The following is a 115,343-nucleotide window of genomic DNA, read 5'->3' as shown; positions in this document are numbered from 1 at the left end:
ATCGTGTGCGTCTGCGGAGAATTCGCAGCGTGTGACCAATAGACTGCCCTGGCAAAGATGCGACGGGGGAGGGCTCCACCGACAACAGCTGTACATCGGGGATTGCGCTACATAGAGTGACCCCTCGAGCACCGGCTGTCGCCGTGGGCCCGCGTCATGATCAGAATGGGGAATATCACCGTGCTTCGTACCCGCGGAACGCGTCGCGTAGTTACAGCCTTGGCCGTAGCCGCAGCCGCCGCACTCGTCGTGCCGACCAGCGCATCCGCACAGCCGTTGGTGCCGATGGCACCGGCAGATCTGCCCGCAGCGCCGGCCGATCCCGCTGCTCTGATCGCTCAGTTCCTCCCCGCCCCCGGTGAGCCGATGCCGAACCTGGCCGACGTCGAAGCACTCGCCTCGTTCGCACCGGCCATTCTCGGTGCCGCAGCCGGACCTGCCGACGTGGGAGCTGCTCCGGCGGCGGACCTGCTCGGTCAGGCCCGCACCCTGCTGGAAACCGCACAGCTCCCGGACCAGGTCAAGGCACTGCTCGAACGGGTCATCACCTTCCTGGACGGCTCCGGCGGCGGCGGACCCGAACTGCCGTCGGACGGACCCGTCATCGCCCAGTTCCTCTACCCGACGCTCGGCAAGGGATGCATTTCCGACACCGCCGATTCCGTCGGAACCGCCCTCGCCGTACCGGGACCGGCCACCCTGCCGCCTCCCGGACCCGGTGCAGGACAGGCCGGCTTCGTCTTCACCGCCCTCGGCACTGCGCCCGTCGCTGCGCAGCAGGCAGCTCCGCTGACGGTGACGTGGCTCAACATCGACAACCGTCGCTCGGGAACGCAGGACCTGACCGGCGCGGCCATGATCAACACCGACGGTCCGGCAACGCTGTCCGCGATCGCCGACACCGGCCCCGGACGCGTCCTCTCGGTGATCTCCGGTTCGATCACCACGCAGTCGAAGGAAGATCCGGCCGCAGCTCCGCGCAGCTGCACCTTCCTGCCCACCATCGGTACGGTCTACGTTCCGTAGCTCGTATCTGCTCCACCGACAATTTCGCCCCCGGCTTCATCGGAAGCCGGGGGCGAAATTGTCGATTCGGGCGAATTCCGAAAACAACGATGCGTTGCATTCGAGAATTGCCCGAATGAATTACATCGATGTTATTTCAGAGAATGTTCGCCTCGGATTTCGACCACTGCCCGTAGTCGGCTTTCAGAATGTTGTTGATGTCGACCTTGACGCCGCCCACGAAATCCTTGTCGATTCGAATCTGATGAATGTGAGCGTCGGGGTGAACGAAGCCCTTGGGTGTTCCCCAATTGTGCTGCCAATACCACTGGCCGAGTCCGGCGACCGAGGCCAATTCGATGGTCGGTGAGTTGGCGTAGATCCCCGTGTTCTCGGCTCCGATCACCGATTGCCAGCCCAGGATGTACGGCGCGATCAGAGTTGCGAACTCCACGGCGGTGGGGTTGTCGTCGATCGATGCGTAGATCGGGCGGTCCGTCGGACCACCGGCGGCGAGGTGGAGTTCGAGTCCCCGTTCTGCATGCTTGACACCCGCCGCATACCCGCCACGCCAATCGGACGTGGCCCCCTTGCCGAACTGATAGTTCGAGACCACTTCCAGCCCTGCGGACGTCAGCGAGTCGGCCTCGGACTTGCGCATCGGCTTGCCGATCATCCAGTTCGCATCCGGTCGCCGATCGGAGACGTACCGAACGGCCCCGAGGTGACCGGCCGCCTTGATGGCCGCTGCCGACGGCACCCCACCCGAGTAGTCGACGAGGGTGCCGAGCCCGGCGTCGGCGTGCGCGGTCGCCGTTCCCAACGCAACCAATCCGACGGCGGCCGCGGACCCCGCGGCGGCGTACTTGAACAACTCACGTCGCGAAACCTGCACAGAAATTCCCATCGTCGTTCGATCGCTGCGGCGCGCCTACCCGAGAAATCGCACAACCACTGCTATTTTTTACCGTTTGTCGTATCCCACCACAATCCCATCGGTACCGCCAGCCCCACTGCTCACACCCACCACGTTCCCCTCCGGCTTCACACGTGCACCTCGAGCACCGAGATCTCGAACATGAATATGGTGGAGTGGACGATGCACGGACGAACGCGCTGAGGAGTGGATGGACATGGGCGTAACGCTTGCCAAGGGTGGAAATGTCTCGCTGACCAAAGAAGCACCGAACCTGACCGCCGTCAGCGTGGGTCTCGGCTGGGATGTCCGTGCCACCACCGGCGGCGACTTCGACCTCGACGCCAGTGCTATCGGACTCGGCACGACGAAGAAGGCGCTGAGCGACAGCTACTTCGTCTTCTACAACAACCTCCGCTCCCCCGACGGTGCCATCGAGCACACCGGAGACAACCGGACCGGCGAAGGTGAGGGCGACGACGAGAGCATCGATGTCGACCTGGCGGCCCTGACCCCGGACGTCGACTCCATCGTCTTCCCGGTGTCCATTCACAATGCCGATGCCCTTGGCCAGAACTTCGGCCAGGTCGTCAACGCGTTCATCCGCGTGGTGGACAAGTCCGACGGGCGCGAACTCGCCCGCTTCGACCTCACCGAAGACGCCTCGACCGAGACGGCAATGGTGTTCGGCGAGCTGTACCGCCGCGGCGCCGAATGGAAGTTCCGTGCCATCGGCCAGGGCTACGCCTCGGGCCTCGAGGGGATCGTGCGCGACTTCGGCATCGACGTGGGCTAGCTGTCCGCGCACAGTGTCGCTCGGACCGTCTCGATTGAACAACGGATTCCGGCTGAGCTTGTGACGTCCAGATGATGTGTGGTGGTATCAGCGCACACGCAACATAAGCCTCATCAGTCACAGGAGTCACACATGTCTCGTCGCCTCAGCCGTCTGGCCGGCGCGCTCGCGCTCTCCTGCGCGGCATTGCTCGCTGTCCCCGCCACTGCTGCAGCGGATCCGGCACCGGCCGATCCGCTGGCGCAGGCGATCGCCGCACTGCAGGGACAGGGTGGTGCCTCACTCGACGCCGCGACCGCGATCGCAGACTCACGTACCCCGGTCGCCGAGGACGCGAGCGTCGATCCGTTCGCCGCACTGAACGCGGCCAACAAGGCCCTCACCGACTTCGGCATCACGCCGTTCTTCTACCCCACGGCAGCGATCAACTGCGCCGCTACGGCGGGCTCGCCCCTCGGCATCGTTCCGGGTGTCGCAGGCGGAGCGGCCGGACCGTGGCCTCAGCTGACCGCGCCGGCCATCCCCACCTTGCCGTTCCTGCCGTCCATCGAGATTCCCGAGCTCAATGCCGTCGACAAGGGCGAGACGATGTTCGCGTTCGTTCCGGCCGGAATCGTGAACGATTCCGCAGACAAGACCGGGATGCAGGTCGCCTGGTTCAACGTCAACACCCTGAAGGGCGGATTCGCCGACTTCGGCGGCTTGGCAACCACTCTCGCCGACTCGATCCTCGCCAACTCCGGCGTGCCCGACGCCGCGAAGGACATCGTTCGGCCGTTCGTCATCGGCGCGATCGACTCGCTGCCTGCCGCCGGTGCCCGCGCCGTACCCGTCGAAACCGGATCGGGAACCGTTCTCGCCGCGGTGTTCGGCACCGTGAACCACAAGGCCCTCGACGGTTCGGACAAGAGCTGCTTCTTCTTCCCCACCGTCGGCATGATCAACGTCGCCTAGAGTTTCCGCTCGATCACGAAAGGCCCTGCAGCGCACTGCTGCAGGGCCTTTCGGCTGCTACGCGCTGACGATTCGGCCCAACCGGCCCAGGACGGCCTGCATCTCGGTGTGTTCCGATCGCGCCGCCCACGGCCGTTGCCTGTTCCTTCCCCGCATCTGCATCGCCGCCCCGGTCACGAGGTCACCGTTGGGGGCGAAATGCACACGAACGATCTCGTTGAGTGAGCGCCTCGAGCCGAAACCCGGTACGACACTGCAGAACCCGTAGGGAAAGAGCGGCGCGTCGGGTTCGTTGTACTTTCCACCGACGAAAACCGGGCCGCTGGTACGAAAGTCGCGGCACTGCGCGATGAAGCCGTGGAACGCACGACCCCTCTCACGTCCGTAGTAGGCGATGCCCACTCGCCCGGACCCGGTGGCGGTGATCGCGCCGAAGCGAGCGTCGCGCACCCCTGGTGCCGACACCACCACCGGCCTCGACCACGTCACCGCACCGTCCGAGGACCAGGCCGCATGCAGCAACCCGTCGCGGTCCGGCCACACCGCGTACACATTTCCGTCGTCGTCGACGGCCATCGACTCCGGCAGCAGATAACGCGATCCGAGCAGCAGAAAATGCACTGCATTGTGGTATTTCGCCAGCGCCGAACCGGGGACCATCCGAACGTCCCACGTCAGGCCCTCGTCGCGACTGACCGCCACCGCGAACCGTCGGCCGTAACGGCCACCGATGTAGACCGTGCCGTCCGGGGCGACGACGCCCTTGCCGAACGCGACGTACTCCCGACTCGGCAACCCGGGGATCTTCTTCGAATCGATGTCGAAACCACCGGCCACCTCCCACTTCACCCCGCCGTCGAAGGACCGCCAGATGACCTGCCGGGTGACGTTGATCAGTGGCCGCACCCGTACTGCGAACGGCGTGGGCGCGGAGAGATACGTAACTCTCCCTGACCGTGAATTACTCGGTCCGGCAAATACTTTGGCGTCCATCCTCGCTTTCGATGCCACTTTCCGGGTGCGCCAGGTTTCGCCCCGGTCGTCACTGACTCCGAGGGTGAAGCCCGTTCGCAGCGGGTGGGGCGGCACCGCGTCGAAACGGCCGGCGTGCAGAAACAGCCGCTCGTCGACGTCGTCGAAGTACAGATAGGGTCGGTTCCGACTCTGCTGCACCCCCTCGGGAACCGATGCGCGCCACGACTTTCCGAAGTCGGACGAGCGCAGTACACCGACACCGTCGACGGTGAACGCGGGCGCGACGAAGACCGTGTTGTCCGCCGCCACCCCGAGGGTGCAGGCCGCAGAGCCGTACTCGGTGTAGGAGATGTCGGTGACGAAGTCGGCCGATGCGGCGGCATTGGTCGAGGAACGCAGTCCTGCCCGATAACCCGAAGCAACTCTGGGCGTCACGACACCCGCCATGGGGTGCCACGGCGTCGCGGCCACAGTGCTGGTCGATGCATTGGACCAGGCTAGCGCCGATGGCACCGGTAGACCTCCAGGCAACCGAAGAAGTCCTCGGCCCGTCCTGGTGACAGATCACAGAACGGGACCGATCAGTACGTAAAATCTCGGTTCGCAGTGTGCCGCATAGGCTCATCGTGTGCCCCGCGCTCGAGCCGACAACCGCCGCCCCCGATCGACGCGCCTGCATCCGGCCGATGCGCGCGCGTACTGGATGGCGTCGAAAATTCCGAGCGACCAGTTTCTGCTGTACTGCTTCGACAACGGATCCGAGGGCCTCGACGCCGAAATGCAACGCCTGCACGAGCGCAGCGGGCGCATCGAGGTTCTGCGTCGACGCATCACCGACGTCGCATTCGGTCTCGACTATCCCCGCTGGACCGAGGCGGGCCCGCGCCCCGACACGATCTCCGTCCACCGAACGCCGCGCACCTGGCCGGAGTGCCTCGACGCGATTGCGGCATCGTTCGCCCGTCAGGTCGATCCTCGAGTGTCCGTGTGGCGCCTGCACCTGTATCCGAACATCGCCGACGCTCCCGGCGGCGCGGCCGTCGTTGCCGTGCTACAGCTTTCGCACGCGGCAGCCGACGGAACACTGGCCGCTCGCACTGCCCGCGACCTGTTCGGTACGCACCCACTTCCACCGGCCTCCGCGCGGGCGGAGCCTCCCGCGGTGTTCGAGCAGGCATCCACCATCGTTGCCGCTGCGACCGTCCCGCTTCGACTGGCACAGATGGTTCGCGGCGGCGTCCGTGCCCGACGCGACGCGCTGAGCCTCGGACGAGGCACCGACTCGGGTGAGATCCCTCCGCCCGCACACTCGCGCGCGCCGACCGCCCTGGACGTGCCGCCCGCCGGCCGGACGTCGGTGCGCACCATCGTGCTTCCGAAATCCGACCTGCAGTCCGCCGGCACCACCGTCACCACTTTCGTACTGACCGCAGTGTCGGTTGCACTGCAACGGCTTCTCGGCGATGGTCCGGACCTTGCCGCCGAGGTCACGCTGGCGAGGGACACACGAGCCGACGCACGAAACAATTTCGGCAACGTCGGTGTCGGACTGTTCACCGACGAGCCCGACATCCGCACTCGCAGTCGACTCGTATCGGCCGATCTGGCCGCGCGTCGTGCTCGCGCGAACCATCCATTGTCGGAGGCCGCCCGCGCGTCACAGGACGCCGTCGAAGCACACGTGCCTGCATTTCTGGCCGAATGGGGCGTCGTGCAGTTCGACCCGACCGCAGTCCCTCCGTCCGTCACCGGGAACACCGTCGTCTCCAGCGTCTCGCGCGGTGCCGCAGACCTCACGTTCGGCGGCGGCTCCGTCCGATTCACCGCCGGTTTCCCGGCCCTGTCCCCGGCCATGAGCCTGACCCACGGAGTGCACGGCATCGGCGATACCGTCACCGTCGGAATCACCTCCAACAGCGCGGCCGTACCCGACCCGGATCTCTACGAGGCACTCCTTCGCGACGCTCTCGCGGACGTACGCGCGGCTCTGGCCTGACCGGGACCGAACTGCCAGGCAGTTCTCAGCATTTTTCGGGCGTCGGGCTCAGGTTCTCCCACCAGACTGACAGTCATGAGCCAGCAGAAGGTCACCGTACTCGCCGTCGGAGGTACCGGAGAATCACATCCGTCCGACCACCGAACGCGGGTGACGGGCCTGCTGGCCTGCGTCGTCGGTGAGCTCGACGACCGGTTCGTCGGCCGGTGGGTCGGCTATCCGGCGTCGTACGGTCCGGTTGCATTCGGCGGACTGTGCTTTCGACACAGCGCAGACATCGGCGTCAGACGCCTGCGCCGCGCCATCGAGGGCACCAGCGGACCGATCGCCCTGATCGGGTACTCCCAGGGCGCGACCGTCGTACGCGAGGTGCTCGGTCTGGTGCACGCCGGAACGATCGACGGCAGCCGCATCGTTGCCGCTGGTCTTATATCGGATCCTCAGCAGCCGGTAGGTGCCGTCGACGGATGCACCGGACGTGGCGTCGCCGGTGCGGGTCCGGCTCTGCCCGAGTCGATTCCGGTCGAGTGGATCGGTCTGAAGTCCGACATGATCTGCAACGCCAGCGACGACAGCCTGATCCGTGACATCGCGGACCTCACCCGATGGATGTCGTTCCGGACCCCGAAAATCTGGCTACGCGAGCTGTGGAGTCTGTTGCGCAGCAACAGCTTCCAGAACGCGACCCGAACCCGCCTTCGACCCTCGCAGTGGGCGAAGGATGTTCGACGCCTCCGCACCGCGGCGGTCGAGGTGTCCGGTTATCTACCGCAGTCGTTGCGCTGGCACCGATTCGAATGGGCCAATCCCGGTGGCGGGCGACACATCGCGTACGCACGCGAGCCGTACGAGGGCGACTCGACAGGATGTCAGGTTCTCGCGCGCTGGTTGGGCGGGCAAGCGGATCGGCGCGAGGAGCTGCTCAGGACTTCTCTGCCACAGCGGCGAGCTGCCTGAGACCCTTCTCGAAGTCCGGCCCGACCAGCTTGTCCATCGAGAACACCTTTCCGATCAGAGCGAACAGCTTGCTCTGCTTCCCTGACATTCGCCAGGTCACTCGGGTTCCGTCGGCGACGGGCTCGAGCAGGAATGCCGTGACGTTCCGATTCTTGAACGGCTTGGTGAACGCGAGGTCGAGCACGATTCGTTCTTCGGGAATCGACTCGGTGATGGTCATCGTCCCCGCGCCTGCCTTGCGGTTACCCGACCACGAGTACGAGGCACCGACTCCGGCGTCGGGACCGCCGTAGGTGCGCTTCAGGTCCGGATCGACTCCCTCGTAGGGCGACCATTTCACCCACTGACGAAAGTCGTCGATCAGTGCGTGCACGGTTGCGGCGTCGGCCCGAACCACGGCGGAGCGCTCGACCAGGACGGGTACGGCTTCACCGGTCATTGCGGATCAGTCCCTCTTGCACAGGCAGAAGATGTGCCCGGCCGGATCGCGGAACACCCAGAACGAGGGTTGCGCGTGGTCGATGAGTTCGGCCCCGGCGTCGACGACGAAATCCCTGGCCTGCTCCATGTCGTCCACCACCAGATCGAGGTGAATCTTGATGCCCTCGCGCGGCCAGTCGATGGGGACGAAGTCCGGTGCCTTCTGAAATGCCAACCGCAGATCACCCGGACCGTCGATCACCACCCAATCGCCGTCGTCACGAGACTGTTCCCAGCCGAGGATGGTGCTGTAGAAGCGGCCGAGCGCAGCCGGGTCCGGGCAGTCGAGCACCGTGTAGTCGACGGTGATCCTCGGTGGTGTCATGGCGAACAGACTAACGCTCAGCCGCCGACGGCAGGGGCGATCGTCTCGAACCACGCCTCGTGCAGATGCTGCTCCCAGTGGTTCCACCAGTGCACACCGGTACCGGTGATCTTGACGTTGGGTCGCCCGCCCGCGGCCTGCAACAACGGAACGAATGCCCGGCTGCTCATCCCTGCCGCCGTCTCGAGCGGCACCATCTGCGCGAACCTGACGGGGTCGAAGCTGCTGCTGGCCGGGTTGAAGACCGGGTCCGTGGCCGGCGAACCGCTACCTGAGGAGACGAAAACTGCCGTGTTGCGCAGAGCACCGACATTGAGGGACGGGTCGTTGCGGATCCACTCCGCGGACGGCCAGGTACCCCACATGTTGCGCGCGTTGCCGCCCATCTCGCCGACGGCGACGGCGATGCCCTGGGCGAATCCGGGACTGCTGGCGGTCGGGTAGCCGCTGAACGACGCGACCGCCTTGTAGAAGTCGGGGTGGTGCGCGGCCAGGTTCAGCGCCGAGGTTCCGCTCATCGACAGTCCGGCCACGGCGTTGTTCACGTTGTCGCTACCGAACCGATCCGCCATGAACGGCGGCAGCTCCTGGGTGAGGAAGGTTTCCCACTTCACCCGCCCGAGCTTGGGATCGTCGCGCTGCCAGTCGGAGTAGAAGGTGCCGCCCCCGCCGAACGGGATGACCACATTGACGTGCTTGTCGGCGAAGAAGCTCTCGACGTCGGTCTCGATGAGCCAGCCGCTGTTGTCCTCGGGTGCGCGCAGCCCGTCGAGCAGATAGAGCGTCGGCGCGGGTCCCCCACCGGCGGCTTTGAGCACCTTGATCGGAATGTTCTTGTCCATCGACGGCGAATAGACGTAGACGAGCTCGGAATCGGCCTTCGCCACACCGGTCCCCATCAGCACCGTTGCCATCGTGGCCACCAACACGGCCACCACGGCGAGCACCAGACTTCGTATCCGAGCATGCAGCATCGACATTGTCCCCTTGTTCGTATCTACCGACCGTCCCGGGGCAGGGTAACAGGCCGGTCACGGCACCGCCTCCTCTAACGCAGCGGGTTGTCGACGATCCACCACGCCGCATAGGGCGGCAACCACACCGAGCCGGTGTCGTCGACCTGCAGATCGTGCTGCGAGAGAACCTCGACCGGGGCCGGAATTCCGAGTTCGATCAGCTGCGCGTGCGGAAACGAGCGGTGTTCGGCGGTGACGTTGTAGAGGGCGACGAGGGTGCCGCTCGGATGCCGCCTGCGCACCACGAGCAGACCGTCGTCCGACTCGCTCTGCACGTCCACCGGCGCTTCGGCGTGCAACATCGGCAGGCCGGCGCGCACCTTCGCGATGCGAGCGATTCCGTCGAACACCCGTTGTGCGTCACTCCCCCGCTGGAATCGGCCGGCTCGATCGGCATCGGTCACGCGCGGCCGATGCACCCATCGGTTGTCCTCGGCATGGGCCGGTTCGTCGGCCCAGTTCGGATCTCCCGGGGAGCCGAGCTCGTCGCCGCTCCATACGACGGGAATGCCACCCCATCCGGCAATGATGGCGTGTGCGAGAAAGATTCGACCGAACGCGCCGTCGGGATCCAGGCGGGACTCCCCCAGTCCGGTCAGCGCGGCTGCGGTGCCGCTGATCCGACGGTCACCGGTGTCCGGGTTGTACTGGAACACCAGGCCTTCGGCCCAGGAGCCGTCGAATTCGCCCGAGTACCAGTCGGCCAGAAAGTGGCGATGCCCTGCGCCCGAGAGTCCCAGGGACGCCGCGTCGCCGTCGTCGACGGCCCAACCGATGTCGTCGTGGCAGCGAACGTAGGTCACCCAGGTGCCGCTGGGTGGTGTGGGCGGCAACGACGCCAGGGCGTGGCGCGCCAATGCTGTACTGCCCGTTGCCAACATCGACCACACCTGGACCATCAGCGAGTTGTGGTAGGCGATGTCCGAGACCCGTCCGGTGTGCCGGCCCTGACCCAGGTACGGCAGCAGATCGCGGGGCCCGACGATCGCCTCGGCCTTGAACAGCGTGGCCGGAGCCGCCAGTCGGGCGGTGGCTCGCAGGGCCTGAGTGACCGCATGCACCTCGGGCTGGTTCTGGCAGTTGGTGCCGAGTCGCTTCCACAGAAATGCGATCGCGTCGAGGCGCAGCACTTCGACCCCGAGATTGGCCAGGTGCAGCACGATGCTTGCGAACTCCTGCAGCACAGCGGGATTGGCCCAGTTCAGATCCCACTGCCATTCGTTGAACGTCGTCCACACCCACTCGCCGAGTGTGTCGTCGAAGGTGAAGCTGCCGGGCGCGAAGTCCGGGAACACCTCGGGGAGTGTGCGCTCGTACGAGTCCGGGGTGGTGCGATCGGGATAGATCAGAAAGTAGTCTCGATACTTCGGATCGCCCGAGCGCGCCCTCTCGGCCCATTCGTGCTCGCGGGCAACGTGATTGAGCACCAGATCGACCACGAGACTGATGCCGCGTCCGCGTAGCGTTTCCGCGAGCGCCCGCAGGTCCTCGTTGGTGCCGAGGTCCTCGCGAACCGCGCGGTAGTCCATCACCGCGTATCCGCCGTCGTTGTCACCGGGCCGCGGCTGCAGCAGCGGCATCAGATGTAGGTAGGTGACACCAAGATTGGTCAGATGGTCGAGTCGCTCGCCCACCCCACGCAGCGTCTGTCCGTACCGATCGACATAACAGGCGTAGCCGAACATGTCCGGCTGCTGGAACCAATCCGGTTCGAGCAGCCGACGCTGATCGAGCCGGTGCAGATCCTCGGGGCGGGACGCGTAGGCGCTCGCAGCGATCTCCACCAGGGTGGCCGCCACCGCGTCGGGATCGGGATAGACGGCCGTGACCGCGTCGTGCAGATCGGGAAACCACTGCTCGAGACGCAACTCGAAGGTCTCACGTCGGTAGGCGGGAAGCTCGTCGAGGATCTCTCGGGTGACGTCGGAGACGGCGGGGTGAACCATGGGCTCATTCTGGCATCGACCCCGGCGTGGGGACGCGCATACATCCGGTTACCGCGGGGTATCACAGCGCCATGTCATTGCTGACCCGCACATTGGACATGATCCTCGACAGAGCAGTCGTTCCCGGATACTCCCGCATCGGTGCCACGGTGCGTCGACGATTCTGGGCCGCGGATCCGACGCCGTTCCCCGCCCCCATCGACATGGTGGTGACCGGCGCGTCGTCCGGATTGGGCGCAGCCACCGCGAAGGAACTGGCCAGGTTGGGGGCACGGGTGCACCTGGTCGGCAGGTCGGCCGATCGGCTGGAGTCCGCGGCCGCGGCCATTCGAGCCGAGGTGCCCGACGCCTCCCTGGTGGTCCGCGAGTGTGACATCAGCGATCTCGATTCCGTGGCGGCCTTGAGCGCTGCTCTCGCATCCGAGCTCACGTCGGTGCACGCATTGGTGCACTGCGCCGGGGTCATGCCGGACGAGCGGCAACTCTCGGCGCAGGGGCACGAATCCGCTTTCGCCACCCACGTTCTCGGGCCGGTCGCATTGACCGTGGGACTGCGAGAGCTGTTCGACGCCGGATCGCGGGTCGTGTTCGTCTCGAGCGGCGGCATGTATGCGGTGCCGCTGCAGAACTCGGACTTCGAGTACGAGAACGGCAAGTACTCCGGCATGACCGCCTACGCTCGCACGAAGCGAATGCAGGTGGTGGTGGCCGAGCAACTGGCCGAACGCTTTTCGCTCGAAGACGACCCGGTGGTGCACAGCATGCACCCGGGCTGGGCGGCCACTCCCGGCGTCACCGGATCGATGCCGATGTTCGGTTCGGTGATGAAGCCGATTCTGCGCAACGCACATGACGGGGCCGACACGATCGTGTGGCTCGTCGGGTCCGATCAGGCCTTGACCAGCACCGGCACGTTCTGGCACGACCGGGCCCCGCGTCCGACTCATTACCCTTCCTGGCGCGGAGATTCACCTCGCGTGCGAGATGCACTGTGGGCGAGCGTGGTCGAGGCGACGGGGATCGAGACCGAACCCGCGGCCGGTGGCTCACAGACCGAGTAGGTCGGCCGATCTGCGCAGGCGCATCAACACCTGAAGGTCGAGAGCATCGTCGGGGTCACGCCACTGCGTACCGATCAGCCGGTCGATGGCGTCGAGCCGTTGGTAGAGCGTGTTGACGTGCACTCCCAAGCTCGACGCGGTGGCCGAATGGTGGCGACCGTGAGCCAGATACGTCGACAGGGTCTCCATCAGCGGGACCCCGCGCTTGTCCTGCTCGGCGAGCAGCGGCCCGAGCTTGTCCTCGGTGAGTTCGTCCAGGTGCTCACGGGCCATGTGGCTCAGCAGGATTCGATAGATTCCCAGGCCGCGCGCCGAGGACACTTCTCCGTCTCTGCCGAGGGTCGTCAGCACGTCAGCAGTCTGTTGTGCTTCTCGGAACGCCGTCGCCAGCGCGTCGGCTCCTCGCGCGGGTTCGGAGATTCCCACGGTGGCCCGGGTGACGATCATGCGACGAACGGCAGCGGACTCGCGAGCGGGAACGACCAACAGGATTCTCGAACCCTGCTCCGCTACAACCGATCCCGGGGGCAGTGCGAGAGATTCCAACTCGGTTCTCGACGCGTTACTCTGCGCGACCGCCACACAATACGTCACGTCCGGAGTCAGTCCGGCACGGTGGAACTGCCTGCGTTCGTCCTCGGGCGTCGACGTCGGATGGAGGAGTAGATCGAGCAGGAATGCGTCCTGCGCCCGGCGTGCGGATTCCGCGGCCGCGCGCTCCTCGGCCAGCGACAGCGCGATGGCCGGCACAGCTCGATCGAGAAGTAGGCGGGTCTGGTCGTCGTCCGATCCGACGGAGATCAACACCCCCAAGAAGCGACCGGCAGCCACCACCCGGCGCGCAGTGATCTCGTCGCCGACGGCAGTATCGGCACCCGCCCTGCAACGTTCGACCAAGGCTTCGACCTGGACCGCTCTGTCCTCCAGGGCAACCGGTACGGACGCGCCATCGCCCACGAAATACGCCGGACGTTCGGTGGCCGACGCCACCTCCCGAACCAAACTCCGCACACCGCCTCCTCGGAGCACGACCTGTGTCAACGTGCGGTCCCATTGCAGAGTCTGCTCCAATTCCTTTGTGCGGAGCGACAATTCGGCGTTGAGGGTTTCGAGCGTGTCGATCGCTCGCACGTTCTCGATGGCGATGGCCGCGTGCGCGGCCAGTGCGGACAGCAGAGCGATCTCACTGTCTGCGAAATCCCGCTCCTGCCGCTTGCACGCGAACAGTGCGCCGATCACGCGGTCGCCGACCCGAAGCGGTACGCCCAGCAGACCGCGCATGTTCTCCGACCGCGCAGCACTGTCGGCTCCCGTGATGTGCCGAAATGCAGGTTCGCTCTGATAGTCGGGTGTCCACGACGGCGAGGCACCGCGCACGATCAGCCCGACGAGCCCCTCGTCCAGCGTGAGCCTGATGCCCACCAGTTGCGGGGTAAGGGCACCACTGGTGACCTCGATGACGAACTCGTCGCCGTACACCGAACCCATGTAGGCCAGGTCCACGCCGAGCAGCCTGCGCGCCTGGTCCACCACTTCCTGCAGCAGAATGCGATTGTCACGCACAGTCGTCAGGCGCACCGCGATGTCGTTGAGCGCCGAGAGTTCGGTGCTGCGCTGTTTGCGTTGATCGAGCAGAGTGCGCAGCCGGAGTGCCGCATGTGCCTCGGCTCCGGGACGATCCCGTCGATGGGCTTCCAATTCATCGACGGACGCGTCGTCGAGCAGCATTTCCATCCATGACTTCGCGGGCGACATGGAGAAAACCTACATTGGCCGAGACCCGCGTCACAGCTAAAGTCGAACACATGTCGCTCGTGGAACAGTTGTCCGAGGTCCTGCCCGCGGATCGGATCGTGGTTGACCCGGACGTCGTCGCCTCCTACCAGCACGACGAGGCCGAATGGGCACCGTATTCGACGCCGGTCGCCGTCGTGCGACCCCGCAGCGCCGAAGAAGTCCAAGCTGTCGTTCGTGCATGCCTGGCCCATGGCGCACCCATCGTCACCCGTGGGGCGGGCACCGGACTGTCCGGCGGCGCGAACGCCACCGAGGGATGCGTCGTTCTCGCGCTCGACGGCATGGACACGATCAAGGAGATCGACCCACTCGAGCGCTACGCCGTCGTCGAGCCTGGAGTCGTCAACGATCACCTGCGCGCAACCGTTGCCGAGCAGGGTCTGTGGTATCCCCCGGATCCGGCCAGTGCGCCGTGGTCGACCATCGGCGGCAACGTCGCCACCAATGCCGGCGGATTGTGCTGCGTCAAGTACGGCGTCACGCGCGACTACGTGATGGGCATGCAGGTCGTCACCGGAACCGGAGAACTGGTTCGACTCGGCCGCAAGACCGCCAAAGGCGTTGCCGGCTACGACCTTGCAGGCTTGATGGTCGGATCGGAGGGCACCCTCGGCATCATCACCGAGGTGACCCTGAAACTACGCCCGCTGCAGGATCCGCAGCGGACCGTCGCCGGCTACTTCGATTCGATCGTCGACGCCGGGCGTGCCGTCGCCGCGGTGGCCGCCGCCGGCTTGACGCCGTCCGCACTGGAATTGATCGACAGGCAGTGCCTCATCGCCGTCGACGCGTGGAAGAACATGGGCCTGTCGGTCGAGGCGAATGTGGTGTTGCTCGGACGTATCGACGATCCGGGTCTCATCGGAGACCAGGAAGCCGAGAAGATGCTCTCGTGCTTCGACGAGGCCGGAGCGACCTGGTCTGCGGTCTCGACCGATCAGGAAGAGGCCGACGCGCTGTTTGCGGCCCGACGGTTGGCGTATCCCGCGATGGAACGTCTGGGTCCGGTGTTGACCGAGGACGTGTGTGTGCCGAAGAAGCATGTACCCGAGATGCTTTCGCGCATCGAGCAGATCGGCCTTCGCTACGAGACGACCATCGCCAACATCGCACACGCCGGTGACGGAAACCTCCACCCGCTGCTCATCACTCCGCACGACGACCTTCCGGCTCGCGAACGCGCTCAGGCCGCCTTCGCCGAGATCATCGACGCTGCACTGGAACTCGGCGGCACCGTGACCGGCGAACACGGAGTCGGACTGCTCAAGATGGACGGCCTGGTACAGGAACTCGACCCGGTGGTGTTGGAAATGCACCGAGCTGTGAAAAAGGCACTGGATCCCCATGGAATCCTGAACCCGGGCAAAGTGTTCACACCCTGACAGCGCTTGGTTCGCACGGTCCTATGGTTGTGTTCGCAGACTGCCGTTGTGCAGCAAGGTAACCAGCAGACTCGGGAGGCCGTTGATCAGGACGAGAACCGCAATCACTAGACCCACGGCCAGCCACGGCTCAGTCAGCCAGAAATGATTGCCGAGCTGTAGCGCACCGACGATACTCAGTATCCATCCAGCCGCCTGGGCACGTCGGGCACGCTGGGCAGGCCTGACCGGATACGAGCCGTTCACTGTGGGCAACGTACGGCCATAGTTCTCACGGGCTGCGATTCGAGCTGCCACGACGTGAAGCAGTACAGCAAACGTTATGGCACACAACGCAAGCACCATGTGACTGTCACCCGCTTCCCGATCAGTCCCTGTCAGCCTAGTTTCTCACCCTCTGAGACGATAGGCCGATGACGACCAAGCTGACGATGAACTTCGGATCTGCGCTTCCCATCGGGTGGACCGAACTCGACCGCAATGCGGAAGCGGAGCACTGGTCGGTGTTCACAAGTAAGTTCGGGTTTCGACCCGGGACAAAGCCTGACTCGTGGCCGGCCATTTCCGAGCCTGCCCCCTCGATGACATTCGACCTCGCCGCCCATTCCGTCCGCACGACAGCGTCGTGGTCTGCCCGAGCCGACGCGATCAACGCGGAAGCGTTGCGCTGCTTCGTCACCGAGTTTTCGGACAACCCCACCTTCGTCGTCCTGGACTGGCAACACCCCGGCTACAGCTTCGACGCGGAAGCGCACGCCGACGCGGCCGAGAACGGTGAGTGGCGCGTCCCCGTCCACCCGAACGGCGACTACTACATCTTCGCCCGAGACGGATTCACCGAAGGGACCTTCGGCCATCCGTGGGAACGCACCTTGTGTGTCTTCGGACCGCGTATGGTCGCCACGCTCGGTCACACCTTGGCAACATGGCTTCCCACGATCCGCGTCGACGGCCTGCGAGCGGCGGCTCGATAACCGTCGGAGGCCGCCGGGAGGTCAGAGCACCGTGGATTTCGATTCGAATGCGTCAGCCATCGAATCGCTGGATCCGCCAGGGCGGAGTCTCGCGACGCGGTCGGACCCTGATCGCGCGAAACCGATAACCGTCCTGATCGACAGCAGGCTCCCACTCGAAGTCGACCTGCTCGCCTACTGCGAGCTCGGAGACACCTCCACCGATGTCGAACCCTGTTCCCGATCGAGAGTCGATGACCTCATCGGGATGCAGCGCGCTGAAGAATGACCAGCATCCACCCGGAGTGTCCTCGGAATCGATGACGCCCCAACTCTCTTCGCCGTTCCACATGGACACCACTCCGACTGACCACGTTCCGAGCCGAATCGGTTCGTCCCGATCCAGATCTGTCACTTCGGTGACGGTGCCGTCAGGGGCGATGTCCCAAGCACCGAATGTCGGACGACTCGACTGTGGAACCGGTTCGGTGCCCAGGGGCCATGCGCGAACTGTGAAGAAGCTGTGCCCGTACCGAGGTTCTTCCTGTGGCTGCCACTCGAACTCCACCTCTTCGCCTGGAGTCAGCACCGGCAATCCGTGAACAGCAACGGCGCCAGACGGCGTCCAGCTTCCGCCCGGAGTGTCCTCGGAATCGATGATGCCCTCCATGCCGAGAATCTCCCAGCTCCGGACCCGCCCGCGACTCGTCATCCGTCGAGTATGTCCGGTGTTCGCCGCAAGAGCCGAATCCGGTTCCGTGCACATACTCAGCTTCGTGCGCAGCCGTTCGTCAGTGCGCCACCGGCACATTTGTATTGCTCTCGGAGCGGACTCCCATTCGGCTGCGCAGAGCGATCACCAACACCACCGCCATGAGCATGACACCGCCGACCACCCACAGGCCCGCCTTGGCGTTGCCAGTGGCGTCGAGCAGCCACCCCGTCACGTATGGGGCACCGAAGCCCGAGGTGTTGCCGACCGAGTTGATGATCGCGATTCCAGCCGCTGCGCCGGCTCCGGTGAGGAAGGTGCTCGGCAGGTACCAGAAAACAGGTAGAGCGCAGAACACGCCGACGGCGTTGACGGTCACCGCAATCATGGTGGTGAACGGTGAATCCATGTACAGCGCAAACGGAATGGAGATCGCACCGATCAGAGTCGGTATCGCTACATGCCACGTTCGCTCGCCGGTCCGGTCCGAATGCCGACTCCAGAGCACCATCGCCACCGCGCCCACTGCGAACGGCACCGCCACGATGAGTCCCGTGGTCACGAGCGAGAAGTCGGTATCGAACGTCTGCTTGAATCCCGCGACGATGCTGGGCAGAAAAAAACTCAGGGAGTAGAGGCCGTAGGTGATGCCGAAGTAGATCAGGCCGAGCATCCATACTCGTACATCACCGAGCGCACGCTTGACCGAGCCGCTGACGTGCCCGCCTTTCACTGCGTCCTCGGACTCCAATTCCGCAGTGAGCCATTCCTTCTCGTCAACGGTGAGCCACTTCGCCTGAGACGGTCGATCCGTGAGATAGAACCAGGTGATCACGCCGAGCAGAATCGCCGGAATGCCCTCGAGGAGGAACATAACCCGCCAACCCGACAGTCCGAACAGACCGTCCAGGTACTGAATGATCGCACTCGACAGGGGCGCACCGAGCGCCGATGACACAGGCAGAGCCAGCAAGAACAGGCCCATCAACCGCACTCGGTAGGCGCGCGGAAACCACATCGTCATGTACAGCAGTACGCCGGGAAAGAAGCCGGCCTCGGCGATTCCGAGAAGGATGCGTAGACCGTACAGCCACCCTGCCGTCGGCACGAAAGCCATGGCGGCGGCCACGATCCCCCACGACACCATGATGCGGGCGATCCACCGTCGGGCACCGAATTTGTGCAGCGCCAGATTGCTGGGCACTTCGAACAACAGGTACCCGATGAAGAACAGTCCCGACGCCAGGCCGAACATCGTCTCGGTGAGGCCCAATTCGTCGCTCATGGTCAGCTTGGCGAGGCCGATGTTGGTGCGATCGAGATAGTTGACGAAGTAAGCCAATCCGAGGAACGGGATGATGCGTCGAGCGACCTTCTTGACCACCCTCGATTCGATCTCGGGCTTCGACGTGACTGCAGGCATGGGCTCGGCCTTCCCTAGATCGAAAGTGACCTGGACCACGTTATGGGCGACTCGAGCGAAGGTCTATGGAGAAACCACCCATCGACGGCGGGTGTGTGAGGGTGAAGTCTCCAGCACTCGCGACGGGCTGCCGTGTTGCAGTCCTATACCCACGCTGCGATCCTGTGGTTGTGCGGGTAGCTCTCATTGCCGATATTCACGGCAACATCGCGGCGCTCGACGCCGTCGTCGACGACATCGAACGCCATCGCGTCGACTCGGTGATCAATCTCGGCGATCTGTTGTCCGGCGGCCTGCATCCGCGTCGAACTGCGGACCGGCTGATGGCACTCGGTTTTCCCACTGTCGCGGGAAATCACGACCGCTATCTGCTCGAGCAGGACCGGGAGTCCATGGGCAGTTGGGATCGGCACGCCCATGATCGACTCGACGACGAGCATCGACAGTGGCTGGCCTCGCTGCCGTTCTCATTGGAGTTCGATGGCGGAATCCTCGCAGTGCACGGAACACCCACCGATGATGAGCAATATTTCCTGCACTCGGTGGACGACAACGGCTCTCGCGAGGCAACCGAGGCCGAGATACTGGACAGGGCAGCAGGTTTCATGGACCACTCCGTCATCGCCTGCGGCCACACCCACCTGCAGCGACAATGGACTCTCCCCAGCGGCACACTCGTGGTCAATCCAGGGAGCGTCGGCGCGCCCGCTTACGACGACGATCAGCCCTACCCGCACGTCATGGAATCCGGCTCTCCGCATGCGCGCTACGCGGTACTCGACGACCACGACCGTGGCAGCTGGACAGTCTCGTTCGAGCTGGTCGAGTACGACCACGTCGGTGCCGCCGCCGATGCCCGCGCACACGGGATGAGCGACATCGCCGACGCACTTCTCACCGGATTCGTCGGCCCTGCGCCGCAAATGCCGTCACACTGATCGCGTGAAGATCACCGACGCTCAGCGCCGACACCGGCTCGTCGCGCAGCACTTCGCCCGTGCATCGACCACCGAAGCTGTGGTGTCGTCACTCCTCGCGTTGCATGCCACCGATCCGGCGACGGTGTATCTGTCGGTGCTCGCCCGCGCTCGAACACTGGAACTCTCGGATGTTCGTGATGCGATGTACGAGCGCCGGAGCCTGGTGCGGTTGATGGCGATGCGGCGCACGATGTTCGTCGTCGCTCACGACGACGTTCCGATGATTCACGCTGCGGCGAGCCTGGGAGTTGCGCGCACCATGCGGGCACGCCTGATCAAGCAGGTCTCCACGTTGCCCACCGAACCGGTAATCGCCGATGTCGAATCATGGCTCGCCGCAACCGAAGCCGAGACCGAGTCGGCGTTGCGATCGATGGGGACCGCGACCGGGGCCGAGCTGTCTGCCGTCGTGCCCGGCCTCAAGACCGCGCTGCTGCCGACCACCGACAAGGTGTACGACGTCAAGCGGTACGTCACCTCGGAGGTACTGGTGATGATGGCCGCCGAGGGAAGGCTCGTGCGCGTCGAACCGCGGGGCGCGTGGACATCGCGACGCCACGCGTGGGCACCGATCGATCACTGGTGGCCGGACGGGATTCCCGATCTCGACGAGACCGAGGCACGTGCCGATCTTGCCCGACGTTGGCTCGAGGTGTTCGGCCCTGCGACCCTCGACGATCTGCAGTGGTGGACGGGCTGGAACAAGACACAGACTCGTCAGGCGGTGTCCGGACTGAACACCGTTACGGTCGAACTGACCGAGGGCGACGGAATCATGTTGTCCAGCACTGTTTTCGATAAGCCTTCCGGCACGAGCGTCATGCTGCTACCTGCGCTCGATCCCACGCCGATGGGGTGGAAGCACCGAGCCTGGTATCTGGGTGAGCACAAGGCCCCGCTGTTCGACACCTTCGGCAACATCGGCCCGACCATCTGGTCCGGTGGTCGTATCGTCGGCGGTTGGGCGGTCACCGGTTCCGGAGCAGTGGTGACGGAATTCCTGGAGGACGTCGGGGCTCCGGTGTCGAAAGCCGTTGCAGCCGAGGCAGAAAGAATAACCACCCTGCTCGACGGCACCCCGGTGGTCCCGTCCTTCCCGACGCCGCTGGAGAAAAAGTTGCGGGGAAAGAAGTAGCCGATATCTGCCTGGGCAGCGGGGCACGCGGCCGAACGGTGCCCGAATTCGCGATAGGGTCGGACCGTGCCGATCAGTCTCGTTTCCATCGTCCTCCCCGTGTACAACGGGTTGCCCGATCTGGATGAGCAGCTCGAGGCCGTCGCCGCACAGGACTACACGGGCGACGTCGAGCTGATAGTCAGCGACAACGGCTCGACCGACGGCCTGCGCGCACACCTCGAGAATCTCTCTCTGCCTATGACGATCCGCATGGTCGACGCCTCCGCCAAGCGTGGAGTCTCGTACGCCAGAAACGTCGGCGTGAAAGCTGCGCACGGCGACATAGTTGCCTTCGTCGACCACGACGACGTCGCTCATAAGACTTGGCTGACTGCTCTGGTACATGCACTCGACAGTTTCGACGCGGTGGGCGGCGCACTCGAAGTCGAATCCCTCAATTCCCCGGAGGTGGCGGCGTGGCGAACCGTCCCGCCGCCCGGCGCTCTGTTCCGCTCCGCCTATCTGCCGTACGCACCGGGGAGCAATTTCGCCATGTGGCGGAGGGTGTTCGAGAAGGTCGGAGACTTCGACGAAGACTTCGTCGGCGGTGCCGAGGACGTCGACTACTCGTGGAGAATTCAGCAGGCGGGATCGACACTCGGACATGCCGCGGATGCAGTGGTCGCCTACCGCGTCAGAACGACTGTCCGTCGATCGTTCGAGCAAGGTCGGGCGTACGGCCGGACGTCTTATCAACTGTCGACGAAGCACCGCGCATCGGGCTGCCCACACCCCTCGTCCTTGGTCAGGATTCCCGTACACGCGGTGTCGATACTTTATCTTGCGACAGTTCGTAATCCGTGGCTGCCGAAGATATTGAGACCGCTACCGAGTGGTTTGTGGGCTCACTACATCGGGATTCACTACGGCGCTCTGCGAACACGAGTGACCTCGCTCGGCCGACGACAGAGACCGAGCGTCCGATGACGCACGAGACCGTCGATGCGCTACGCGAAGAGACTCTCGGCGTCCTGCGGCCTCACGCGGAACCGGGAGATCGTGTGGCGCACCTGGACTTTCCGAATCACTACAATGCCGGTGACTCGCTCATCCACGCCGGTGAGGTCGAGTACCTGAAGCGGTTGAACGTGCACGTCGACTACGTGTCCGATCCGTTCACCCACAACGATGCTCTACTCGAAGAACGAATCGGCGACGGGACCCTGTTCTTGCAAGGCGGGGGAAATTTCGGCGACCGGTGGCCGATCGACCAGAGGTTTCGTGAAGCAATCGTTGCGCGGTTTCCTCGCAACAAAATAGTGTGCCTCCCCCAGAGCATCGACTTTGCCGATGCCGGAGCCCTTACGAGGACCGCAGCCCTGTACGCGCAGCACCCGGATCTCACCCTCATGCTCCGTGAACAACGTTCGTACGAATTGGCGCTCGAGCATTTCCCGAGCAATCGCGTCGAGTACTGTCCGGACATGGCTTTCGGTGCCGAGATCGCGCGCAGCGCCGAAGGCTCTGCAGTGGAGGTCGTGAAGCTCCTGCGCGCCGATTCGGAAAGCCTCGGTCATGCATCGGTGAATATCGACGCTTCATCCGTCCAATACGATTGGGGCCTGCACGGAACGGATCTGGCGATCTCGACGGCGGTGATGCTGCCGACTCTGATTGCGCAACGTTTCCCCAGAACAAATCGTCTGCTCTACCCCGCCCTTCTCCGCTCGTACGAGCAAACGGCGAAGCTCAACCTTCGTGTGGCCCAACGCATTCTGAACCTCGCACCCGTCGTCCTCACCGATCGACTGCACGCCGCGGTACTGGCGGCGATGATGGGCAAGCGTGTCGTGGCGATGGACAACGCGAACAGGAAGGTGTCCGGTATCTACGACGCCTACCTGCACCGCTTCGACAACGTCCACTTCGCGTCGACCACCGACGAGGCCGCCGAGTTGGTACGGCAGGCCGTGTCCGACTGTCGGTGAGAAACGCTGCTCGACCCCGCGCGGAGGTTCAGAAGGGGTAGCGCCCCTCGGCCCAGGCGCGGGCAGCCGGAGGTGTCACCCCATCGACCGGTTCGCCGTCGCGGAAGTACTGCGTGTGCAGAATCCGGCCCGCATCGACGGCTTCCTGCCATGCCTGGGTGGGACCTTCGCCGAACCAGAGCCACGGGGTGATGTCGTCCATGATCACGATCGAGTCCGCGGTGGCGAGTGGACGGAGGTCGTCGAGGTCTGCGCGAGCACCTTCCACCGAATGGTCGCCGTCGATGAAGATGACGTCGAACCGTACGTCCGGATGTTCCTTCGCATAGGCCGCGATGGTGATGTGCGAGTCGCCCCGGATCAGGGTGTGCCGGCCCGGAAAGTGTTCGTCGATATGTGCTTTCGCGGCGTCGCTGTAGGCATAGGCGGCCAGGTCGAAGGAGACGACGGTCGTATCGGGCGATGCGTCGAGGAACGCCCAACTCGAGAAGCCGGCATTGAACCCGACCTCACAGATCAGCTTCGTACTCTCCCGTGCCGCAAGCGAAGACAAGTATGTCTGCTCCGCCTCATCGGCTCCACGCTCGAAAGGTTCCCCAGCAGTGGCCGTTCGGTGCACCAGTGCTTCGAGTTCCTGCAGACCCATTCACGTTCTCCTATCGTCCGATTCGAAGCGTAGTCAACATCATTGGGCGGCGCAGACGACGACGCCCACTCGCAGAACGTGCCGCAATGATCACCGATAGGCGTCCCTGCGATGAGCAATTGCGATCACTCGCACCACAACTCGGGTGTCGTAGATTTGGTGGATGAGGGGTCACGGATGAACTCACGTCGGGCAACGACCGGACCCGCGGTCGACCGAACGTGCTCAGTCGACGACCGAACGGACGATCTCGGCGATGCGCTGCGCCGTGCCCTCGTCCACGGTCTCGAAGAACCACGCCGCAGGCATCAACTCTCCGTCTGCGCCACCGGCAGCGCGGAACACCGCCTTCTCGGTGATGGCCAGATTCAGTCGATCGTCGTTGCGCAGCGTCACCAGCGCCGGTGTGCTCGCCGACTTCGCATAGGCGGGCATTCCGTACCAGATTCGCGGCTTCAAAGTGGGTGCCGCGGACACGATGATGTCGTGCACACGCTGCATGACCGAACGCCGTGGTTCGTCCATCTTCGAGATCTTCTCGATCACCTGAGCGAGGTTCTTTTCGTCCTTCGACGACATGTCATGTCCTTTCGCCAACCGATGTCGGGCATCGGCACAATGAAGGAGGCGCATTTCTGCGCCGCACCCCATCCGGACATGTCCTGAACTGGTCAGGCCTCTCCTCGATGATTCACGTGGTTGCCACGTGGAAGCGCAGTCGGTGGCGCGTACCACCGCGGTAACAATATCTGACACTTGGCGGTAAAGCGCCGCCGATTCTGCAATTCGGCGACTAGACGTTGAAGCGGAACTCCACCACATCGCCGTCGGCCATGACGTAGTCCTTGCCTTCGATGCGTACCTTGCCTGCGGCCTTGGCCGAGGCCATGGAACCCGCGGCGATGAGGTCTTCGTAGGAGACGATTTCGGCCTTGATGAAGCCGCGCTCGAAGTCGGTGTGAATGACGCCCGCAGCCTGGGGTGCGGTGTCACCCCGATGAATCGTCCACGCGCGGGCCTCTTTCGGGCCTGCGGTGAGGTAGGTCTGCAGGCCGAGAGTGTGGAAGCCTGCACGTGCCAATGCATCGAGACCCGGCTCGGTCTGTCCGACCGATTCGAGCAGTTCGGCTGCCGATTCCTTGTCGAGTTCGAGCAACTCGGATTCGATCTTCGCATCGAGGAACACCGCATCGGCGGGCGCGACGAGGCGAGCCAGTTCGCCGATCTTCGCGTCGTCGGTCAGCACCGACTCGTCGGCGTTGAAGACGTACAGGAAGGGCTTGGTGGTGAGCAACTGAAACTCACCGAGCAGCTCGAAGTCCAACTTCGCCTTGGCCGAGAACAGCGTCTTGCCGTCGTTCAGCACAGCCTGCGCGGCCAGCGCCGCATCGAGTGCGGGCTTGCGATCCTTCTTGATCCGCACCTCTTTCTCGAGGCGCGGAATGGCCTTCTCGAGGGTCTGCAGATCGGCGATCGCGAGTTCGGTTTCGATGACCTCGATATCGGCGGTCGGGTCGACGCGACCGTCGACGTGCACCACGTCGTCGTCGGCGAAGACACGAACGACCTGGCAGATGGCGTCGGCCTCACGAATGTTGGCGAGGAACTTGTTGCCCAGGCCTGCGCCCTCGGACGCACCCTTGACGATGCCGGCGATGTCGACGAACGACACCAGCGCAGGCACGAGCTTCTCCGAACCGAACACCTCGGCCAGCTTCTCGAGCCGGGGATCCGGCAGCGCGACCACTCCGACGTTGGGCTCGATGGTGGCGAACGGATAGTTCGCGGCCAGCACATCGTTGTTGGTCAGTGCATTGAAGAGGGTGGACTTGCCGACGTTGGGCAGTCCGACGATTCCGAGGGTGAGGCTCACGGTCTATGGAGTCTACTTTGACGACACCACCAGCTCGGACAGTGCCCGGCCAGCGTCGATACTGGAAGCGCCGAGGGGTGCAAGAACGACGTGATCCGCTCCCGCCTCGTGGTGCTCCGCAACCCGCGAAGCGATCGTCCCGATGCTCCCCCACATCACCAGGCTGTCGATGAATCGGTCGCTGAGCTGGTCGACGTCGGCCTGGGAGAAGCCCATCCGCAGAAAGTTCTGCCGATAGCCGGGAACAGTGGCGAGAAAGCTCAGCGGCTGCCGAGCTGCAGCACGCGCCCGATCCGGGTCGGACTCGACCACGACGAACTGGTCGACCACCAACGTCGACCCACCGAGTGCACCGCGCGCCTGCGCCGTCCACTCCGGCGTCACCAGCAACGCGATTGCGCCGGCAGCGCGGTCCCGCGCCATCTCCAACTTCTTCGGACCGAGCGCCGCGAGCAGAAGGTGATCGGCGGGCACCTCGAGCTCGTCCAGGTACTTCCTCAACCCGGCCAAAGGCCGAGCACTCTGCGGCCCACCGAGGCCGACAACGAATCGACCGGTGCCCGAGAGCCCGTCGAACAGCTCACCGGTCTGTGCAGGTGAGTACACATCGACCGGCACGATCCCCGGAACGATGGTCGCCTTCTCGGTCGCGTGGACCAGATCGGCCAACCTGCCGAGCCGATCCAGCTGTCCACCCGGCAACCAGACCGAGGTGAATCCGAGTGATTCCAACTCGTGTGCGTCGTCGAGGTACGACGGCGATACGTCGATGGAAATGCCGAGTCTGCCGAGACCGAGTGTGTCCATGCAGGCGACGCTAAAACCTCGAGTTATATCGAGGTCAAGTGCGGATCGCCGAACTCGGGTCCCAACTCGCCAAGATCGGCAGAATCTCGGCAGTGCTCGACCCGTCCTCGACCGTGTAGACGATGAGACTCTGATCCGGCTCGCTGGGCGAGGTCAGAAACTCGATACCGAATTCGAGGGTTCCCGCCGCCGGATGCTGGATGATCTTGGTTGCGCGCTCGAATTCGCGAACCTCGTGGTCGCTCCACCACTGCTCGAAACATGGCTCTGCGGAACGTAATTCGGCGATCAAGGCGATGAGCGCGCGATCCCCCGGTCGACGAGCGAGGTCACGGCGCAACCCCGCGACCGATGCTGCCGCGAACTGCGACCAATTGACGATTCGCTCGCGGGCGATGGGGTTGCGAAAAAGATAGTGGAACAACGACTGGTCGGCGGACGGTTGCAGACTCAGTACCGATCGGACCAGCGAGTTGCTGGCCAGGACGGCCCCGCTGCGCCCGAGCAGGATCACCGGCACATGGTCGAGCGCCTTCATGACCTGGAGCAGCCCTGGATTCGGTACCTGCGCAGCATCCTCGGTGGGCGTCGCCGGGGACGCGAGATCGAGTAGATGCGCGGACTCGACATCGTCGAGCTTCAACGCACCGGCGATTGCCAGCAGCACCTCGTTCGACACGTTGGCCTGCCGACCCTGTTCGAGTTTGCTGTAGTAATCCGGACTCACTCCGGCCAGAGCCGCCAGCTCTTCGCGCCGCAGCCCCGGCACCCGTCGGGCACCGGGATACGTACGAATCCCCGCCTCGATCGGGGTCATGCGGTCGCGCCGATCACGCAGAAATGCGCTGAGGGCGGACCTGTCTTTGTTCACGAATCCCACAGTAGCGACATGGGCGATCGGCAACCTGGTCATGACAGACCTAGGCAGAACGACGCCTGGTTGCCTGCCTCGACCGACCGTAGACATGGCGTCATGACTTCTTCCACTTCTCCGCAGCTCCTCGGACGCACAGCCGTCGTCACCGGATCGACCAGTGGGATCGGTGCTGCCATCGCGCTGACCCTCGCCGCCCAGGGGGCATCGGTGGTCGTCAGCGGCCGCGACGCCGAGCGCGGCAAGGCCCTGGCGCACAGCATTTCCGAGACAGGCGGCACTGCGGCCTTCGTCGACGTCGATCTCTCGGGCAGCTACCAGGAGCTCCGCGAATTCGCGGCCCGCGCCACCGACGCTCTCGGCGGCCGCGTCGACATTCTCGTCAACAACGCCGGCATCTATCCGGCCACCGCCACCGCAGACCTGCCCGATGACCAACTCGACGCCATGCTTGCCGTCAACGTTCGAGCTCCGCATGTGCTCGTCGGCGAACTGGCTCCCGCCATGGCCGAGCGCGGCAGTGGCGTCATCGTGAACATCGGGTCGTGGATGGCCACGATGGGCAGCCCCTTCGCCGCGATGTACTCCGCTACCAAGGCCGCCGACGAGCAACTCACTCGCAGTTGGGCTGCCGAGTTCGGCCCACGCGGCGTGCGGGTCAACGCCCTCGCACCCGGCGCGACGCTCACGCCGGGCAACGAGGATGCGCGAGAGGTGTTGGACGCCATGACGGCCGGAACGCCTGCAGGCACAGTGCTCGAGCCACAGGACATTGCGAACGGAGTGCTGTTTCTGGTCTCCGACGACGCCGCGATGGTGCACGGGACAACGCTGTACGTGGACGGCGGTATCTCGGTCACCCGCGGATGAACACTCGTGGTGCTGACCGCTACTGGGCTGTTGCCTTCAGCGTCGAGGTGGCCTCGGCCAACCGAGTGACGGCGTCCCAATCCTCCTGCGCGACGGCCGAAGCCGGAGTGAGCCACGATCCGCCCACACAGCCGACGTTCGGCAGCGCCAGGTAGCTCGATGCATTGGAGGTCGAGATGCCACCCGTCGGGCAGAAGCGTGCGGCCGGGATCGGCGAGTGGATCGACTTCAAGAAATTCGCGCCACCGGATGCTTCGGCCGGGAAGAACTTGAGCTCGGTGTAACCGGCCTCGAGCAGAGTGAGCACCTCGGACACCGTTGCGGCACCGGGCAAGTGGGGTAGTCCGGTGTCTCGCATGGCCTTCGTCAGGGAAGGCGTACAGCCGGGCGAGACCAGGAACTGTGCGCCCGCGTCGGCGGCCTGCTTGGCCTGGCCGGGAGTGATGATCGTGCCGGCACCGATGAGGATGTCGGGAACCTCGGCGGCGATGCGCTCGATGGCATCGAGCGCCACCGGTGTCCGCAGAGTCAACTCGATGACGGGCACTCCGCCCGCCACCAGAGCGCGGGCGATCGGAACGGCATGGTCGAGATCGTCGATGACGACGACGGGAATGACGGGTACACGGTCGAGCAAGGATGCAGTCACGGTCTTACTTTCTCTCGAATCGGGTTCTCGGGTCAACGCATCACGAACATCGCACCCTCGTCTGCCGGACCGACGAGAGCACGCATCCCGGAGAACAGGTCACGGCCGGTGCTCGACCACTCGTCTGCGTCCAACACTCGACCGGTGACCGGTCGGGCTTCGAACTCGTCGAGCGGAACGTCGATCGACAATGTGCCACCGAGAGAGTCCACGGTGATCACGTCACCGTCGAGGATCTTCGCTATCGGTCCACCGCTCGCCGCCTCGGGTGTGAGATGAATTGCCGCAGGCACTTTTCCGGAAGCTCCGGACATCCGGCCGTCGGTGATCAGCGCGACGGACCGGCCGCGGTCCTGCAGGATACCCAACGCGGGGGTGAGCTTGTGGAGTTCTGGCATGCCGTTGGCCTGCGGTCCCTGGTACCGCAGCACCGCAATGAAATCGGTGTCGAGCAGTCCTGCATCGAATGCTGCCAGGAAGTCGGCTTGGTCGTCGAACACCCGCGCCGGACCGGTGACCACACGATGTTCCGGTGCCACCGCAGAGGTCTTGATGACGCTTTTGCCGATCGGACCGGTCAACATCTTCAGCCCTCCGTCGGCACTGAACGGCTCGGTTGCACCGCGTAAGACGGTGGCGTCATGACTGATTCGAGTTCCGTCCTGCCACATCACTCCGTCGCCGTCGAGCTTCGGTTCCTGTGTGTAGCGTCGCAGGCCCTGCCCAGCAACGGTTTTCACGTCCTCGTGCATCAACCCGGCGTCGAGCAGAGATCCGATGACGAATCCGAGGCCGCCTGCTGCGTGGAAGTGATTGACGTCGGCCTTGCCGTTCGGGTAAATCCTGGCCATCAGCGGCACGACGGCCGACAGATCGGACAGGTCCTGCCAGGTCAGCGTGATGCCGGCGGCCTTGGCGATGGCGACGAGGTGCATCGTGTGATTGGTCGAACCACCGGTGGCGAGCAACGCGACGCAGCCGTTGACGATCGACTTGACGTCGACGACCTCACCCACCGGCGTGTAGTTGTCACCGAGCGACGTCAGGCCGGTGACGACGTGCGCGGCCTCGCGGGTCAATGCGTCGCGCATCGCAGTTCCGGGGTTGACGAAGGACGATCCCGGCAGATGCAGGCCCATGACCTCCATCAGCAGCTGATTGGAATTGGCCGTTCCGAAGAAGGTGCAGGTACCACTGCCGTGATACGACGCGGCCTCGGCGTCGAGCAGAGCCTCACGGCCCACCTTGCCCTCGGCGTAGAGCTGACGCGCTTTTGCCTTCTCCCCGTTGGGAAGTCCGGACGTCATCGGACCTGCGGGCACGAACACCGCGGGAAGATGGCCGAAACTCAGTGCACCGATGAGCATTCCGGGGACGATCTTGTCGCACACCCCGAGCATCAGGGTGGCGTCGAACATGTCGTGGGACAACGCAATTGCCGTCGACATTGCGATGATGTCTCGGCTGAAGAGTGAGAGTTGCATGCCGTCGCGGCCCTGAGTGATGCCGTCGCACATGGCGGGGACTCCCCCGGCGAACTGCGCGATGCCGCCGGCATCGATGACGGACTTCTTCAGCACGGCGGGGTAGTTCTCGAACGGCTTGTGCGCCGAGAGCATGTCGTTGTAGGCCGAGACGATGGCGATGTTGGGCTTGACCATGCCGCGCAGTGCTTGTTTGTCGGACTTGCCGGAGGCGGCGAAACCGTGGGCGATGTTGGCGCAGGCGAGGCGGCCACGGGCGGGGCCTCGATCTCCTGCGGCGTCGATTCGAGCGAGGTAGGCGGCGCGAGCGGACTGGCTACGGTCTGCGATGCGGTCGGTGACCTGCCGCAGGACCGGATGAAGTATGTCCATGAGTATCTCCGATGTTCGGTCTCTCATCACTCACCTTAAGGCCGCTTAGGTCGATCGACAACCCAACTTATGCTTTTTGAAGTTATAAGTGGCACTTCTTGGGTTGTTGCCGTAGAAGTTGCCAGTTGGTTGAATGGCGTCTATGTCGATGCCGCGCCTGAGCGCTCCACCTGCGACGGCAGGCGAGGTTTTCGCTCTGGTCCGCGATGGAGAAGCTGATACCCGGGCCGAGCTCGGCCGGATCACCGGACTGTCACGGTCTGCCGTCGCGTCCCGCGTCGCCGCGCTCACCGGCCTCGGCCTGGTCATCGAAACCGAGGACACCCACTCGACCGGCGGCAGGCCTCCGGCGAGACTGTCGTTCGACATCGACGCCGGAGTCGTGCTCGCCGCCGCGATCGGACGCAGCCGCTCCCAGCTGGGCGTCTTCACCCTCGGCGGCGAGTTGCTCGCGAGCGACACCGTCGACCAGGAGATCGGCGTCGGCCCGGACGAACTGATGCCGCAGATCACCAAGCGACTGCAGGCACTGCTCGACGAATCGCACCGAACCGGCCACCGCATCCTCGGGGTCGGGCTGTCCATCCCCGGCACCGCCGACACCGACCGAGGGTGCAGCCTGGACTCGCCGATCATGCACGGCTGGGACGGGGTGCCGCTGGCCCCGTTCTTCGCCGATACGACGTCGGCTCCGGTGTTTCTCGACAACGACGCCAACGCGATGGTCCTCGCCGAACGGCGCGACAACAGAGACCGCTTCCAGAACGCCCTGTTGGTCAAGGCCTCGACGGGTCTCGGAGCCGGGATCGTGGCAGGCGGCGCACTGCAACGCGGATCACTCGGGGCTGCAGGAGAATTCGGCCACACCAAGACCGCAGCTGCAGCAGGTGTCGCCTGCCGATGCGGCGACAGCGGCTGCCTCGAAGCCATCGCAGGCGGCTGGGCACTGGTGCGCGCACTCAACGAACAGGGCCGCGAAGTCGGCCACGTCCGCGGCGTCGTCGACCTCGCAGTGAGCGGCGACCCCGAGGCACGCAGACTCATCCGCGACAGCGGTCGCCACATAGGCGAAACTCTGGCCGGGGCCGTGAACCTGCTCAACCCCGAGGTACTCATCATCGGCGGCGACATGGCGAACGCCTACGACATCTTCGTCGCCGGGCTGCGTGAAACCGTCTACGGCAACGCCACCGCACTGGCCACCAAGGCCCTCACCATCCAGGCCACCACCCATGGCGACCTCTCCGGAGTCATCGGTAGCGCCGCGCTGGTGTTGGATCAGGTGCTCAGCGCCAGAGCCGTCGACGACGCCCTCGGCGGCTGATCGGCACGCGCCATCGGCACGGTTGCCGCTCGTCGCACTCCAGCGACCGCCGGGCGCACGGCGATGCGTCGATTCGAGGACGTGCGCCCGCGCCGGACATAGGGTGATCGCAGTCACACCTGCGAGCCTGGAGACCCCACACATGTCATTGAAAGCGGCCGACGAACCACACGTCGAATTGCTGAAGACAGATCCCGATCTGCCGCCCGTCGGCGTCGTCGAGTCACATCCGATGACCCCGATCAAGCGCCTCATGCTCGTCGCCATCGGCCTTCTCGGCGGTGTTGCGTGGACGATCATCGCGATCGTCCGCGGAGAGAATCCCAACGCCGTCTGGTTCGTCATCGCCGCGGTGTGTACCTACATCTTCGCCTTTCGCTTCTACGCCAGGCTGATCGAACGCAAGATCGTCTTCCCACGCGACGACCGCGCCACCCCCGCCGAGATTCTGGAGAACGGCAAGGACTACATGCCGACGGACCGTCGGGTGCTGTTCGGCCACCACTTCGCCGCGATCGCCGGAGCAGGCCCGCTCGTCGGACCCGTCCTCGCCGCTCAGATGGGTTACCTCCCGGGCACCATGTGGATCATCATCGGCGTCGTGTTCGCCGGTGCCGTACAGGATTTCCTGGTGCTGTGGATCTCGACGCGACGCCACGGCCGCAGCCTCGGCCAGATGGCCCGCGACGAACTCGGAGTCGTCGGCGGCACCGCCGCCCTGGTCGCGGTGTTCGTCATCATGATCATCCTCATCGCGGTGCTCGCCCTGGTCGTCGTCAACGCACTCGCCGAAAGCCCCTGGGGCGTCTTCTCCATTGCGCTGACCATCCCGATCGCACTGTTCATGGGTGTCTACCTACGCTTCCTGCGGCCGGGCAACGTCACCGAGGTCTCGCTCATCGGCGTCGTCCTGTTGCTGCTCGCCATCGTGGCCGGCGGTTGGGTTGCCGAAACCGATTGGGGCACCGACTGGTTCACCCTCTCCAAGGTGACCGTCGCCTGGCTGCTGATCGGCTACGGTCTGCTCGCCTGCATCCTGCCGGTATGGCTGCTGCTCGCCCCGCGCGACTACCTGTCGACGTTCATGAAGGTCGGCACCATCGCCCTACTGGCCGTCGGCATCCTCATCGCGCGTCCCGAGATCCAGATGCCCGCGATGACCAGCTTCGCCACCGAGGGCAACGGGCCGGCATTCGCAGGGTCCCTGTTCCCGTTCCTGTTCATCACCATCGCCTGCGGCGCACTGTCCGGCTTCCACGCTCTGATCTCCTCCGGCACCACGCCGAAGCTGCTGGAGAAGGAAAAGCAGATGCGCATGATCGGCTACGGCGGCATGCTCACCGAGTCGTTCGTCGCCATCATGGCTCTGATCACGGCGTGCGTCCTCGATCAGCACATCTACTTCGCATTGAACGCACCGGCGACGTTGACCGGCGGCACTCCGGAGACTGCGGCAACCTACGTCAACGGACTGGGGCTGAGCGGCGGAGACATCACCCCTGCCGAATTGAGCCAGGCGGCAGCCGATGTGGGCGAGGAATCGATCATCTCCCGCACCGGCGGCGCACCGACACTCGCGTTCGGCATGTCCGAGGTACTGCACCAGGTGTTCGGCGGCGAATCGCTCAAGTCGTTCTGGTATCACTTCGCGATCATGTTCGAGGCACTGTTCATCCTCACCACGGTCGATGCCGGCACCCGCGTCGCACGCTTCATGCTCTCCGACAGCATCGGCAACCTGCCCGGCGCATCGGCCAAGAAGTTCAAGGATCCGTCGTGGCGTCCCGGTGCCTGGATCTGCTCGCTGATCGTTGTCGCAGCCTGGGGCGCAATCCTTCTCATGGGTGTCACCGATCCACTGGGCGGAATCAACACCCTGTTCCCGCTGTTCGGTATCGCGAACCAACTGCTGGCCGCCATCGCACTGACGGTGGTACTCGTCATCGTGGTCAAGCGTGGTCTCTACAAGTGGGCCTGGATCCCCGGAGTTCCACTCGCCTGGGACCTCATCGTCACCATGACGGCGTCGTACCAGAAGATCTTCTCCTCCATCCCGGCCATCGGCTACTGGACGCAGCACTCGCAGTTCCGCGACGCCAAGGCGCAGGGCCTGAGCGAGTTCGGTAGCGCCAAGACACCCGAGGCCATCGACGCCGTCATCCGCAACACCTTCATTCAGGGCACGCTGTCGATCATCTTCGCGGCACTCGTCCTGGTGGTCGTGTTCGCCGGAGTGTGGGTGTGCATCAAGGCCGTTCGGGGAGACAACCTGCCCGACAACGAGGAGCCCGAGGTGCCGTCGAAGATCTTCGGTCCCACCGGTTTCGTCCTCACCCCGGCCGAGAAGAAGATCCAGGCCGAATGGGACGAGCTGATCGACGCGGGCACCGTCCGTCGCCCCGGATCGGCGCACTAGATGCGCGGGCTGTGGTGGTGGATCACCTCGGTGATGGGCGACCACGATTACGACCGATACGTCGCCCATCTGGCCCGTCACCACCCCGGTCAGGAACCGCCGACCGTGCGGCAGTACTGGAAGGATCGGCACGCGGAGGCGGACCGAAACCCGGGGGCACGCTGCTGCTGACACGGTGATGTCCGATTTCCGCTAGCACCGACGCGTCCACGCTGACACAGTAGGTGCATGAGCAGCGAACGGCAGGTGCAAGAACTGGACTTCGATCGGTGTTATCGCGCGGTCTCCTCGCGCGACGCACGGTTCGACGGCCAGTTCTTCACCGCCGTCTCCACCACCGGCATCTACTGCCGACCCTCCTGCCCGGCCCGCACACCCAAGCCCGGCAACGTCTCGTTCATGGCCACCGCAGCGGCGGCGCAACAATCCGGCTACCGAGCCTGCCGCCGCTGCCAGCCCGACGCCACCCCCGGTTCCCCACGCTGGAACATTCACTCGGACCTCAGTTCTCGTGCCATGCGACTGATCTCCGACGGAGCCGTCGAACGTGGTGGCGTCGACGGCCTCGCCAGCACCCTCGGTTACTCGACCCGTCAGTTGACCCGCGTGCTGACGGCCGAAGTCGGTGCAGGACCGCTGGCATTGGCCCGCGCGCACCGCGCCCACACCGCCCGCACCCTGATTCAGACCACCGACATGTCGATGGCCGACGTCGCCTTCGCGGCCGGCTTCTCCAGCGTTCGGCAATTCAACGACACCATCAAAGAAGTGTTCGCCGTCGATCCGTCGACACTGCGCAGAGAAGCACACCGCACGGCCGTTGCGACCGCGGGTGGAACGGTCACCCTGCGCTTGCCGTACCGCCCGCCGCTGGATCGCGGCTGGATCGAGTGGTTCCTGCGGGGCCACGTGGTCGAGGGCATCGAATCCTTCTCCGAGGACGGCGAATACGTGCGATCGCTGCGCCTGCCGCATGCCGCCGGGCTCGTGGCGTTGCGGGTGATGGACGGATTCGTCAGCGCCGCAGTGACATTGCAGGACATGCGCGATCTTGCCCCGGCCGTCGCTCGGATTCGCCACCTGCTCGATCTCGACGCCGATCCACTCGCCGTCGACGACGCCCTGCGCACGGATCCGCAGCTGGCACCGAGCGTCGACGCCCACCCGGGCATCCGTGCCCTCGGAGTGGTCGACGGCGCAGAGATGTTGCTGCGCACCGTGATCGGACAACAGATCTCGCTCAAGGCTGCGGCCACCCACACCGCCCGACTCGTCGATGCTCTCGGTGCGCCACTCGATCTCGGCAACGGAACCGTCACCAGGTTGTTTCCCGAGCCTGCCGTCATCGCCGAACGGGGCCACGAAGTTCTCACCGGACCTGCCGCCCGGGTGCAGACCGTCATCCGCGTCGCCGACGCCATCGCGTCGGGAACCGTCGTGCTGCATCCCGCGCGAGAAGGGCCCGAACTGGAGCGAGAGCTGCTCGCGCTCAAAGGGATCGGACCCTGGACCGCCCGGTACGTCGTGATGCGACTACTCGGCGATCCCGATGTTCTGCTCGATACCGATCTCGTCGTCCGCCAAGGTGCTCAGGCACTCGGCATCTCGTTGAACAACTCTGCCCGCTGGGCTCCGTGGCGTTCATACGTCTCGATGCACCTGTGGATCACCGCACTGGAAAGAAGACAGCCATGACTGCCACCGCCGCCACCCAGGACACTCCGATCGGGCCGTTCAGCACCATCGTCGACGACGATCAGCGCGTCCTCGCCTCCGGGTGGACCGCCGATGTCGAAGAACTCCGCGTCCTGATCCACCCGACGATGCGACCCGACACCGTGCGCAGGGTGGCCGATCTCGGTGACGTGACGCGCGCCGTGGAGAACTATCACCGCGGTGAGCTGACCGTCATCGACTCCGTTGCCGTCGCGCAACGATCCGGCGAATTTCTCATGCACGCCTGGGGAGTACTGCGCACCGTCGAGCCAGGCGCACCGGTGACCTACTCCGAGTTCGCCGAACTGTCCGGAAGACCGGCAGCGATTCGCGGTGCTGCGTCGGCGTGCGCGCGCAATGCCGCCGCGCTGTTCGTGCCGTGCCACCGGGTGGTTCGAATCGGCGGGGCGCTCGGCGGTTTCCGTTGGGGGCTGCCGGTGAAGAAGTGGTTGTTGGCACACGAGGCTGCCTGAGCACGTCTCGTCGACGGGTCGTCCGATGGCGGTGACATACAGGCTGAGTACGCCGGACGTTATGGTTCTTCACGAACCGCCACCCGCCGAATGTGAGGACCCCACAGTGACCGAATCGGCAGTTCCCGGTAAGACGTCGAAGTCCGAGACGTCCGGCAATGATCGCGGTGACCTCATCGGGGTCGGCGGTGTGTGGTTGGCCAAATGGTCGCTGATCCTCATTTCCATCGCAGCCGGGGCGTGGGTGTTGGGCTGGCTGATCGGGCACCTCTGGGTGATTCTGCTGCCGGTCCTGCTCGCCGTGATCGTCGCGACGGTGCTGTGGCCGCCGGCCAAGCTGATGATGCGTCTGGGATTTCCTCCCGCTCTGGCCGCATCGGTGTCGCTCGTGGTGTTCTTCGTCGTCATCGGCGGCATCATCACTCTGATCGTTCCGTCGGTCGCCGAGCAGGCACCGGAGTTGGTCGACCAGGCATCGGGCGGTATCGCACAGGTTCAGGACTGGTTGAAGGGTCCGCCGCTGAACATCGGCGACGACCAGATCGACTCGGCCGTATCGGCCATCGTTGCGCGGCTGCAGGACAGCGGTGAGGTCATCGCCACCGGCGTGTTCACCGGCGTATCCGCTGCGGGCTCACTGTTGGTGACCCTGGCGCTGGTGTTGGTACTGACGTTCTTCTTCGTCAAGGACGGGCCGAAGTTCCTGCCGTGGTTGCACGGATTCTCCGGTGGCCGCGCCGGCCGCCATCTGGGCGAGGTGCTCTCACGGATGTGGGCGACCCTCGGCGGGTTCATCCGAACTCAGGCCATCGTCAGTTTCATCGACGCCTTCTTCATCGGTCTGGGACTGGTCATTCTCGGTGTTCCGCTGGCGCTGGTGCTGGCGACCCTGACGTTCATCGGTGGCTTCATCCCGATCGTCGGTGCGTTCGTGGCGGGCGCTCTCGCCGTTCTGGTGGCCCTGGTTGCGAACGGGCTGACCACTGCACTGATCGTGCTCGCCATCATCGTCGCGGTACAGCAGCTGGAAGGCAATGTGCTGCAACCGATCCTGCAGAGTCGCAGCATGAACCTGCACCCGGCGATAGTGCTGCTGGCCGTGACCGGCGGTAGCTCACTGTTCGGCATCATCGGCGCGTTCCTCGCCGTCCCGGCTGCCGCGGTGGCTGCCGTGCTGATCAGGTACCTGTCCGAGCAGATCGACGCCCGCTCGAACGAACCGGACCAGGACGAACTCGAGGACGAGATCCCGCCGCCCGAGGGGTTGACCGACGAGCAGGCCGGTCTGGACGACGAGGACGAGTCGAAGTCCGACAAACCTTCGTCAGGTCAGGACGCGACGACCTGAAGTGTCGATCCGGTGCGCTCCCGCTTGACGTAGAGGCGGCTGGGAATGCGTTGACGCATCTCGTCGACGTGGCTGACCACGCCGACGACGCGTCCGCCCGCACGTAGTTCGTCGAGAACCGACATCACCGATTCGAGGGTGTCGGCGTCGAGCGTGCCGAATCCTTCGTCGATGAACATCGTGTCGAGGACGACACCTCCGGATTCGGCGGCCACCACATCGGCCAGGCCCAAGGCGAGCGAGAGCGACGCGAGGAATGCCTCACCGCCCGAGAGGGTCTTGGCCGAGCGCACGACGCCGGTGTAGTCGTCCCTGATGTCCAGTCCGAGACCGCCCCGTTTGCCACGGACGCCTGCTTCGTCGGAGTGCACGAATTCGTAACGCCCCGAGGACATTCGACGCAGCCTCGCGGATGCGGACTCGGCGACGTCCTCGAGTCGGGACGCGAGGACGTACGAGCGCAACGACATCTTGCGAGCATTCTGCCCCCGGCCTGCCACGACGTCCGCCAGGTTCGCCAGTTCGTCGAACTCGGCGCGTTGTGGCGCGATGGCCTGGGCGGCGGTGAACAGTTCGGTGATCAGCCGTTCCAGATCGTCTGCGCGCCTTCGGCATTCGGCCACTTCGGCAGCAGCGGCCCTGACCTTCTCGTCCAGCTCGGAACACGCATGTGCCAGCGGTTCCAGATCCACCGGCGGCCGGCCGGCCACGTCCACGATGGCGGGCTCGCGCAACACGTGCTCGGCATGTGCACGCGCCTCCTCGGCAGTGCGCAGTTCGGTCTCGATCTGCTCGACGCGGTCCGCGGCCAGCACTGCCCCGGCGGCCGCGTCGACGGACTCGAAGCTCGACGCCTGCACTCGCCGGTCCAGTTCGGCTGCCAGCTCATCGGCCCGCGCAGTGGCGTCGAGCCAGGCGATACGCGCCTCCTGAATTCGCCGGGCACCGTCGATCAAGGCTTCCCGCTCCGCGATTCGGTCCACCAGCGACGCACCCTCGTTCACTTCCTCGGCGACCGACGCTCGCATCTGCGTCAGCGATTCCTCGGTGGCCGAGATGCGTTCGTCGACGGCACTGCGCGAGGCGACGAGGTCGTGGAGCCTGACCGTCAGCGCGTCCGACTCGCTCCGCAGCCGATGCAGTTCCGCGGTTGCGGGTTCGACATCGGCCGCACGCGCACGAGCGTCCTGCACTGCGGTGGTCGCGGCATCGAGAATCCGGGTCAGTTCCGCAGCGGACTCCCCTCCGGTGCGATCGTGCAGCAGGTCCACGCCGCGTTGCGCTTCTGCGACGACCGCGACCGCCTGATCGAGCGCAGCAGCAGCCTTGCGTTCCGCGGCAGCGGCCTTGTCTTCCTGCGCCTTGGTCACCGTCGACGTCGACGCGGCAGCGGGATGCGGGTGCACCTCCGATCCGCACACGACGCACGGCTCCCCCGCCTCCAGACGAGCCGCCAGCTCGGCCGCCATCCCGTCGATGCGTCGCTCACGGAGATCGAGCAGGTGCGCCCAGGCCGTGTTGTGCGCTGCTCTGGCGCTGTCGCGGGCCCGCTCCGCCTCGGCCAGAGTCGCGCGTGTGCGCACCAGGGCGAGGGCGGACTCGGCCGCCGCGCGGGCACGATCGCATCGCTCCTCGAGACCCGGCAACTCTGCCTCCGCCGAGGATGCTCGTGCCACCCGAGATTCGACCGCTCCGATCTTCTCTGGCATCGACGCCTGCGACTGCACGGTGCGTTCGATCGCCGCTGCGGTGGTGCGTTGCTGCGCACGACAGTCGGCGAGGGTGCCGTCGAGTCGGTCGGCTTCTCGGGCCAGACCGAGCAGCGACTGCAACCGGGCGACATCGGTGGTCCAGTCACGCACGAACTGTGCGACGACCGTGCGCTCGGCCGACGGATCCGCCGGTGCCGGTGGCCAGTGCAGTGCAGCGTGGAAGCGTCGGCCCTCCGCCGTCGACGGGAGGGCATGCTCCGCCGCCACGAGTGCGGACGTTGCGGCGTCGGTCGCCAGTCGTGCGAGACGGAGGTCTGCAGCAGTGTCCGCGATCGGCCCGGCGGCCGCGGAATCGGCGAGCTCGATTCTGCGCGCTGCTCGCACCGTCTCGCCCTCCCGATACTGCACGAGTTGCCCCTCGGCGAGAGCGCGTCGACGCTGCAGATCTACAACGGCGGTGGCCTTCGTCAGCGCTGCCGACGCACGCCGAGCAGCCGCATCGATCAGCACCGCTCGACCTTGCGCGAGGGTCCGATTCTGCCGGGCTTCGTCGAGGACGTCGGCCGCCCATTCGAGGGGGTCCGGCTGTTCGCCGTCCTCGCCTGCGGGCTCGGGCACACCCGATGCCTGCGACACCCGGCCGAGCATGATGTCGATGGCGTGGTGAGCGTCGGCGAGTTCGGCGGCAAGCTCCCGGCGACGCTGCGCGAACCACTCCTCGACATCACCGAATCTGCCTGTGTCGAAGAGTCTTTCGAGCAGGTTCCCGCGTTCGTCGCTGTCGGCTCGGAGGAACCGCGCGAACTCACCCTGCGGCAGCAGCACCACCTGAAAGAACTGGTCGGCACTCATCCCGAGCAGCGCGTTGACGGCATCACCGATCTCGCTGAGCCGGGTGAGGTTCTGCCCGCGGCCGTCGAGCCAGGTGAGACTGGCCTTGGCGTGTTGCTTGGTGGTACCCGTACTTCGCAGCTTGGGCCGCAGGAATTCCGGACTGCGCACAATTCTGATCCGCCGCCCACCGAGGGTCGCTTCCAACGTGACCTGTGGCACCGCACCCTTGGCCGCGTGATCGGACAGCAGCCGCTTGCCCTCGCGACGAGCTCCGGGCACCGTTCCGTACAGCGCGAACGCCACGGCGTCGAGAACCGTCGTCTTGCCGGCTCCGGTGTGACCGTGCAACAGAAACAGCCCGTCGGCCCCCAGCGCATCGAAGTCCACCGTCTCCGTGCCCGCGAAGGGGCCGAAGGCGGTGATCTCGAGTGAATGCAGCCTCATGCAGCACCGCGGTCGGCCGTGGTGGCCGACCCGCGGGTGGCCTCGGTCTCCCGTTGCACGGAGGCCAGAGCGCGGGACATGAGCGCGGACTCCGCGGCCGTCGGCACGCTGCGCATGTCCGTCACGAAGGAGGTGGCGATGTCGAGATCGCTGCGGCCGCGCACACGGTCGCGGTAGCGAAGCTCGCCGGATCCCTCCGGCCGACGCCATTCCAGGTGGATCGCGTGCGGGAAACGCTGCTGCAGCAAGCGCATTGCGTCGACCGGTCGCACCTCGTCGGTGAGCACGGCGGAGACGTAGTGATCCTCGAACTCGCAATACGCTGTGTCCGTGGTCAATTCCTCGAGCGTTCCTTCGATGCGGGCGAGGCCGCGGACCACCGGCAGATCCATTCGCTCGACAGTACCGAGCCCGTCGGCATCGAGATCGATGATCCATACCGCCTTGTGGTGCGACCGCTCGCCGAACGAATAGGGCAGCGGCGAACCGGAGTACCGCACCCGGTCGGTGAGGGTCTGGGGCGAATGCAGATGTCCGAGCGCCACGTAATCGACCCCGTCGAACGCCGACGCAGGCGCGGTCTCGATACCGCCGGAGGAGATCGACCGCTCCGATCCGGTCGCTTCACCGCCGACGATGAAAGCGTGGGCGAGCACGACCGAGCGAACGCGTTGCCCTGCCTCGCTTCTCGTCGCGAGGTCGCCGCGCACCCGATCCATCGCGGCACCGAGAACGTCGGCATGAGTACGCGCAGTGGGAACGTCGAGTTCGACGCGAGTGGTTTCGGGCTCGAGATACGGAATGCCGTAGAACGCAACGCACCCGTGCTCGTCGTCGATGACGACCGGGGTGGCGACATCGCCCACCCGCGTCATCAGATGCAGCCCTCCTGCCGACGCGAAGGCCGCGCCTGCGCCCAGTCGAGCGGGTGAATCGTGATTTCCCGACGTCGCGACGATCACGGCACCGGCCGCGCGGATGGCCTCCAGTCCGCGGTTGCAGACCAGGACGGCATCGGCACTGGGAACAGCGCGGTCGTAGATGTCGCCCGGCACCACCACCACATCGATCGACTGTGCCGCAACCAGTTCCGCGATGGACATCAGCACAGCGCCCTGATCGGCCAACAGGTCGACACCGTGAAAGGTGCGACCGATGTGCCAGTCCGAGGTGTGCAGAATTCTCATGCGTTCGACGCTATCGGCAAGCACCGACAAACTATTCGAGGCTCGTCGGCCTGTCGGACGTGAGCTGCGGTCCACAGCCATCGAGAACCGAAGTTGTCGGTACCGTCCTGCATCATCTGCCCCATGAACATTCTCACCGCGTTCGGACTGCTCGTCGCACTCGGCGTCGGCGCGGTCGTCGGCTGGTTGTTGCACGCTTCGCGGATGGGCGATCGCGCCGTACGAGCCGAGGCCCAACTGGCCGCGCTGCGCGAGCACGAGGGCATGCTTCGGCAGTCGCTGAGTGCGGTCAACGAGGACTCGGCTCGACGCAATTCGACCGTGATCGGCCAACAGGTCTCGCACCTGGTCGAGCCGTTGCACGACGCCGTCGATGCGCTCTCCGAGCACGTCCGGCAGGTCGAGCACAATCGCATCCGGGCGTACGCGGGACTGTCGGAGCAGGTCACCGGTATGCACCGTGCATCGATGCATCTGTCCACCCAGACCGGTCAGCTGGTCACCGCCCTGCGCGCACCGCAGATCCGGGGCCGGTGGGGCGAGATCCAGCTCGAGCGCGTCGTCGAGCTGGCAGGCATGCTCAAGCACTGCGATTTCGACACTCAGGTCAGCAAGGACGGCATCAGACCCGACATGATCGTTCGTCTCGCCGGCGGACGCCAGATCGTCGTCGACGCCAAGGTGCCGTTCGCGGCGTATCTCGACGCCGCCCAGGACGAGGATCCCGGCGCCCGGGAGAAGAATCTGCGACGCCACGCCAAGCAACTGCGAACCCACATCGACCAGTTGGCCGACAAGGCGTACTGGCAGGCGTTCGAGCCGACGCCGGAGTTCGTCGTACTGTTCGTTCCCGGCGACCCGTTTCTCGACGCGGCCCTGACATCGGACACCGGTCTGCTCGAGTACGCCTTCGGCCGGAACGTGATCCTGGCCACCCCGACCACCCTGGTCGCGCTGCTGCGCACCGTCGCCTACACGTGGAAGCAGGAGTCACTGGCCGAGGACGCCGCACGCATCCAGCAGTTGGGGCGTGAGCTGTACACGCGGATCGGTGTCGTCTCGACGCACCTGGACAAGCTCGGTGCCCACCTCGGCAAGGCCGTCGAGTCCTTCAACTCCACCGTCGGGTCGGTCGACACCCGGGTGAGCGTGACGGCGAGAAAGCTGCACGAGCTCGAACTGTTCGACGCCGAGCCGGTGGACATCGCCCGAGTGGACGAGCGTCCCAAACTGTCCGATTCGTCCCGCTACCGGCACGACTTCGGTCATGTCAGCGATGCAGTCGGCTGAACAACGGCTAACCTCGGGGGGTGTCTACCTCCCAACGTGCCCGCTCCGGGGTACCGCTGGATCACCGATCCATCCTCGCGACCCTGCCCGGCGTTCCCGCATGGGGTGCCGTCGCGATCGCCGCGGGACTGACTTTTCTCGGATTTCTGATCGATGCCGCACGCGGTACCGAGCTGACCGGTGCGTTCGCGTTCATGTACATCCTCGGCTGCATCGCCGGCGTCCTTCTGGTCCGCTTCCGCGGACTGTTCACGGCGATGGTGCAAGCCCCACTGATCCTGTTCGTGGCCGTGCCGCTGTCGTACCAGTACTTCACCGACAACGCAGGCACCAGCCTCAAGGACATCATCCTCAACGTTGCCATTCCGCTGGTCAACCGGTTTCCGCTGATGCTGCTCGGCACCGTGGTCGCCGTCGGACTCGGAGTCCTGCGCATCGTGCTCAAACGCCAGAACACGCATGCCCCCACCCTTCGACGAAGCCAGAAGACCGAGGGCACTGTTCGACGCAGCCGCAAGCCCGGTGACGACAAGGCGACCAGAGCCCAGCGCCGGGCACAGGACGAGCGCCCGGAACGGTCCCGCAGGCGCGCAGCTGCAGCCGATCGCAGCACCGACTCCGCGGCCGAGGCCACCGACATCGTGCCCGGGCCGTACGTCGGTCGCAGAAACACCGATTCCCGCCCGCGACCCGACACCGAACCTCGCTCGAGTTCGAGCCCACGACGATCGGCCGCGTCGGCACCACAGACTCGATACGCCGCCACCGACTCACCCCGGCAGGACTACAAGCCCGAATACCAGAAGCCCGAGTACCCGCGAACGCAGTATCCGCAGGGACAGTCCCGCGAGGCACAGCGACCGCAACCGTCCGAGCCTCGTTTCTCGGCAGAGCCCCGGTATTCGACCGAACCTCGTCGCGAGCGCTCGGCCCGGGTTCACGCTCCTCGCGAGGTCGCCGATCCGTACAGCACCGGAGCCGGGCCCGTCGTGACTCCTCGGACGAACGCTTCCTCGGCACCCGGTTCGCCCGCAGAGGACGGCCAGGGCAATCACGCTCTACCCACCCCGCACCGGGACGACATTCCCCCGCATCCGGTGCCGCGGGTTCGCTACCGCGACCGCCACAGCGACTAGCCCGAACACGAACGAACGCCCCGTATCGGTTCCTGCTCCTGCGCAGGTTTCCGATACGAGGCGTCGACTTTTCGCTGACGTCGCTTCTAGCGAGCGGGACGCAACTCTCGGGGCAGAGAGAACACCAGGGTCTCGTTCGCGGTGGTGACCGGCTGCACGTCTGCATAGCCGTGCTCGGCGAACAGTTCGATGACGCCCTGCACCAGGATCTCCGGTACGGACGCACCCGAGGTGATACCGATCGTCTCGACCCCGTCGAGCCAGGCCAGGTCGATTTCCTTGGCGTAGTCGACGAGGTAGCTCGCTCGCGCACCCGCACCGAGCGCGACCTCGACCAAACGCACCGAGTTGGAGGAGTTCTTGGAGCCGACGACGATCACCAGATCGCATTCCGGTGCCATCGCTTTCACGGCGACCTGACGGTTCTGTGTGGCGTAGCAGATGTCGTCGCTGGGCGGGTCCTGCAGCGTCGGGAAGCGCTCACGCAGTTTCGCGACCGTCAGCATCGTCTCGTCGACACTCAGCGTGGTCTGGGACAGCCAGATGACCTTGTTCTCGTCTCGAACGGTGACGTTGTCGACCGATTCGGGCCCGTCGACCAGCTGAATGTGCTCGGGAGCCTCACCTGCGGTGCCCTCGACCTCCTCGTGACCTTCGTGGCCGATGAGCAGGATGTCGTAGTCGTCTCGGGCGAAGCGCTTGGCTTCCTGGTGCACCTTGGTCACCAACGGGCAGGTGGCGTCGATCGTGCGCAGGTTTCGCTCGGCCGCAGAGGTGTGTACGGCAGGTGAGACACCGTGCGCGGAGAACACCAGCAGCGATCCCTCGGGAACCTCGTCGGTTTCCTCCACGAACACCGCGCCGCGATCGGACAGCGTCTCGACCACATGCCGGTTGTGCACGATCTCCTTGCGCACGTACACCGGCGCACCGTGCTGTTCGAGCGCTTTCTCGACGGTCTCGACCGCACGATCGACACCCGCGCAGTAGCCCCGCGGCTCCGCGAGCAGCACTCGCTTACCCCCGGCGTACGAGGACGCACCCGTACCGGCGGACTGTGCAATACCAAGATTCAGTGGAACAGCCGAAGACATACTTATCAGGATACGTGCACCGAGCGCGGCTACCTCGTTTCCGTGACCTCGAGCCCCGGCTGGAGTGGGTCGTACCGCCTGTCGGCTACCCAAAGTTCACGGTTTCGGGCAGTCTGGTGCACATGACTCGAGTCCCCTTTGCAGCGCGCGTGGCTGCAGGCGTCGCCGTGACCGTCGTGGAAGAGGCTCGCAAGCTTCCCGGTTCCGCCCTGATGCTGCCGATGACGGTCGTCAGCGAGGCACTGGCGCGTGGCATGCGATTCCAGCAGCAGGTGACGGCGCTGGCCATCAAGGGCGATCTGATCATCGCGACCCTGCCGGTCATCGGGACCCCGACCGAGGAGCAGCCCGCCTGGGCCAGCTTCGACGACGACGGAGACGAGACCTTCGACACCGAGTCGAGATTCGACGCCGCTGTCATCACCGACGACGTCGATGTGCCCGACGCCCCCGTGGCCGAGCCCGTCGCTGCGAACGGCCGCTTCGCTCTGTACTCGACGCCTCCGCTGGACGAGCCGGTCCAGGACACCTCGGCCAAGCGCGCTCCCTCCGCCGACAAGCCCGAGATCGTCGAGATGATCGACTTCGACACCCTCGCCCTGGCGCAGCTGCGCGCGCGCCTGCGCACACTCTCGATCGAGGACCTCGAAACCCTGCTCGAGTACGAGAACGACACGCTCTCCCGCGCACCGTTCCAGACGATGCTCGCCAACCGCATCACCACCGCCAAGGCCAAGTGAGCACTCCCCCTACTCAGTCCGGTCCCACCCAACCAGGCGCGAGCACCGCCGAACAGCCATGGCCGGTGCGTACCGTCGCCATGAAGGTCGCCGGCTGGATCGACAAGCTCGGCTCCATCTGGGTGGAGGGGCAGCTCACCCAGATCAACGCTCGCCCCGGCACCAGAACGGCTTTTCTGACACTGCGCGATCCGTCGGCCGACATGTCGCTGTCGGTGACGTGTTCGCCGCAGTTGCTCGATCGTTCACCCGTTCCGCTGACCGAGGGTGCCCGCGTCATCCTCTACGGCAAGCTGTCGTTCTTCACCGGCAGGGGAACGATCTCGCTGCGCGCCACGGACATTCGCGCGGTGGGCGTCGGCGAACTGCTGGCTCGCATCGAACGACTCAGAGCCCTGCTCGCCGCGGAAGGATTGTTCGACCCGCGCCTGAAACGTCCGCTGCCGTTCCTACCGGGCACCATCGGCCTGATCACCGCACGCGCCAGCGCAGCCGAGAAGGACGTGCTCACCGTCGCGCAGAGGCGTTGGCCCGCGGTCCGCTTCGAGGTTCGCAACACACCTGTTCAGGGTCCGCAATCGGTGCCGGCGATTCTGGACGCCCTGAAGGAGCTGAACGACGACCCCGCCGTCGATGTCATCATCCTCGCCCGAGGCGGCGGTAGCGTCGAGGATCTGCTGCCGTTCTCCGACGAGGCCCTGTGCCGCGCCATCTCTCGCGCCACCACGCCGATCGTCAGTGCCATCGGCCACGAGCCCGACAGCCCGCTCAGCGATCACGTGGCCGACCTGCGGGCCGCAACCCCTACCGATGCCGCCAAACTCGTGGTGCCCGACGCCGTCGCCGAACAAGCTCTCGTCTCGGAATTGAAGTCGAGAAGTGCTGCAGCGCTGCGCAATTGGGTCGAGCGCGAGGCACGCGGCCTGGACATGCTTCGACACCGACCGGTGCTGGCGGACCCACTGGCCGCACTCGAGCAGCGTCGCGAGGAGATTCGGCGGCTGCTCGATGCGGCCCGACGCGACGTACAGCGCGAACTCACCACACAGGACACGCTCGTCGAACATCTGCGGGCCAGGCTGTCGACGCTGGGGCCTGCTGCCACACTTGCTCGAGGCTATGCCGTCGTACAGCGGGTGGTCGCGGGTTCGGATCCCGAGGTTCTGCGTTCGGTCGAGGACGCGCCACCGGGTACACAGATCAGAGTGCGCGTGGCCGACGGTGCCGTCACCGCCGCAGTCATGGGGCGAGTCAAATGACAGAAGGAGTACGCATGAGCGAGAACGACAAGCCGGTATCGGAACTGGGCTACGAGGAGGCCCGCGACGAATTGGTGGGCGTGGTGAAGATCCTCGAGCAGGGCGGGCTCGATCTCGATGCCTCCCTGGCTCTGTGGGAGCGGGGAGAGCAGCTGGCCACTCGCTGCGAGGAGCAGCTCGCCGGTGCCCGCAAGCGAATCGAGACCGCGCTCGCGAGTACCGAGAAGCACAGCTAGGGCGTGAGCGGTTCGGTCACCTCGAGGGACTCGGCCAGCGTGGTGAAGTCCTCGGTGCCTGCAGTACCGCCCAGCAGGATTCGCACGTCACCGAAGTCCGAGACCCAGTACTTTCGCGAGCCCTCCTCGCCGTAGACGACCCAGTCCCGACCCGACACGTTCTGTGTGCCCGACGCGTACACCGTCTCCTCGCCGGCGACGAAGGGAACCAACACTTCCTCGACGGCGCTGGTCTGGGTCAGCTGCAGATACGCACCCGATCCGGTGATGTATCCGACAGTCGACACCGGTCCGCCGTTGTCGCCTGCGATCGTCGGACGACTGCCCGAGTTGGGGGTCCAATCCTCGGGAACAGCCGGATTGCGCACCGGAAAGCCGATTTCGGACGCGTCGTACTGCAGCGCGGTGTCGATGTCGAAGTTGGGGATGGGGCCCTGCTTGGGCCCACCGGGGCTCAGCGAGCACTGACTGGCAATACCGGCGATCAGCAAACATGCGATGACCAGCGGTATGAGCGACCACACCATGTCGCGGCTGTTGTTGAGAATCCGGGGTTTGCTGTTCGCCACCTCACCAGTATCCCCTCTGCGCAGCAGTGCTCGGTCGGCGCGTGCCTCACAGACGACCCGACCCCACCGCGGGCATCACAGAAGTGAGATAATCGCGCCTGGGTAACACCCCACCAACCAGGAGGCTACAAACCGATGACGGCCAGCACCGAGTCCACTCGCGCCATGGCGCCAGATCGCAACCTCGCACTCGAACTCGTACGCGTCACCGAGGCCGGTGCGCTCGCCTCGGGTCGCTGGGTCGGTCGCGGCGACAAGGAAGGTGGCGACGGAGCAGCAGTCGACGCCATGCGTCAGTTGGTCAGCTCGGTCTCGATGCGCGGCGTCGTCGTCATCGGCGAGGGCGAGAAGGACGAAGCGCCGATGCTCTACAACGGCGAACAGGTCGGCAACGGCAACGGCCCCGAGGTCGACTTCGCCGTCGATCCCGTCGACGGCACAACGCTGATGGCCAAGGGCATGCCCAACGCCATCTCCGTTCTCGCGGTCGCCGAGCGCGGTGCCATGTTCGATCCGTCCGCCGTCTTCTACATGAAGAAGATCGCCGTCGGACCCGACTTCGCCGACGTCATCGACATCACCGCACCGGTCGCGGAGAACATCGCCCGGGTCGCCAAGATCAAGAAGGGATCCTCCTCCGACGTCACGGTGTGCATCCTCGACCGACCCCGGCACGCCGAACTGATCCAGCAGGTGCGCGACACCGGCGCTCGCATTCGTCTGATCTCCGACGGCGACGTCGCCGGAGCCATCGCCGCCGCCCGACCCACCTCCCCCATCGACATCCTCATGGGCACCGGCGGAACTCCCGAAGGCATCATCGCGGCGGCCGCGATGCGCTGCATGGGCGGCGTGCACCAGGGCATGCTGGCTCCGACCGACGACGACGAACGCCAGAAGGCGATCGACGCCGGACACGATCTCGATCGCGTCCTGTCCACCGAAGATCTGGTCTCGGGCGAGAACGTCTTCTTCACCGCGACCGGCGTCACCGACGGCGACCTGCTCCAGGGCGTCCGATACTCGGGCGGCGGTGCACACACGCAGTCCATCGTGATGCGCTCGAAGTCCGGCACCGTCCGCATGATCGACGCGTACCACCAGCTCAACAAGCTCAAGGAGTACTCGACCATCGACTTCGACGGCGACACCTCCGGCGCCATCCCGTCCTTCTGACCGTCCGCTCGACGAAGTTTCCGCTCCCCTACCGAGGCAAGAGGTCAATGACAGAGAACGAACAGCAGTTCCGGATCGAGCACGACACGATGGGAGAGGTTCGCGTTCCCATCGATGCGCTCTGGCGTGCCCAGACGCAGCGTGCCGTGGAGAACTTCCCCATCTCGGGCCGTCCGCTCGAGCGCACTCAGATTCGCGCGATGGGCCTGCTCAAAGCAGCCTGCGCGCAGGTCAACAAAGACCTCGGTCTGCTCGACGGCACGCTGGCCGACGCGATCATCGCCGCCGCCACCGAAATCGCCGACGGCAAGCACGACGACCAGTTCCCGATCGACGTCTTCCAGACCGGCTCGGGCACCAGCTCGAACATGAACGCCAACGAGGTCATCGCGTCGATCGCCAAGGCGGCAGGCGTCGAGGTGCACCCCAACGACCACGTGAACATGTCGCAGTCCTCCAACGACACGTTCCCGACGGCCACTCACGTCGCCGCCACCGAGGCAGCCGTGACGTCGCTCGTGCCCGCACTGCGTCACCTCCACGAGGCTCTCGTGACCAAGGCAACGGAGTGGAAGCACGTCGTCAAGTCCGGCCGCACCCACCTCATGGACGCCGTTCCGGTCACCCTCGGTCAGGAATTCGGCGGTTACGCCCGTCAGATCGAAGCCGGCATCGAACGCGTCGAGGCCACCCTGCCTCGGCTCGGTGAACTCCCCATCGGCGGCACCGCCGTCGGCACCGGACTCAACGCACCCGACGGCTTCGGCCCGAAAGTCGTTGCAGCACTGGTCGAGTCGACCGGCATCGACGCACTGACCGCCGCCAAGGATTCGTTCGAGGCGCAGGCCGCACGTGACGGACTCGTCGAGGCATCGGGCGCACTGCGCACCATCGCGGTCTCACTGACCAAGATTGCCAACGACATTCGCTGGATGGGATCGGGACCGCTCACCGGACTCGGCGAGATCGCCCTCCCCGACCTGCAGCCCGGTAGCTCCATCATGCCCGGCAAGGTCAATCCCGTTCTGCCCGAGGCTGTTACGCAGGTCGCAGCTCAGGTCATTGGCAACGACGCCGCAGTCGCATTCGGCGGCGCGTCGGGCGCATTCGAGCTCAACGTGTACATCCCGATGATGGCGCGCAACGTCCTCGAGTCGTTCAAGCTGCTCGCCAACGTCTCGGTGCTGTTCGCCGACAAGTGTGTCGTCGGACTCGAAGCCAACGTCGAGCACCTCAAGACCCTCGCCGAGTCCTCGCCGTCCATCGTGACGCCGCTGAACTCCGCGATCGGCTACGAGGAAGCCGCCGCCGTCGCCAAGCAGGCACTGAAGGAGAAGAAGACGATCCGTCAGACGGTCATCGACCGCGGACTGATCGGCGACAAGCTCAGCGAAGCCGAACTCGACAAGCGCCTCGACGTCCTCGCCATGGCGAAGGTCAAGGACTAGCTTTCCCGTTCGCCCACGTCGGACCCCTGAACGCGTGAATGGTCCATTGCACCGCCGAGACGTGTGCAATGGACCATTCACGCTTTCGAAAGGGGCCGAACAATCAGGCGAGGTGAGCGAGTTCCTCGCGTGCCTTCAGGCCGTCCTCGCCCAGATCGGTGCGATCGAAGATCTGCCAGCCCGCGAGCAGCGGCTTGAACACCTTCTCGCGTTCCTGATCGGCGTCGTAGATTCCGGCTTCGGCGAGAGCGGCGGTGCTGCTGCCGCGGTCCGGCAGGTCGACCTCGGGAATCTTGAATCCGTTGATCCGGTCTGCGATGGCGCGGGCGGCCTGATCGGGAACCACGGCGAAGGCCTCGTTCAGAATATTGGCGTAGAACGTCGACTGCAGGGCGTCGTCGTCGGCGATCTTGCCGAGGATGGTGGCCAACACCGGATCCTTGCCGAGAGCGATGGTGTTGCGGTTACGCAGGGCGGCAGCGGCCTCCTCGATGGCGAAATGCGCGAGGATGTCGAGCAGATGCTGGCTGGGCGCATCGTATCCGAGCGTCATGTGCTCCATCCGTACCCGCTCCAGGGCGACCGGATCGACTGCACGGGTGAGCACCAGGAAGTTGCGCAACACTATCGACTGCCGGTTCTCCTCCGACGTCCATCGGCCGGTCCACTTCCACCAGGCACCGAGGCCGGTGAGCGCGTGGGCCAGTTCGCGGTGGTACGCAGGCAGGTTGTCGGCCACCAACACGCCGACCGTGGCGGACAGGATTTCGACATCGCTGAGATGCGACTGCTCGGGCGACCAGTCCTCGCCACCGAGGAACGCGAAGTTCTTGCCGTCGTCGAACGGCGCGAGGTCATGGGGGTGCCAATCGCTCGCTGCCTCGATGTGGCGTCGTAGATTCTCTTCGACCGCGGGCTCCAAACGGACCAGCAGATCACCGTCGGACAGGTTCGTAGACATGCGGTAACCGTAGCGCCTGCGCCCGAGTGCCCGACGTCGCGCCCCTGACCATTGTGAATTCTCCTAACGCCAGGTCGTTGCGGGTCTATTCTCATGTGCATCCAATCATCGAAGTGAGGACTCCTCGTGATGCGGTCGGGTCGAAATTCTCTGTGTCTTGTGGCTGTGTGCTCTCTGATCGTGCTGGTCGGATGCTCGAACGACGCACCGACCGCAGACAGTCCCCCGACATCCGAGCCCGCGCCGACCAGTGACCTGTCCCCAGGTCAGGTCGCGGGCGTCGATGTTCCGGCCGGCCGCGTCGACGATGCCGTCGGCAAGCTCGACGGCATCGCCGAGGAGCTGATGGCATCGTCGAACATCCCCGGGATGGCCATAGCCGTCGTGCACGGATCCGACGTCGTCTACTCGAAGGGGTTCGGCGTCCGCGAAGTGGGCTCGGACGACCCCGTCGACGGTGACTCGGTGTTCCAGTTGGCGTCGCTGTCCAAATCGGTGGGTGCGACGGTCATCGCGTCCCAGGTGGGAGCGGGCGTGGTCGACTGGTCGACTCCGGTGGTCTCGGAATTGCCGTGGTTCGCGCTCGACGACCCGTGGGTGACCCAGAACGTCACGGTCGGCGACTTCTATGCGCATCGAAGCGGGCTGCCCGAGCACGAAGGCGATCTGCTCGAGGACCTCGGTTACGACCGCAGACAGATTCTCGAACGCCTGCGCGAGGTCCCCCTCGACCCGTTCCGCTCCACGTACCACTACACCAACTTCGGCATCACGGCTGCGGCCGAGGCCGTCGCTGCGGCGTCGGGCAAGGACTGGGACACCCTCAGCCAGGACACGATCTACGGCCCGCTCGGCATGACCTCGACCAGCTCGTCGTTCGCGGACTACATCGCTCGGGCCGACCGGGCCGTACCCCACGTACTCGTCGACGGCGAGTACCAGGCGAAGTACCAGCGGGAACCCGATCCACAGACCCCGGCCGGTGGCGTCAGTTCCTCGGTGGACGACCTCGCGAAGTGGCTGACGATGCTGATCGCCGACGGAAACCACGACGGACGACAGCTCGTGGACCCCGAAGCCCTCCTGCCCGCGATCAGCGCGCAGATCGTCTCGAGCCCGTCGGAGACACCGGATTCACGCGCCGGCTACTACGGCTACGGATTCAACGTCTCCACCAGTGCCGCCGGTCGCACGACGGTGAGCCATTCGGGAGCATTCGCGCTCGGAGCGGGCACCAACTTCGTCTGGATTCCATCCCTCGACGTGGCCATCGTCGTACTGACCAATGCCGCACCCATCGGCATCGCCGAAACGGTGACCGCCGAGTTCGCTGACCTCGTCCAGTTCGGCGAGGTGCGGGAGGACTGGCGAACGCTGTACAAGAACGCCTTTGCCGGCATGAGCGAACCGGAGGGCGAGCTCGCAGGCAAGACCCCGCCCACGAATGCTGCTGCACCACAACCTCTCACGTCGTACACAGGGGTGTACCAGAACAGCTATTGGGGGCCTGCGACGATAACGGAGGTCAACGGGAAACTGGTGTTGGCCATCGGGCCGAACGGAACCTCCTACGAGTTGTCGCCCTGGGACGGTGATACGTTCACGTTCGAGCCGACCGGTGAGAATGCACCCGACGGAACCGTTTCCGAGGCGACGTTCGACGGGAACACGCTGACCCTGGAGTTCTTCGACGGCGATGGATTGGGACGATTCACCAAGTGACTGACACACAGCAGGCAACCGAAACCGTAGTAGATCTGTTCGACGCTTTGAGAAGTCGAGACACCGAGCGCGCCATGTCGCTCCTCGACGAACGCGTCGTGTGGCACAACGTCGGCTTACCGAAGGTTCGCGGCCACTCGAACGTGGGCAGGTTCATGGCGACGCTCGCCAAGCCTGCGTTCGGCTTCGACGTGATCGTGCACAACATCGCTGCAGACGGAGACGTCGTGCTCACCGAGCGCACCGATGTGCTGATCTGGCGACGACTCCGAATCGAGTTCTGGGTGTGCGGAACCTTCGAGCTGCGCGACGGCAGAGTAGCCGTGTGGCGGGACTACTTCGACAACGTCGACTTCCTGAAAGGGTTTGTGCGAGGAGCATTCCGGGCCGTGCTCGGCCGGTGACCCCTGTGAGCGGAACTTCGTAGTGGGGTACGAGGCAGGAGTGGAGCCTGCGAAACGACCCTGAAGGCAGGAGTGGAGCCTGCGGAACGACCCGCAGGCTCCACGCTCCCAGGGGGATCAGGCTCCCGAAGGCCCGAACTCTTCGAGCATTTCCGTCACCAGTGCCGCGATCGGTGAACGCTCGCTGCGGGTGAGGGTGATGTGCGCGAAAAGTGGGTGACCCTTGAGCTTTTCGATCACTGCAGCGACGCCGTCGTGTCGTCCGACGCGCAGGTTGTCTCGCTGAGCGACGTCGTGGGTGAGTACGACGCGTGAGCCCGAACCGAGCCGGGACAGAACCGTCAGCAGCACGTTGCGTTCGAGTGACTGCGCCTCGTCGACGATCACGAAGGAATCGTGCAGCGATCGGCCGCGAATGTGTGTCAGTGGCAACACTTCCAGCATTCCGCGGGCGATGACCTCCTCCATCACCTCCGGGCTCGCGAGCCCTTCGAGGGTGTCGAAGACCGCCTGACCCCAGGGACCCATCTTTTCGCTCTCGCTACCGGGGAGGTAGCCGAGCTCCTGGCCACCGACGGCGTAGAGAGGCCGGAAGACAACGACTTTGCGGTGCGAGCGACGTTCGAGAACGGCCTCCAGTCCGGCGGTCAGCGCCAGAGCGGACTTACCGGTGCCTGCTTTTCCGCCGAGCGAGACGATGCCGATGCTCTCGTCGAGCAGAAGATCCAGCGCCACTCGCTGTTCCGCCGAACGGCCGTGCAGGCCGAACGCCTCACGTTCGCCGCGCACGAGTTGGATCTGCTTGTCCGGCGTGACGCGACCCAGAGCACTCTGCCGTCCGGCAAGCAGTCGAACTCCCGTGTGACACGGCAGGTCTCGCGCTTCCACGAGGTCGATGACGCCGTCGTTGAACAGCGTGTCGACTGCGTCGGACGGTACTTCGAGTTCGGTCATTCCGGTCCAACCGGACGGCACCACGTCGTGTGCGTGGTATTCGTCGGCGGGGAGACCGACGGCACCGGCCTTGACGCGCAACGGAATGTCCTTGCTGACGAGCACGACGTCCTTGCCCTCTGCCTTCAGATTGAGGGCACAGGCGAGGATTCGAGAATCGTTGGAGTCGGTGCGGAATCCGACGGGAAGTACCGAGGGATCGGTGTGATTGAGCTCGACTTGCAGTGTGCCGCCCGATGTTCCGATGGGAACCGGCTGGTCGAGTCGACCGAACTCGACGCGCAGGTCGTCGAGCATGCGCAAGGATTCCCGCGCGAACCATCCCAATTCGTGATGGTGGCGTTTGCCCTCCAACTCGCTGATGACGATCAGCGGAAGTACCACATTGTGCTCGGCGAACCGGATGACTGCCCACGGATCCGAAAGCAGGACCGAGGTATCGAGCACGAATGTCCGAAGAGGGGCGGAAACGGAGCGTGAAGTGGTCACGTGGGGCTCCTACGTCTGCGCGGTACCGCGCAAACTCTGTCGCTCGGCCGGTCGGGTCCGATGTGTCAGGTGACACGAGGACCGGGTACCGGCCCTCTCGCGCTCACTAGCTCAGTCACGTATCAGAACCTCCCGCACAGGTAGCTTCCCCGCTGCCTGTTACTGCCGACGGTACCGCCGAAATCGAGGTTCGGCTCGTTGGAAGTCTGGCGTGTCGGTGAACAACGCGTTACGGCCGAATCGACCCAGGTCGGCAATCGAGCGGTGCCGAGAGTGCCCTCCCCGGATGCGTCAATGGACCACTGCACACGTCTGGGCGCTGCAATGGTCCATTGACCCAGACCAGGGTTCTGCGTGAATGGACCACTGCATACGTCTGGGCGCTGCAATGGTCCATTGACGCGGACCGGGGTGGGCGCGAGTGCTGGGTCAGCCCAGCAGTCCCCAGTCTTCGAGGCCCTCGTACAGTGGCTTGCTCTGTGCCAACTTCACGACGCGGTCCTTGAGGGAATCGCTGGCCTCGCCGGTGGCCAGGGCGGTGCCGATGATGTCGGCCACCTCGGTGAACTCGGCCTCGCCGAATCCGCGGGTTGCCAGTGCGCCGGTGCCGATGCGCAGGCCGGAGGTGACCATCGGCGGGCGCGGGTCGAAGGGCACAGCGTTGCGGTTGACGGTGATGCCGACCTCGTGCAGGAGGTCCTCGGCCTGTTGGCCGTCGAGCTCGGAGTTGCGCAGGTCGACGAGCGCGAGGTGCACGTCGGTGCCGCCGGTGAGGACGGAGATGCCCTTGTCGGCGACGTCGGCACCGGTGAGGCGGTCGGCGAGCAGCGATGCACCGAGGAGGGTGCGTTCCTGGCGTTCCTTGAATTCGGGCGTCGCAGCGATCTTGAAGGCGACGGCCTTGGCGGCGATGGCGTGCATCAGCGGACCGCCCTGCTGGCCGGGGAACACTGCGGAGTTGAGCTTCTTGGCCCATTCCTTCTTGGCCAGGATGATGCCGGAGCGGGGTCCACCGAGGGTCTTGTGCACGGTCGAGGAGACGACGTCCGCGTACGGCACGGGCGAGGGGTGCACGCCTGCGGCGACGAGTCCGGCGAAGTGCGCCATGTCGACCCAGAGCAGTGCGCCCACTTCGTCGGCGATGGAGCGGAACGCAGCGAAGTCCTGGTGGCGCGGGTAGGCAGACCAGCCGGCGATGAGCACCTGCGGCTTGGCGGCGATGGCCTGCTTGCGCACCTCGTCCATGTCGATCCGGTGGTCTTCCTTCGACACCCCGTACGACTCGACCTCGTAGAGCTTGCCCGAGAAGTTGAGCTTCATGCCGTGCGTGAGGTGGCCGCCGTGCGCCAGGTCGAGGCCCATGATCTTGTCGCCCGGGTTGATCAGGGCCATCAGCACGGCGGCATTGGCCTGTGCGCCTGCATGCGGCTGCACGTTGGCGAACTCGGCACCGAAGAGTTCCTTCGCGCGGTTGCGCGCGAGATCCTCGACGATGTCGACGTGCTCGCATCCGCCGTAGTAGCGGCGGCCTGGGTAGCCCTCGGCGTACTTGTTGGTCAGGACGCTGCCCTGGGCCTGCAACACCGCGCGGGGAACGAAGTTCTCCGAGGCGATCATCTCGAGAGTGTCGCGCTGACGCCCCAGCTCACCGGCCATCGCCTCGGCGACCTCGGGATCGAGTTCGGCCAGTGACAGGTTGTTGACGTCAGTCATAACAGGAGTCTCCAAAGGGACAGCAGAATGAAGGGGGCTCGGCCAGTTTACGAGACGCGCACTGCACCGGGTGTCAGTGGCTCGTCGAGCAGCCTGCCGAACAGCTGCGCGCGCTCACTCGCCGTCTCGCCGCGGTCGAGCCAGCCGGCCAGCAGCTTATAGCCCTCGACGTAGGTGCTGATGTACGCCCGCCACAGCGGGGAGGACAGAAACCGCAGGCTGTGCCGGGCGCGCTGCGGCGATGCCAACGACCATCGCTCCAGGTAGGCGGCTACGTCGTCCTCGCTCTTGTGCTGATCGTGCAGCAGCAGCGCGGCGTCCTGGCGCACCCCCAGCAGCCGGCTCGACGCGGCCGCGAGACGCTCGGCCTTGTCGCCGTCGAACCGCAGACCCAGATCGGCGTAGATCTCCTGCGCCCACAGGCCCCAGCCCTCGCCCACAATGGCCCCGAGGGCGTGATCGGCCAGGCCCTCGGCCATCAGGCACTGCGGGGTGTTGACCAGGAACAGCGTCTGCTCCAGCTGGCCTGCACCGACCAGTCCGGTCTCCTTGCGGCAGTGCTCGGTGTGGTGGCCGGGATAGGACTCGTGCGCGATCAGGTGCGGCAGATTGGCCATCTGCTGCTCGATGTCGGAGTTGATCGCGACGGTCGACCGGTAGTCACCGAGGTAGTAGTTGAACCCCGACCACGGCTTGTCGCCGACGACCTCGTAGGTCACTTTCTCGGTGTCGGGCAGTGTGTACTCGGCGCGGACGCGGTCGCGCAGTGCGGACGAGAACGCCTCGACACAGTCCTGCAGTCGGTCGGCCGGAATCACGTCGGCTCGGCGATGCGCGATCAACCGTTCGCCCAGCGACCCGGGACCGGCGAGGACCTCGTCCATCATGCGGTGTGCCTGCAGGTACTGGTCCTGATCGCCCGCGGAGATTCGGACGTCGAAGTAGGCGTAGACCTCGTCGACGAAGCCGATGTCCTCGCCTGCGAACTTGCGTGCCGAGCATTCGAGTGCGCGCAGGTGGACGTCCAGGAACGTCGTGCGCTCGGGCGTCAGATCGACGTTGCCGAGCTCGGCGCGCAGTGTCTGTGCCCGACGGATCAGCTCACGCGGCTCGGGCGCGGGGGCGTTCTCGGTGATACGACGCAACTCGGGATCGCCGGTGTACGCGTCGACGAATCCGTCTTCGAGCCGGTCGAAACTCAGGCCCAGCAGCAGGTATTCACGAACGAGGGAAGCAGCATCCATAACCGAACCCTAGTACGGCGAACGACCCCGCCCGTGCGCGATCGACCGGCACCGAGCACAATCTGGAACCATGCGACTCGCGCTCGACAGGAGCTCAGCCGAACCCTCCGCAGCTCCGACCTGTTGGAGCGGTGCGTGAGCGAGTCCAGTCCGTACGTCGAGTTCGACCGTGTGCAGTGGCGCACGCTGCGCCAATCCACGCCGTTGGTGCTGACCGAGGAAGAGCTCGTCGGTCTGCGTGGTCTGGGTGAACAGATCGATCTCGACGAGGTGGCGGAGGTCTATCTGCCGCTGGCACGACTGATTCACCTCCAGGTCGCGGCTCGGCAACGACTCTTCGCCGCGACCGCGACGTTCCTCGGCGAGAAGCACCCCGACCGTCAGGTCCCGTTCGTCATCGGTGTCGCGGGCAGTGTCGCCGTCGGCAAGTCGACGACGGCCCGTGTGCTGCAGGCACTCCTGGCTCGATGGGACCACCATCCGCGGGTCGATCTGGTCACCACCGACGGATTCCTGTATCCGACGGCCGAACTCATGCGCCGAGGCATACTGCACCGCAAGGGATTTCCCGAGAGTTACGACAGGCGCAAACTGCTCAGATTCGTCACCGAGGTCAAGTCCGGTACCGAAGAGGTCGGCGCACCGGTCTATTCGCACGTCTCCTACGACATCGTCAAGGGCCAGTACCACATGGTCCGGCAGCCGGACATCCTGATCGTGGAGGGGCTCAACGTTTTACAGACCGGACCACGGTTGATGGTCTCGGATCTGTTCGACTTCTCGATCTACGTCGACGCGCGGATCGAGGACATCGAGAGTTGGTACGTCAAACGCTTTCTCGCATTGCGCAAGACGTCGTTCACCGATCCGTCCTCGCACTTCCACCACTACGCAGGCCTGTCCGACGACCACGCGCAGATCGCGGCCGAGGATCTGTGGCATTCGATCAACCTGCCCAATCTGGTGGAGAACATCCTGCCGACGCGACCGCGAGCGACGATGGTGCTGCGCAAGGACAACGACCACGCGATCAACCGGCTGCGGCTTCGTAAGCTGTAGAGCCGAACTCGATCAGATACCGAAACGGCGGTGTCTGGCCGCGAAGTCGCGCAGCGCACGCAGGAAGTCGACGCGACGGAATTCGGGCCAGTAGGCCTCGGTGAACCAGATTTCCGAATACGCGCTCTGCCACAGCAGGAAGCCGGACAGTCGCTGTTCGCCCGAGGTGCGGATGACGAGATCCGGATCGGGTTGGCCGGAGGTGTAGAGGTGACTGCCGATCTCGTCGACGTTGATCGACGCCACCAGGTCGTCGCCGCTGACGCCCTCGGCGATCTTCTCGCTGACCAGGGACTGCACGGCGTCAGCGATTTCCTGCCGCCCGCCGTATCCGACGGCGACATTGACGTGCGTTCCGGATCGTCCCTCGGTCAGCGCTGCTGCTTCCTTGAGCCGACGCGCGGTCGACGCGGGGAGCAGATCGAGGGTGCCGACGAGTTTGACGCCCCAGTTCATCTCGGGTCCGCAGATCTCCTCGACGACGTCGGTGATGATGTCGAGCAGTGAATCCAATTCGTCCGCATCTCGGCGCAGGTTCTCGGTGGAGAGCAGGTAGATGGTGGCCATCTCGATTCCGGCCGCGTCACACCAGCCGAGCATCTCGGCGATCTTCAGGGCTCCCATCCGGTGCCCGTGCGCGACGTCGGTGAATCCGTTCTCGCGCGCCCAGCGGCGATTGCCGTCGCACATCACCGCCACGTGCCGAGGGTGCTGAACCCCTTCGAGCTGGCTCAGCAGACGCCGCTCGTACACGTTGTAGAGAACGCCGCGGACCTTCTGCGGAATGATCACCACTGCTTCGTCACCGCTGCTCTCATCACCACGAAGGATCACCTTACGCCGACGTCTGCGAGCCGGTCGCCGGTACAGTAGCGTCAGAACCTACGGTGGCGTAGGTTTCGCCGGCGGTACGGAGAGGTCATCTTTCATGACGATGTTCGGACTGGACGAGATTCCCGTCAAACCACGTATGCGCGGCTGGATTCACCTGTACGCGTTCGGCGTGGCGGTGGTGTGCGCGATCACCCTCGTCACCCTGGCGTTCAGCATGGTCTCGGTCAGTGCGGGTGTGGCCGTGAGCGTGTATTCCGTCACCGTCTGCGGCGTGTTCGGGGTCAGTGCCACCTACCATCGCGTGCACTGGAAGACCGCGGCGTCGCAGATCTGGATGAAGCGCGCCGATCATTCGATGATCTTCCTGTTCATCGCAGGTAGCTACACCCCGTTCGCCGTGCTGGGTCTACCCGCCTCGACCGGACGCGTGCTGCTCGTCGTCGTGTGGGTCGGGGCACTTGCCGGGGTGGCACTGAAGATGTTGTGGCCCACAGCTCCCCGATGGGTCGGGGTACCGCTGTACCTACTCCTCGGCTGGGCGATCGTCCCGGTCGCACCCGCGCTGATCGAGCACGTCGGCTTTGCACCGTTTCTGTTGCTTCTCGTGGGCGGGGTGTTCTACAGCGTCGGGGCCGTGCTGTACGCCACCAAGTGGCCGAATCCTTGGCCCACCACCTTCGGCCATCACGAGTTCTTCCACGCCGCGACGGTCCTGGCGGCAACCTGCCACCTGGTCGCCGTGTGGCTCGTACTGTTCTGATCCACCCTCAGGTGCTTCGAGCTGCCTTGTCTCGATACATCAGTGCGTCGGCGCGCTGAATCAGTCGATCTCTCGACTCCCCCGGCTCACGCACGGCAACGCCGACACTCACCGACACCCCGAGCAGATTCGATCCGAACGGCACCGGCTCTCCGCAGATCGCCGACCTCACCGACTCCGCGATATGGGCGCTGTCGGTCCCCTTCGCCCCGTCGAACGACACGGCGAACACGAACTCGTCTCCCGCGTACCGACCGACGACGCTCCCGCGCGGCGACCACTGGTGCAGGCGACGTCCTGCTGCCTCCAGAATGGCGTCGCCCGCAGCGTGACCGTGCACGTCGTTGATCGATTTCAGCCTGTCGACGTCGACGAATGCCAGAGCGACCGGCAGATCCTCGACGATCCATTCGTCGACGTGGGCGAGCAAGGGCCCACGTCGCAGCAATCCGGTCAACTCGTCGCGCTCGGCGCGATCACGCCAACGAACGGTGTCGTCCGCGACCGGATTGACCAGATCCAGCAGCGCGACGATGAACCGACGCCCGGCGATCTTCGCGATTCCGACATGCATCCAGCAGGAGACGACCTCCCCGTCGCCGCGGCGCACTCGACGCAGCGCTCCGATCGGTCGACCCTCATCGGCGGAGCCCGCATCGGGAAACCGGTGCTCGAGTTCGACCGCGATGCGCGTCGCGGACGCGCGATCGCCGAGCGGCACGAAATCCGCAACGGGTCGACCGACCATGTCGTCCACCGCGCACCCGAGCACACCCTCGCACAGGATGTTGGCACCGACGACCTCGTACTGCATCGAATGCACCATGGCCGCCATCGGAACCGCGGCCACGAACTCGGCGACAGCAGCGCGTTGTTCGTCGGTCACTGCCGCGTACACGGTGCCCGCACGCATCACACCCTCATTCATGACACCTTCACTCATGACACCGTCGATCCGTTGATAGACGTTCGACCACCCCAGGCCGAGGAAACTCCCGGCAACAGTACTGTTCTCCCGTCGAAGCATCGACGAGCGTCGTCACCTCTGCAGTGCGAACGGCAAATCTTCGGCAGACGTCACAGGACGGTCGCACACGAAGCCACGACACACGTACGCCGTTTCGAGGCCGTCGACGGGTGGACGGTCGGTCAGCAGCGCCGACGAATCCGTCACGCCTGCCACCACGACCGAACCGCCAGGAGCCAGCGCCCGCACGGCCGAGAGCAGATCACCGCCGGGTGCCGTCGACACCGCGATCTGAATCGGGCCACGAACGGACGCTTCTGCGACCGCCAACCAGTGCCCGCCGGACCTGGGCGCTCGTTCGAGAATCGACGCCGATCGTGCCAGCGACGCAGCCGCCAGTTCGGCGTAACGCGCAGAGGAGCTGTGATCGACCAATGCCGCTGCGGTGAGCAGCGCCTCGGCCATCGTGGATGCTCCCGACGGGGTGGCCCCGTCGATCGGGTCACGAGGGCGGGTCACGAGAGTCTCGGCATCGTCGGCGGTGTCGAACCACCCGCCGACGTCATCGGGGTCGGCGAAGTGCTCGACCGCGGCGTCGATGATCGACGTCATGCGCTCGGACCAGACCGAATCTCCTGTGGCCTGGAACAGCGCCGCCGCGGCGACCGCGAGACACGCGTAATCCTCGAGCACACCGGTGGCCTCACCCACCGCTCCGCCGAGAGAGGCACGGCGGACCCGCCCGGACTCGACGTGGCCGGCGAACAGCTGCTCGCCGCACTCGACTGCCGCGTCGACCCAACGCGACTGCCCCAGCCCGGTTCCGGCCTCGACCAGCGCGGTGATCGCCAACCCGTTCCATGCGGTGACGACCTTGTCGTCGCGGCCGGGTTGCGGCCGAGTCGCGCGAGCGGCCGACAGTGCTCCGCGCACCCGGGCGAACCGGTCGTAGTCCTCGGGTTCGGCGGGCAGTTGCAGTACCGACATACCTGCCTCGAACGTGCCTGCCGAATTCACCGCGAACAACCCCGCTGCCCAGACGCCGTCCTCGAAACCGAGAGTCTCGATCAGTTGCTCCGGGGTCCACGCGTAGGTCAGACCCTCTATGCCTTCGGTGTCGGCATCGAGGGCCGACGCGAAACAACCATTGTCCGTGCGTAGTTCACGGAGCATGAACTCCGCAGTGTCCGACGCCACCCGCCGGGCGAGCGCATCGTCGTCGACCCTGGCCGCGTGCGCGTAGAACCGCAGTAGCAGCGCGTTGTCGTAGAGCATCTTCTCGAAGTGCGGGACGACCCACTCGGCATCGACGGAGTAGCGCGCGAATCCCCCGCCCAGCTGGTCGTAGATGCCACCGCGTGCCATGGCCGACGCGGTACGGCGAACGACGCCGAGGACCTCGGTGTCGCCGGTGCGCTCGTAGTGCCGGAGCAGACCCTCGAGCAGCGCGCCGGGTGGGAACTTCGGTGCCCGGCCGAAGCCGCCGTACGTGGTGTCCTCGTCCGCGCAGATCGCCGAGACCGAGGCCGCCAGAGCATCGGCGTCGATCGGGCGTCCGCCCGCGGGCACGCCTGCGCTGTGTTTGCGCAGTTCGGTGACGATGTCGGCGGAGGCGTCGAACACTTCCTGTCGCCGCGTCGACCAGGTGTCGGCGATCGCGGTGAGCAACTGCTGGAACGACGGCATTCCCTGACGCGGGGCCGGCGGGAAGTACGTTCCGCAGTAGAACGGCTCGGTGTCGGGGGTCAGGAAACACGTCATCGGCCACCCCCCTTGGCCGGTCATCGCGACGGTGGCGTTCATGTACACCGAGTCGAGGTCGGGTCGTTCTTCGCGATCGACCTTGATGCACACGAAATGCTCGTTCATCGATGCCGCGGTCGCCTCGTCCTCGAACGACTCGTGAGCCATGACGTGGCACCAGTGGCACGCCGAGTATCCGATCGACAGCAGGATGGGAACATCGCGATCACGGGCGGACTGCAGAGCCTGCGGTCCCCATTGCTGCCAGTGCACCGGGTTGTCCGCGTGCTGCCTCAGATACGGGCTGGTGGACTCACCGAGGGCATTGGCGTCGAGCATCAGGGCTCGTCGGTGGCGGCGGGTTCGGTTCGAGTCCGTTCCGGCGGGGACGGATCTGCGATCCCGCCGCGGTCGGTGCCTTCGTCGAGGGCTTGATCCAACGTCGGATCCTCCTTCTCGAACGTGGCGGGCAGACGCTTGATCTTCTTGTTCATGGACCAGATCAACAGTGCCGTTCCGACCAGCAGCGCAACCAGGATCACCAGGCCGATCGGCGATGACTTACCGAACTCGGGACCGGTGGGCTGCTGGGCGAGGATCGACACGATCATTCGGTGGTCTCTTCTATTCCGGCGAACAGGTCCGTCTCGGGCAGCGACGTCGTGACCCGAGTGCGAGCCAACTCGAACTCCTCGGTGGGCCACAGCTTGCGCTGCACGTCCAGCGGCACGGCGAAGAACGACCCATTGGGGTCGATCTGCGTCGCGTGTGCGCGCAGTGCGTCGTCGCGTTGCTCGAACCAGTCACCGACGGTGACCTGCGTGGTGATGCGACCCATGATCTCGTCGCGCTGGCCGTCCCAACGCTTGAGCCAGTCGACGAACGGGCTCTCCTCGCCGCGATCGATGAACCAATCGTGGAAGAGCTGCATGCGCTTACGGATGAACCCGTGCGAGTAGTAGAGCTTGAGCGGAGTCCAGGGCTCACCGGCGTCGGGGAAGCGTTCGGGATCGCCCGAGGCCTCCCATGCGGCCATCGAGACCTCGTGGCAGCGGATGTGGTCGGGATGCGGGTAACCGCCGCGCTCGTCGTAGGTGGTGATGACGTGCGGCTTGAACTCGCGCACCACCTTCACCAACGCCTCGGTGGAGACCTCCAACGGGACCAGCGCGAAACAGCCCTCGGGGAGAGGCGGTAGAGGATCGCCCTCGGGCAACCCGGAGTCCTCGAAGCCGAGCCACGTCTGCCGGACGCCCAGGATGCGGGCGGCCTCCGCCATCTCCTCGCGTCGAACGTCCCGGATGCGCTCGTGCACACCCGGAATGTCCATCGCCGGATTGAGGATGTCGCCCCGCTCGCCGCCGGTGAGCGTGACGACCAGAACCTCGTGCCCTTCGGCCGCGTAGCGAGCCGTTGTCGCAGCACCTTTGCTGGACTCGTCGTCGGGATGGGCATGCACTGCCATGAGCCGCAGTCCGGACACGTTCTTCCTCACCTCGGATTCGCCTGGTTCTTGCCTGACCTATAGTTCCACCTGATGCCGACAGGCACCCAGCGGCACCCCCGAATCGACCCCGAGAGCTGACATGACCAACGCACTTCCCGCAGGTAGATACCCGTCGGGTTCCGGTCCGAGCGGCGTTCGGCAGGCCCCGAAACGTGCGACGAAGATCGCACTCGTGGCGTTGGTCCTGCTGGTCGGAACGGGTGTGGCCTACTACGCGTACAGCAAGTTCTCGGTCAAACCCATCGAGGGCAGTCAGCTCTCGTTCGACATCGTCGACGAGCAGACGATGTCGATCAGGTTCAGCGTCACCCGGCAGGATCCCGAGCAACCGGCCGTGTGCATCGTCCGCGCCCGATCGCGCGACGGCTCCGAGACCGGTAGACGTGAGGTGTACATCCCGCCGGAGTCGGCGTCGACCACCGTGGAGATGACCACCGAGGTGACGACGTCGGCCGCACCCGCCGTCGGCGACGTCTACGGCTGCAGCCTCGATGTTCCCGAATATTTACGAGCCCGATAGGCGAACTGCCTGTTCGTGGTAAGCTCGGCCCATACACGGCCACCGCAGTAGGTGCCGTGTATTGCTGCATTGCGGGCAGGGTTCACCTGCGAACGACGACGACGGCTCCAGGATGTGGGCCGACCAAGGGGATCCAACCATTGGAGTCCCCTGTTCGTTGCGTGCCCTACCTGCTCAGAAACCGGAATCCGAACTCGAGATTCCGACTACGAGGGAGTGATCGAGATGACCGAGACCCAGGTGACCTGGCTTACCCAGGAATCACACGACAGGCTCAAGAGCGAACTCGACCAGCTCATTTCCAATCGCCCCGTCATCGCCGCCGAGATCAACGAGCGTCGCGAAGAGGGCGATCTGAAGGAGAACGGCGGCTACCACGCTGCGCGTGAGGAGCAGGGCCAGCAGGAAGCACGTATCCGCCAGCTGCAGGAGCTGCTCAACAACGCGAAGGTCGGCGAGGCACCCACTCAGTCCGGTGTCGCACTGCCCGGGTCCGTCGTCAAGGTCTACTACGACGGCGATGAGTCCGACACGGAGACGTTCCTGATCGCCACTCGCGAAGAGGGTGCCCGCGACAACAAGCTCGAGGTGTACTCCCCCGCGTCACCGCTGGGCGGATCGCTCATCGACGCCAAGGTCGGCGACACCCGCGAGTACACACTGCCCAACGGCAAGACCATGAAGGTCACGCTCGTCAGCGCGGAGCCGTACCACACGTAAGCCTTTCCCCAGAAGACATCGAAGCACCCCCGGTCGCCGAGCGACCGGGGGTGCTTTTCTGCGTCGATGTCAGGCGGTCATCGTCTTCTGGTACTTACGTACCGACAGCGGCACGAACACCACGAGCATCAACACCACCCAGATGAGGGTGTAGAGCACGGGGTTCTGCAGTGGCCAGACCTCCGGCGGCGGTGCCATCGGGTTGGTGTTGCCGAACTGCTCTCGCACCGCCAGCGTCACCGACGAGATCGGATTCCACTCGGCGATCGTCTTGAGCACACTGGGGAAATTGTCGATCGGGACGAAGGTGTTGGCGATGAACGTCAACGGAAAGATCACGATGAACGACGCGTTGTTGAAGATCTCCGGCGAGCGCACGATCAAGCCCACCAGCGCCATCACCCACGAGATCGAGTATGCGAACAGCAGCAGCAGGACGTACCCGAGCAGAGCGTCGAAGAACGACGACGTGATTCGCCAACCCACGATCAGGCCGGTGATCGACATGATGGTAATGGTGACGATGTTGTTTCCGACATCGGCGGCGGTGCGCCCGATGACGACGGCCGAACGTGCCATCGGCAACGACCGGAACCGATCCATCACGCCCTTCTGCAGATCCTCGGCCAGCGAGGACCCGGTGATGGAGGCACCGAAGATCATCGTCTGCACGAAGATGCCGCCCATCAGGAAACTCTTGTAGTCGATGCCGGGAACCTCGATCGCGCTGCCGAAGACATAGGCGAACAGCAGGACGAACATGATCGGGGAGAGCGTGGCGAAGAACAGCAGATCGGGAACTCGCTTGAGCTTGATCAGATTTCGCTTGGTGATGATCGCGGAATCCAGAAGGACGTTGCTCATTTCTCTTCCTCCGCCGTCTCGGGCTCGCCGGTGGTCTGACCGGTCAGACTCAGGAACACATCGTCGAGATTCGGCCGTCGCAGACCGACGTCGACGACCTCGATTCCGTTCCTTTCGAGCTCGACCAGTGCGGTCGACAGGTCCTTCGATCCCCCGTTGACGGGCATGACGATCCGGCCGACCTGATCGTCGAGGGTGGGCGGCTCGACGCCGATCGGGGCCAGGATCTGCATCGCGCGATCGGCCTGGGATCGATCGGTGAGCACGAATTCGACTCGCTCGCCGCCCGTTTGCGCCTTGAGCTCGTCCGCTGTGCCGCGGGCGATGATCTTGCCCTTGTTCAACACGATGATCGAATCGGCCAGCCGGTCGGCCTCTTCGAGGTACTGGGTGGTCAACAGAATGGTGGTTCCGTCACGGACGAGATCTGCGATGAACTCCCACATGGTGATCCGGCTGCGCGGATCGAGTCCGGTGGTGGGTTCGTCGAGGAACACCACTCGTGGTCGCCCGATCAGGCTGGCCGCGATGTCGAGTCGCCGACGCATACCGCCCGAGTACTGCTTGGCGGTGCGATCACGGGCGTACTCGAGGTCGAAGCGCACGAGCAGCTCGTCGGCGCGCTTCCTGGCTTCGGCCTTGCGCAGGCCGAACAGTCGGCCGACCATCTCGAGGTTCTCGTACCCGGTCAGGTACTCGTCCACGGCCGCGAACTGGCCGGTCAGTCCGATCGTGCTCCGCACCTCGTTCGCCTGCGAATGCACGTCGAGTCCGAAGATTCTGGCCGAGCCCGATGTCGCCTGCAGCAGGGTGGCGAGAATACGGACCGCCGTGGTCTTTCCGGCACCGTTGGGGCCGAGCACACCGAGCACCGTGCCCTCCGGAACGGTGAAATCGATCCCGTCGAGCGCGACGTTCTTGCCGTACCGAAGTACGAGGTCCTCTACTTCTATAGCGTTCGCCATTGCCCTATCCCCGTTTCTCTCCTGGTCGGTGTAAGGACTTCCGAACGCGTAGAGATTAACCGGTCTTGATCGGACCGGGCGTCCACAGACCCGAACGCTGCACCTCTTCTGCTGTGATCTGCGCCGCCTGCGCCGCTTCGTCGTACGGGGTGTACTGCTCGATCGACCCCCAGTCGCGGTCCCAGTCGCCGGACAGGTACGACGGAATGGTGCGGGCGGAGGCAACGATGTCGATCCACCCGAGCGGCCCGCCGCCGAAGTGGTCCTGCCACGCGTTGGTGATGACGGCACCGCTGCGGTCCGGCAGTACCCGGTACTGCGGAATTTCGGCAACCCCGAGGCGATGGTCGAACGGATGCTGGCACGGGAAGTTGAACCCGACCTCCCAATCGAGCATCACCGGAGCGTCACGGCCGACGACCTCGTTCAGCGTCTGAGTGCGCGGAACTCGGGGCGGCGTGATCGCCAACCACTGGTCGGGATCACGATCGGTGTCGGAGAGCACCAGGCGAATCATGTTGGTGCCGGCTGGAATCCGATCCATGGGTACACGCAGGTTGCGCCAGGACGGCGTCGGACCGATGTCGATGGGCGTCACCCGCCCCTGCGCCTGCCCGTCCACCCCGTACTCGAGTTCGAGGCTCTGCCCGTAGGTGACGATGCCGTCGGAGTCCACCGAGCGGATGCGTCCGGCAGCGGCGATGGAGATCAGGTCGCCCGGATCGGCGGGCAACGCGTACCAGCCGGTCGTCAGTGTGGCGGGGGTGTCGGACCCGAACGAGCCGAGCACCGGCACGGATTCCGGATCGAGGCCGTACGGCAGTGCGCTGCCACCGGTTCCGGCACCGGTGGTCGACGCCGGCTGCTGTTGCTCCTCGGTGTCGACGGTGTTCGAGGTACCCGATGCCGACGCCTCCTTGTCGGCCGTCAGATCACCCGCAACGCCGTTCGGGGTGAATCCGTCGTTCTCGGCACCCAGCGCGGCGAATGCGTCGCCGCTCACCGGTTGCAGCACATCGGCATTGGGGTCGGTTTCGAGCAGTACGTCGTTGGCGAGACCGCACGTGTTCCCGGCCAGCGCGGAGAGGTTCGACTTCGCGATCGAGTACGACGGCCATTGCGCCACCGCGCCTTTGGCCATCGATGCCACGGCCAGCAGCACCATCAGAGCGGCCGCCACCGCGATCGGCGGCACCGACCACCAACGTGCCATCGGAATGTCGGTGCGCACATAGGGCGCACGAAGATGGAACCAAACCGCTGCGAGCAACAGCAGCAGGGTCAGGCCGAGGAACATGGTCGAGATGCCCAGGCCGGCAACGAGGATCGGCTTGTCCCAGAACGGAACTCCCCACGCCGATACGTACCAGTAGCCGTTGGTTCCGGTGAACGCGACGGCCAGCAGAAACGAGACCGCAGCAGCGAACAGGAGTCGGTTGCGTCGCGAACGCAGCACCGCGGCACCGGTCGCCACCGCTGCCAGTACTGCAACAGAAGCGGCGAGTCCGGCGAAGACACCGAAGTGGTGGGTCCACTTGGTGGGGGTGATCATCATCAGGGCCATCGCGCCGACGGTGATGCCGACGATCCGCCGTGCCGGACCCGTTGCGGTACCGGGGATCTTGCCGCCCTTGCGCAGCATCGCCACGACCACTGCGATCAGCGAGACGATCATGACGAACACCCCGAAGCGACGCGCGAGCGAGCCGTCGATGTCCAGGTTCATCAGCCACTGGTAGCGCAGGTACTCGTCGAACCAGGCCTGGCTCGGACCGGCCGCGTTGTGCACACGCTGCATCTCGAGCATGCCCGCCACGGTCTGGTTGCCGAACGCGAACACCAATACAACCGTGCCCGACGCGACCAACGGGGCGAGCAGCGTCACCGCTCCCAGTGTCGTGCTGCCCGGTGTTCGATAACCCAAGTCACGCGCGCGGGCGACGACGATCTGCAACACCGGTCGAGCCCCGGCGATCAACGGCGCGAAGCAGATGAATCCGGAGGGTCCGCACGTGACCGTCAACGCCGCGATCAGAATCGCCGCGGCTGCGGGCAGCAACCTGCGGGTGGCGATCGAGCGCTCCACCGAGCACCACGTCAGCAACACTCCGAGCGCCACGAACGGCTCAGGGCGCAAGCCGTTGTTGTACGGCAGCCAGAACGCGAGCATCACCAGACCGCCGGTCCACAGCGCCGTCTTCGACGCGCGAGCGGCCGCACCGAACCGCGGGATCACCTCGCGGCTGATGACGAGCCATGCCACGACAGCGCAGATCAGCGTCGGCAACCGCATCCACACGCTGGCCGTCGAGACGTGCGAGAGGAGGGTGAACATGTCGTACAGCGGTGTGCCGAAAGGTGTCTCGGGAACGCCGAAGTAGCGGAAGTAGTTGGCCATGTACCCGGCGTGATCGGCCGTGCGCGCCATGCCCAGCTGGTAACCGTCGTCGGAGGTGTTCGCACCGATGAGGTGCCACACCAGCAGGGTCCCGATCACCACGCCGTCGGCCACGCCGAACGTCCACCATCGACGAGGGAGGAAGCGTCGGGCGCGCCTGCCGTCGGACAGGTCGAGGCGGTGCAGCGCCACCAGAGAAATGCCCGTGGCGAGCACACCGACGATCATCGCGAACCACTTCAGCGCGCTCGGGGTCGACGAGAATCGACTGTCGAGCTGGGCTGTCAGCGTGAGGCCGTCGACGGTGCCTCGAAGATCGCTGAAGACTCCAACCAGCTGCGGCCGAACATCGCCCTCGCGAGTGGTGGTCTCGGCGTCGGTCAGCCCGACCGTGGTCGCCGTACCGTTCGAGGTGATCGTCAACGCGCAGTCGGTCAGTTCGGAGACCGGCTTCTCGAGGAGGACCGAATCACGCATTGTCACCTTCAGTTGCGATGCCTCACCGCCCGTCACCTCGGCAACGAGACCGTAGCGATAGGCGTCGGGCGATCCCTTGGGCGAGGTCGACAACAACAGACCGCCGCCGGGCAACTGTTCGACGGCAGCACACGGAATCGTCGCGTCGACGCCGATGGGGGTGTAGCCGACGAGCGGAGCTTCGACGCTGCCGATCGTCTCGCCCTGCGGCCAGGTCAGCGAGGACTGCTGTTGCTCGATCGGCAGCAGCGGTATCGCGATCGTCAACAGGATTCCCAGGACAGCGGAGACGATCGCGACGAGCCGAGCCATGCAAATATCTCCCACCGATGTCCTGGTTCAAGTCGCTGCTCAAGCTACCAGCCGGTCGTGAAGGGGCCCGTCGAGACGAATCCGGTCTGGACAACTTTCCCTGTGGCACACTCTCCACCGTGATCAGCCCGATGGCGGTGCATGTCGAAGGCACCGACGCCGACCGCATCACCGCGCGAATAACGACTCCGTCGGGTGTCGAGACTCGAGTGACGACGGAGTCCAATTATTCGCTCGACCATTCCGCTACCCCCTGGCTTCCGCCGCTCCTGACGGCCGGAATGCGCAAGGGCTGGGACATCACGTTCGACGGCCCCGTGGATTCGACCGCGCTTCGAGGTGCATCCGGGGCTCAGAAGGTCTTCCTCGACTGGTATCCCAAGCGTTTTCGGGAAGTGTCGATCTCCGCCGAACCCGGCCGAGTCGCCACCGGCGCGACAGGAGTGGGTTGCTTCTTCAGCGGCGGCGTCGACAGCTTCTACTCGGCGATCACGGAATCGGATCGCATCACTCACCTGATCTTCGTGCACGGTTTCGACATCGATGTCGACGACGAGAACCTGGCGGCCCGAGCCTCGGCCGCAGCCAGGGAGTCGGCGGCGGAGTTGAACAAACCGTTGATCGAGGTCAAGACCACGATGAGGTCGGCCTTCGGCGACCGACTACCGCTCGACTGGGGATACGACTTTCATGGTGCCGCATTGGCGCACGTCGGTCTGGCGTTGTCGCAACACCTGAGCACTGTCATCATCCCGTCGTCGAACTGCCGCGAGGAACTCACACCGTGGGGCTCTCATCCCGACCTCGACCCCTTGTGGTCGAGTGGCACAGTCGAGTTCGAGCACCACGAACTCGAACTGCACCGTCTGGGCAAGATTCGTCGGATCGGCGAGAACCGGACCGCGATGAACCATCTGCGGGTCTGCTGGGAGAACCTCGACGGAGCCTTCAACTGCGGCAGATGCGCCAAATGCGTTCGCACCCGGATCGGGTTGGCGGCCGCAGGCGCACAGTGCACGACGTTCCCCGAGATCATCGACATACGCGCTGTTCGTCGAATGGATCTGAGAAGCCGCGATCGCGGCTACCTGAGAACCGCACTCGCCGCGATGGACGCGTCCGGTGTCACCGACGTCGACCTGCAGCGGGCCGTGCACACAGCGATTCGACGAAGCTACTGGACACCGGCCCTGTTCTTCGTGCGTAGCGCAGGTTCACGTGTCGGCCAGGTGATCCGTCGAAGCCTCCATCGCTGAGTCGCTCGATCATCGGGTCAGTTCTCGACGTGCACCGCGTAGCCGGCCGCACCCAAGGCATCGAGCACCGAACCTCGATGGTCGGGTCCGCGGGTCTCGACCGTCAGCATCACATCGACCTCCTCGAGCCCCAGGCGTCCGCCGGTACGGGAGTGGACGACGTCGACGACGCTGGCCCCGGCATCACGCACCACTCCGAGTACGCCGGTGAGTCCGCCCGGCTTGTCCGAAATGGTCACGCGTACAGCGAGATAACGTCCACCCGCCCGGAGACCGTGGGTGATCACGTGGGTGAGCAGTAGCGGGTCGATGTTCCCGCCGGAGAGGACGGCACACACGGAGCCGGTCAATCCGAGTTCGTCCGCGGAATGCGTCATCAGCGCTGCCACCGCCGCAGCACCCGCCGGCTCCACGATGAGTTTCGCTCGCTCGATGCACAGCACCAACGCGCGAGAGAGCGCATCCTCGCTCACGGTCACCACGTCGTCGACCCAGCCCTGCACGTGATCGAACGGCACCGATCCGGGCAGGCCGATCGCGATGCCGTCGGCCATCGTCGACATCGATGTCAACGCGATGGGATGGCCCGCCTTCAGCGACGCCGGCCATGCGGCAGCACCCTCGGCCTGTACCCCGACGATCCTGATATCGGGTTTGGTCAGCTTGACCGCCGCGGCGACGCCTGCCAGCAGTCCCCCACCGCCGGTGGGAATCACGATGGTGCCGACGTCCGGCATCTGTTGGAGCAGTTCGGTACCGAGCGTCGCCTGCCCCGCGACGATGTCGAGATGGTCGAACGGATGAATGAGAGTGGCACCGGTGCGTTCGGCGAACTCCCGCGCCGACTTCAGTGCCTCGTCCACCGTGTTGCCCACCAGATGAACCGTTGCGCCGTAGGCCTTGGTGGCGACGAGCTTGGGTAGCGACACTCCGACCGGCATGAACACGGTCGAGTCGATCCCCACCTGCGACGCCGCCCAGGCGACGCCCTGCGCATGATTGCCGGCACTGGCCGCGACGACCCCGCGTGCACGCTGCTCGGCGTCGAGCCGGGCGATGCGGTTGTACGCCCCGCGCGGCTTGAACGATCCGGTGCGCTGCAGGTTCTCGCACTTGAGGCGCACCTCGTGGCCGGTGAGGTCCGACAGAATTCGCGAGGCCACCACGGGGGTCCGGCGCATGACCGGCTCCAGCAGCTCCTCGGCCGACGCAATATCCGACGCGGTCACCCGCACAATTTCCGACACGGTGGCAGTATGCCAGGAACAATTACTCTCGTGACATCATCCGCAGACGGTCGTCACTACAGTTGTGGAGCGCGTGCCGCACCACAGCGACCCGCGACCGGCGCAAAGGATTCTCGGTGATGACGCAGGCTGGACCCGACGAGGTCAACGACGGCCGCGAGATGCGTGGCAGCGTCGAGATCAAGGATCGGGCCATTTCTCGGACCGCCATCGCGGCGGCACTGAAGGATCCTCGGGTCACGCGCACCACCGGCGGCTTCTCGCGACTGACGGGTCGAGAACTCCCCCGCGCCGACGTCACCCTCGGCGAGGACACGATCGCAGTCAACCTCTACATCGGTGTGACCTGGCCGTCGCAGATCACCGAGGTGACCGAGTCGGTACACGCCACCGTCGAGGCCGCGTTGGCGACGATGACGGGGCTGCACGTGCATCGAGTGAACGTCCTGGTATCGGACGCCACACTGGACACCGGTTCCTCGTCGATGTCGGATACCGAAGAATCGCAAGCGATTCCACCTCGTCCACCCACGGCCGGGCCCGCCGCGATGCCGGTGGCACTGTTGTTCGGATTCGCGCTTCTCGGTCTCGCCTTCGTCGCCGGTAGGGAGTTCCTGATCGCGCACGGCCACCTCGGCGGACGTCGATGGATCGCCGACGCTGTGTCCTGGACAGCCGGATTGCACTGGCAGAGTTGGATGATCGCCGCCTCGATCGCCGCCGTCGTCGCCGGGCTCATCCTCGTGTTCATCGGGGTCAAGCCGCGGACGAAGACGCATTCCGGCCTGGGCGCGTCCACGGTCTGGGCCACAGCCACGGATATCGCCCGATTGTGCAGTGCTGCAGCGCAGTCCACGCGCGGAGTGGTGGACGCACACACCGTCGTCACGCGCAGGAAGATCGAGGTGCGAGTCGAGCGGGATGCTGCTTACGGTGCCGACCGGGTCGACGTCGACGTGCGCGAGGCACTCGCTCCGACACTGTCGGTTGCTGCGGGCGGGCGACGCCTGACGGTGAAGCAGTCGGTGGCAGCTCCGACGAGGGTGTCGTGATGAAGACGTTCGTCGCCGGTGTCGATCGACTCCTTGCCATCGTGGCCGGGGTGGGGTTGATCGCGGGTGGCGGATTCGCGCTTGCCTGGCACTACGACGTTCCGTGGGCGCGAGAAACGCTGTCTCGCTTCGACCGCGCACGGATTTCGGAACTACCGGAACAGGGCTGGTGGGTGCCGACGCTGGCTGTGGTTGTCTGCATCGCAGTGGTCGCGGCGCTGCTCCTGTTGATCGGCAACTTCTCTCCGCGCACGACCGGAACAGCAAGCGTCATCGAGGAGCCCCATTTCTCGGCGCACGTGGATCTGAGCGCCATCGCCACGGGCGTCGCCGCCGAGTTGGCCGAGTTCCCCGGTGTTCGACGCGCCCGCGGTACGGCGATCGACGATCGCGGGATGCCCACTGTTGCTGTATCCATCTATGCTGCAGCAGATTTCGATGTCGTCGCATTCACCGCCCGAGCCGAATCACGAGCCGCCTTCGTGGCCGAATCACTCGCCGATACACACGTCGCCACCCGCATTCAACTGCACGTCGACAAGCGAGGGTAGCGCGGCACTGCGACGGGCCCGGCCACCTGTCCCTTCTGTCGGATTCACCGGTACGGTGTCGGTACACGACCCGAAGCAGGGAAGATCCGTGGAGCTCGACTCGAGTGGAAGGGAGTCCGCCTCGATGGGGCGTAGAAACGGCGATTGGCTGTTGATTCTTCTCGAACCGGATTCGGCGGCGTGCGTGGTGGCTGTAGGGACAACGCAGAAGAGCAAGGTTCCCATGGCGGTGTTCCTGAGGAGGTCGTCCGACTCGATCCACGCACGTGATGCGGTTTCTCGGTGTGCAGAATCGGGCAGGGATGTGGACATCGAATGCGGGTCGGGCAGGTACGTCTCGGCCCGTCCGATTCGTGGGGACGACGGTACGGTCCAGGCGGTATGGGCCAGACTGCATCCAGGCACGTGCGACTCCCCGCCGTCGAATGCTTGGGCCTTTCGCTGGAATCTGACTCGCGGCACTGCCCACTCCAAGGACTCCCCGGCGCTGAATGCCGATGTGGCGCACTTGTCGGTAGCAGAAGCGATGGCGACGTTGGATTTCGGATTGCGAGCCACCGACGTCCTCGCGATGCTGGTATCCAGCGCAGTCGGCGACGCAGTGGATCTCGACGCCACCCAGCGTTGGACCACGGACGAGTTACATCGAATTCGGGTGCTGGCGCACACTACCGTCGAAGGCGAAGGTCGCTATCTGCGCGGCATTGCAATCGACCGCGGTCCGTTCGTCATGAACTATCCATCCCCTACCGGAGTCCAGGAAACGATGAGCGGGCTCGTAGCCGGTGCCTCTGCCACCGCACGACGCCACACCGCAATAGTCGATCTGTGCACGTTGGAAACCTTGTACTGGCACGGGCCGCCGCCGCCGTCCATCGCCTGGAATCTCGACCCGACCGACCCCCGACCGCGAGTGCACCCGGACGACGACGGAGCAGTCGAAACACTCGCGAAATCAGTGTCCCGGGCAGGCGGAGCAGGAGACGAACCGAGCATTACCGTCCGATTCAGAGACCGAGACGGCGGTTACACCACGCACACGGTGACCGCTTGTGCTCTGCCGATTCTCCCTGACGATACAGAACCTCGGCTCGCGCTGGTGACGGTGACCGAGGCCTGCATCTGATCGCGCGCAGCGCTGGCGCTTCGGCACCAACGGGTTTAAAGTTCGGTGTATTACGCAAAGACTCGGTCAACGAGGCGTAACCCGCGACCTACCTTGTCTCTCTCGGGATGGTCCGCACAATTGCAGATCGCCGGACGAGCGTGCGCTCTCGTTCCAGGCCGATCCCATCGAGTACGCAACCGGCCCAGATCCGTTGTGGCACTGCACCCGGCTCGGTCCGAACGACAGCCGGCATCACGTCGCCGAATCGCCCCATACTCACGAACGGGAGACATCATGAACCGCATTTCTGCTCGGACTCGCACCGCCTCCATCGCCCTGATCGCCGGCTCGATGATCGCCGTGACGTCGATGAGCGGGGCCGCTGTTGCTCTTGCTCAACCCGCGCCACCCGCTGTGTCCTCCACCGTCGAGGAATTCGTCCCCGTGAGCGCAGAAGAAGTTGCCTCGCTCAATGCTTCGCTGGCAGAACAGGGACGCAATCCACTCCCCGCCGGCACAGCCGGCTTTCAGATCAGCGATGATGCGACTGTGACGATCGTCGACGAGACCGGCAAGGTCCTCGACAGGCAGCCGACTCCCACGGGACCTCAGGCGCGTGGAGTCACCGATGAAATCAAGCGAGTAGTCGGTGCCTGCCTCGGAATCGACTTCTTCGGCGCAGTCGGTGCTTGGGAGGCGATCGAAAGCCAAGTGAACTCGTGGGACAAGGCGGCCAAGTTCGTCCTGAGGCGAGTCGGCCTGATCGCGGCATTGTCCTGCGGCGGCGGAATATTCGCGGAGTACCTACTCTGACATGCCCTTCTCCCCAGGAAAGGAACGATTGCCATGACAGCTCCCACCCGAAACAAGTTCGAGCGATGGTCCGGCGGGATGCCCCTCGCCGCCCCTGTGGCATTCGGAGCCGTGCTGTTGATCGTCAGTGTCTCGTCGAAGCTCGGTGGTAGCTCCCTCTTCTTCTTCGCCCCTCTGGCCTTCGTCACCTCGGGAACGATGGTGTGGCTCGCAGCCCGACGTGATCCGACGCGAGACCACCTCGCTCACGTCACGGTCGGGTCGGGACTGCTGGTGGGATGCGGCGTCGTCGTCGCAGTGTGTGGTCTCGCAGGCGGTCTGATGCTGGACTCACCGACGTTCTGGGCGTCCATAGCCGTCGTTGCAGCAATTGCGGCACCGATCAGCGCAGGCATCAGTCCGTTCTCGTCGCCGAGGGGTTAGTGCCTGCGGCAGTGGTGTGATCGAGGGCCCCAGGTGGCACTCGACCACACCACTGCCCAGCACCTACAACCGCGGGTCGACCGGCTCGGATTCCAGTGCCAGGACCGCAAACACGGCCTGGTGGATGCGATACAGCGGCTCACCGCGCACCGACCGATCCAGTGCTTCCATTCCCAGCGCATACTCGCGTAGCGCCATCGACTGCTTGTGTCCCACGTTTCGGTTGCGCAGTGCAGTCAGTCGATCCGGGTCGGTGTAGTCGGCACCGTAGATCAGCCGAAGGTACTCCCGGCCGCGAACCTTCGTGCCGGGCTGCATCTTTCCGCGCGGAGCGTTCGCTGCCGGTTTGACGACCATGCCCTCGCCGCCCTTCGCCGTCAACTCCTCCCACCATTTCTCCGCTGCCGCAAGCGAACCCGGGTTGAACAGATCGACCTCGATTCTCCGGGTGGTGGCGAACACCTCAGGGGCTGCCGCTACCAATCGGTCGGCAACGTCGAGGTGCCACGTGTGCGGACGATCCGCATACGTCTCGACGTTCGACGCCAGCACCTGAAACGGCGCGATCCGAACTCCGTCGAGTCCGTCCGTCGGCCAGATGTACCGGCGATACGCGTCGGTGAACTCGCCCAGGTTGCCCTGCCGAACGGTGTTGCGTTCCTGCAACTCCTGCACAGCAAGACCCCGCGCTCCGGCCGCCGCCAGCACCGCAGCTTCGGCCCCGAGATTCGCCCTGGACACCGCGGCGACCGCGGCGTACTCGGTCTTGATCAGGCCCTCCGCTTTGGCGGACCACGGCATCAGTTCACAATCGAGAATCAGCCAGCTCGAGACCAATTCGTCCCACACACCGGCCTTCTCGATCGCGTCGGACACCCCGGAGATCATCTCGCCGGTGAGCGACTCGTCGAACACCGGACGACCCGTCCGCGTGTACGCGGTGCCGAGCACTCCCTCCGGCGCATCGAACTTCTTTCGAGCGGTGGCTGAATCTCGACACACCACAACAACCACCCGCGAGCCCATGTGCTTCTCCTCGCAGATCACCGTCGACGCACCGAGCGCGCGATACGCGTCGAATGCCTCGGTCGGATACTCGAGATAATCCTCGCGCTCCGATGTTGCACTCGGAGCCATCGTCGGCGGCAGATAGTGCAGCCACTGCGGAGCCAGCGCGAACCGACTCATCACTTCCAGTGCGCCCGCGGCGTTCTCCGGCCGAACCGATACCCGTCCACGCAGCGACGTCTCGACGCCAGTCGGGCCGATGACGTCGGACAGATCGAGCGATGCCGCATCCCGCGTGAACGTGCCCATCGGGCGGGCAGGCTCGTACCAGACCTTCTCGGCCGGAACCGACACCACCTCACGCTCCGGATAGCGCAGCGCCGTGAGCTTCCCACCGAAGACGCATCCTGTATCGAGGCACGCAGTGTTGTTCTCCCACTCCACTTCCGGCACCGGCGTGTGCCCGTACAGCACGGTCGCCGAGCCCCGATAGTCCTGCGCCCACGGATACCGCACCGGCAAGCCGAATTCGTCGGTCTCGCCGGTGGTATCTCCGTAGAGAGCAAAGCTTCGAACCCTGCCCGACGCCCTGTTGTGGTACTTCTCGATCAGTCCGGCGTGCGCCACGACGAGCTTGCCGCCGTCGAGCACGAGGTGCGCGACGAGGCCGTCGCAGAACTCGAGAACCTCCCGGCGGAACTCGTCGGATTCCGATTCGAGCTGTTCGAGGGTCTCGGCCAGACCGTGCGAGGTGATCACCTTCCGCCCACGCAGTGCTTTGACGAGCTTGTTCTCGTGGTTACCCGGAACTGCCAATGCCGTTCCGGAACCGACCATTCCCATAACGAGCCGCAGGACTCCCACCGAGTCCGGTCCGCGATCGACATAATCGCCGACGAACACCGCGGTACGACCAGGCGGCGGCGTCGCACCGACCGGGCGGCCGTCATCGTCCCGGTCGATCGCGTAACCCATTGTTACGAGCAAACTTTCGAGTTCGGCGAGGCAGCCGTGGATGTCGCCGATCACGTCGAAGGGCCCGGTCAGGTTGCGACGATCACTGCGCAGCAGGGTGCGAACGAACGTCGCCGACGCAACCGCCTCGACACCGTCGAGTACGTGGACCGAGCGGAAACCTTCCTTGGACAGCCCTCGCATCGAGCGCTGCAACTGGGACTGCTGGCGACGCAGCACTTCTCGGCCGAACGTCCTGTCGGTTCGTTCGGCATTCCGCTGTGCACACACAGATTCCGGCACATCGAGTACGACGGCCACCGGGAGTACATCGTGTTCACGAGCCAACGCGATCAGTGCTCTACGCGCAGCCGGTTGGACGTTCGTCGCGTCGACGACGGTGAGCAGACCGGCCCGAAGCCTGGTTGCGACCAGGAATTCCAGCAGCGCGAACGCGTCCTTGGTTGCGCTCTGCAGATTGGGGTCGTTGCTCACCATGCCTCGGCAGGCATCACTGGACACCGTCTCGTACGGACCGAAGTGCTGCGCGGCGAACGACGACTTACCGGAGCCGCTGATACCCACGAGTACGACGAGGGACCGATCCGGAATGTCGAAGGTACTCATCGGGACTGCTCCTCTCGGGTGAATACGGCCATCTGGGTCGGGGTGCCGTGCATGTCGTCGACGGAGCCGATTCCCTCGACGCGCACCGCATAGGCGTGTTCACGTGCCACCGACGAGCACCATTGCTCGAACTGCGCGCGGGTGAACTCGAATCGGTGATCGACGTGACGGAAAGCTCCCGGTTCGAGGCCGGGATAGAGCACGTTGTACTCGGAGTTGGGTGTGGTGACGAGAACCGTACGCGGACGCGCCTGAAGAAACACCGAACGCACCAGCGCCGGGATCCGGTCGAGGTCGACGTGTTCGATGACCTCCATGAGCACCATTGCGTCGAATCCGTGCAACCGAACGTCGCGGTACGTGGCCGAGGACTGGACCAGCTCGATCCGAGCGCGCTGCCGATCGGACATGTCGTCCAGACGCAGCCTGCGCTGAGCCTTGGCAAGTGCGCGATCACTCACGTCGGCACCGACAATACGCTCGAAATCGTTGGTTGCGAACAGCTCTCGCAGCAGGCGGCCCTCACCGCAACCGAGATCGATCACCGACTTCGCGCCGACGCCTGCCAGAGCCGCCAGTACGGCACGCACCCGCTGCTCGGCCAACGACGGATCTCTCGGCGTGGCAACGTCGTCGGGCACATCCGGGACGAGCCGGTCCAACGCCGACGCCACCAGTTCGCGACGGTGCGCCAGGTAGCGGGAGGCGATCAATGCCGACTCAGGGTGATCTCCCAGCCAATCCCCTGCTGCTTGAACGAGCTTGTCGGCCTCGTCCTCGCCCACCCAGTAGTGCTTGGCGTCGTCGAGGACCGGAAGAAGAACGTACAGTTGCCGCAGCGCAGCCGACAGTGTGAACGTGCCGGTGAGAACGAGGTCGATGTATTCGGAGTCGCCCCACTGCGGTTGCGTCGAATCGAGCGGAATGGGCGTCGCCTGAACGCCCCACCCGAGCGGACCGAACATCCGCGACGCGAGATCACCGGCACCACGCGACGGCGCGGCAGGTAGCGCAATAGTCAGATCGATTGCAGCAGAGACCAGTTCGGGTCTGTGGCCGCACACGCCGGCCAGCGTCTGCTTGAACAGCCTAGACAGAGCCACCGCCAGTCCCGAGGCGGCGTCGGTATCGGCGAGAACTGCGACTGTGGTGCGCGTGGCCGAGACTTCCGGGTACAGCACGGTCGTGTTGCCCATCGGCAGGTTTCGCGTTTGCACGCGATCGGGGTGCTTGTGCAACAAATACCCGATGTCGGAGGCGTCCGGGAAATCGGTTGTGGCATTTGCAGTCACGGTCAGTAGCACCGCAGCGACGTTACGGGACAGCCGAGCCCGATGCGTCCCATTTTTCGGGTGCCACCTCGGGCCGCGTCAATGGACCACTGCATACGTCTGAGCGGTGCGAGGGTCCATTCACCCACCGTGGGTGGCACACCTCGGACCACGTGAATGAACCACTGCATACGTCTGACCGCGACAATGGTCCATTGACGCCAACGGGGGGCGCACGCAAAAGCGGCACCCACCCTTTCGGGTGAGTGCCGCTGCGGTACAGCTGGTGGAACTAGATCACTTGATGATCTTCGTGACGCGACCGGCTCCGACGGTACGACCGCCCTCACGGATTGCGAAACGCAGGCCGACATCCATGGCGACCGGCTGGATCAGCGTGACGGACATCTCGGTGTTGTCACCGGGCATGACCATCTCGGTGCCCTCGGGAAGGGTCACGACGCCCGTAACGTCCGTGGTACGGAAGTAGAACTGCGGGCGGTAGTTGTTGAAGAACGGCGTGTGGCGGCCGCCCTCGTCCTTCGAGAGGATGTAAGCGTTGCCCTCGAACTCCGTGTGGGGAGTCGTGGTGCCCGGCTTGATGATGACCTGTCCACGCTCGACGTCTTCGCGCTTGATGCCACGAACGAGGAGGCCGACGTTGTCGCCTGCCTGACCCGAGTCGAGCAGCTTGCGGAACATTTCGATTCCGGTGACGGTGGTCTTGGTCGAGCCGGGGCGGATGCCGACGATCTCGACCTCTTCGTTGACGTTGACCGAGCCGCGCTCGATACGTCCGGTGACCACGGTGCCACGACCGGTGATGGTGAAGACGTCCTCGACGGGCATCAGGAACGGCTTGTCGGTCTCACGGACGGGGTCCGGCACGGAATCGTCGACGGCCTGCATGAGCTCCAGAACCGACTCGCCCCACTTCTCGTCACCCTCGAGTGCCTTGAGTGCGGAGACCTTGATGACCGGTGCGTCCTCGTCGAACTCCTGCGAAGCGAGGAGCTCGCGGACCTCCATCTCGACGAGCTCGATGATCTCGTCGTCGTCGACCATGTCGGCCTTGTTCAGTGCGACCAGGATGTACGGAACACCGACCTGGCGGGCGAGCAGCACGTGCTCGCGGGTCTGCGGCATCGGGCCGTCGGTTGCTGCAACGACCAGGATTGCGCCGTCCATCTGTGCCGCGCCGGTGATCATGTTCTTGATGTAGTCGGCGTGACCCGGTGCATCGACGTGCGCGTAGTGGCGCTTCTCGGTCTGGTACTCGACGTGGGAGATGTTGATCGTGATACCACGAGCCTTCTCCTCCGGAGCCTTGTCGATCTGATCGAAAGCCGAGGCCTCGTTCAGGTCCGGGAACTTGTCGTGCAGAACCTTGGTGATTGCAGCCGTCAGCGTCGTCTTACCGTGGTCAACGTGACCGATGGTGCCGATGTTGACGTGCGGCTTCGTCCGATCGAACTTCGCCTTCGCCACTGTGTGTCCTCCTGGACTGATCTGTGCCGGCCCCGACGGGGCAAGCACGCGTATGTGTTGTTACTTATTACAGGTCGAGCGTGGTCCAGCAGCTGAAGAGAGTTACTCTCCGGTCGCCTTCGCGATGATTTCCTTCGAGACGTTCGCAGGAACTTCTGCGTAGGAATCGAAGACCATGGAGTAGTTAGCGCGGCCCTGCGTCTTCGACCGAAGGTCTCCGATGTAGCCGAACATCTCCGACAGCGGAACCAATGCCTTGACGATACGGGCACCGCTGCGTTCCTCCATGGCCTGGATCTGACCACGGCGGGAGTTCAGGTCGCCGATGACCTCACCCATGTAATCCTCGGGAGTGATGACCTCGACGGCCATGACGGGTTCGAGGATGACGGGGCTGGCCTTGCGAGCAGCTTCCTTGAACGCTTGTGAGCCGGCGACCTTGAAGGCCATTTCCGACGAGTCGACGTCGTGGTACGCACCGTCGAGCAGTGTGACCTTGACGTTGACCAGGGGGTATCCGGCGAGAACACCGTACTGCATGGCGTCCTGAGCACCTGCGTCGACCGAGGGGATGTACTCCCTGGGCACACGACCACCGGAGACCTTGTTCTCGAACTCGTAGGTCGCACCGTCTTCGCCCTCGAAAGGCTCGAGCTTGATGATGACCTTCGCGAACTGGCCGGAGCCACCGGTCTGCTTCTTGTGGGTGTAGTCGTGCTTGTCGACCGTCTTGCGGATGGTCTCGCGGTACGCGACCTGCGGCTTACCGACGTTGGCCTCGACCTTGAACTCGCGACGCATACGGTCGACGAGGATGTCGAGGTGCAGCTCGCCCATTCCGCCGATGACGGTCTGGCCGGTGTCCTCGTCCAGCTTCACCGAGAAGGTGGGATCCTCTTCGGCGAGCTTCTGGATCGCTGTTCCCAGCTTCTCCTGGTCGGACTTGGTCTTCGGCTCGATCGAGACCTGGATGACCGGGTCCGGGAAGCTCATGGACTCGAGGATGATCTGGTTCTGCGGATCGCAGAGCGTGTCACCCGTCGTGGTGTCCTTGAGGCCGATGACGGCGTAGATGTGACCGGCAGATGCGGTCGCGATCGCGTTCTCCTTGTTGGAGTGCATCTGGAAGAGCTTGCCCAGACGCTCCTTCTTGCCCTTGGTCGAGTTGATGACCTGAGCGCCGGAGTCGACCTTGCCCGAGTACACCCGGACGTAGGTCAGCTTGCCGAAGAAGGGGTGGGTCGCGATCTTGAACGCGAGAGCTGCGAACGGCTCGTCTGCGGACGGCTTGCGAGTGATCTCCTTCTCCTCGTCGCCGACGGCGTGCCCGATGGTCTCGGCAACGTCGAGGGGAGACGGGAGGTAGTCGATGACCGCGTCGAGCATGGGCTGAACGCCCTTGTTCTTGAACGCGGATCCACACAGGATCGGGTACAGCTCGCTGTTGACCGTCATCTTGCGGATGGCAGCCTTGATCTCGTCGACCGTGAGCTCTTCGCCACCGAAGTGCTTCTCCAGAAGCGCTTCGTCGGACTCGGCGACGGTCTCGAGCAGCTGGGTGCGGTACTCGTCCGCGCGCTCCTTGAGGTGTTCCGGGATCTCCTGGATCTCGTACTTCTCGCCGAGCTTGGTCTCGCCACTCCACACGAGAGCCTTCATCTGCACGAGGTCGATGACGCCCTCGAAGTCGTTCTCTGCGCCGATGGGCAGCTGGATGACCAGCGGCTTGGCACCGAGACGATCGATGATGGTCTGCACGGTGTAGTAGAAGTCCGCGCCGAGCTTGTCCATCTTGTTGACGAAGCAGATGCGCGGTACGTCGTACTTGTCGGCCTGACGCCAGACCTGCTCGGACTGCGGCTCGACGCCCTCTTTGCCGTCGAACACTGCGACTGCGCCGTCGAGGACGCGGAGCGAGCGCTCCACCTCGACGGTGAAGTCGACGTGACCGGGGGTGTCGATGATGTTGATCTGGTTGTCGTTCCAGAAGCACGTCGTGGCAGCAGAGGTGATCGTGATGCCACGCTCCTGCTCCTGCTCCATCCAGTCCATGGTGGCTGCGCCATCGTGAACTTCACCGATCTTGTACGAGATACCGGTGTAGAAGAGGATGCGTTCGGTAGTGGTGGTCTTGCCGGCATCGATGTGGGCCATGATGCCGATGTTGCGGACCTTGTTGAGGTCGGTCAGCACGTCCTGTGCCACGAGTTAACCCGCCTTGGTGTTGGAAGAGGTATTGCCTGAGCTGATCAACGCTCCGGCGGCATCGGATAGTTCCGGATGCCGCCCGAGCGAGGAGATCACCAGCGGTAGTGGGCGAACGCCTTGTTGGCTTCGGCCATCTTGTGAGTGTCTTCGCGGCGCTTCACAGCGGCACCGAGGCCGTTGCTGGCGTCGAGCAACTCGTTCGCCAGACGCTCGACCATGGTCTTCTCGCGACGAGCGCGCGAGAACGTGACCAGCCAGCGCAGTGCCAGCGTGGTGGAGCGGCCGGGACGAACCTCGACGGGCACCTGGTAGGTGGCGCCACCGACGCGACGGCTGCGAACCTCGAGGGCCGGCTTGACGTTGTCGAGTGCACGCTTGAGCGTGACGACGGGGTCGGTGCCGGTCTTCTCGCGAGCCTGCTCGAGCGCCTGGTAGACGATGCGCTCTGCAGTCGACTTCTTGCCGTCGAGGAGGATCTTGTTGACGAGCTGCGTGACCAACGGCGATCCGTAGACCGGGTCGTTGATCAGCGGCCGCTTGGGTGCTGGGCCCTTGCGTGGCATATCAGCTCTTCTCCTTCTTGGCTCCGTAGCGGCTGCGAGCCTGCTTGCGGTTCTTGACACCCTGGGTGTCGAGCGAACCGCGGATGATCTTGTAACGCACACCCGGGAGGTCCTTCACACGACCACCGCGAACGAGCACCATCGAGTGCTCCTGCAGATTGTGACCCTCACCGGGGATGTATGCGGTGACCTCGACCGAGGAGGTCAGGCGAACACGCGCGACCTTACGGAGAGCGGAGTTCGGCTTCTTGGGGGTGGTGGTGTACACGCGAGTGCACACACCACGGCGCTGGGGACTGCCCTTGAGGGCAGCGGTCTTCAGTTTCGCAACCTTGTCGGTGCGTCCCTTACGGACCAGCTGGTTGATCGTTGGCATGAACCGGCTTTCTTCGTGTCGATAAACAGGGATCTAGCAGTTGGAGCAAGAGAACACTGCTCCTCACCCGGTACTGCTGCTGCTCCAGTACTGCTACCGCGGGTCTCTTGCACCCCGCGGTCGGGTGTGTCGCATACCCCCACACGTCCAGCCGGTTGCGCGCTCTTGGAGCGAACGTGCGCACGGCTGTACCTCGCATAGGCACACAAACGGTCCGGGCAGGCCGGACACGACCCATAACGATACCCGGCGGCGTGACCTCGGGTCAAAACACCCCTCGCGTGGGTACGCGATCAACGACTGAGGTTCAGCGTGAGATCGGCGAGCTTCGCGGCGGCCTGGCACGGATCGGGATGGGCGGCGTCCGGCCGGTACTGCACCCACCATCCGAAGATGCCGTCCCGATCCGCCCCGGCCGAGACGCCACACGACGCAGAGTCGTCGGGACGCTGGGCCTGGATTGCCTTGCGGCCCTGCACCGTTGTGTCGGTGACGGTGTACATCATCTTCTCGTCGGCGGCTCGTTCGGCCGCCAGAGTTCCGGACTCGAACCAGTTGAACGTGACCTTCACCGTGCCCGCGGAACCGACGAGATCCCACCGGCAGATGGCCCCGAAGAAGCCGCGTTCGATGGCGTCGGCACCGGTGGTCTCGGCGATCTGGTCGTCGGAGACGGCGTCGCACTCGGTCAACAAGTCGGTGAATTCTCGGCCACCGGTCCCACCGAAACTCGCCGGCCGCGGCGTGCCCTGCACGGTCTGAGAACAGCCTGCGACGAGCAGCAGGGTCGCTGCGGCGGCGAGGACGCGTCGGATTCTCATTGCTTGCGCTCCACTGTCAATGCCGCCAGCTCGTTTCCGACCTCGCACGGCGGGCGCGCCGCAGGTTGGTCGGAGTACGTGATGGACCAATGGAAGAAGTCGTCGCCGAATTGCACCCCGATCTCGCACAACGCACCCTGCTCGGCCTCGAAGCCGGGGTTGCCGTCGATCTCGATGTCCTTCGCCGGACGGCCGATCAGCTCGGAACCGGCGCGTTCGCGTCCGATGGGGCTGCCGCGATACCAGGAGAAGCTGACACCCGGTCCGCCGAACCCGACCGTCTCCCACTGGCAACCGACGGAATTACGGGTGATCTGAGCGAACGGGCCCGCGCCGAACGCGGACTGCACCTCGGCGTCGGTGATCGATCCGCATTCGCCGAAGAAGGGACCGGGCTCGTATGCCGCGGTGGTCGGGGCAGTGTCCTCCGGCGGCGCAGCGTCGTCTTCCGCCCCGCCGCACCCGGCGATCAGCACCGCTGTTGCCGCCACGACCATCGCGAACCGTCTCGTCATCCAGTGGCTCACATCTACGGGGCCGAGAATCCGCCGACGCCCGGAATGTCGAACAGAATGCCGGAGGCCAGAACATGAGCGGTGAACAGAATCGGTCCGCTACCGGTGTCCGCGACGACCGGGCCCGAAGGCACGAACACGCCGTTTCCCTGCTGGCAGATCGGTGCGTTCACCGACCCGGTGCGTCCGTTGGCGATGTTGACGAAGTCCACCTGCAGGCTGGCGAAGTTCTGGTAGGACGCGCAGATCCGCGGCTCGGCGGCGCGGCCCCAGATATGGGTCTGTCCCGGCGTCTCGGTGCTCGCGACCTCGATCGTGCCGATCCACTGATCCGGAACGACGAGCCCGCCGACGGTGACGCCGAGGTTGGGGATCTGCAGGACGGGGACAGAAACCGGTCCGGGCGGAGGCGCGTTCTCGATGGGTGCGGACGGCGCATCGGCAGGCGGTTGGGCCTGTGCGACCGGCGCGAAGGCCATCGTGCTCACAGCCGCGAACGCAGCTGCGAGTAGACCGAATCGAGTCAGACGAGCCATACCTGTGTGTCTCCTGATCCTGTGGACGCGAGTCGCCATACGTTACCGCGAAGCGGCGAGCTTCCGGCCCCGGACGTAGACGCCGACGATGGCGGGTTCGCGCATCGCCATCAGCAACGCGAACAGGGTCTGATCGCGGGCGAGCTCGGGATCGTCGGCGCGGACACCGTGGTCGACGGCCACCGCGAGCTGCGGCCATGCGGACGGATCGACCACAACGAAGTCGGCTTCCTTACCCGCGTCGAAATTGCCGATCCGGTTCTCCATGTCCAGCGCTCGGGCTCCGGCGAGTGTTCCGGTGAACAGCAGTTCGGCCGGATGCAGCGACAGACCCGCGTCGCCCGGCTCGGAGATGTGCACCTTGAACGCATCGGCGAGAACCTGCGGCAGCAGCCACTCGTCACCACCGCCGAAGTCCGAACCGATGGCGATGTTCACCCCGGCGGCGACGGTTCGCTGCCACGGCATCGTGCCCGAGCCCAGAAACTGTTGCGAGGTAGGACAGTGCGCGACGGAGGTGCCTGTCTCCGCCATTCGCGCGAGTTCGACGTCCTGACAGTGCACCGCGTGGGCCAGGATGGTGCGCCGACCCAGGAAGCTCTTTCCGCCGACCTGCGAGCCCGGCAGAAACTTGCCGTCGTAGGTGTCGAGGTACGTGTCCACACCGTAGGCGTTCTTGGTGGCGTCGATCTCTCCGGTTCCCGGCCGGTTGTTCTCGTTGAGGTGTGTGTGGAAGTAGACACCTCGCGCGCGGACGGAATCGTAGAGCTCACCGAGGTTCTTCAGCGTCTCCGTCGTCACCGACAGCGAGAACCGCGGTACGACGGCCACGTGCAGCATCGCTGTGTCGACGTCGCCGGTGTCGGCTGCGTGCCATTTCTCGATCTCGTCGGACACCAGCCGGATGGCCTCGTCCTCACCGGTGATCAGGGCCTGCGCCGACGCCGGGCCGGTGGTCTGGACCCCGCGTCCGCTGACGATCCGCAGTCCGTGCTCGAGCGTCTCGGCGAACAGCGAATCCTGCGCGTGCGGGAACGCCGATCCGAACACCATCGCCTGCGTCGTTCCGGCTCGGATGCGCGCGGCGCAGAAGTCTCGGGCCGCAGCGGCAGCGAACTCCGGGTCGGCGAAGCGCGACTCCGACGGGAAGATGCAGGTGTTCAACCATTCGAGCAGTTGCCCGCCGCCGTAGGAATCTCCGGCGTAGGTCTGCGGAAAGTGAATGTGAGTGTCGACGAAACCGGGCAGCAGAAACCCCGGTCGGTGATCGACCACCGCGACCTGCGCGAATTGGGTTGGGAGAGAATCGAACTCACCACAGAACTCGACATTTCCCTCATCCGACACCGCGAGCGCACCGTCGGGAATCGACACCAACGCGGCTGCCGCGTCCATCACCGTGGGCGAGCCTGCGACGTGGAAAATATGGCCGCGGTACACGCGTGCGATTTCGGAAGTCACCCGCCAGACTCAAGCACAGGTTGCGCAGTGCTGCAGACCGTGTGGGTCTAGAGCGCTCCCGCCGGAGCTGCGGACAGCCGAGCGTTCAACGACGCATCCAATACCTCTGCCCACGAGCGCACGACCTCGGCTCGTCGTCGTGCGTCGTCGGTCAGGACATCGGCCAGACCCAATCCACGCGCGAGGTCGAGGGTCGCCTGGACGAGACGGTGCGAGACGGGATCGTTGTCGTCGACACCGAGGTTCTCGACGGCCATCTGGTGGGCACGGCGACCGAACCGCTCTTCGAGAGGGACGATCCGATCGCGCAACTCGGGGTCGGCCGATGCCGCCGTCCAGACCTGAAGTGCCGCTTTGAACATCGGTCCGGTGTAGTACTCCACGAGCCGCTCCACCACCAGTTTCGTCCGGCCGGGGCCCGCCGGAATCTCCTGCGCCTCGCGGCGAGCACTGTCCATCCGAGTGTCGAACATGTACTCGAGTGCTCCGGTGATCAGGTCCTCACGCGTCGGGAAGTGGTGTTGGGTCGCGCCGCGGGACACGCCCGCACGTTCGGCGACCACGCCGACCGTCGTTGCACCCCAGCCCTGCTCCGCGAGCGAATCGATCGTCGCCTCGAGCAGTCGCTGACGCGTGACCCTGCTGCGGTCCTGCTTGGGTTCGCGCGCCATCACCATCGCCGTACTCCCTCCTACCGACGCTCGGCCGACCTACTTCTCGACCGCTCTACTTTTCGGCCGCCCAGGACGGTGGCCTCTTCTCCAGAAAGGACATCATCCCCTCTCGGGCCTCGTCGGACGCAAACAACCTGGCCGATTGCTCGGCGACGGCCGACCCGCGTTCGTCGATCTCGCGCCGGATCGCGGCCGTGGTGAGGAGCTTCGACTCGGCCAGGCCCTGCGGCGAACACTTCCGAAACATGATCATGTAGTCGGCCACCGCTGCCGCGGGAACGGCGTCGGCCACGGTGACCAGACCGATCGCCTCGGCGGTGGCACCGTCGAACGTCTCCCCGGTGAGAAAGTAGCGACTCGCTGCCCGGGAGCTCAGTCGCGGCAGCACGGCCACCGAGATGACCGATGCGGCCAGGCCGAGGCGAACCTCCGTCAGCGCGAACGAACTCTGGGGTCCGGCCACCGCGATATCGCACGCCGCAACCAGCCCCATCCCGCCGGCCCGCACATGTCCGTCGATCTGCACGACGACAGGTTTCGGGGTGTCGATGATCAACCGCATCAGGTCCAGCATCTGCCGGGTGCGCAGTTCCGGCGACGAGCCGGCCTCTCGGAGGTCGGCTCCGGCGCAGAACGTGGCACCGGTGTGGCCGAGCACGATCGTTCTGACGTCGTCGTCGTGCGCCGCAGCGATGAGTCCCGCCGTCAGCTCCTCGACCAACACCGACGACAGTGCGTTCCGATTCTGCGGCGAATCCAACGTCAAATACGCCGTGTCCTTGCTCGATTCGACGAGAACGGCCATCAGTAGCTTCTCGGCAGTCCGAGCGAGTGCTGGCTCACGAAGTTGAGGATCATCTCCCGACTCACCGGCGCGACACGGGCGATGCGGGCGGCCCCGAGCATCGCAGCCAACCCGTACTCACTGCTCAGGCCCGCGCCACCGTGGGTCTGGATCGCCTGATCGAGCGCCTTGATACTGGCCTCGGCCGCAGCGTATTTCGCCATGTTCGCCGCCTCGGCAGCGCCGAAGTCGTCGCCGGAGTCGTAGAGCACCGCGGCCTTCTGCATCATCAGCTTGGCGAGTTCGAGTTCGATCTTGCACTGCGCCAACGGATGAGCGAGACCCTGATGCGCTCCGATCGGCGTCTTCCAGACGGTGCGCTCGTTGGCGTACTTGACTGCCGCGTCGATTGCGTACCGACCCATACCGACAGCCATCGCGGCACCGAGAATGCGCTCGGGGTTCAGTCCAGCGAACAACTGCATCAGGGCGGCGTCGGGCTCACCGACGAGTGCCTCGGCGGGAAGCCGAACGTCGTCGAGGAACAGCACGAACTGATGATCGGGCTCGACGATGTCCATCTCCATCTGCGTCTTCTGCAGCCCCGGAGCGTCGGTGGGCACGATGAACAGGGCCGGCTTGAGCTTGCCGGTCTTGGAATCTTCGGTCCGCGCGACGATGAGGACCGCGTCGGCCTGATCGACACCGGAGATGTAGATTTTGTTGCCCCTCAACAACCACTCGTCGCCGTCGCGACGCGCCGTGGTGGTGATCTGGTGCGAGTTGGATCCGGCGTCGGGTTCGGTGATGCCGAAGACCATGATCTTGGACCCGTCGGCGAGGGCGGTGAGCCACTCCTGCTTCTGATCGGGCGTGCCGTACTTGCCGATGATGGTGCCGCAGATGGCCGGGCTGACCACGACCAGCAGCAGACCGGCACCGTGCGCGGCCAGTTCTTCCTGCACGAGCGCGAGTTCGTAGATGCCTGCGCCACCGCCGCCGTACTCCTCGGGCAGATTGACGCCGAGGAAACCGAGCTTGCCCGCCTCGTTCCACAGTTCGGTCAGCGGCTCACCCTTGCGCGCCTTGGGCAGAACGTAGTCGATGTAGTTGTAGCGCTTGCCCAGTGACGAGACTGCGTTGCGCAGTCCCTTCTGCTCTTCGGTCTCGATGAAACTCATGATTGTTCTGCTCCTTCGGTTACCACGGCCAGCACTGCGCCGACTTCGACCTGTTGACCTTCTGTGACGTTCAGTTCGGTGAGCACACCGTCCGCGGGTGCGGTCACCGTGTGTTCCATCTTCATCGCCTCGAGCCACAGGATCGGCTGCCCGGCCGTGACGGTATCGCCCTGCACAGCAGCGATTCTGATGACACTGCCCGGCATCGGTGCGAGCAAGGAACCGGCCGCGACCTCGTCGGTCGGATCGGTGAACCGCGGGGCCTTGATCAACCCGACCGGGCCCAGTGCGGAATCGACGAACACGTTGGATCCGTAGCTGCTCACCTGAAAGATGCGACGGATTCCGTTGTCGTCGAGCGTCACCGAGGTCGGCGTGTACTCGACCAGTTCGACGCCATCGAGTTCGACGCCTCCCACCGAGGAGGTGAGTCCGCTGCGTCCGATCGAATATTCGACGGTGATGTCGTTGTACGTCTTGCGCTGCGGTTGAGACCGGAGATTGCGCCAGCCACCGGGCAATCCGCGATTCACGCGGGCGTTCCGGACGTTGCTCGCGGCATCGGCCAATGCCGCTGCGAGTGCGGACAACTCCTGGGCGCGGCCCTGTGCGATCGGCTGAGCCAGGACATCGAGCCCGTGCGTGTCGAAGAACGCGGTGTCGGTGTCCCCGGCCAGGAACGCCGGGTGTCGCAGGATGTTGACCAGTAGATCGCGATTGGTCTTCAGACCGTGAACGGTGGCCTTCTGCAACGCTTTCGCCAGCAAGTTCGCTGCCTGATCCCGCGTCGGCGCGAACGAAATGACCTTCGCGAGCATCGGGTCGTAGTGGGTTCCCACCACACTGCCGGTTTCGACGCCGGAGTCCACTCTGATGCCGGACTTGTCCAGCACCTCGAACTGCGCACCGGGGATCTCGAATCGGTGCACGGCACCGCTCTGCGGCTGCCAGTCATGAGCCGGATCCTCCGCGTAGAGGCGAACTTCGATGGAGTGTCCGCGGGTCTCCGGCTGCTCGGCGGGCAACCGCTCCCCCGCGGCGACCCCGATCTGCAAGGCCACCAGGTCGAGTCCGGTCGTGCACTCGGTGACCGGATGCTCCACCTGCAGACGCGTGTTCATCTCCAGGAAGAAGAAGTTGCCCTTCTCGTCGGCGAGGAATTCGACGGTGCCTGCACCCTCGTAGCCGATGGCCTCGGTGGCCAAGGTCGCCGCATGGAACAGCTTCTCGCGCATGCCGTCGATACGTTCGACGAGCGGCGACGGTGCCTCCTCGACGACCTTCTGATGCCTGCGCTGGATCGAGCACTCACGCTCGCCCACCGTCCACACCGTGCCGAATCGGTCCGCCATGACCTGCACTTCGATGTGTCGGCCGGTCTCGATGTACCGCTCCACGAACACCGTTCCGTCGCCGAATGCCGAGAGTGCCTCGCGCCCGGCCGCTTCGAGCTCCGAGTCCAGGTTGTCGAGGTCGCGCACGATGCGCATGCCGCGCCCGCCTCCGCCTGCGGAGGCCTTGATCAGCACAGGCAGTTCGTTCTCGGTGACCGACTCGGGATCGAGCTGGGTCAGCACCGGCACTCCGGCGTCGGCCATCATCTTCTTGGACTCGACCTTCGAACCCATCAATTCGATCGCCTTGACCGGCGGCCCGATCCACGTCAGGCCGGCGTTCTGCACCTGCTGTGCGAAATCGGCGTTCTCGGAGAGGAATCCGTATCCCGGGTGCACGGCGTCGGCTCCGGCGTGTACCGCGGCGGCGATGACGAGCTCGCCGCGCAGGTAGGTCTCGGCCGAACTGTTGCCGGGCAGACGGACGGCCGCATCGGCCTCCCGCACGTGCGGGGCATTCGCGTCGGCGTCGGAGAAGACCGCGACCGTGTCGATGCCCTCGGCGCGGCAGGTGGTGAAGACGCGTCGGGCGATTTCGCCGCGGTTGGCTACTAGAACGGACGTTATGGTCATGGCTTCACATCCGGAAGACACCGAAGTTGGCGGTGCCTTCGATCGGGGCGGTGGCGATGGCCGACAGGCACATTCCCACCACCGTGCGGGTATCACGGGGGTCGATGACGCCGTCGTCGTAGAGGCGTCCGGAGAGGAACATCGGCATCGACTCGGCCTCGATCTGGCCTTCGATCATCGCGCGCATTCCGGCATCGGCCTCGGCGTCGAAGGCCTGTCCGCGAGCCTCGGCGGCAGCGCGTCCGACGATCGAGATGACACCTGCGAGTTGCGCGCCGCCCATGACGGCCGATTTGCTCGACGGCCAGGCGAACAGGAACCGCGGATCGAATGCCCGTCCGCACATGCCGTAGTGACCGGCTCCGTACGACGCACCGAGCAGAATGGAGATGTGCGGCACCGTGGAGTTGGACACGGCGTTGATCATCATCGCTCCGTGCTTGATCATCCCGCCCTCCTCGTACTCCTTGCCGACCATGTAGCCGGTGGTGTTGTGCAGGAACAGCAGTGGGGTGTTGGACCGGTTCGCGAGCTGGATGAACTGCGTCGCCTTCTGCGATTCTTCACTGAAGAGCACACCGCGGGCGTTGGCCAGAATGCCGATCGGGTATCCGTGCAGCTCGGCCCATCCGGTGACCAGCGATCCGCCGTACATGGGCTTGAACTCGTCGAAATCGGAGCCGTCGACGATGCGGGCGATGACCTCGCGCGGGTCGAACGGGATCTTCAGATCCGTGGGAACGATGCCGAGCAGATCCTCGGGGTCGGCCAACGGCTCGATCACCTCGGCGCGAGGCTCGGGGCCCTTCTTCTTCCAGTTCAATCGGGAGACGATGCTGCGTCCGATGCGGATGGCGTCCTGCTCGTCGACGGCGAAGTAGTCTGCGAGACCGGACTTTCGGGCGTGCATCTCGGCCCCGCCGAGGGACTCGTCGTCCGAGTCCTCGCCGGTGGCCATCTTCACCAGCGGCGGTCCGGCGAGGAAGACCTTGGAACGTTCCTTGACCATCACGACGTGATCGGACATACCGGGGATGTACGCCCCGCCTGCGGTGGAGTTACCGAACACCAACGCGATCGTGGGGATGCCCGCCGCCGAGAGCTGCGTCAGATCACGGAACATGCGACCGCCGGGGATGAACACCTCCTTCTGCGTCGGTAGATCGGCTCCACCGGATTCGACCAACGAGATCACCGGGAGCCGGTTCTGCGTGGCGATGTCGTTGCCGCGGAAACCCTTCTTCAGCGTCCACGGGTTGCTGGCTCCGCCGCGGACCGTCGGATCGTTGGCGACGATGAGGCACTCGACCCCGCAGACGACGCCGATGCCCATGACGGTGCTGGCTCCGACGGGAAAGTCGCTGCCCCAGGCCGCGAGTGGGCACAGTTCGAGAAATGCCGAGTCCTCGTCGATCAGCAGCTCGATGCGTTCGCGGGCGAGGAGCTTGCCACGCTTCTTGTGGCGCTCGATGTACTTCTCACCGCCGCCGAGCAGAGCCTTCGAGTGCTCGGCGTCGATCTCGTCGAGCTTGGTGTTCATCGCGTCGACATTCCCGGAGAACTGCTCCGAGGCCGTGTCCAGCGTGGACTTCAGCACGCTCATGCCTGATACCCCAATCGTTTTGCTGCCAGTCCGGTGAGAATCTCGGTGGTGCCGCCGCCGATGCCGAGGATGCGCATGTCGCGGTACTGCCGCTCGACCTCGCTCTCGCGCATGTAGCCCAACCCTCCGAAAAGCTGCACTGCCTGATTGGCGACCCACTCTCCCGACTCGACGGCGGTGTTCTTCGCGAAGCACACCTCGGCGATGAAGTCCTGGTTCTCCTGCAGGGACCGCTCGACGAGGGATCGGGTGTAGACACGTGCGATGTCGATCTTGCGCGCCATCTCGGTGACGGTGTTCTGCACCGATTGCCGTGCGATGAGCGGCTTTCCGAAGGTCTCCCGATCTCGAACCCACTGCAGCGTCAGATCGAGACACCGCTGCGCGCTGGCGTAGGCCTGGGCCGCGAGCGCAATGCGCTCGGTGAGAAACGCCTGCGCGATCTGCGCGAAACCACTGTTCTCGGCACCGACGAGGTTGGCGACGGGAACACGGGCGTCGACGAACGACAGCTCAGCGGTGTCCGATGCGCGCCACCCCATCTTGTCGAGCTTGCCGGTGACCTCGAACCCGGGTGTGCCCTTCTCGATGACGAGCAACGAGACACCGGCTGCGCCCTCGCCTCCGGTGCGGACCGCGGTGACGACGAAGTCTGCTCGGCATCCCGAGGTGATGTACGTCTTGGATCCGTTGACGACGTAGTGCTCGCCGTCCTTGACCGCCCTCGTCCTGAGGTGGCCGACGTCGGAGCCGCCACCCGGCTCGGTGATCGCGAGCGAGCCGATCTTCTCCCCCGCCAGCGTGGGCCGCACCCACTTCTCGATCTGGTCGGCGTCACCCGCGGCAACCAAGTGCGGCAACGCGATTCCGCTGGTGAACAACGATGCGAACAGGCCACCCGACGCTCCGGTCTGATGCATCTCCTCGCAGATCACGACCGCGTCGGCCAGATCTCCACCGTCGCCGCCGACCTCCTCGGGGAAACCTGCGCCGATCAACCCCAGAGCGGCCGCCTTCTTGTGCAGCTCACGCGGTATCTCGCCGTCGGCCTCCCACTGGTTCATGTGCGGAGCGATGTCCTGCTCGACGAAACTGCGGACGGTCTTTCGAAGCTGCTGACGCTCCGGCGTCGTCCAGATACTCATGTGAAGTCTCCTTTGAATGCCAGGGTTTCGGGGATGTCGATGTACCGCGACCGCAGCCACTCGCCCAGTCCCTTGGCCTGTGGATCGAATCGGGCCTGCGATGCCACGCCCTGTCCGAGGATGCCCTCGATGACGAAGTTGACGGCCCGCAGATTCGGCAGTACGTGCCGGGTGACGGTGAGCGGTTCTGCCTCGGGCAGCATCTGCTTCAGGGTCTCGACCGTCAATGCATGGACGAGCCAGACGAATTCGTCGTCGGTGCGCACCCAGACTCCGATGTTGGCGTTGCCGCCCTTGTCTCCGCTTCGGGCCGCGGCGATGGTGCCGAGTGGGAGCCGGATGGTCGCCTCGTCCGCTCGCGGTGCCGGTATCGCCGGTTCTGCGAGGGGCTCGAGTGCCCGCGTCTCGGTCGACGGTGCGACGGCGCGCTCGGTGCCGTCGGCCAGGTGCGCGACGTGCGGTACCTCGGCTACGTCGACGAAGCCTGCGGTGAAGACTCCGTACGGGGCTCCGTTCCCGGGTGGCGCGGTGACCGAGAACCCCGGATAGCTCGCCAGTGCGAGTTCGACTGCCACCGCCGAGAACTGACGTCCGACGGCGTCGGGGTTGCTGTCGCGGGCGACGCAGCGCAGCAGAGCACTGGCCGTCTCCTCCGTCTCGGCATCGGGCTTGTCGGTGCGTACGAGCGTCCAGTCCAGCTCGGTCGGCCGCGCCGTGAGCCAGGACTCGAACTGACGCTGTGCCAGTGCGGCTTTGGCTTCGATGTCCAGTCCGGTGAGCACCATGGTGAATTCGTTGCGGAAGCCGCCGAGCGCATTGAGCGAGACCTTGTAGGTGGGCGGCGGCGCTTCGCCGGTCACACCGGTGATGGACACCCGATCGCTGGATTCCTGCGTCAGGATCGCTGAGTCGATCCGTGCGGTGACGTCAGGGTTCGCGTAGCGGCCGCCGGTGATTTCGTACAGCAACTGGGCAGTCACGGTGCCGACGCTGACAGCACCGCCCGTGCCCTCGTGCTTGGTGATGACGGACGATCCGTCGGACTCGATCTCGGCGATGGGGAAGCCGGGACGAGACATGTCGGCGATCTCGGTGAAGAAGGAGTAGTTGCCGCCCGTCGCCTGTGTTCCGCATTCGATGACGTGCCCGGCGACGACAGCCCCGGCCAATGCGTCGTAATCGGTTGCAGTCCAGCCGAAGTGAGCCGCCGCAGGTCCGACGATGACACTGGCGTCGGTGACGCGCCCGGTGACGACGACGTCCGCCCCGGAGTTGAGGCATTCCACGATGCCCCACGCGCCGAGGTAGGCATTTGCGGTCAGCGGGCTGCCGAGGCCGAGTTCGGCCGCTCTGCCGAGGAGGTCGTCGCCGTCGACGTAGGCGATCTTCGCGCCGGAGTCCAGCTTCTCCAATGCCTCGGCCAGGCCGCGGGGGTTGAGTCCGCCTGCGTTGGCAACGATCTTGACACCCTTGTCCAGTGCCAATCCGAGGCAGTCCTCTGCCTGGCGCAGAAAGGTTTTGGCGTAGCCCCGGGTCGCGTCCTTCATCCGATCGCGGCCGAGAATGAGCATCGTCAGCTCGGCGAGGTAGTCGCCCGTGAGGTAGTCGAGTTCGCCGCCCTCGAGCATCTCGCGCATCGCGGACAGCCGGTCTCCGTAGAAGCCCGAACAGTTGCCGATTCGTACGGTCATGCTGTCTCTCGTCCTGACTGTGGCCGTCCGGCCCCGGGAGGGCCTGCGAAGGCCTGGGCGATGGTGATCCAGTGCGCGGCGTCGGTTCCCTCGGCGCGGATGTCGAGGTCGTCGCGGTGGGCGCGCTGGGTGACGAGGAGGCAGAAGTCGAGGGCCGGTCCGCTCACGCGTTGGGCAGCGTTCTCGGTCCCCCACGTCCAGAGCTCACCCGACGGTGCGGTGAGCTCGATGCGAAACGGTTCGGTGGGCGGAGCCTGATCATTGACGGCGTAGGCGAAATCCCTTGTGCGGACGCCGATGTGCGCGACGCCGCGAATTCTGTCGGTGGCGACGCGGGTGACGCCCAGTGCGTCGGCGACATCCTGACCGTGCGCCCAGGTCTCCATCAACCGGGCTGTGGCCATCGACGCGGCGCTCATCGGGGGGCCGAACCAGTCGATCTTGGTCCCCGACGGCACCTGCACGAGAGCATCGGTCATCGCGTGGCGTCGGGTTCGCCATTCGTTCAGGAGGTTCGGGTTACGAGATTCTTCCTCGGCGGCCTCGTCGACGAAGCCGGTGGGGTTCTCCCATGCCTTCTTCAGGGTGTGAGCGAACTCCTCCTTGGCCTCGATATTGCCAGACGCTGCGGACGTAGTTCGCTCCGCGACGTGATCGGTCCAGGAAAGATGTGCGATCTGATGCGCGACGGTCCAGCCCGCGGCCGGTGTCGGTGCCGCCCATTGCTCCGGAGTCAGTTCGGCCACGAGTGCGTCGAGGTCGTTGCCCTCGGCGCGTAGGTCGTCGACGAGAGGGTCGAGGTCTGCCATGAGCCCAGCTTCACAGGAGGTCCTGAAAAAAGCAAGCACGCTTGCTTGTTAATTCGTAACCTTACGTTCGCTTGCCGTCTCTACGGTGCGGAACGTGAAAATGTCGAGACTCGCGGCCGTCGCCGTTACCCTGACCTTCATGGCTGCCGGTTGCTCCTCTGCGGACACCGCCACCGACGAACCGTCGAGCATCCGGGTGGCGACGTTCAACGCCAGCCTCAATCGATCCTCAGCCGGGCAGCTGATGACCGACCTGCAGGGCGAGAACGCTCAGGCTCGCGCGGCAGCCGATGTGATCGCCGCGAACTCACCGGATGTGTTGCTGGTCAACGAGTTCGACTATTCGGGCGACGACGCAGTGGCCTTGTTCAACGACAACTATCTCGACGGGCAGTACCCGCACTCCTTCACCGCGCCCGTGAACACCGGCGTCGATTCGGGGCTCGATCTGGACCGGGACGGCGATCTCGGCGGACCGGGTGACGCCTGGGGGTTCGGTCAGTTCCCGGGCCAGTACGGGATGGTCGTGTACTCGAAATATCCGATCGCGACCGATTCGGTACGCACGTTCCAAAATTTCTTGTGGAAGGACATGCCGGATTCGCTGTTGCCGCGCGACTACTACGGCGACGTGTCCGACCGGCTTCGACTGTCCAGCAAATCGCACTGGGACGTGCCGATCGACGTGGACGGGAAGACGCTGCACGTGTTGGCGTCGCACCCCACTCCCCCGTCCTTCGACGGACCCGAGGACCGCAACGGCAAGCGCAACCACGACGAGATCAGGCTCAGTGCCGACTACATCTCGGGCGCTGACTACCTCTACGACGACAACGGTGTGCGCGGTGGGCTCGAGGACGGTGCGTCGTTCGTCATGCTGGGTGATCAGAACAGCGATCCGGTCGACGGTGATTCGGTTGCCGGTGCCATCGCGCAGGTTCTCGACCTTCCGCGGGTTCAGGATCCGGCGCCCATGTCGGCCGAACATGGCACGGACACAGCAGATTTCGCCGATCCGACGCCGGGTGACCTGCGGGTGGACTACGTGTTGCCCTCGGACGACCTGACGGTCATCGATTCGCAGGTGTACTGGCCGAATCAGGCCGAGCATCCCTCGGACCATCGACTGGTGTGGGCCGACCTCGAAATATGATGGGTGCGTGATCGATCTACCGATTGTCGAATTCGCGTATCCCGGCCCCCTACGGGATGCCCTGGTCGCGGCCGTTCTCTCCGGCGAGAAGACCAGCACAGCAAGCCTGTTGGTGCAGTACGCCGACGAGGAGCTGCCGAGAGTCGGCGAACGAGGCGCGGTGGTGGATTCGGCGGGTGTCGTGGTCGGAGTCATCGAGACGACAAGCGTCGATATCGTTGCGCTGAGCGATGTTTCACTGCAACACGCGCTCGACGAGGGCGAAGGATACGTCGACGTCGCGCAGTGGCGGGCCGGGCACGAGAAGTTCTGGCAGTCGGCGGAGGTCCGCGAGGAACTGGGCGATCCACACTTCACCGTGAACGACGAGACCCAGGTGGTACTGGAGCGCTTCGCACTCGTGTGACCGCGCGCCCTGACGCAGCATCAGGGTCAAAACTTCGTGTCGGTGGGTAGGTGTATAGGTACTCACAGTTCGATCCTGTTTCGCCACAGCACTATTGGTGTTGACGGACGTTTCGCAGCGGCGTACTATCGAACACAAGTTCTACTTTTTGTTGGACCATCTGCCGGGGGGCGATGACACAGTGACCACATCGACGCGCAGTCGGTTCGCGGCCTATCTCGGGCCGCAAGCGAAGCCGTACATCGAGCCTGCTTCGTTGGCCGAGATTCGAGATGTCGCGATTCTGGAAAATCAGGCGTGCGCTCGCAAGGTCGCTCTGGCCGCCGCCATCTGGGACACATGCATTCATCAGAACGTCCTCGTCGGTGATGTCATTCAGGACGCGGGCAACTACGCGGCTTCCGAAATTGCGCACGTCCTGGGTTGCTCGAAGACCGTTGCGAACACATACGCCGAGGTCGGAATGGACCTTCGACTGCGACTTCCCGCCGTCGCGGACGCGTTCGAGGCCGGCGAACTCGATCTGCCCCGCGTCCGCGCGATATACCGCTGCACCCACAACCTGACGCAGGACGCGGCGACGGCCGTCCAAAGCGAGGTCCTGTACGCCGCAAGACGCCTGTCACCCGGCCCGCTGGCGACGGAAATCTGGTCGATCATGTTTCGAATCGCTCCGGAACAGGCTGCCGCTCTACGCAAGGACTTGGAACGGCACACCAACGTCACATACACCGACAAAGATGTGCTGTCGACGCTGAAGGCCGACCTCACCGCGGCGGACGCCGCCGCGGCCTGGCAACTCATCAACGAGATGGCCGCTACCGTGTGCCGACGCGATCCGCGAAACAAAGGGCAGAAGCGCGCAGCCGCGTATGTTGCTCTGCTGCATCAGGAGTCGTCGATAGCATGCTTGTGCGAGCCCGACGAGGACAATCCGTGCACGGCCGATACCTCACGCCCGGATCGGCGTGCGCCGCTGACCGTGATCACGGTCGACCTCGCCACGCTCGCCGGTCTGCTGTCCAATCCAGCGCACCTGTCCGGGCACGGCACCATCGATGCCGAATACGCCCGAGAACTCGCCGACAACGCGCACTGGCAGATCCTCCTCACCGAGGCACGCAACCTCGCCGAGAAACTCGGCTACGGCGAAGACCTGGAATCACTCATCGATCTCGACAGCGACACCGACACCGACACCGACACCGACACCGAGAATGGCGCCGGTACGGAAGACAAGGGTGGCGACAACAGGGTCGACAGCGGCAGCGGTGGGAAGAACCACGGCGGATCGAGAGGTGGCCGAAAGAAGCCCCGAGGATCGACGGCACGTAGGACAAAGAACAGCCGGTCCGAGGGCAGCAGGTCACATGTGGTGTTCCATCCGCTCGGGCGCAGTCGTCGCCGTGTCGGCGGTTCTGTTCCTCGGCCCCCGCAAGCCCCGAAGTCCACACAATCACCGCGAAACAGCTGTGTCGCAACCCCGTATCGCGGCACCTACACGTTCGTTGCCGAACTCGAAGCGGCAATCGCAGCAGATCCCGCGCTCGGGCTCGCGCTGCAGCCGGACGGGCACGGCGGCCTGACGCTGCCACCACCCGGAGCGCTCGTCTATCGGCCCACTACTGCACTCGCAGAACGTATTCGGTACCGCGACCGCACCTGTCGACACCCGGGCTGCGATGTCCCGGCCCAGCAATGCGAGATCGACCACATCGTGCCGTATCTCCATCGCGACCCCTCGACGGGAGGATGGACCATCGATACCAACCTGCACTGCCTGTGCCGCTACCACCACAGCCTCAAGACAATGGGTGTGTGGACTCCCGTCATGCTCGCAGACGGTGTCGAGTTCTGGCTCTCGAACGCCGGCACCACCGCGATCACGGTTCCCGGCACGACACAACTGGCGGACTTCAGCCACCTACCGAAGATCCACTCGAAGCCGCGAGGGTCGGCACCTCAGCGCGATTCGTCGGCTCGGAGGCCGGCGGATCCACAACCGACCCCGGTGCCCGCCTGGGCACCCGAGGACGAGCCACCGCCCTTCTGACCGGGCCCGGGAGTGCACACAGGTGTTCCGCCGCAGACGAGTATGTCTGCGGCGGAACAATTGCGCCCGATGCTGTCGCGGGTGTCAGCCTGCGTAGGTACTCAGGTCGTACACCGTCGCGCTGCCGACCGTGGTGGCAGTGAAGTTCGCCTCGACCCACTCCTGGATCTGTGAGGACGTACTCTCCGAGTCGCCGCCCATTCCCCCACGAGCCATACCGCCACCCATTCCTCCGGACACGTAGTACGTCACCTCGTGGTTGGAGACGTACTCGATGAACTCGTCGAGCGACGGCGCAGGATCACCACTCCACCCGCCGATGGCCATGACGGCCGTATCGGACGACAACTCGTATCCGGCTGCGGACATCGAACCGTTCACCGCAGCGGACCACCTCGTGGTCGTGGATTCGAGCAGAGCCGTCAACTCCTCGTCGGTCTCACCGCCCATGCCACCCATGCTGGGCATGCCGCCTGTGCCGCCGTCACCGGTGGCGAAGCCGGCCGGAAGATCGGCCGCATCGGCAGGCATGGCCGCATCACCGCCCAGCACAGCATCATTCGGCACAGCATCATTCGGCACAGCATCATTCGGCACAGCATCATTCGGAGCAGCATCACCCGGCATCGCTCCCGTCGGCATTCCACCACTCGGCATTCCACCACTCGGCATGGCATCGCCCGGCATCCCACCACCAGGCATACCGCCGCCTGGCATTCCACCCAGGCCTCCGTCGCTGACTGCACCGGTCGGACCTGCAGTGGGGATGGAACCACTGTGCGCGTTCGTCGTCGTAGCGATGGCATACGACGCGCCGCCGCCGAGACCGGCCACGGCTCCGAGGATCAACGCAGCGGCGGTGAGCTTTCGGTACCGCCCCGCGAACAGAATCATCACAGCAGCGACGATTGTTCCCACCAACAGGATCCATTTCAGTGCCGGCAGCCAGTCCGCGTTGCGGTGCAACAACACCCAGCTCCAGGCACCGGCCGCAACCATCATGGTGGCCATACCGGCTCTGCCCCACATCGATTCGCGTCGAAGCCACAGCGCGTAGCCGCCGGTTCCGATCATGCCCGCGAGTGCAGGGGCGAGCGCGACGGTGTAGTACGGGTGGATCGTTCCGGACATGTAGCTGAAGATCAGCGCTGTCACCAGGAACCAGCCGCCCCACAGAATCAGCGAGGCACGGACAAGGTCGGTACGTGGCGCTCGGCCACGAGCGATCAACCCGAAGACCAGCGCCACCAGGGCCGCCGGGATGAGCCAGGAGATCTGGATTCCCATCTCGCTGCCGAACAATCGGTCCAGACCGGTCGAGCCGCCGAAGCTGGACCCGGCTGCCCCGGCACTCATTCCGGCCGGAGCCTCCATCCCGCCACCGCCGGTGTTACCGAAAATTCGGCCCAGCCCGTTGTACCCGAGCACCAGATCCATCACGGTGTTGTCGGTGGATCCGCCGATGTACGGTCGGGCACTCTCCGGCCACAACTGAACCGTCACCACCCACCACCCCGCAGCGACGATCAGCGCTGCGAACGCGCCGACGAGATGCAGCAACCGGGCCCGCAACTGCGCCTGTCCCGCAACGAGATACGTGAATCCGAACGCGGGCAGCACCAACAATCCCTGCAACATCTTGGTGAGGAACGCGAACCCGAGCGCCACACCGGCCAACGCGAGCCACATCGCAGCCCGGCGCCCGGCCGAAGTCTGCAGAGACCGCACGACGAAGTAGCCGCCGAGTGTCATGAGAAGAACGAGCAGCGCGTCGGGATTGTCGAAGTCGAACATCAACGCCGCCGCAGGAACAGACGCCAAGGCGAAGCCGGCGAGCAAACCGGCCGCGGGGTTCGCGACGCGTTTGACCGCGGCATACACCGTCGCCACCGAGGCAACACCCATCATCGCCTGGGGAAGAAGCAGGCTGAAGCTCGAGAATCCGAAGACCCGAGCCGACAGTCCCATCACCCACAGTGCGGCCGGCGGCTTGTCCACGGTGATGAAGTTCTCGGAATCGAGCGATCCGAAGAACCACGCCGTCCAGTCCTTGGTTCCTGCCTGCACCGCAGCGGCGTAGAAGGTGTTCGCGTAGCCACTTGCCGTCAGGTTCCACAGGTACAGCGTTGCCGTGGCCGCGAGCAGAACCAGCAGCCCGAGCAGGTGCCGGCGGCGATACCACCACCTGTCCTGCCAGGACGGCTGGCGGGCGTGCGACGGAGGCATCGCGGCCGGTCGGTCGAGTTGGGCAGTCATCGCAGATCCTGTTCGTCGAAGTTGTCGACTACGAGAATGTGCGATGGACCGTCGGCCGGGCTGGGAGCAGCCTGCGAACTTGCTGTGAGCGAGAGAGCTCGCTCAGACGCGATCGGCGTACACGACGATGTTGTCGTCGTAACTGGAGATATCCGAGTCGAATTGGCCGCCACAGGTGATCAAGCGCAAGCCTGGGTGGTCGATGTCTCCGTAGACCTTGTCGGTGGGAAACGCATCCTTCGGATACTGCTCCACCGCGCTGACGACGAACCGGACCGTGCTGCCGTCCTGGCTGACAACGGTGACATCGTCGCCCAGTTCGAGATCGCGCAGCCGGTAGAAGACACCGGGGCTGCCGCCCCAATCCACATGCCCCGCAACGATCGACGGTCCCAGTTGCCCCGGAACCGGCGACCCGGTGTACCAACCGGCGGGGAAACCGCCCGCGGGTACCTCCATCGAGCCGTCCGGACGCAAACCCAGACCCATCACATCGGAGTCGACGCCGATCGCACCGATCTCGAGGCGCGCAGGCGGGGACCCGGGCGCCGACGACGATTCGGCGCCGACCTCACCCGACGGCGTGACGACGGGGGGAGCAGAAGCCGAGGGCATCGACTCGTTCTGCGCGGGGCCGGCATCCGAGGGCGTTGCGCAGCCGGCAACCAGCGACAGCAGCACCAGGAACGCCGCTGCCACCGCCCGCACCACGACCCGATGACGGGTCGTGGTGCGGGCGGATTCGGCCGGAGGTACCGATACCTCGACGGTAGGTCTCACCGATCAGTTCCGACGACGAGTCAGAGCCAAGGCAGAGAAAGCACCGACCGCGAGTACCGCCAGCAATGTCCACATCGGAGCGAACGACGTTGCAGTCGAACGGTTCACGGTACTGCCGTCACCGGTGTCGACACCACCGTTCGGGATCTGTGTGATCTGGCCACCGGGGTTGTACGTGCCCGGCTGATCCGGGCCACCCGGTGTGAGCGGCTGATCAGGAGTGTTGGGCTGATTCGGCACGTTCGGCTGATTCGGCACGTTCGGCTGATTCGGCACGTTCGGCTGATTCGGCACGTTGGGCTGATTCGGCACGTTCGGCACGTTCGGCACGTTCGGCTGGTTCGGCACGTTCGGGACACCCGGGATCGGCGGGATGGTGATCACCGGCGGCACACCCGGAATCGGGGGCACCTCGATGACGATCGGCGGCGTACCGCCACCATCACCCGGCGTACCGCCACCATCACCCGGAGATGTCGTGGTCACGGGCGGCGTGGTGGTCACCGGAGATGTCGTGGTCACGGGCGGCGTGGTGGTCTCCGGAGATGTCGTGGTCACCGGAGGCGTGGTGGTCTCCGGAGATGTCGTGGTCACCGGAGGCGTGGTGGTCACCGGAGGCGTGGTCGTTATCGGAGGTGTGGTGGTCACGGGCGGCTCGGTGGTTCCGCAACCCGGGTTGGTGATCGTGTTCGAGTCGAGGGTGACAGCTCCGTCCAGAGCCAGTAGCCGTCCCTGCACATCGGCATTCGTGGTCGCCGTGATCGACGCCCGTGCCATGATCGTGCCCACGAAATCGGTACCGGTGCCGAGTGTGGCCGAGCTTCCGACCTGCCAGAACACGTTGCACGGGTTGGCCCCGTTGATCAGCGAGACACTGCTGTCGGATGCCGTGATCAGCGTCGATGCCGCCTGGAAGATGAACACGGCGTTGGAGTTGCCCTGCGCGTCGAGTGTGAGGGTTCCGGTCAGGCCGAACGTGCCAGAACCGTACAACCCGGCCAACAATGTCTGTCCGCCGAGTTCGACTCCGGTCGAGGTTGCTCCCGGTCGACCGGCGGCGTCGTCGTATCCGGTACTCAGATCCGCTTTCGCCTGCGCTGCAACCGAATTGCGGTCGTTGATAACTCCACTGGTGAGCTCTCCCGGTGGGAATCCGGTGATGAACGGTTCGACACCGACGCCTGGGCTCACTCCGACGTTGCCGCCGATCCTCGACGGGCCGGTGTTCGTGATCTTGGAGCCGGCCAGAACGGCGTAACTCTCCGCGGTGCCGAGTTCGACGGTGGTGGGTTGAGCCTCGGCTGCGGGGACGTTGATCAGCATGAGTGCGCTGGTGGCCAAAGCGACCGAACCGGCAAGCGGAACGAGGGTTCTTCCCCTGCGCTTGATGGGGGTCGACGTGCACGTGTGCTGTGAAGCGGGCATGGATTGCATACCGTTCTGCTGGTTGGGCGAAGCGGACTTGTTGCCGGACTTCGTGAACCGCGCAATCGATCCCCCGACGAGTTCGATTGCGCAGCAATTGATGTCGCGACGCTCAACGGCCGCCCCGGACCGATCCGAGTGCGTGGAGGTATCGCGGTTCCGTATTCGATGACGTCACCGGCCGACGGTGTTCGGCAAGGTGGCACAACCGTGCGATCAGCGGAGGCTCGTGCCCACTCCGCAACTACGAGTTTCCCCGTATCTCTACGGTGTAGAGCTACAGCACACCATGTGTAGGATAATGAGTCAAGCGAAAAGTGTTGTCGAACAACAAGTTTGTTTGCCCCCCTACTTTCCGGTCGGTTCACTGCTTTCGAGAGGTTGCCTACCGATGTCCACGACGAACCGACCGGGCCCACACTCCAATATCAAGATCGACCGCGAGTACGTGGTGTCCGCCGCCCTGAGCATCGTCGATCGAACCGGACTCGACAGCCTGACGATCCGGAGCCTCGCGGCATCGATCGATCGCGATCCGATGACCGTCTACCGATACCTGCCCACCAAACAGGCGTTGCTCGACGCCATCGCAGATTCGGTACTGGGCACACTCGTCTGCGTCGACGGCGCAGACCCCGATTGGCAGCGTCAGCTCAGAATTTTTGCGCGGCACTACCGTGAGCTCGCCCTCCAACACCCGCACGCGGCGGTGCTGCTGACCACCTGCCCTCAGGCGACCCCACTGGGGTTGGGCACGCCCCGGTCACTGGCCTCACTCGAGAACATTCTGATTCTGCTGACCACCGCGGGATTCACGCTGCCCGAGGCACTGACGAGCTATCGGCTGATGATCTCCTTCCTACGCGGCCATCTACTGAGCGAGACCCAGGAAACGACCGCCAACCCGGACGAGACCGGCGACCGCCTCAGCCTCGCTCTGCGCCGACTCCCCATCGACACATTTCCCCTGCTGTCGACGCTGCCACCTCTGATCACCGAGTACGACGGTGCCCTCGAACTCGAGTTGGGTCTCGACGTGCTGTTCCGAGGCATCACCGCACCTTCGACCTGAGCGGATCGACGCTCCCGGGGCCCCGCACCGGACCGAGCCGTACCTTGTCCCAGGATTCACGGCATCGGACTTCACGCCATCAGAGCAGTCCGGTGCCTGCCTCGTTCGCTCGTTCTTCGTCTCGTTCCTGCTGCGCAGCGGCCAGGCCGGACATCGTGCGCAGCGGAACCTCCTTCAGGAAGAGCACCAGTACGAATCCGAGGACCATCAGGATCGACACGGCCAGGAACACGTAATCCATGGCGTCGGAGAACCCGATGCGGAACGGCTCGGCCAGAGCCGGTTCGAGCTTCTGAATGAACGAGCTGTCCTGCAGTGCACTGCCTGCGACGGAGGCGTCACCCGAGGCGATGGCTCGAGCGAAACCCGATTCGAGCGGATCGGAACTCGTGGCGGCGCTCTGTACTGCCTGCTGGAATGCCGGGGTCGAACTGGCGGCGATCAACGCGTCTCCCGTCTTCGGGGTGAGCTGGGTGAACAGCATCGACAGGAAGACGGCAACGCCGACCGTCGCACCGATCTGCCGGAAGAACGTTGCGGCAGAGGTGGATACACCCATGTCCTTGGGCGGCATCGCATTCTGGATGGCCAGGGTCAGCGGCTGCATCATCGAACCGAGCCCGAGGCCGAACACGCCCATGACGACCATCGTCTGCCACAGCGGGGTATCGGCGTGCACGTAATGGAAGACGAACATCGCGAGCGCCATCAGTGCCGTACCGACGATCGGAAAGATCTTGTAGCGTCCCGTCTTCGAGATCATCCGACCCGAGACGATCGACGCGACCATCAGGGCACCGACGAGGGGCAGGGTCTGGTAGCCGGCCAGCGTCGGCGACGATCCCTTGACCACCTGCAGATACTGAGGCAGCAGCGAGATGCCACCGAACATGGCCGCACCGGCGATCACACTGACGGCAATACACAACGAGAACAACGGGTTTCGGAAGAATCGCATGGGAATCAGGGCGTCGTCGCCCATCTTGATCTCGGCGAGCACGAACGCGATGACGCCGACGATGCCGATTCCGAAACACAGCAGGGCCCGCGGCGAGCTCCATCCCCACACGCGACCCTGCTCGGCGATGATGAGCAGCGGGACCAGGCCGACGCTGAGAAGCACTGCGCCCCACCAGTCGACGCGCGCCTCGCGGCGGTACACCGGCAGATTGAGCACTCGCCACACCACCACGAGCGCGATGATGCCGAGGGGGACGTTGATGTAGAAAACCCAACGCCAGCCGGTGATTCCGAGAATCGACGACTGCCCGGCGAGCAGGCCACCGATGACCGGTCCGAGCACGCTGGACGTGCCGAACACGGCCAGGAAGTAGCCCTGGTACTTGGCGCGTTCGCGCGGAGGCACGATATCGCCGATGATCGCCAGCGCCATCGACATCAGACCGCCTGCACCGAGGCCCTGGATGGCGCGGAAGGCGGCGAGCTCGTACATCGACGTCGCGATGCCGCACAGCATCGATCCGACGACGAAGATCGAGATGGCCGTCATGAAGAACGGCTTGCGCCCGTAGAGGTCCGAGAGTTTGCCGTACAAAGGGGTCGAGACCGTCGAGGTGATGAGGTAGGCCGTGGTGACCCAGGCCAGCACCGAGAACCCGTTGAGGTCGTCGGCGATGGTGCGGACGGACGTCGAGACGATGGTCTGATCGAGCGCCGCGAGGAACATACCCATCATCAGGCCCGACAGAATCGTCATGATCTCGCGATGCGAATACTCGCCGGACGCGGGGGTCACTTCAGGCTCGGTTACCATCTCTTTGACGCACCTTTACGTAGCATTTGCTTGTGTCCTACAACGATATTGGGACACCAGCATGCGCGCAGAACGCCGTCAGTGCAAAGAGTTATTTGCGCCGGATCCGGTCGCGCACCTCACGCATCGTGTGCGGATGAATTCCCTCGGCCGCGAGCACTCGTCTGGTCTTGCGGCGCGTGAGCAGAACTCCGGTGATCGCGATGATCCACACCGGGAACTGCACGAGCAATGCGACCCGGAAGCTGTCGAACGTGTAGCCACCCATCGCGTCGAGAATCCATCCGATCCCCGCGATCACCAACAGTGACGCCAGGAAGCCGCCGATGTTCACCATCCCCTGAGCCGTCCCCAGGTTGGCGCTCGGATTGAACGTGCGGGCGAGGTCGAAACCGATCACCGAACCGGGACCACCCACGGAGATCACCACCACGAGCAGCACCAGCAACCACAGTGGCGCAGGCCCGGGAAGCGACAGCACGATGGCCCACATCGCGCCGTTGCTGATCATGATCGCCAGCACCAGCCACGACCGCCGCATCGGGTACCGCCCGGTGAGGAGCCCGACCACGATGCCCGACACCACCGCGGCCGCCACCGACACCGTCAGCAACGCTCCGGCCGTCGACGCCGACAGGCCCTGCGCCGACGTCAGATACGGCACACCCCACAGCAACGCGAAGACCGTGATCGAGAACTGGGTGCCCATGTGCGAGAAGAAGCCGAGCCGCGTGCCGGGCCGTCGCCACACCTCGGCGATGGAGGCGAGGGTCTGTCGCAACGTCGTCGGCTCGAACACGGGAGCAGCTCCGTCGTCGGGCCGATCCCTGACGAGGGCGAGAACCAGCACCAGGGCAAGCAGCCCGAGCGCCGCTGCGCTGCCGAACGCGAACGTCCAGCCGGGTCCGTTCAACAGAATCAGGAACGGGACCGCCGAGAGCACCTGGCCGAGCTGGCCCAGCAGACCCGTCAGCTGCGAGACGATCGGTACTCGCCGGGGCGTGAACCAGCGCGGCACCAATCGCAGCACCGAGATGAAGGTGAGCGCATCGCCCACGCCGACGAACGCTCGCGCGGCCACGGCGACGGGGAGCGATTCGGTGAGCGCCAGCGTGATCTGAGCCGTCGCCATGATCAGCGCGCCCGCGGCGATCATCTTCCGCGAACCGATGCGATCCAGCAGCACCCCGGCCGGGATCTGCATCCCCGCGTACACGACCACCTGCAGCACCACGAACGACGACAGCAGGGACGGCGACACCGAGAACCGATCGGCCGCACTCAGGCCCGCGACGCCGAAGGACGTCCGATGCAGCACCCCGACGATGTAGGCGAAGACACCGATGCCCCACACCACCCACACTGTTCTCACGCGGTCACTGCCTTCACCGGACGATTGTGTCAACCCGCTGTGAAATGATCGGACTCGGTAGTACCCGAAGCAGGAAAAGGAGTGACGTCGTGGCCAAGCAGGTGTTGGTGCTCAACGGTCCGAATCTGAACATGCTCGGAACCAGGCAGCCCGAGGTGTACGGCCACGCCACCCTCGCCGACGTCGTCACCCTGTGCGAGAAGACCGGTGCCGAGCACGGTCTCACCGTCCGGGCCGAGCAGTCCAACCACGAGGGTCAGATCATCGACTGGATCCACGAGGCCCGCGGGGTGGCGTCGGGCATCGTCATCAATCCGGGCGGGTTGACGCATACGTCCGTGGCGCTGCGCGACGCGCTCGTGATCCCGGAGGTGCCGATCATCGAGGTGCACATTTCCAACGTGCATGCCCGCGAGGAATTTCGGCATCACTCCTTCGTCTCCCCCATCGCCAGCGGCGTCATTGCCGGGCTCGGGATCGACGGATATCGGTTCGCCATCCAACGACTCGCATCCCTGGTCTGACTCATCTGGGCTGACGCCGGCTCTCATCCGGCACTCAGGATCGACTGCCTAAACTGGTCGCCGTGAACACGAGCAAGAACGTCTCCAAAGACATCAAGGCCATGCAGAACGGCGACAAGAATCGTCGGACTCTCGTTCAGGTGGTCGTCGCAGTCGTTCTGATCGCGCTCGTGGCAGCGATCGCTCTCTTCATCGTCAACCGAGATTCGACGTCGGGGGATGCATCTGCCGCCGGCTCCAACGGGTCGACCGGTGCCCAGCTCACCCCCACGTCGCTGACGGACGACGGTGCCATCCGCTTCGGCAATCCCGACGCCACCACCGTCATCAGCGTCGTCGAGGACTTCCAGTGCCCGGCGTGCAAGAACTTCGAGTCCGTCAGCGGATCGACGTTGCAGCAGCTGGCCGACGCAGGCAATGTCGCCGTCGACTACCGTCCCATCTCCATTCTCGACCGGTTCTCGAACGGAACCATGTACTCGACCCGCGCGGCCAGTGCGTCGATCTGCGTCGCCGAGAACGACCGCGACAACTGGATGAACTGGCACACCGCCATGTTCGAGCAGCAGCCGTCCGAGGGCGGTACCGGACTGACCGACGACGAGCTCGTCGCGATCGCCGCCGCTGCAGGTGCCGACTCCCCCGCCGTCGCGTCGTGCATCACCGACGGCAGCTACACCGATTGGGTCACCACCCAGACACAGACGGTCCTCGGCGAAGGCATCAACGGAACACCGAACGTGCGGGTCAACGGCACCGACATCGCCAACCCGACGCCGGAGAACATTCTCACCGCAGCCGCCGGTAGCTGAGCAGCATCCGACGACCGACATGAGAACCCGCGCTGGTGCCGCTGTCTTCACCCTGTTCAGCGCTCTCGGCTTGCTCGCAGCGCTGACGCTGACGATCGAGCGATTCAAACTGCTCGAGGACGCGTCGTACGTCCCATCGTGCAGCCTGAATCCGGTGCTCTCGTGCGGGTCGGTGATGGTGACGAAACAGGCTGCGCTGTTCGGTTTTCCGAACCCCATCCTCGGTATCGTCGCGTTCTCCGTTGCGCTCGTCGCCGGGGTGCTGTGGCTCGGCCGCGTCGAACTGCCGCATTGGTTCTGGCTCGGCATGAGCGGCGGCCTGCTGCTCGGTGAAGTGTTCGTGCACTGGCTGATCTTCGAGAGCCTGTACGAGATCAACGCCCTGTGCCCGTACTGCATGGTGGTCTGGGCGGTGACGATGCCGTTGTTCGTGCTGGCTCTGAGCCGACTGATCGGCTCCGGACCGAACAACGGCGGCACCGTCGGCCGCCTCTTCCTCGAATGGCGGTGGACGCTGCTCGCGGTGTGGTACGCAATCGTCGTCGCGCTCATCGGAATCCGCTTCTCGGACTACTGGGCATCCCTGTTCTGACAGTTTCGCAAAACTCATGAGTCGAACGTCTGCACCGTGCATGATGGGAGCAGCACCCGAGTGAGCCTGATCACAGCCACTGGCTCGGGGAAGGTCGTTCGAGTAGCAGGAGTCGATACATGGCAGGCGATCCATTCGCAGTCATCGTTGCCGTCATCGTGTCCGCCGCCGGAGTTGTCTCCGGAACCGACGCCCCGGCTCCGATTCCCGATCAGGCGGTGAAGGATCAGGCGGCCGCGATTGCCGCCGATGCCGAGGATCAGGCGAACACGATGAGTGATCAGTGGACCGAACTCCTGGGGACCCTGCCCGAACCTGCCGCCGACATCGCCGACCGCACCCTCTCCGACGCCGCCGAGGGCATACACACCGCCGCCGAACCGATGCTCCCCGATCTGCCGACGGTGGAAGACATCGAAGCAGCCGACGCGGAGGCGGCAGGCGCAGAAGCAGCAGGCACGGATACAGCCGAGGGTTCTGCGGTACCGACCGACCCGACGGCTGTTGCCGCCCTGCCCGCCGCACTGTCGACCACGTCGACTGCCGGTTCCCCCTCTGCGCCACTGCCGTTCAGTGTGTTCTCGTCGAATGCGGTGTCCACCACCGCAGCCGCCCTCGGGGCGGGTGCCGTTCAATTCGCCGGCCGGACGTACACCGCCGCCGACATCGCCACCCAGACCGCGTTCATGGCGTCGGCCGAGGCCATTCGGCGTGCGCTGTTCCCCGGTCAACCCGCCACGTTCACCGGCATCAACGTGGGCCCGATCGGTTTGGGTGCAGTGGGAGCCATCACGGCCTTCGTGCCGTGGCTGCAGAAGGCAGGCAACATCTGCGGCGGCGTCAAGGCGACGACCATCGCGGCACTGTATGCCGCCGAGAACGGCTTTCGACACGGCCCAACCGCTCCGGTCTCGAGCACCGGCGCGCAGGGACCGGGGCAGTTCATGCCCGGCACATGGGCCACGTACGGCAAGGACTACGACGGCAACGGCGTCGCCGACGTCAACAGCATCGGTGATTCGGTGATGGCGTCGGGCACACTGCTGTGCGATATCTACGGACAGGTCGACGGGTGGAAGCGGGAGGGCAAGGTGTCCGGTGACACCTTGGATCTGACCCTGGCCGGATACAACGCAGGCGCAGGGGCTGTATTGCGATCGGGCGGCATGCCCTCGGGCACAGTCGATTACGAGACGCAGACCAAGCCGTACGTCTCTCGCATCCGAGCGACCGAAGCGCAGTTCGCCGCGATCCTGACGCCCTTCGCCGGACTCGACCTCACCGGAATCGGCGGCCGATCGGTGCAGTTGGCGATGGACTACCTGGGACTGCCGTACGTATGGGGCGGCGGAAACATCAACGGACCGTCCGGCGGCGGATTCGACTGCTCGGGCCTGACGTCGTATGCCCTCTACAAGGCCTCGGGAGGAAAGGTCACCTTGCCCCGAACCTCGGAAACTCAGTGGAACGTGGGCACCGAGATCCCTATGGAGCTCGCGCAACCGGGCGATCTGCTGTTCGGAAACTTCGGACCGGCCGGGCCGGGCCACGTGGCGATCTACATGGGCAACGGCCAGATGGTGCACGCTCCCACCACCGGGGACGTGGTGCGCGTGGCACCGG

At 65.0% G+C, this 115,343-nt stretch carries 102 protein-coding genes (1 of these 102 only partly in view); 46 read left to right on the top strand and 56 right to left on the bottom strand.

What is annotated here, in order from left to right; genetic code table 11:
* Window positions 1-165 precede the first annotated feature (165 nt).
* The gene (locus CH296_RS16305; RefSeq protein WP_052049291.1) at window positions 166-1,026 is read left to right on the top strand and encodes a hypothetical protein; all 861 of its coding nucleotides are present in this window, start codon (window positions 166-168) and stop codon (window positions 1,024-1,026) included.
* Between the two features lie 136 nt (window positions 1,027-1,162).
* On the opposite strand, the gene CH296_RS16300 is transcribed toward CH296_RS16305, so the two are convergent.
* Window positions 1,163-1,912 carry a DUF1906 domain-containing protein gene (locus CH296_RS16300; RefSeq protein ID WP_094682151.1) on the bottom strand — a complete coding sequence of 250 codons (750 nt, stop codon included), beginning with the start codon at window positions 1,910-1,912 and terminating at the stop codon, window positions 1,163-1,165.
* A 226-nt stretch (window positions 1,913-2,138) separates the two neighbouring features.
* Here CH296_RS16300 and CH296_RS16295 point away from each other — a divergent pair, with 226 nt between their 5' ends.
* Window positions 2,139-2,717, top strand: coding sequence for a TerD family protein (locus CH296_RS16295; protein WP_032394223.1), 579 nt, complete (start codon window positions 2,139-2,141; stop codon window positions 2,715-2,717).
* Window positions 2,718-2,849: 132 nt separating this feature from the next.
* Complete coding sequence (locus CH296_RS16290) at window positions 2,850-3,671, top strand: hypothetical protein (RefSeq protein WP_032394060.1); 822 nt, start codon at window positions 2,850-2,852, stop codon at window positions 3,669-3,671.
* Window positions 3,672-3,728: 57 nt separating this feature from the next.
* Here CH296_RS16290 and CH296_RS16285 read toward each other — a convergent pair whose 3' ends face one another.
* Window positions 3,729-5,159 (bottom strand): sialidase family protein, encoded by a 1,431-nt coding sequence (locus CH296_RS16285; protein ID WP_143546370.1) that lies wholly within the window; start codon window positions 5,157-5,159, stop codon window positions 3,729-3,731.
* A gap of 115 nt (window positions 5,160-5,274) precedes the next feature.
* Between CH296_RS16285 and CH296_RS16280 the strand changes: the two genes are divergently transcribed.
* Window positions 5,275-6,642, top strand: a complete 1,368-nt coding sequence (locus CH296_RS16280) for a WS/DGAT domain-containing protein (protein ID WP_256980477.1) — start codon at window positions 5,275-5,277, stop codon at window positions 6,640-6,642.
* 75 nt (window positions 6,643-6,717) lie between these two features.
* Window positions 6,718-7,599: a PE-PPE domain-containing protein gene (locus CH296_RS16275; RefSeq protein ID WP_094646986.1), complete on the top strand. Its 882-nt coding sequence runs from the start codon at window positions 6,718-6,720 to the stop codon at window positions 7,597-7,599.
* Here CH296_RS16275 and CH296_RS16270 read toward each other — a convergent pair.
* From CH296_RS16270 to CH296_RS16255, 4 genes are all read right to left on the bottom strand, one after another.
* The gene (locus tag CH296_RS16270; RefSeq protein ID WP_094685194.1) at window positions 7,565-8,038 is read right to left on the bottom strand and encodes an SRPBCC family protein; all 474 of its coding nucleotides are present in this window, start codon (window positions 8,036-8,038) and stop codon (window positions 7,565-7,567) included. The two genes, CH296_RS16275 and CH296_RS16270, sit on opposite strands and share 35 nt — an antisense overlap.
* A 6-nt stretch (window positions 8,039-8,044) precedes the next feature.
* A complete protein-coding gene (locus tag CH296_RS16265) occupies window positions 8,045-8,404 on the bottom strand; it encodes a VOC family protein (protein WP_094629571.1) in 360 nt (119 codons plus the stop codon).
* A 17-nt stretch (window positions 8,405-8,421) separates the two neighbouring features.
* Window positions 8,422-9,378 (bottom strand): alpha/beta hydrolase family protein, encoded by a 957-nt coding sequence (locus tag CH296_RS16260; RefSeq protein WP_032394221.1) that lies wholly within the window; start codon window positions 9,376-9,378, stop codon window positions 8,422-8,424.
* Between the two features lie 74 nt (window positions 9,379-9,452).
* Window positions 9,453-11,366, bottom strand: a complete 1,914-nt coding sequence (locus CH296_RS16255; RefSeq protein WP_094685193.1) for an alpha-amylase family protein — start codon at window positions 11,364-11,366, stop codon at window positions 9,453-9,455.
* A 71-nt stretch (window positions 11,367-11,437) separates the two neighbouring features.
* On the opposite strand from CH296_RS16255, the gene CH296_RS16250 reads away from it, so the two are divergent.
* Window positions 11,438-12,427 (top strand): SDR family NAD(P)-dependent oxidoreductase, encoded by a 990-nt coding sequence (locus tag CH296_RS16250; protein WP_094685192.1) that lies wholly within the window; start codon window positions 11,438-11,440, stop codon window positions 12,425-12,427.
* Here CH296_RS16250 and CH296_RS16245 read toward each other — a convergent pair.
* A complete protein-coding gene (locus tag CH296_RS16245) occupies window positions 12,413-14,161 on the bottom strand; it encodes a GAF domain-containing protein (RefSeq protein ID WP_094685247.1) in 1,749 nt (582 codons plus the stop codon). The genes CH296_RS16250 and CH296_RS16245 overlap by 15 nt on opposite strands.
* Window positions 14,162-14,232: 71 nt before the next feature.
* Between CH296_RS16245 and CH296_RS16240 the strand changes: the two genes are divergently transcribed.
* Together CH296_RS16240 and CH296_RS16230 are read left to right on the top strand one after the other, a co-directional pair.
* Entirely contained in the window at window positions 14,233-15,606 is a 1,374-nt protein-coding gene (locus tag CH296_RS16240; RefSeq protein ID WP_094646981.1) for an FAD-binding oxidoreductase, read from the top strand.
* Between the two features lie 413 nt (window positions 15,607-16,019).
* Window positions 16,020-16,580 carry a DUF2716 domain-containing protein gene (locus CH296_RS16230; protein WP_045199162.1) on the top strand — a complete coding sequence of 187 codons (561 nt, stop codon included), beginning with the start codon at window positions 16,020-16,022 and terminating at the stop codon, window positions 16,578-16,580.
* 52 nt (window positions 16,581-16,632) lie between these two features.
* Here the strand turns inward: CH296_RS16230 and CH296_RS29555 are convergent, their stop codons facing one another.
* Both CH296_RS29555 and CH296_RS16220 read right to left on the bottom strand, forming a co-directional pair.
* Window positions 16,633-17,271 carry a hypothetical protein gene (locus tag CH296_RS29555; RefSeq protein WP_256980475.1) on the bottom strand — a complete coding sequence of 213 codons (639 nt, stop codon included), beginning with the start codon at window positions 17,269-17,271 and terminating at the stop codon, window positions 16,633-16,635.
* Between the two features lie 79 nt (window positions 17,272-17,350).
* Complete coding sequence (locus tag CH296_RS16220; RefSeq protein ID WP_094685191.1) at window positions 17,351-18,694, bottom strand: MFS transporter; 1,344 nt, start codon at window positions 18,692-18,694, stop codon at window positions 17,351-17,353.
* A gap of 170 nt (window positions 18,695-18,864) precedes the next feature.
* Between CH296_RS16220 and CH296_RS16215 the strand changes: the two genes are divergently transcribed.
* The 4 genes from CH296_RS16215 (at window position 18,865) to CH296_RS16200 (ending at window position 22,779) form a co-directional block, all read left to right on the top strand.
* A complete protein-coding gene (locus CH296_RS16215) occupies window positions 18,865-19,632 on the top strand; it encodes a metallophosphoesterase (RefSeq protein WP_094685246.1) in 768 nt (255 codons plus the stop codon).
* 4 nt (window positions 19,633-19,636) lie between these two features.
* Window positions 19,637-20,809, top strand: coding sequence for a winged helix DNA-binding domain-containing protein (locus CH296_RS16210; protein WP_094685190.1), 1,173 nt, complete (start codon window positions 19,637-19,639; stop codon window positions 20,807-20,809).
* A gap of 66 nt (window positions 20,810-20,875) precedes the next feature.
* Entirely contained in the window at window positions 20,876-21,778 is a 903-nt protein-coding gene (locus CH296_RS16205; protein ID WP_094682161.1) for a glycosyltransferase family 2 protein, read from the top strand.
* A complete protein-coding gene (locus tag CH296_RS16200) occupies window positions 21,775-22,779 on the top strand; it encodes a polysaccharide pyruvyl transferase family protein (protein WP_094685189.1) in 1,005 nt (334 codons plus the stop codon). The genes CH296_RS16205 and CH296_RS16200 overlap by 4 nt, the downstream gene beginning before the upstream one ends.
* 28 nt (window positions 22,780-22,807) lie before the next feature.
* On the opposite strand, the gene CH296_RS16195 is transcribed toward CH296_RS16200, so the two are convergent.
* The 5 genes from CH296_RS16195 to CH296_RS16175 all read right to left on the bottom strand — a co-directional run bounded on the left by CH296_RS16195 (window position 22,808) and on the right by CH296_RS16175 (window position 26,976).
* A complete protein-coding gene (locus CH296_RS16195; RefSeq protein ID WP_094646974.1) occupies window positions 22,808-23,425 on the bottom strand; it encodes a class I SAM-dependent methyltransferase in 618 nt (205 codons plus the stop codon).
* Between the two features lie 225 nt (window positions 23,426-23,650).
* Entirely contained in the window at window positions 23,651-24,004 is a 354-nt protein-coding gene (locus CH296_RS16190) for a DUF1801 domain-containing protein (RefSeq protein WP_032394047.1), read from the bottom strand.
* Between the two features lie 214 nt (window positions 24,005-24,218).
* A complete protein-coding gene (gene ychF / locus CH296_RS16185; protein ID WP_032394046.1) occupies window positions 24,219-25,298 on the bottom strand; it encodes a redox-regulated ATPase YchF in 1,080 nt (359 codons plus the stop codon).
* A 12-nt stretch (window positions 25,299-25,310) separates the two neighbouring features.
* Entirely contained in the window at window positions 25,311-26,105 is a 795-nt protein-coding gene (locus CH296_RS16180) for a TIGR03620 family F420-dependent LLM class oxidoreductase (protein ID WP_094685188.1), read from the bottom strand.
* 34 nt (window positions 26,106-26,139) lie between these two features.
* Window positions 26,140-26,976: a helix-turn-helix domain-containing protein gene (locus CH296_RS16175; protein WP_032394217.1), complete on the bottom strand. Its 837-nt coding sequence runs from the start codon at window positions 26,974-26,976 to the stop codon at window positions 26,140-26,142.
* A 102-nt stretch (window positions 26,977-27,078) separates the two neighbouring features.
* Here CH296_RS16175 and CH296_RS16170 point away from each other — a divergent pair, with 102 nt between their 5' ends.
* Complete coding sequence (locus CH296_RS16170; RefSeq protein ID WP_094685187.1) at window positions 27,079-27,849, top strand: SDR family NAD(P)-dependent oxidoreductase; 771 nt, start codon at window positions 27,079-27,081, stop codon at window positions 27,847-27,849.
* Window positions 27,850-27,868: 19 nt separating this feature from the next.
* Here the strand turns inward: CH296_RS16170 and eda are convergent, their stop codons facing one another.
* Both eda and edd read right to left on the bottom strand, forming a co-directional pair.
* Window positions 27,869-28,498 (bottom strand): bifunctional 4-hydroxy-2-oxoglutarate aldolase/2-dehydro-3-deoxy-phosphogluconate aldolase, encoded by a 630-nt coding sequence (eda, locus tag CH296_RS16165; protein ID WP_032394043.1) that lies wholly within the window; start codon window positions 28,496-28,498, stop codon window positions 27,869-27,871.
* Window positions 28,499-28,530: 32 nt separating this feature from the next.
* Window positions 28,531-30,354: a phosphogluconate dehydratase gene (gene edd / locus CH296_RS16160; RefSeq protein WP_094685245.1), complete on the bottom strand. Its 1,824-nt coding sequence runs from the start codon at window positions 30,352-30,354 to the stop codon at window positions 28,531-28,533.
* 142 nt (window positions 30,355-30,496) lie between these two features.
* Here edd and CH296_RS16155 point away from each other — a divergent pair, with 142 nt between their 5' ends.
* The 6 genes from CH296_RS16155 (at window position 30,497) to CH296_RS16130 (ending at window position 37,631) form a co-directional block, all read left to right on the top strand.
* Entirely contained in the window at window positions 30,497-31,678 is a 1,182-nt protein-coding gene (locus CH296_RS16155) for an ROK family transcriptional regulator (RefSeq protein WP_094629557.1), read from the top strand.
* A gap of 142 nt (window positions 31,679-31,820) precedes the next feature.
* The gene (locus CH296_RS16150) at window positions 31,821-34,094 is read left to right on the top strand and encodes a carbon starvation CstA family protein (protein ID WP_094685244.1); all 2,274 of its coding nucleotides are present in this window, start codon (window positions 31,821-31,823) and stop codon (window positions 34,092-34,094) included.
* Window positions 34,095-34,265 carry a YbdD/YjiX family protein gene (locus CH296_RS16145; protein WP_072692145.1) on the top strand — a complete coding sequence of 57 codons (171 nt, stop codon included), beginning with the start codon at window positions 34,095-34,097 and terminating at the stop codon, window positions 34,263-34,265.
* Window positions 34,266-34,322: 57 nt separating this feature from the next.
* On the top strand, window positions 34,323-35,789 hold the full coding sequence (locus tag CH296_RS16140; protein ID WP_094685186.1) for an AlkA N-terminal domain-containing protein: 1,467 nt from the start codon (window positions 34,323-34,325) through the stop codon (window positions 35,787-35,789).
* Window positions 35,786-36,283 carry a methylated-DNA--[protein]-cysteine S-methyltransferase gene (locus tag CH296_RS16135; protein ID WP_045199133.1) on the top strand — a complete coding sequence of 166 codons (498 nt, stop codon included), beginning with the start codon at window positions 35,786-35,788 and terminating at the stop codon, window positions 36,281-36,283. Before CH296_RS16140 ends, CH296_RS16135 begins: the two co-directional genes overlap by 4 nt.
* Before the next feature lie 106 nt (window positions 36,284-36,389).
* Entirely contained in the window at window positions 36,390-37,631 is a 1,242-nt protein-coding gene (locus CH296_RS16130) for an AI-2E family transporter (protein WP_306436620.1), read from the top strand.
* On the opposite strand, the gene CH296_RS16125 is transcribed toward CH296_RS16130, so the two are convergent.
* Window positions 37,613-40,621, bottom strand: a complete 3,009-nt coding sequence (locus CH296_RS16125; RefSeq protein ID WP_094685185.1) for an AAA family ATPase — start codon at window positions 40,619-40,621, stop codon at window positions 37,613-37,615. The genes CH296_RS16130 and CH296_RS16125 overlap by 19 nt on opposite strands.
* On the bottom strand, window positions 40,618-41,808 hold the full coding sequence (locus CH296_RS16120) for an exonuclease SbcCD subunit D (RefSeq protein WP_094685184.1): 1,191 nt from the start codon (window positions 41,806-41,808) through the stop codon (window positions 40,618-40,620). Before CH296_RS16120 ends, CH296_RS16125 begins: the two co-directional genes overlap by 4 nt.
* 123 nt (window positions 41,809-41,931) lie before the next feature.
* Here CH296_RS16120 and CH296_RS16115 point away from each other — a divergent pair, with 123 nt between their 5' ends.
* Together CH296_RS16115 and CH296_RS16110 are read left to right on the top strand one after the other, a co-directional pair.
* Window positions 41,932-43,098: a DNA recombination protein RmuC gene (locus tag CH296_RS16115; RefSeq protein WP_094685183.1), complete on the top strand. Its 1,167-nt coding sequence runs from the start codon at window positions 41,932-41,934 to the stop codon at window positions 43,096-43,098.
* A gap of 20 nt (window positions 43,099-43,118) precedes the next feature.
* Window positions 43,119-44,234: a DUF6542 domain-containing protein gene (locus CH296_RS16110; protein WP_179277738.1), complete on the top strand. Its 1,116-nt coding sequence runs from the start codon at window positions 43,119-43,121 to the stop codon at window positions 44,232-44,234.
* An 86-nt stretch (window positions 44,235-44,320) separates the two neighbouring features.
* On the opposite strand, the gene CH296_RS16105 is transcribed toward CH296_RS16110, so the two are convergent.
* Window positions 44,321-45,328: a 4-hydroxy-3-methylbut-2-enyl diphosphate reductase gene (locus CH296_RS16105; RefSeq protein ID WP_045199125.1), complete on the bottom strand. Its 1,008-nt coding sequence runs from the start codon at window positions 45,326-45,328 to the stop codon at window positions 44,321-44,323.
* Between the two features lie 122 nt (window positions 45,329-45,450).
* Here CH296_RS16105 and CH296_RS16100 point away from each other — a divergent pair, with 122 nt between their 5' ends.
* Genes CH296_RS16100 through CH296_RS16090 form a run of 3 tightly spaced genes read left to right on the top strand, consistent with a single transcriptional unit; the run spans window position 45,451 to window position 47,563 of the window.
* Window positions 45,451-46,068, top strand: a complete 618-nt coding sequence (locus CH296_RS16100; protein ID WP_094629553.1) for a lipid droplet-associated protein — start codon at window positions 45,451-45,453, stop codon at window positions 46,066-46,068.
* Window positions 46,065-47,327 (top strand): exodeoxyribonuclease VII large subunit, encoded by a 1,263-nt coding sequence (gene xseA, locus CH296_RS16095; protein ID WP_045199124.1) that lies wholly within the window; start codon window positions 46,065-46,067, stop codon window positions 47,325-47,327. The genes CH296_RS16100 and xseA overlap by 4 nt, the downstream gene beginning before the upstream one ends.
* 14 nt (window positions 47,328-47,341) lie before the next feature.
* Complete coding sequence (locus CH296_RS16090) at window positions 47,342-47,563, top strand: exodeoxyribonuclease VII small subunit (RefSeq protein WP_032394033.1); 222 nt, start codon at window positions 47,342-47,344, stop codon at window positions 47,561-47,563.
* Here CH296_RS16090 and CH296_RS16085 read toward each other — a convergent pair.
* Window positions 47,560-48,132: a DUF4245 domain-containing protein gene (locus tag CH296_RS16085; protein ID WP_094646963.1), complete on the bottom strand. Its 573-nt coding sequence runs from the start codon at window positions 48,130-48,132 to the stop codon at window positions 47,560-47,562. The two genes, CH296_RS16090 and CH296_RS16085, sit on opposite strands and share 4 nt — an antisense overlap.
* 135 nt (window positions 48,133-48,267) lie before the next feature.
* Between CH296_RS16085 and glpX the strand changes: the two genes are divergently transcribed.
* Both glpX and CH296_RS16075 read left to right on the top strand, forming a co-directional pair.
* The gene (gene glpX / locus CH296_RS16080) at window positions 48,268-49,308 is read left to right on the top strand and encodes a class II fructose-bisphosphatase (protein ID WP_032394031.1); all 1,041 of its coding nucleotides are present in this window, start codon (window positions 48,268-48,270) and stop codon (window positions 49,306-49,308) included.
* A gap of 47 nt (window positions 49,309-49,355) precedes the next feature.
* The gene (locus CH296_RS16075) at window positions 49,356-50,756 is read left to right on the top strand and encodes a class II fumarate hydratase (protein ID WP_032394030.1); all 1,401 of its coding nucleotides are present in this window, start codon (window positions 49,356-49,358) and stop codon (window positions 50,754-50,756) included.
* Window positions 50,757-50,859: 103 nt separating this feature from the next.
* On the opposite strand, the gene CH296_RS16070 is transcribed toward CH296_RS16075, so the two are convergent.
* Window positions 50,860-51,717, bottom strand: a complete 858-nt coding sequence (locus tag CH296_RS16070; RefSeq protein WP_094685182.1) for an acyl-ACP desaturase — start codon at window positions 51,715-51,717, stop codon at window positions 50,860-50,862.
* Between the two features lie 129 nt (window positions 51,718-51,846).
* Between CH296_RS16070 and CH296_RS16065 the strand changes: the two genes are divergently transcribed.
* Window positions 51,847-53,439 (top strand): serine hydrolase, encoded by a 1,593-nt coding sequence (locus CH296_RS16065; RefSeq protein WP_094685181.1) that lies wholly within the window; start codon window positions 51,847-51,849, stop codon window positions 53,437-53,439.
* Window positions 53,436-53,843, top strand: a complete 408-nt coding sequence (locus CH296_RS16060; protein WP_094646961.1) for a limonene-1,2-epoxide hydrolase family protein — start codon at window positions 53,436-53,438, stop codon at window positions 53,841-53,843. Before CH296_RS16065 ends, CH296_RS16060 begins: the two co-directional genes overlap by 4 nt.
* 117 nt (window positions 53,844-53,960) lie before the next feature.
* Here the strand turns inward: CH296_RS16060 and CH296_RS16055 are convergent, their stop codons facing one another.
* The 3 genes from CH296_RS16055 to CH296_RS16045 form a co-directional block, all read right to left on the bottom strand.
* Window positions 53,961-55,286, bottom strand: a complete 1,326-nt coding sequence (locus tag CH296_RS16055; protein WP_176459373.1) for a PhoH family protein — start codon at window positions 55,284-55,286, stop codon at window positions 53,961-53,963.
* Between the two features lie 429 nt (window positions 55,287-55,715).
* Window positions 55,716-56,999, bottom strand: a complete 1,284-nt coding sequence (gene glyA / locus CH296_RS16050) for a serine hydroxymethyltransferase (protein WP_032394025.1) — start codon at window positions 56,997-56,999, stop codon at window positions 55,716-55,718.
* Window positions 57,000-57,046: 47 nt separating this feature from the next.
* Window positions 57,047-58,243: a hypothetical protein gene (locus CH296_RS16045; protein ID WP_045199117.1), complete on the bottom strand. Its 1,197-nt coding sequence runs from the start codon at window positions 58,241-58,243 to the stop codon at window positions 57,047-57,049.
* A gap of 135 nt (window positions 58,244-58,378) precedes the next feature.
* Between CH296_RS16045 and coaA the strand changes: the two genes are divergently transcribed.
* Entirely contained in the window at window positions 58,379-59,302 is a 924-nt protein-coding gene (coaA, locus tag CH296_RS16040; RefSeq protein WP_037191653.1) for a type I pantothenate kinase, read from the top strand.
* Window positions 59,303-59,314: 12 nt separating this feature from the next.
* On the opposite strand, the gene CH296_RS16035 is transcribed toward coaA, so the two are convergent.
* Window positions 59,315-60,097 carry an isoprenyl transferase gene (locus CH296_RS16035; protein ID WP_032394023.1) on the bottom strand — a complete coding sequence of 261 codons (783 nt, stop codon included), beginning with the start codon at window positions 60,095-60,097 and terminating at the stop codon, window positions 59,315-59,317.
* A 133-nt stretch (window positions 60,098-60,230) separates the two neighbouring features.
* Between CH296_RS16035 and CH296_RS16030 the strand changes: the two genes are divergently transcribed.
* Entirely contained in the window at window positions 60,231-60,896 is a 666-nt protein-coding gene (locus CH296_RS16030; protein WP_032394022.1) for a hemolysin III family protein, read from the top strand.
* Window positions 60,897-60,903: 7 nt separating this feature from the next.
* Here CH296_RS16030 and CH296_RS16025 read toward each other — a convergent pair whose 3' ends face one another.
* The 4 genes from CH296_RS16025 to mca form a co-directional block, all read right to left on the bottom strand.
* Window positions 60,904-61,824 carry a GGDEF domain-containing protein gene (locus CH296_RS16025; protein ID WP_179277737.1) on the bottom strand — a complete coding sequence of 307 codons (921 nt, stop codon included), beginning with the start codon at window positions 61,822-61,824 and terminating at the stop codon, window positions 60,904-60,906.
* Window positions 61,825-61,935: 111 nt separating this feature from the next.
* Window positions 61,936-63,945, bottom strand: coding sequence for a thioredoxin domain-containing protein (locus CH296_RS16020; protein WP_094685179.1), 2,010 nt, complete (start codon window positions 63,943-63,945; stop codon window positions 61,936-61,938).
* The gene (locus CH296_RS16015; protein ID WP_032394020.1) at window positions 63,945-64,217 is read right to left on the bottom strand and encodes a hypothetical protein; all 273 of its coding nucleotides are present in this window, start codon (window positions 64,215-64,217) and stop codon (window positions 63,945-63,947) included. Before CH296_RS16015 ends, CH296_RS16020 begins: the two co-directional genes overlap by 1 nt.
* A complete protein-coding gene (gene mca, locus CH296_RS16010; protein ID WP_176459393.1) occupies window positions 64,214-65,089 on the bottom strand; it encodes a mycothiol conjugate amidase Mca in 876 nt (291 codons plus the stop codon). Before mca ends, CH296_RS16015 begins: the two co-directional genes overlap by 4 nt.
* 103 nt (window positions 65,090-65,192) lie before the next feature.
* Between mca and CH296_RS16005 the strand changes: the two genes are divergently transcribed.
* Together CH296_RS16005 and greA are read left to right on the top strand one after the other, a co-directional pair.
* Entirely contained in the window at window positions 65,193-65,633 is a 441-nt protein-coding gene (locus CH296_RS16005; RefSeq protein WP_045199113.1) for a DUF4307 domain-containing protein, read from the top strand.
* Window positions 65,634-65,858: 225 nt separating this feature from the next.
* The gene (greA, locus tag CH296_RS16000; RefSeq protein WP_032394210.1) at window positions 65,859-66,353 is read left to right on the top strand and encodes a transcription elongation factor GreA; all 495 of its coding nucleotides are present in this window, start codon (window positions 65,859-65,861) and stop codon (window positions 66,351-66,353) included.
* Window positions 66,354-66,422: 69 nt separating this feature from the next.
* On the opposite strand, the gene CH296_RS15995 is transcribed toward greA, so the two are convergent.
* Genes CH296_RS15995 through CH296_RS15985 form a run of 3 tightly spaced genes read right to left on the bottom strand, consistent with a single transcriptional unit; the run spans window position 66,423 to window position 71,369 of the window.
* Window positions 66,423-67,217, bottom strand: coding sequence for an ABC transporter permease (locus tag CH296_RS15995; RefSeq protein ID WP_032394017.1), 795 nt, complete (start codon window positions 67,215-67,217; stop codon window positions 66,423-66,425).
* Window positions 67,214-68,182 carry an ATP-binding cassette domain-containing protein gene (locus CH296_RS15990; RefSeq protein ID WP_094685178.1) on the bottom strand — a complete coding sequence of 323 codons (969 nt, stop codon included), beginning with the start codon at window positions 68,180-68,182 and terminating at the stop codon, window positions 67,214-67,216. Before CH296_RS15990 ends, CH296_RS15995 begins: the two co-directional genes overlap by 4 nt.
* Window positions 68,183-68,237: 55 nt before the next feature.
* Window positions 68,238-71,369 carry an arabinosyltransferase domain-containing protein gene (locus CH296_RS15985; protein WP_094685177.1) on the bottom strand — a complete coding sequence of 1,044 codons (3,132 nt, stop codon included), beginning with the start codon at window positions 71,367-71,369 and terminating at the stop codon, window positions 68,238-68,240.
* A 119-nt stretch (window positions 71,370-71,488) separates the two neighbouring features.
* Here CH296_RS15985 and CH296_RS15980 point away from each other — a divergent pair, with 119 nt between their 5' ends.
* Window positions 71,489-72,625: a hypothetical protein gene (locus CH296_RS15980; protein WP_256980474.1), complete on the top strand. Its 1,137-nt coding sequence runs from the start codon at window positions 71,489-71,491 to the stop codon at window positions 72,623-72,625.
* Between the two features lie 17 nt (window positions 72,626-72,642).
* Here CH296_RS15980 and ilvA read toward each other — a convergent pair whose 3' ends face one another.
* Window positions 72,643-73,806, bottom strand: a complete 1,164-nt coding sequence (gene ilvA, locus CH296_RS15975) for a threonine ammonia-lyase (RefSeq protein ID WP_217901372.1) — start codon at window positions 73,804-73,806, stop codon at window positions 72,643-72,645.
* A gap of 185 nt (window positions 73,807-73,991) precedes the next feature.
* On the opposite strand from ilvA, the gene CH296_RS15970 reads away from it, so the two are divergent.
* From CH296_RS15970 to CH296_RS15950, 5 genes are all read left to right on the top strand, one after another.
* Window positions 73,992-74,924, top strand: coding sequence for a DUF6286 domain-containing Asp23/Gls24 family envelope stress response protein (locus CH296_RS15970; RefSeq protein ID WP_094685176.1), 933 nt, complete (start codon window positions 73,992-73,994; stop codon window positions 74,922-74,924).
* Window positions 74,924-75,475 carry a hypothetical protein gene (locus tag CH296_RS15965; RefSeq protein WP_094685175.1) on the top strand — a complete coding sequence of 184 codons (552 nt, stop codon included), beginning with the start codon at window positions 74,924-74,926 and terminating at the stop codon, window positions 75,473-75,475. Before CH296_RS15970 ends, CH296_RS15965 begins: the two co-directional genes overlap by 1 nt.
* A 124-nt stretch (window positions 75,476-75,599) precedes the next feature.
* Window positions 75,600-76,601 carry a GAF domain-containing protein gene (locus tag CH296_RS15960; RefSeq protein ID WP_094629542.1) on the top strand — a complete coding sequence of 334 codons (1,002 nt, stop codon included), beginning with the start codon at window positions 75,600-75,602 and terminating at the stop codon, window positions 76,599-76,601.
* A 276-nt stretch (window positions 76,602-76,877) separates the two neighbouring features.
* On the top strand, window positions 76,878-77,396 hold the full coding sequence (locus tag CH296_RS15955) for a hypothetical protein (RefSeq protein ID WP_141214765.1): 519 nt from the start codon (window positions 76,878-76,880) through the stop codon (window positions 77,394-77,396).
* Window positions 77,397-77,429: 33 nt separating this feature from the next.
* Window positions 77,430-77,819, top strand: coding sequence for a hypothetical protein (locus CH296_RS15950; protein ID WP_094629540.1), 390 nt, complete (start codon window positions 77,430-77,432; stop codon window positions 77,817-77,819).
* Between the two features lie 63 nt (window positions 77,820-77,882).
* Here the strand turns inward: CH296_RS15950 and CH296_RS15945 are convergent, their stop codons facing one another.
* From CH296_RS15945 to CH296_RS15860, 18 genes are all read right to left on the bottom strand, one after another.
* Window positions 77,883-80,408 (bottom strand): polynucleotide kinase-phosphatase, encoded by a 2,526-nt coding sequence (locus CH296_RS15945; protein ID WP_094685174.1) that lies wholly within the window; start codon window positions 80,406-80,408, stop codon window positions 77,883-77,885.
* Window positions 80,405-81,700 (bottom strand): 3' terminal RNA ribose 2'-O-methyltransferase Hen1, encoded by a 1,296-nt coding sequence (locus CH296_RS15940; protein ID WP_256980473.1) that lies wholly within the window; start codon window positions 81,698-81,700, stop codon window positions 80,405-80,407. The genes CH296_RS15945 and CH296_RS15940 overlap by 4 nt, the downstream gene beginning before the upstream one ends.
* 276 nt (window positions 81,701-81,976) lie before the next feature.
* On the bottom strand, window positions 81,977-83,167 hold the full coding sequence (tuf, locus tag CH296_RS15935; protein ID WP_008714056.1) for an elongation factor Tu: 1,191 nt from the start codon (window positions 83,165-83,167) through the stop codon (window positions 81,977-81,979).
* A 102-nt stretch (window positions 83,168-83,269) separates the two neighbouring features.
* Window positions 83,270-85,372, bottom strand: a complete 2,103-nt coding sequence (gene fusA / locus CH296_RS15930; protein WP_045199098.1) for an elongation factor G — start codon at window positions 85,370-85,372, stop codon at window positions 83,270-83,272.
* Window positions 85,373-85,467: 95 nt separating this feature from the next.
* Complete coding sequence (rpsG, locus tag CH296_RS15925; RefSeq protein ID WP_003941856.1) at window positions 85,468-85,938, bottom strand: 30S ribosomal protein S7; 471 nt, start codon at window positions 85,936-85,938, stop codon at window positions 85,468-85,470.
* Window position 85,939: 1 nt separating this feature from the next.
* Window positions 85,940-86,314 carry a 30S ribosomal protein S12 gene (rpsL, locus tag CH296_RS15920; RefSeq protein WP_008714048.1) on the bottom strand — a complete coding sequence of 125 codons (375 nt, stop codon included), beginning with the start codon at window positions 86,312-86,314 and terminating at the stop codon, window positions 85,940-85,942.
* 293 nt (window positions 86,315-86,607) lie between these two features.
* Window positions 86,608-87,135 (bottom strand): DUF3558 domain-containing protein, encoded by a 528-nt coding sequence (locus tag CH296_RS15915; protein WP_094685172.1) that lies wholly within the window; start codon window positions 87,133-87,135, stop codon window positions 86,608-86,610.
* On the bottom strand, window positions 87,132-87,650 hold the full coding sequence (locus CH296_RS15910; RefSeq protein WP_032394208.1) for a DUF3558 domain-containing protein: 519 nt from the start codon (window positions 87,648-87,650) through the stop codon (window positions 87,132-87,134). Before CH296_RS15910 ends, CH296_RS15915 begins: the two co-directional genes overlap by 4 nt.
* A 14-nt stretch (window positions 87,651-87,664) precedes the next feature.
* Window positions 87,665-88,186 carry a hypothetical protein gene (locus CH296_RS15905; RefSeq protein WP_094685171.1) on the bottom strand — a complete coding sequence of 174 codons (522 nt, stop codon included), beginning with the start codon at window positions 88,184-88,186 and terminating at the stop codon, window positions 87,665-87,667.
* A 42-nt stretch (window positions 88,187-88,228) separates the two neighbouring features.
* Complete coding sequence (locus CH296_RS15900) at window positions 88,229-89,581, bottom strand: amidohydrolase family protein (RefSeq protein ID WP_373557288.1); 1,353 nt, start codon at window positions 89,579-89,581, stop codon at window positions 88,229-88,231.
* 113 nt (window positions 89,582-89,694) lie between these two features.
* Window positions 89,695-90,318: a TetR/AcrR family transcriptional regulator gene (locus CH296_RS15895; protein WP_032394207.1), complete on the bottom strand. Its 624-nt coding sequence runs from the start codon at window positions 90,316-90,318 to the stop codon at window positions 89,695-89,697.
* A gap of 55 nt (window positions 90,319-90,373) precedes the next feature.
* Window positions 90,374-91,126 carry an enoyl-CoA hydratase family protein gene (locus CH296_RS15890; protein ID WP_094685170.1) on the bottom strand — a complete coding sequence of 251 codons (753 nt, stop codon included), beginning with the start codon at window positions 91,124-91,126 and terminating at the stop codon, window positions 90,374-90,376.
* Window positions 91,126-92,286, bottom strand: coding sequence for an acyl-CoA dehydrogenase family protein (locus CH296_RS15885; RefSeq protein ID WP_032394005.1), 1,161 nt, complete (start codon window positions 92,284-92,286; stop codon window positions 91,126-91,128). Before CH296_RS15885 ends, CH296_RS15890 begins: the two co-directional genes overlap by 1 nt.
* Entirely contained in the window at window positions 92,283-94,253 is a 1,971-nt protein-coding gene (locus CH296_RS15880) for a biotin carboxylase N-terminal domain-containing protein (RefSeq protein ID WP_094685169.1), read from the bottom strand. Before CH296_RS15880 ends, CH296_RS15885 begins: the two co-directional genes overlap by 4 nt.
* 4 nt (window positions 94,254-94,257) lie before the next feature.
* Window positions 94,258-95,856: an acyl-CoA carboxylase subunit beta gene (locus CH296_RS15875; protein ID WP_045199086.1), complete on the bottom strand. Its 1,599-nt coding sequence runs from the start codon at window positions 95,854-95,856 to the stop codon at window positions 94,258-94,260.
* Window positions 95,853-97,001 carry an acyl-CoA dehydrogenase family protein gene (locus CH296_RS15870; RefSeq protein WP_094685168.1) on the bottom strand — a complete coding sequence of 383 codons (1,149 nt, stop codon included), beginning with the start codon at window positions 96,999-97,001 and terminating at the stop codon, window positions 95,853-95,855. The genes CH296_RS15875 and CH296_RS15870 overlap by 4 nt, the downstream gene beginning before the upstream one ends.
* Window positions 96,998-98,692 carry an acyclic terpene utilization AtuA family protein gene (locus CH296_RS15865; protein WP_094685167.1) on the bottom strand — a complete coding sequence of 565 codons (1,695 nt, stop codon included), beginning with the start codon at window positions 98,690-98,692 and terminating at the stop codon, window positions 96,998-97,000. The genes CH296_RS15870 and CH296_RS15865 overlap by 4 nt, the downstream gene beginning before the upstream one ends.
* Window positions 98,689-99,501, bottom strand: coding sequence for a TIGR03084 family metal-binding protein (locus tag CH296_RS15860; RefSeq protein ID WP_094659359.1), 813 nt, complete (start codon window positions 99,499-99,501; stop codon window positions 98,689-98,691). Before CH296_RS15860 ends, CH296_RS15865 begins: the two co-directional genes overlap by 4 nt.
* Before the next feature lie 100 nt (window positions 99,502-99,601).
* On the opposite strand from CH296_RS15860, the gene CH296_RS15855 reads away from it, so the two are divergent.
* From CH296_RS15855 to CH296_RS15845, 3 genes are all read left to right on the top strand, one after another.
* Window positions 99,602-100,654: an endonuclease/exonuclease/phosphatase family protein gene (locus CH296_RS15855; protein ID WP_179277744.1), complete on the top strand. Its 1,053-nt coding sequence runs from the start codon at window positions 99,602-99,604 to the stop codon at window positions 100,652-100,654.
* A gap of 7 nt (window positions 100,655-100,661) precedes the next feature.
* Window positions 100,662-101,060 carry an ASCH domain-containing protein gene (locus tag CH296_RS15850; protein WP_094685166.1) on the top strand — a complete coding sequence of 133 codons (399 nt, stop codon included), beginning with the start codon at window positions 100,662-100,664 and terminating at the stop codon, window positions 101,058-101,060.
* 181 nt (window positions 101,061-101,241) lie between these two features.
* The gene (locus CH296_RS15845) at window positions 101,242-103,113 is read left to right on the top strand and encodes an HNH endonuclease signature motif containing protein (RefSeq protein WP_094685240.1); all 1,872 of its coding nucleotides are present in this window, start codon (window positions 101,242-101,244) and stop codon (window positions 103,111-103,113) included.
* A gap of 84 nt (window positions 103,114-103,197) precedes the next feature.
* Here the strand turns inward: CH296_RS15845 and CH296_RS15840 are convergent, their stop codons facing one another.
* The 3 genes from CH296_RS15840 to CH296_RS28965 all read right to left on the bottom strand — a co-directional run bounded on the left by CH296_RS15840 (window position 103,198) and on the right by CH296_RS28965 (window position 107,574).
* Window positions 103,198-105,369, bottom strand: a complete 2,172-nt coding sequence (locus CH296_RS15840) for a glycosyltransferase family 39 protein (protein WP_179277736.1) — start codon at window positions 105,367-105,369, stop codon at window positions 103,198-103,200.
* A gap of 102 nt (window positions 105,370-105,471) precedes the next feature.
* The gene (locus CH296_RS15835; protein WP_256980472.1) at window positions 105,472-106,149 is read right to left on the bottom strand and encodes a class F sortase; all 678 of its coding nucleotides are present in this window, start codon (window positions 106,147-106,149) and stop codon (window positions 105,472-105,474) included.
* Between the two features lie 3 nt (window positions 106,150-106,152).
* Window positions 106,153-107,574, bottom strand: a complete 1,422-nt coding sequence (locus CH296_RS28965; RefSeq protein WP_256980471.1) for an ice-binding family protein — start codon at window positions 107,572-107,574, stop codon at window positions 106,153-106,155.
* A 391-nt stretch (window positions 107,575-107,965) separates the two neighbouring features.
* On the opposite strand from CH296_RS28965, the gene CH296_RS15825 reads away from it, so the two are divergent.
* Window positions 107,966-108,646: a TetR/AcrR family transcriptional regulator C-terminal domain-containing protein gene (locus CH296_RS15825; protein ID WP_032393995.1), complete on the top strand. Its 681-nt coding sequence runs from the start codon at window positions 107,966-107,968 to the stop codon at window positions 108,644-108,646.
* A 79-nt stretch (window positions 108,647-108,725) separates the two neighbouring features.
* Here the strand turns inward: CH296_RS15825 and CH296_RS15820 are convergent, their stop codons facing one another.
* Window positions 108,726-110,420 carry an MDR family MFS transporter gene (locus tag CH296_RS15820; protein ID WP_032393994.1) on the bottom strand — a complete coding sequence of 565 codons (1,695 nt, stop codon included), beginning with the start codon at window positions 110,418-110,420 and terminating at the stop codon, window positions 108,726-108,728.
* A 91-nt stretch (window positions 110,421-110,511) separates the two neighbouring features.
* On the bottom strand, window positions 110,512-111,792 hold the full coding sequence (locus CH296_RS15815; RefSeq protein ID WP_094685165.1) for a nitrate/nitrite transporter: 1,281 nt from the start codon (window positions 111,790-111,792) through the stop codon (window positions 110,512-110,514).
* A 44-nt stretch (window positions 111,793-111,836) separates the two neighbouring features.
* Here CH296_RS15815 and aroQ point away from each other — a divergent pair, with 44 nt between their 5' ends.
* The 4 genes from aroQ to CH296_RS15795 all read left to right on the top strand — a co-directional run.
* Window positions 111,837-112,316, top strand: a complete 480-nt coding sequence (gene aroQ / locus CH296_RS15810; protein ID WP_045199075.1) for a type II 3-dehydroquinate dehydratase — start codon at window positions 111,837-111,839, stop codon at window positions 112,314-112,316.
* A 62-nt stretch (window positions 112,317-112,378) separates the two neighbouring features.
* Window positions 112,379-113,128, top strand: a complete 750-nt coding sequence (locus CH296_RS15805; RefSeq protein ID WP_256980470.1) for a DsbA family protein — start codon at window positions 112,379-112,381, stop codon at window positions 113,126-113,128.
* Between the two features lie 19 nt (window positions 113,129-113,147).
* Window positions 113,148-113,720, top strand: a complete 573-nt coding sequence (locus CH296_RS15800) for a vitamin K epoxide reductase family protein (RefSeq protein WP_032393990.1) — start codon at window positions 113,148-113,150, stop codon at window positions 113,718-113,720.
* Window positions 113,721-113,839: 119 nt separating this feature from the next.
* A protein-coding gene (locus CH296_RS15795; protein ID WP_094685164.1) for an NlpC/P60 family protein crosses the window boundary here: on the top strand, window positions 113,840-115,343 show its 5' portion. 35 nt of this gene lie beyond the right edge of the window; only the first 1,504 of its 1,539 coding nucleotides appear in the window; the start codon lies at window positions 113,840-113,842; its stop codon lies off the right edge, out of view.

This window comes from Rhodococcus sp. 14-2496-1d (assembly GCF_002259365.1).
Classification (GTDB): Bacteria; Actinomycetota; Actinomycetes; order Mycobacteriales; family Mycobacteriaceae; genus Rhodococcoides.
The sequence above is the reverse complement of the archived record's forward strand: the minus strand, read 5'-3'. Positions and strand labels throughout refer to the sequence as shown.

Bases quoted from the DNA above. Each gene is read 5' to 3' on its own strand.
- CH296_RS16305 (WP_052049291.1), top strand. From the start codon at position 166: ATGGGGAATATCACCGTGCTTCGTACCCGCGGAACGCGTCGCGTAGTT.
- CH296_RS16300 (WP_094682151.1), bottom strand. From the start codon at position 1,912: ATGGGAATTTCTGTGCAGGTTTCGCGACGTGAGTTGTTCAAGTACGCC.
- CH296_RS16295 (WP_032394223.1), top strand. From the start codon at position 2,139: ATGGGCGTAACGCTTGCCAAGGGTGGAAATGTCTCGCTGACCAAAGAA.
- CH296_RS16290 (WP_032394060.1), top strand. From the start codon at position 2,850: ATGTCTCGTCGCCTCAGCCGTCTGGCCGGCGCGCTCGCGCTCTCCTGC.
- CH296_RS16275 (WP_094646986.1), top strand. From the start codon at position 6,718: ATGAGCCAGCAGAAGGTCACCGTACTCGCCGTCGGAGGTACCGGAGAA.
- CH296_RS16270 (WP_094685194.1), bottom strand. From the start codon at position 8,038: ATGACCGGTGAAGCCGTACCCGTCCTGGTCGAGCGCTCCGCCGTGGTT.
- CH296_RS16265 (WP_094629571.1), bottom strand. From the start codon at position 8,404: ATGACACCACCGAGGATCACCGTCGACTACACGGTGCTCGACTGCCCG.
- CH296_RS16260 (WP_032394221.1), bottom strand. From the start codon at position 9,378: ATGCTGCATGCTCGGATACGAAGTCTGGTGCTCGCCGTGGTGGCCGTG.
- CH296_RS16255 (WP_094685193.1), bottom strand. From the start codon at position 11,366: ATGGTTCACCCCGCCGTCTCCGACGTCACCCGAGAGATCCTCGACGAG.
- CH296_RS16250 (WP_094685192.1), top strand. From the start codon at position 11,438: ATGTCATTGCTGACCCGCACATTGGACATGATCCTCGACAGAGCAGTC.
- CH296_RS16245 (WP_094685247.1), bottom strand. From the start codon at position 14,161: ATGGAAATGCTGCTCGACGACGCGTCCGTCGATGAATTGGAAGCCCAT.
- CH296_RS16240 (WP_094646981.1), top strand. From the start codon at position 14,233: ATGTCGCTCGTGGAACAGTTGTCCGAGGTCCTGCCCGCGGATCGGATC.
- CH296_RS16230 (WP_045199162.1), top strand. From the start codon at position 16,020: ATGACGACCAAGCTGACGATGAACTTCGGATCTGCGCTTCCCATCGGG.
- CH296_RS29555 (WP_256980475.1), bottom strand. From the start codon at position 17,271: ATGACGAGTCGCGGGCGGGTCCGGAGCTGGGAGATTCTCGGCATGGAG.
- CH296_RS16220 (WP_094685191.1), bottom strand. From the start codon at position 18,694: ATGCCTGCAGTCACGTCGAAGCCCGAGATCGAATCGAGGGTGGTCAAG.
- CH296_RS16200 (WP_094685189.1), top strand. From the start codon at position 21,775: ATGACGCACGAGACCGTCGATGCGCTACGCGAAGAGACTCTCGGCGTC.
- CH296_RS16195 (WP_094646974.1), bottom strand. From the start codon at position 23,425: ATGGGTCTGCAGGAACTCGAAGCACTGGTGCACCGAACGGCCACTGCT.
- CH296_RS16190 (WP_032394047.1), bottom strand. From the start codon at position 24,004: ATGTCGTCGAAGGACGAAAAGAACCTCGCTCAGGTGATCGAGAAGATC.
- CH296_RS16180 (WP_094685188.1), bottom strand. From the start codon at position 26,105: ATGGACACACTCGGTCTCGGCAGACTCGGCATTTCCATCGACGTATCG.
- CH296_RS16170 (WP_094685187.1), top strand. From the start codon at position 27,079: ATGACTTCTTCCACTTCTCCGCAGCTCCTCGGACGCACAGCCGTCGTC.
- edd (WP_094685245.1), bottom strand. From the start codon at position 30,354: ATGGACATACTTCATCCGGTCCTGCGGCAGGTCACCGACCGCATCGCA.
- CH296_RS16155 (WP_094629557.1), top strand. From the start codon at position 30,497: ATGTCGATGCCGCGCCTGAGCGCTCCACCTGCGACGGCAGGCGAGGTT.
- CH296_RS16150 (WP_094685244.1), top strand. From the start codon at position 31,821: ATGTCATTGAAAGCGGCCGACGAACCACACGTCGAATTGCTGAAGACA.
- CH296_RS16145 (WP_072692145.1), top strand. From the start codon at position 34,095: ATGCGCGGGCTGTGGTGGTGGATCACCTCGGTGATGGGCGACCACGAT.
- CH296_RS16140 (WP_094685186.1), top strand. From the start codon at position 34,323: ATGAGCAGCGAACGGCAGGTGCAAGAACTGGACTTCGATCGGTGTTAT.
- CH296_RS16135 (WP_045199133.1), top strand. From the start codon at position 35,786: ATGACTGCCACCGCCGCCACCCAGGACACTCCGATCGGGCCGTTCAGC.
- CH296_RS16125 (WP_094685185.1), bottom strand. From the start codon at position 40,621: ATGAGGCTGCATTCACTCGAGATCACCGCCTTCGGCCCCTTCGCGGGC.
- CH296_RS16120 (WP_094685184.1), bottom strand. From the start codon at position 41,808: ATGAGAATTCTGCACACCTCGGACTGGCACATCGGTCGCACCTTTCAC.
- CH296_RS16115 (WP_094685183.1), top strand. From the start codon at position 41,932: ATGAACATTCTCACCGCGTTCGGACTGCTCGTCGCACTCGGCGTCGGC.
- CH296_RS16105 (WP_045199125.1), bottom strand. From the start codon at position 45,328: ATGTCTTCGGCTGTTCCACTGAATCTTGGTATTGCACAGTCCGCCGGT.
- CH296_RS16100 (WP_094629553.1), top strand. From the start codon at position 45,451: ATGACTCGAGTCCCCTTTGCAGCGCGCGTGGCTGCAGGCGTCGCCGTG.
- CH296_RS16090 (WP_032394033.1), top strand. From the start codon at position 47,342: ATGAGCGAGAACGACAAGCCGGTATCGGAACTGGGCTACGAGGAGGCC.
- glpX (WP_032394031.1), top strand. From the start codon at position 48,268: ATGACGGCCAGCACCGAGTCCACTCGCGCCATGGCGCCAGATCGCAAC.
- CH296_RS16075 (WP_032394030.1), top strand. From the start codon at position 49,356: ATGACAGAGAACGAACAGCAGTTCCGGATCGAGCACGACACGATGGGA.
- CH296_RS16070 (WP_094685182.1), bottom strand. From the start codon at position 51,717: ATGTCTACGAACCTGTCCGACGGTGATCTGCTGGTCCGTTTGGAGCCC.
- CH296_RS16065 (WP_094685181.1), top strand. From the start codon at position 51,847: ATGCGGTCGGGTCGAAATTCTCTGTGTCTTGTGGCTGTGTGCTCTCTG.
- glyA (WP_032394025.1), bottom strand. From the start codon at position 56,999: ATGACTGACGTCAACAACCTGTCACTGGCCGAACTCGATCCCGAGGTC.
- CH296_RS16045 (WP_045199117.1), bottom strand. From the start codon at position 58,243: ATGGATGCTGCTTCCCTCGTTCGTGAATACCTGCTGCTGGGCCTGAGT.
- CH296_RS16030 (WP_032394022.1), top strand. From the start codon at position 60,231: ATGACGATGTTCGGACTGGACGAGATTCCCGTCAAACCACGTATGCGC.
- CH296_RS16025 (WP_179277737.1), bottom strand. From the start codon at position 61,824: ATGAATGAGGGTGTGATGCGTGCGGGCACCGTGTACGCGGCAGTGACC.
- CH296_RS16020 (WP_094685179.1), bottom strand. From the start codon at position 63,945: ATGCTCGACGCCAATGCCCTCGGTGAGTCCACCAGCCCGTATCTGAGG.
- CH296_RS16015 (WP_032394020.1), bottom strand. From the start codon at position 64,217: ATGATCGTGTCGATCCTCGCCCAGCAGCCCACCGGTCCCGAGTTCGGT.
- CH296_RS16005 (WP_045199113.1), top strand. From the start codon at position 65,193: ATGACCAACGCACTTCCCGCAGGTAGATACCCGTCGGGTTCCGGTCCG.
- greA (WP_032394210.1), top strand. From the start codon at position 65,859: ATGACCGAGACCCAGGTGACCTGGCTTACCCAGGAATCACACGACAGG.
- CH296_RS15995 (WP_032394017.1), bottom strand. From the start codon at position 67,217: ATGAGCAACGTCCTTCTGGATTCCGCGATCATCACCAAGCGAAATCTG.
- CH296_RS15990 (WP_094685178.1), bottom strand. From the start codon at position 68,182: ATGGCGAACGCTATAGAAGTAGAGGACCTCGTACTTCGGTACGGCAAG.
- CH296_RS15985 (WP_094685177.1), bottom strand. From the start codon at position 71,369: ATGGCTCGGCTCGTCGCGATCGTCTCCGCTGTCCTGGGAATCCTGTTG.
- ilvA (WP_217901372.1), bottom strand. From the start codon at position 73,806: ATGCGCCGGACCCCCGTGGTGGCCTCGCGAATTCTGTCGGACCTCACC.
- CH296_RS15970 (WP_094685176.1), top strand. From the start codon at position 73,992: ATGACGCAGGCTGGACCCGACGAGGTCAACGACGGCCGCGAGATGCGT.
- CH296_RS15965 (WP_094685175.1), top strand. From the start codon at position 74,924: ATGAAGACGTTCGTCGCCGGTGTCGATCGACTCCTTGCCATCGTGGCC.
- CH296_RS15960 (WP_094629542.1), top strand. From the start codon at position 75,600: ATGGGGCGTAGAAACGGCGATTGGCTGTTGATTCTTCTCGAACCGGAT.
- CH296_RS15955 (WP_141214765.1), top strand. From the start codon at position 76,878: ATGAACCGCATTTCTGCTCGGACTCGCACCGCCTCCATCGCCCTGATC.
- CH296_RS15950 (WP_094629540.1), top strand. From the start codon at position 77,430: ATGACAGCTCCCACCCGAAACAAGTTCGAGCGATGGTCCGGCGGGATG.
- CH296_RS15945 (WP_094685174.1), bottom strand. From the start codon at position 80,408: ATGAGTACCTTCGACATTCCGGATCGGTCCCTCGTCGTACTCGTGGGT.
- rpsG (WP_003941856.1), bottom strand. From the start codon at position 85,938: ATGCCACGCAAGGGCCCAGCACCCAAGCGGCCGCTGATCAACGACCCG.
- rpsL (WP_008714048.1), bottom strand. From the start codon at position 86,314: ATGCCAACGATCAACCAGCTGGTCCGTAAGGGACGCACCGACAAGGTT.
- CH296_RS15915 (WP_094685172.1), bottom strand. From the start codon at position 87,135: ATGAGAATCCGACGCGTCCTCGCCGCCGCAGCGACCCTGCTGCTCGTC.
- CH296_RS15910 (WP_032394208.1), bottom strand. From the start codon at position 87,650: ATGACGAGACGGTTCGCGATGGTCGTGGCGGCAACAGCGGTGCTGATC.
- CH296_RS15905 (WP_094685171.1), bottom strand. From the start codon at position 88,186: ATGGCTCGTCTGACTCGATTCGGTCTACTCGCAGCTGCGTTCGCGGCT.
- CH296_RS15900 (WP_373557288.1), bottom strand. From the start codon at position 89,581: ATGGACGCGGCAGCCGCGTTGGTGTCGATTCCCGACGGTGCGCTCGCG.
- CH296_RS15895 (WP_032394207.1), bottom strand. From the start codon at position 90,318: ATGGCGCGCGAACCCAAGCAGGACCGCAGCAGGGTCACGCGTCAGCGA.
- CH296_RS15890 (WP_094685170.1), bottom strand. From the start codon at position 91,126: ATGGCCGTTCTCGTCGAATCGAGCAAGGACACGGCGTATTTGACGTTG.
- CH296_RS15885 (WP_032394005.1), bottom strand. From the start codon at position 92,286: ATGAGTTTCATCGAGACCGAAGAGCAGAAGGGACTGCGCAACGCAGTC.
- CH296_RS15880 (WP_094685169.1), bottom strand. From the start codon at position 94,253: ATGACCATAACGTCCGTTCTAGTAGCCAACCGCGGCGAAATCGCCCGA.
- CH296_RS15875 (WP_045199086.1), bottom strand. From the start codon at position 95,856: ATGAGCGTGCTGAAGTCCACGCTGGACACGGCCTCGGAGCAGTTCTCC.
- CH296_RS15870 (WP_094685168.1), bottom strand. From the start codon at position 97,001: ATGAGTATCTGGACGACGCCGGAGCGTCAGCAGCTTCGAAAGACCGTC.
- CH296_RS15865 (WP_094685167.1), bottom strand. From the start codon at position 98,692: ATGACCGTACGAATCGGCAACTGTTCGGGCTTCTACGGAGACCGGCTG.
- CH296_RS15860 (WP_094659359.1), bottom strand. From the start codon at position 99,501: ATGGCAGACCTCGACCCTCTCGTCGACGACCTACGCGCCGAGGGCAAC.
- CH296_RS15855 (WP_179277744.1), top strand. From the start codon at position 99,602: ATGTCGAGACTCGCGGCCGTCGCCGTTACCCTGACCTTCATGGCTGCC.
- CH296_RS15840 (WP_179277736.1), bottom strand. From the start codon at position 105,369: ATGACTGCCCAACTCGACCGACCGGCCGCGATGCCTCCGTCGCACGCC.
- CH296_RS28965 (WP_256980471.1), bottom strand. From the start codon at position 107,574: ATGCCCGCTTCACAGCACACGTGCACGTCGACCCCCATCAAGCGCAGG.
- CH296_RS15825 (WP_032393995.1), top strand. From the start codon at position 107,966: ATGTCCACGACGAACCGACCGGGCCCACACTCCAATATCAAGATCGAC.
- CH296_RS15820 (WP_032393994.1), bottom strand. From the start codon at position 110,420: ATGGTAACCGAGCCTGAAGTGACCCCCGCGTCCGGCGAGTATTCGCAT.
- aroQ (WP_045199075.1), top strand. From the start codon at position 111,837: ATGATCGGACTCGGTAGTACCCGAAGCAGGAAAAGGAGTGACGTCGTG.
- CH296_RS15800 (WP_032393990.1), top strand. From the start codon at position 113,148: ATGAGAACCCGCGCTGGTGCCGCTGTCTTCACCCTGTTCAGCGCTCTC.